Source organism: Lacrimispora brassicae (assembly GCF_054772055.1).
Genome location: NZ_BRYH01000049.1, coordinates 115,344 through 230,686 on the forward strand (window position 1 = coordinate 115,344; position 115,343 = coordinate 230,686).

At 43.1% G+C, this 115,343-nt stretch carries 93 protein-coding genes (2 of these 93 cut by a window edge); 78 read left to right on the forward strand and 15 right to left on the reverse strand.

Annotation, left to right across the window (positions count from 1 at the left end; translation table 11 throughout):
* From ACYVD3_RS22930 to ACYVD3_RS22965, 8 genes are all read left to right on the forward strand, one after another.
* A protein-coding gene (locus tag ACYVD3_RS22930) for a glycosyltransferase family 8 protein (protein ID WP_460644823.1) crosses the window boundary here: on the forward strand, positions 1-594 show its 3' portion. It extends 384 nt beyond the left edge of the window; 594 of the gene's 978 nt are visible here — the last part of the coding sequence; the start codon falls outside the window, past its left edge; the stop codon is at positions 592-594.
* Between the two features lie 12 nt (positions 595-606).
* Positions 607-1,554, forward strand: a complete 948-nt coding sequence (locus tag ACYVD3_RS22935) for a glycosyltransferase family 2 protein (RefSeq protein WP_460644824.1) — start codon at positions 607-609, stop codon at positions 1,552-1,554.
* Positions 1,555-1,636: 82 nt separating this feature from the next.
* Entirely contained in the window at positions 1,637-2,557 is a 921-nt protein-coding gene (locus ACYVD3_RS22940; protein ID WP_460644825.1) for a glycosyltransferase family 2 protein, read from the forward strand.
* 25 nt (positions 2,558-2,582) lie between these two features.
* The gene (locus tag ACYVD3_RS22945) at positions 2,583-3,743 is read left to right on the forward strand and encodes a DegT/DnrJ/EryC1/StrS family aminotransferase (RefSeq protein ID WP_460644826.1); all 1,161 of its coding nucleotides are present in this window, start codon (positions 2,583-2,585) and stop codon (positions 3,741-3,743) included.
* 21 nt (positions 3,744-3,764) lie between these two features.
* A complete protein-coding gene (locus tag ACYVD3_RS22950) occupies positions 3,765-4,739 on the forward strand; it encodes a 1-aminocyclopropane-1-carboxylate deaminase/D-cysteine desulfhydrase (protein WP_460644827.1) in 975 nt (324 codons plus the stop codon).
* 13 nt (positions 4,740-4,752) lie between these two features.
* Positions 4,753-6,372, forward strand: coding sequence for a hypothetical protein (locus ACYVD3_RS22955; RefSeq protein ID WP_460644828.1), 1,620 nt, complete (start codon positions 4,753-4,755; stop codon positions 6,370-6,372).
* 109 nt (positions 6,373-6,481) lie between these two features.
* Positions 6,482-7,468 carry an ATP-grasp domain-containing protein gene (locus ACYVD3_RS22960; RefSeq protein ID WP_460644829.1) on the forward strand — a complete coding sequence of 329 codons (987 nt, stop codon included), beginning with the start codon at positions 6,482-6,484 and terminating at the stop codon, positions 7,466-7,468.
* On the forward strand, positions 7,465-8,451 hold the full coding sequence (locus tag ACYVD3_RS22965; RefSeq protein WP_460644830.1) for a glycosyltransferase family 2 protein: 987 nt from the start codon (positions 7,465-7,467) through the stop codon (positions 8,449-8,451). The genes ACYVD3_RS22960 and ACYVD3_RS22965 overlap by 4 nt, the downstream gene beginning before the upstream one ends.
* Before the next feature lie 79 nt (positions 8,452-8,530).
* Here ACYVD3_RS22965 and ACYVD3_RS22970 read toward each other — a convergent pair whose 3' ends face one another.
* Positions 8,531-9,982: a L,D-transpeptidase gene (locus ACYVD3_RS22970; RefSeq protein ID WP_460644831.1), complete on the reverse strand. Its 1,452-nt coding sequence runs from the start codon at positions 9,980-9,982 to the stop codon at positions 8,531-8,533.
* Positions 9,983-10,137: 155 nt separating this feature from the next.
* Between ACYVD3_RS22970 and ACYVD3_RS22975 the strand changes: the two genes are divergently transcribed.
* From ACYVD3_RS22975 to ACYVD3_RS23035, 13 genes are all read left to right on the forward strand, one after another.
* Positions 10,138-11,580, forward strand: coding sequence for a lipopolysaccharide biosynthesis protein (locus tag ACYVD3_RS22975; protein ID WP_460644832.1), 1,443 nt, complete (start codon positions 10,138-10,140; stop codon positions 11,578-11,580).
* Positions 11,581-11,866: 286 nt separating this feature from the next.
* A complete protein-coding gene (locus ACYVD3_RS22980) occupies positions 11,867-13,174 on the forward strand; it encodes a lipopolysaccharide biosynthesis protein (protein WP_460644833.1) in 1,308 nt (435 codons plus the stop codon).
* Positions 13,174-13,869: a glycosyltransferase family 2 protein gene (locus tag ACYVD3_RS22985; RefSeq protein ID WP_460644951.1), complete on the forward strand. Its 696-nt coding sequence runs from the start codon at positions 13,174-13,176 to the stop codon at positions 13,867-13,869. Before ACYVD3_RS22980 ends, ACYVD3_RS22985 begins: the two co-directional genes overlap by 1 nt.
* Before the next feature lie 18 nt (positions 13,870-13,887).
* Positions 13,888-14,259, forward strand: a complete 372-nt coding sequence (locus ACYVD3_RS22990) for a DUF2304 domain-containing protein (RefSeq protein ID WP_460644834.1) — start codon at positions 13,888-13,890, stop codon at positions 14,257-14,259.
* Complete coding sequence (locus ACYVD3_RS22995) at positions 14,237-15,844, forward strand: DUF2142 domain-containing protein (RefSeq protein WP_460644835.1); 1,608 nt, start codon at positions 14,237-14,239, stop codon at positions 15,842-15,844. The genes ACYVD3_RS22990 and ACYVD3_RS22995 overlap by 23 nt, the downstream gene beginning before the upstream one ends.
* Before the next feature lie 116 nt (positions 15,845-15,960).
* On the forward strand, positions 15,961-16,917 hold the full coding sequence (locus ACYVD3_RS23000; protein ID WP_460644836.1) for a glycosyltransferase family A protein: 957 nt from the start codon (positions 15,961-15,963) through the stop codon (positions 16,915-16,917).
* A gap of 112 nt (positions 16,918-17,029) precedes the next feature.
* A complete protein-coding gene (locus tag ACYVD3_RS23005) occupies positions 17,030-18,049 on the forward strand; it encodes a substrate-binding domain-containing protein (protein WP_460644837.1) in 1,020 nt (339 codons plus the stop codon).
* A gap of 10 nt (positions 18,050-18,059) precedes the next feature.
* Positions 18,060-19,571, forward strand: a complete 1,512-nt coding sequence (locus ACYVD3_RS23010) for a sensor histidine kinase (RefSeq protein WP_460644838.1) — start codon at positions 18,060-18,062, stop codon at positions 19,569-19,571.
* On the forward strand, positions 19,549-21,135 hold the full coding sequence (locus ACYVD3_RS23015; RefSeq protein WP_460644839.1) for a helix-turn-helix domain-containing protein: 1,587 nt from the start codon (positions 19,549-19,551) through the stop codon (positions 21,133-21,135). Before ACYVD3_RS23010 ends, ACYVD3_RS23015 begins: the two co-directional genes overlap by 23 nt.
* Before the next feature lie 5 nt (positions 21,136-21,140).
* Positions 21,141-22,193 carry a sugar ABC transporter substrate-binding protein gene (locus ACYVD3_RS23020; RefSeq protein ID WP_460644840.1) on the forward strand — a complete coding sequence of 351 codons (1,053 nt, stop codon included), beginning with the start codon at positions 21,141-21,143 and terminating at the stop codon, positions 22,191-22,193.
* A 207-nt stretch (positions 22,194-22,400) separates the two neighbouring features.
* The gene (locus tag ACYVD3_RS23025; RefSeq protein WP_460644841.1) at positions 22,401-23,792 is read left to right on the forward strand and encodes a tryptophanase; all 1,392 of its coding nucleotides are present in this window, start codon (positions 22,401-22,403) and stop codon (positions 23,790-23,792) included.
* Between the two features lie 30 nt (positions 23,793-23,822).
* Entirely contained in the window at positions 23,823-25,325 is a 1,503-nt protein-coding gene (locus ACYVD3_RS23030; RefSeq protein WP_460644842.1) for a sodium-dependent transporter, read from the forward strand.
* A gap of 41 nt (positions 25,326-25,366) precedes the next feature.
* The gene (locus tag ACYVD3_RS23035; protein WP_460644843.1) at positions 25,367-25,471 is read left to right on the forward strand and encodes a MetS family NSS transporter small subunit; all 105 of its coding nucleotides are present in this window, start codon (positions 25,367-25,369) and stop codon (positions 25,469-25,471) included.
* 81 nt (positions 25,472-25,552) lie between these two features.
* Here ACYVD3_RS23035 and ACYVD3_RS23040 read toward each other — a convergent pair whose 3' ends face one another.
* Positions 25,553-26,440: a LysR family transcriptional regulator gene (locus ACYVD3_RS23040; RefSeq protein WP_460644844.1), complete on the reverse strand. Its 888-nt coding sequence runs from the start codon at positions 26,438-26,440 to the stop codon at positions 25,553-25,555.
* Positions 26,441-26,752: 312 nt separating this feature from the next.
* On the opposite strand from ACYVD3_RS23040, the gene chvE reads away from it, so the two are divergent.
* From chvE to ACYVD3_RS23125, 17 genes are all read left to right on the forward strand, one after another.
* Positions 26,753-27,916, forward strand: coding sequence for a multiple monosaccharide ABC transporter substrate-binding protein (chvE, locus tag ACYVD3_RS23045; protein WP_460644845.1), 1,164 nt, complete (start codon positions 26,753-26,755; stop codon positions 27,914-27,916).
* Positions 27,917-27,996: 80 nt separating this feature from the next.
* Positions 27,997-29,586 carry a multiple monosaccharide ABC transporter ATP-binding protein gene (gene mmsA, locus ACYVD3_RS23050; protein WP_460644846.1) on the forward strand — a complete coding sequence of 530 codons (1,590 nt, stop codon included), beginning with the start codon at positions 27,997-27,999 and terminating at the stop codon, positions 29,584-29,586.
* Positions 29,587-29,589: 3 nt separating this feature from the next.
* Positions 29,590-30,765 carry a multiple monosaccharide ABC transporter permease gene (gene mmsB / locus ACYVD3_RS23055; protein ID WP_460644847.1) on the forward strand — a complete coding sequence of 392 codons (1,176 nt, stop codon included), beginning with the start codon at positions 29,590-29,592 and terminating at the stop codon, positions 30,763-30,765.
* Between the two features lie 251 nt (positions 30,766-31,016).
* Complete coding sequence (gene rfbC, locus ACYVD3_RS23060) at positions 31,017-31,571, forward strand: dTDP-4-dehydrorhamnose 3,5-epimerase (RefSeq protein WP_460644848.1); 555 nt, start codon at positions 31,017-31,019, stop codon at positions 31,569-31,571.
* Between the two features lie 16 nt (positions 31,572-31,587).
* Positions 31,588-32,400, forward strand: coding sequence for an ABC transporter permease (locus ACYVD3_RS23065; RefSeq protein WP_460644849.1), 813 nt, complete (start codon positions 31,588-31,590; stop codon positions 32,398-32,400).
* Between the two features lie 182 nt (positions 32,401-32,582).
* Positions 32,583-33,929, forward strand: coding sequence for an ABC transporter ATP-binding protein (locus ACYVD3_RS23070; RefSeq protein WP_460644850.1), 1,347 nt, complete (start codon positions 32,583-32,585; stop codon positions 33,927-33,929).
* Positions 33,930-33,942: 13 nt separating this feature from the next.
* Complete coding sequence (locus ACYVD3_RS23075) at positions 33,943-34,722, forward strand: class I SAM-dependent methyltransferase (protein ID WP_460644851.1); 780 nt, start codon at positions 33,943-33,945, stop codon at positions 34,720-34,722.
* Positions 34,709-37,873 carry a glycosyltransferase gene (locus ACYVD3_RS23080; protein WP_460644852.1) on the forward strand — a complete coding sequence of 1,055 codons (3,165 nt, stop codon included), beginning with the start codon at positions 34,709-34,711 and terminating at the stop codon, positions 37,871-37,873. Before ACYVD3_RS23075 ends, ACYVD3_RS23080 begins: the two co-directional genes overlap by 14 nt.
* 306 nt (positions 37,874-38,179) lie before the next feature.
* Entirely contained in the window at positions 38,180-39,271 is a 1,092-nt protein-coding gene (locus ACYVD3_RS23085) for an acyltransferase family protein (protein ID WP_460644853.1), read from the forward strand.
* A 119-nt stretch (positions 39,272-39,390) separates the two neighbouring features.
* Complete coding sequence (locus ACYVD3_RS23090) at positions 39,391-40,176, forward strand: nucleotidyltransferase family protein (protein ID WP_460644854.1); 786 nt, start codon at positions 39,391-39,393, stop codon at positions 40,174-40,176.
* A complete protein-coding gene (locus ACYVD3_RS23095; RefSeq protein ID WP_460644855.1) occupies positions 40,170-41,240 on the forward strand; it encodes a GHMP family kinase ATP-binding protein in 1,071 nt (356 codons plus the stop codon). Before ACYVD3_RS23090 ends, ACYVD3_RS23095 begins: the two co-directional genes overlap by 7 nt.
* A 35-nt stretch (positions 41,241-41,275) precedes the next feature.
* Complete coding sequence (locus ACYVD3_RS23100; RefSeq protein ID WP_460644856.1) at positions 41,276-41,854, forward strand: D-glycero-alpha-D-manno-heptose-1,7-bisphosphate 7-phosphatase; 579 nt, start codon at positions 41,276-41,278, stop codon at positions 41,852-41,854.
* 5 nt (positions 41,855-41,859) lie between these two features.
* Positions 41,860-42,495: a D-sedoheptulose-7-phosphate isomerase gene (locus ACYVD3_RS23105; protein ID WP_460644857.1), complete on the forward strand. Its 636-nt coding sequence runs from the start codon at positions 41,860-41,862 to the stop codon at positions 42,493-42,495.
* 60 nt (positions 42,496-42,555) lie between these two features.
* Complete coding sequence (locus tag ACYVD3_RS23110; protein ID WP_460644858.1) at positions 42,556-44,379, forward strand: hypothetical protein; 1,824 nt, start codon at positions 42,556-42,558, stop codon at positions 44,377-44,379.
* Between the two features lie 56 nt (positions 44,380-44,435).
* Positions 44,436-45,821: a hypothetical protein gene (locus ACYVD3_RS23115; protein WP_460644859.1), complete on the forward strand. Its 1,386-nt coding sequence runs from the start codon at positions 44,436-44,438 to the stop codon at positions 45,819-45,821.
* Positions 45,822-45,919: 98 nt separating this feature from the next.
* Positions 45,920-48,181: a glycosyltransferase family protein gene (locus ACYVD3_RS23120; RefSeq protein WP_460644860.1), complete on the forward strand. Its 2,262-nt coding sequence runs from the start codon at positions 45,920-45,922 to the stop codon at positions 48,179-48,181.
* Positions 48,182-48,351: 170 nt separating this feature from the next.
* Positions 48,352-49,287 (forward strand): glycosyltransferase family 2 protein, encoded by a 936-nt coding sequence (locus ACYVD3_RS23125; protein WP_460644861.1) that lies wholly within the window; start codon positions 48,352-48,354, stop codon positions 49,285-49,287.
* Between the two features lie 244 nt (positions 49,288-49,531).
* Here the strand turns inward: ACYVD3_RS23125 and ACYVD3_RS23130 are convergent, their stop codons facing one another.
* From ACYVD3_RS23130 to ACYVD3_RS23140, 3 genes are all read right to left on the reverse strand, one after another.
* Positions 49,532-51,325, reverse strand: a complete 1,794-nt coding sequence (locus ACYVD3_RS23130) for a GH25 family lysozyme (protein WP_460644862.1) — start codon at positions 51,323-51,325, stop codon at positions 49,532-49,534.
* Between the two features lie 310 nt (positions 51,326-51,635).
* The gene (locus tag ACYVD3_RS23135; RefSeq protein ID WP_460644863.1) at positions 51,636-52,736 is read right to left on the reverse strand and encodes a cell wall-binding protein; all 1,101 of its coding nucleotides are present in this window, start codon (positions 52,734-52,736) and stop codon (positions 51,636-51,638) included.
* 358 nt (positions 52,737-53,094) lie between these two features.
* A complete protein-coding gene (locus ACYVD3_RS23140; RefSeq protein ID WP_460644864.1) occupies positions 53,095-54,921 on the reverse strand; it encodes a sugar phosphate nucleotidyltransferase in 1,827 nt (608 codons plus the stop codon).
* A gap of 789 nt (positions 54,922-55,710) precedes the next feature.
* Here ACYVD3_RS23140 and ACYVD3_RS23145 point away from each other — a divergent pair.
* Positions 55,711-57,420 (forward strand): cell wall-binding protein, encoded by a 1,710-nt coding sequence (locus ACYVD3_RS23145; RefSeq protein WP_460644865.1) that lies wholly within the window; start codon positions 55,711-55,713, stop codon positions 57,418-57,420.
* Between the two features lie 237 nt (positions 57,421-57,657).
* A complete protein-coding gene (locus tag ACYVD3_RS23150; RefSeq protein WP_460644952.1) occupies positions 57,658-59,232 on the forward strand; it encodes an O-antigen ligase family protein in 1,575 nt (524 codons plus the stop codon).
* Positions 59,233-59,933: 701 nt separating this feature from the next.
* Here ACYVD3_RS23150 and ACYVD3_RS23155 read toward each other — a convergent pair.
* Positions 59,934-60,308, reverse strand: coding sequence for a hypothetical protein (locus ACYVD3_RS23155; protein ID WP_460644866.1), 375 nt, complete (start codon positions 60,306-60,308; stop codon positions 59,934-59,936).
* A 1,482-nt stretch (positions 60,309-61,790) separates the two neighbouring features.
* Here ACYVD3_RS23155 and ACYVD3_RS23160 point away from each other — a divergent pair.
* The 22 genes from ACYVD3_RS23160 to ACYVD3_RS23265 all read left to right on the forward strand — a co-directional run bounded on the left by ACYVD3_RS23160 (position 61,791) and on the right by ACYVD3_RS23265 (position 88,627).
* Positions 61,791-63,164 (forward strand): sugar transferase, encoded by a 1,374-nt coding sequence (locus ACYVD3_RS23160; protein WP_460644867.1) that lies wholly within the window; start codon positions 61,791-61,793, stop codon positions 63,162-63,164.
* A gap of 31 nt (positions 63,165-63,195) precedes the next feature.
* Positions 63,196-64,308 carry a glycosyltransferase gene (locus ACYVD3_RS23165; protein WP_460644868.1) on the forward strand — a complete coding sequence of 371 codons (1,113 nt, stop codon included), beginning with the start codon at positions 63,196-63,198 and terminating at the stop codon, positions 64,306-64,308.
* Complete coding sequence (locus ACYVD3_RS23170) at positions 64,305-65,219, forward strand: glycosyltransferase family 2 protein (protein ID WP_460644869.1); 915 nt, start codon at positions 64,305-64,307, stop codon at positions 65,217-65,219. The genes ACYVD3_RS23165 and ACYVD3_RS23170 overlap by 4 nt, the downstream gene beginning before the upstream one ends.
* 127 nt (positions 65,220-65,346) lie before the next feature.
* The gene (locus ACYVD3_RS23175) at positions 65,347-67,485 is read left to right on the forward strand and encodes a hypothetical protein (protein WP_460644870.1); all 2,139 of its coding nucleotides are present in this window, start codon (positions 65,347-65,349) and stop codon (positions 67,483-67,485) included.
* 33 nt (positions 67,486-67,518) lie between these two features.
* Positions 67,519-69,537: an HAD-IA family hydrolase gene (locus tag ACYVD3_RS23180; protein WP_460644871.1), complete on the forward strand. Its 2,019-nt coding sequence runs from the start codon at positions 67,519-67,521 to the stop codon at positions 69,535-69,537.
* 69 nt (positions 69,538-69,606) lie between these two features.
* A complete protein-coding gene (locus tag ACYVD3_RS23185) occupies positions 69,607-70,359 on the forward strand; it encodes an ABC transporter permease (protein ID WP_460644872.1) in 753 nt (250 codons plus the stop codon).
* An 8-nt stretch (positions 70,360-70,367) separates the two neighbouring features.
* Positions 70,368-71,624 carry an ABC transporter ATP-binding protein gene (locus ACYVD3_RS23190; protein ID WP_460644873.1) on the forward strand — a complete coding sequence of 419 codons (1,257 nt, stop codon included), beginning with the start codon at positions 70,368-70,370 and terminating at the stop codon, positions 71,622-71,624.
* Between the two features lie 15 nt (positions 71,625-71,639).
* Positions 71,640-72,533: a class I SAM-dependent methyltransferase gene (locus ACYVD3_RS23195; RefSeq protein ID WP_460644874.1), complete on the forward strand. Its 894-nt coding sequence runs from the start codon at positions 71,640-71,642 to the stop codon at positions 72,531-72,533.
* Between the two features lie 33 nt (positions 72,534-72,566).
* Positions 72,567-75,647: a glycosyltransferase gene (locus tag ACYVD3_RS23200; RefSeq protein ID WP_460644875.1), complete on the forward strand. Its 3,081-nt coding sequence runs from the start codon at positions 72,567-72,569 to the stop codon at positions 75,645-75,647.
* Between the two features lie 50 nt (positions 75,648-75,697).
* On the forward strand, positions 75,698-77,218 hold the full coding sequence (locus ACYVD3_RS23205; protein ID WP_460644953.1) for a glucosyltransferase domain-containing protein: 1,521 nt from the start codon (positions 75,698-75,700) through the stop codon (positions 77,216-77,218).
* A 258-nt stretch (positions 77,219-77,476) separates the two neighbouring features.
* Complete coding sequence (locus ACYVD3_RS23210) at positions 77,477-78,457, forward strand: Gfo/Idh/MocA family protein (RefSeq protein WP_460644876.1); 981 nt, start codon at positions 77,477-77,479, stop codon at positions 78,455-78,457.
* 17 nt (positions 78,458-78,474) lie between these two features.
* Positions 78,475-79,704, forward strand: a complete 1,230-nt coding sequence (locus ACYVD3_RS23215; RefSeq protein ID WP_460644877.1) for a DegT/DnrJ/EryC1/StrS family aminotransferase — start codon at positions 78,475-78,477, stop codon at positions 79,702-79,704.
* Between the two features lie 25 nt (positions 79,705-79,729).
* Positions 79,730-80,695 (forward strand): dTDP-glucose 4,6-dehydratase, encoded by a 966-nt coding sequence (locus ACYVD3_RS23220; protein WP_460644878.1) that lies wholly within the window; start codon positions 79,730-79,732, stop codon positions 80,693-80,695.
* Positions 80,695-81,255, forward strand: a complete 561-nt coding sequence (locus ACYVD3_RS23225; RefSeq protein ID WP_460644879.1) for an acyltransferase — start codon at positions 80,695-80,697, stop codon at positions 81,253-81,255. The genes ACYVD3_RS23220 and ACYVD3_RS23225 overlap by 1 nt, the downstream gene beginning before the upstream one ends.
* Entirely contained in the window at positions 81,242-82,210 is a 969-nt protein-coding gene (locus tag ACYVD3_RS23230) for a glycosyltransferase (protein ID WP_460644880.1), read from the forward strand. The genes ACYVD3_RS23225 and ACYVD3_RS23230 overlap by 14 nt, the downstream gene beginning before the upstream one ends.
* Positions 82,211-82,213: 3 nt before the next feature.
* Positions 82,214-82,555, forward strand: coding sequence for an EamA family transporter (locus tag ACYVD3_RS23235; protein ID WP_460644881.1), 342 nt, complete (start codon positions 82,214-82,216; stop codon positions 82,553-82,555).
* Positions 82,548-82,889: an EamA family transporter gene (locus ACYVD3_RS23240; protein ID WP_460644882.1), complete on the forward strand. Its 342-nt coding sequence runs from the start codon at positions 82,548-82,550 to the stop codon at positions 82,887-82,889. The genes ACYVD3_RS23235 and ACYVD3_RS23240 overlap by 8 nt, the downstream gene beginning before the upstream one ends.
* A gap of 6 nt (positions 82,890-82,895) precedes the next feature.
* A complete protein-coding gene (locus ACYVD3_RS23245; RefSeq protein WP_460644883.1) occupies positions 82,896-84,089 on the forward strand; it encodes a DegT/DnrJ/EryC1/StrS family aminotransferase in 1,194 nt (397 codons plus the stop codon).
* Positions 84,090-84,098: 9 nt separating this feature from the next.
* Positions 84,099-84,656, forward strand: coding sequence for an acyltransferase (locus ACYVD3_RS23250; protein WP_460644884.1), 558 nt, complete (start codon positions 84,099-84,101; stop codon positions 84,654-84,656).
* Between the two features lie 2 nt (positions 84,657-84,658).
* Positions 84,659-85,708, forward strand: a complete 1,050-nt coding sequence (locus ACYVD3_RS23255; RefSeq protein WP_460644885.1) for a Gfo/Idh/MocA family protein — start codon at positions 84,659-84,661, stop codon at positions 85,706-85,708.
* A gap of 38 nt (positions 85,709-85,746) precedes the next feature.
* Positions 85,747-85,896 (forward strand): hypothetical protein, encoded by a 150-nt coding sequence (locus tag ACYVD3_RS23260; protein WP_460644886.1) that lies wholly within the window; start codon positions 85,747-85,749, stop codon positions 85,894-85,896.
* A gap of 643 nt (positions 85,897-86,539) precedes the next feature.
* Positions 86,540-88,627 (forward strand): glycosyltransferase, encoded by a 2,088-nt coding sequence (locus ACYVD3_RS23265; RefSeq protein WP_460644887.1) that lies wholly within the window; start codon positions 86,540-86,542, stop codon positions 88,625-88,627.
* A gap of 10 nt (positions 88,628-88,637) precedes the next feature.
* Here the strand turns inward: ACYVD3_RS23265 and ACYVD3_RS23270 are convergent, their stop codons facing one another.
* From ACYVD3_RS23270 to ACYVD3_RS23285, 4 genes are all read right to left on the reverse strand, one after another.
* On the reverse strand, positions 88,638-89,399 hold the full coding sequence (locus tag ACYVD3_RS23270) for a glycosyltransferase family 2 protein (protein ID WP_460644888.1): 762 nt from the start codon (positions 89,397-89,399) through the stop codon (positions 88,638-88,640).
* Between the two features lie 373 nt (positions 89,400-89,772).
* Positions 89,773-90,192: an SRPBCC family protein gene (locus ACYVD3_RS23275; RefSeq protein ID WP_460644889.1), complete on the reverse strand. Its 420-nt coding sequence runs from the start codon at positions 90,190-90,192 to the stop codon at positions 89,773-89,775.
* 193 nt (positions 90,193-90,385) lie between these two features.
* A complete protein-coding gene (locus ACYVD3_RS23280; protein WP_460644890.1) occupies positions 90,386-90,862 on the reverse strand; it encodes a GyrI-like domain-containing protein in 477 nt (158 codons plus the stop codon).
* A 388-nt stretch (positions 90,863-91,250) separates the two neighbouring features.
* Entirely contained in the window at positions 91,251-91,664 is a 414-nt protein-coding gene (locus tag ACYVD3_RS23285; RefSeq protein ID WP_460644954.1) for a GyrI-like domain-containing protein, read from the reverse strand.
* A 2-nt stretch (positions 91,665-91,666) separates the two neighbouring features.
* On the opposite strand from ACYVD3_RS23285, the gene ACYVD3_RS23290 reads away from it, so the two are divergent.
* Positions 91,667-91,813: a hypothetical protein gene (locus tag ACYVD3_RS23290; protein WP_460644891.1), complete on the forward strand. Its 147-nt coding sequence runs from the start codon at positions 91,667-91,669 to the stop codon at positions 91,811-91,813.
* 47 nt (positions 91,814-91,860) lie between these two features.
* On the opposite strand, the gene ACYVD3_RS23295 is transcribed toward ACYVD3_RS23290, so the two are convergent.
* From ACYVD3_RS23295 to ACYVD3_RS23305, 3 genes are all read right to left on the reverse strand, one after another.
* Positions 91,861-92,187 carry a transposase gene (locus tag ACYVD3_RS23295; RefSeq protein ID WP_460644955.1) on the reverse strand — a complete coding sequence of 109 codons (327 nt, stop codon included), beginning with the start codon at positions 92,185-92,187 and terminating at the stop codon, positions 91,861-91,863.
* Positions 92,188-92,436: 249 nt separating this feature from the next.
* A complete protein-coding gene (locus tag ACYVD3_RS23300; protein ID WP_460644892.1) occupies positions 92,437-92,625 on the reverse strand; it encodes a hypothetical protein in 189 nt (62 codons plus the stop codon).
* Positions 92,626-92,699: 74 nt separating this feature from the next.
* Positions 92,700-93,188 (reverse strand): transposase, encoded by a 489-nt coding sequence (locus tag ACYVD3_RS23305; protein WP_460644893.1) that lies wholly within the window; start codon positions 93,186-93,188, stop codon positions 92,700-92,702.
* A 289-nt stretch (positions 93,189-93,477) separates the two neighbouring features.
* Between ACYVD3_RS23305 and ACYVD3_RS23310 the strand changes: the two genes are divergently transcribed.
* The 4 genes from ACYVD3_RS23310 to ACYVD3_RS23325 all read left to right on the forward strand — a co-directional run bounded on the left by ACYVD3_RS23310 (position 93,478) and on the right by ACYVD3_RS23325 (position 96,741).
* Entirely contained in the window at positions 93,478-93,912 is a 435-nt protein-coding gene (locus ACYVD3_RS23310; RefSeq protein ID WP_460644894.1) for a MarR family winged helix-turn-helix transcriptional regulator, read from the forward strand.
* Positions 93,896-94,744, forward strand: coding sequence for a pirin family protein (locus ACYVD3_RS23315; protein ID WP_460644895.1), 849 nt, complete (start codon positions 93,896-93,898; stop codon positions 94,742-94,744). The genes ACYVD3_RS23310 and ACYVD3_RS23315 overlap by 17 nt, the downstream gene beginning before the upstream one ends.
* Before the next feature lie 33 nt (positions 94,745-94,777).
* Entirely contained in the window at positions 94,778-95,350 is a 573-nt protein-coding gene (locus ACYVD3_RS23320; RefSeq protein ID WP_460644896.1) for a nitroreductase family protein, read from the forward strand.
* Between the two features lie 1,241 nt (positions 95,351-96,591).
* A complete protein-coding gene (locus ACYVD3_RS23325) occupies positions 96,592-96,741 on the forward strand; it encodes a hypothetical protein (RefSeq protein ID WP_166435271.1) in 150 nt (49 codons plus the stop codon).
* A 46-nt stretch (positions 96,742-96,787) separates the two neighbouring features.
* Here the strand turns inward: ACYVD3_RS23325 and ACYVD3_RS23330 are convergent, their stop codons facing one another.
* Together ACYVD3_RS23330 and ACYVD3_RS23335 are read right to left on the reverse strand one after the other, a co-directional pair.
* A complete protein-coding gene (locus ACYVD3_RS23330; RefSeq protein ID WP_460644897.1) occupies positions 96,788-97,195 on the reverse strand; it encodes a hypothetical protein in 408 nt (135 codons plus the stop codon).
* A 237-nt stretch (positions 97,196-97,432) separates the two neighbouring features.
* Complete coding sequence (locus ACYVD3_RS23335) at positions 97,433-98,773, reverse strand: N-acetylmuramoyl-L-alanine amidase family protein (RefSeq protein WP_460644898.1); 1,341 nt, start codon at positions 98,771-98,773, stop codon at positions 97,433-97,435.
* 758 nt (positions 98,774-99,531) lie between these two features.
* Between ACYVD3_RS23335 and ACYVD3_RS23340 the strand changes: the two genes are divergently transcribed.
* The 11 genes from ACYVD3_RS23340 to ACYVD3_RS23390 form a co-directional block, all read left to right on the forward strand.
* Entirely contained in the window at positions 99,532-101,466 is a 1,935-nt protein-coding gene (locus tag ACYVD3_RS23340) for a thiamine pyrophosphate-binding protein (protein ID WP_460644899.1), read from the forward strand.
* Between the two features lie 124 nt (positions 101,467-101,590).
* A complete protein-coding gene (locus tag ACYVD3_RS23345) occupies positions 101,591-102,529 on the forward strand; it encodes an NAD-dependent epimerase/dehydratase family protein (RefSeq protein WP_460644900.1) in 939 nt (312 codons plus the stop codon).
* A gap of 131 nt (positions 102,530-102,660) precedes the next feature.
* Positions 102,661-103,854: a class I SAM-dependent methyltransferase gene (locus ACYVD3_RS23350; RefSeq protein ID WP_460644901.1), complete on the forward strand. Its 1,194-nt coding sequence runs from the start codon at positions 102,661-102,663 to the stop codon at positions 103,852-103,854.
* A gap of 9 nt (positions 103,855-103,863) precedes the next feature.
* On the forward strand, positions 103,864-104,931 hold the full coding sequence (locus ACYVD3_RS23355) for a zinc-binding dehydrogenase (protein ID WP_460644902.1): 1,068 nt from the start codon (positions 103,864-103,866) through the stop codon (positions 104,929-104,931).
* Between the two features lie 4 nt (positions 104,932-104,935).
* Entirely contained in the window at positions 104,936-105,943 is a 1,008-nt protein-coding gene (locus ACYVD3_RS23360) for a glycosyltransferase family 2 protein (protein ID WP_460644903.1), read from the forward strand.
* The gene (locus ACYVD3_RS23365) at positions 105,940-108,132 is read left to right on the forward strand and encodes a glycosyltransferase family 2 protein (protein WP_460644904.1); all 2,193 of its coding nucleotides are present in this window, start codon (positions 105,940-105,942) and stop codon (positions 108,130-108,132) included. Before ACYVD3_RS23360 ends, ACYVD3_RS23365 begins: the two co-directional genes overlap by 4 nt.
* Position 108,133: 1 nt before the next feature.
* Positions 108,134-109,123 carry a glycosyltransferase family 2 protein gene (locus ACYVD3_RS23370; protein WP_460644905.1) on the forward strand — a complete coding sequence of 330 codons (990 nt, stop codon included), beginning with the start codon at positions 108,134-108,136 and terminating at the stop codon, positions 109,121-109,123.
* Positions 109,124-109,221: 98 nt separating this feature from the next.
* Positions 109,222-110,640, forward strand: coding sequence for an undecaprenyl-phosphate glucose phosphotransferase (locus ACYVD3_RS23375; RefSeq protein WP_460644906.1), 1,419 nt, complete (start codon positions 109,222-109,224; stop codon positions 110,638-110,640).
* Between the two features lie 37 nt (positions 110,641-110,677).
* Positions 110,678-112,927, forward strand: a complete 2,250-nt coding sequence (locus tag ACYVD3_RS23380; RefSeq protein ID WP_460644907.1) for an LCP family protein — start codon at positions 110,678-110,680, stop codon at positions 112,925-112,927.
* Positions 112,928-113,108: 181 nt separating this feature from the next.
* Positions 113,109-114,584, forward strand: a complete 1,476-nt coding sequence (locus ACYVD3_RS23385; RefSeq protein ID WP_460644908.1) for a S1C family serine protease — start codon at positions 113,109-113,111, stop codon at positions 114,582-114,584.
* Between the two features lie 563 nt (positions 114,585-115,147).
* Positions 115,148-115,343 carry the 5' end (the start) of a PadR family transcriptional regulator gene (locus ACYVD3_RS23390; RefSeq protein WP_460644909.1) on the forward strand. It continues 359 nt past the right edge of the window, so the window shows 196 of its 555 coding nt (coding positions 1-196); it begins with the start codon at positions 115,148-115,150; its stop codon lies off the right edge, out of view.

Here is a 115,343-nt window from a genome sequence, read left to right on the forward strand (position 1 = left end):
GGCGCAGTGATGGAGCCGACCATATATCCAGCTATTAAGGAAGAAATCGGTTTGTTGCCATCAGAGCCTTATTATAATTCCGGCGTTCTTCTGATTGATATGAAACGCTGGAAAGAGGAAAACGCCCAGAAAATGCTTTTGGATTTTTACTGTTCCAAGGGCGGAAAATTGTTTGCAGGGGACCAGGATACCATTAATGGAGCGCTGAAGGGAAGAATCAGACCCTTGTCTCCCCGTTATAACTTTTTTACCAATTACCGTTATTACCGGTACAGCCATCTGGTAAGGCTGTCCCCTGTTTATGGGAGGCTTACAGAAAAAGGGTTTAAAGAGATTAAAAAACATCCTGCGATTCTCCATTTTATGGGAGATGAAAGGCCCTGGAAAGAAGGGAATTTAAACCATTACCGCAGGGCTTACGACCATTATCTCTCCCTCACCCCGTGGGCAGGAGCACCTAAGGAACAGGGGACCCGGCTTTATATGGCTGCCTATCATATGATGAATTATGCTACCTTTTTATGTCCGCCTGTAAGGGACTTTGTAAGCGCCAGGTTTGGGATGCAGGTGATTAATTCCAGAAGGAGTTCTTAAAGAGGAGCGGATATGAACATTAGTTGTATCGTACTCAATTATAATGATGCGGAAACCACCATAAGTCTGGTAAACTCCATAGCTAATTACCAGACTCTGGACTCCATTGTGGTCGTGGATAACTGTTCCACCGATGATTCTCTTTCAAAGCTTAAGACAATTGAAGGAGGCAAGGTCCATTTTATCCATTCGGAAAGAAACGGGGGATATGGATACGGCAATAATCTGGGAATCCGGTATGCAGCAGGGACGCTTCACGCTACCCATGTGCTCATTGCCAATCCTGATGTAAAGGTTTCTGAGGAATGTATCCGGGCCATGAAGGACTCTTTTTTAAAGACAAGCAGGCTGGGAGTTGCGGCGGCGGTTACCAGAGATGGGACGGGAGCCATTGCTCTGTCAAGCTGGCGGATCAACGGCCTGGCAAGGGACCTTCTGGATACGGGGCTTATTACCAGACGGCTTTTTGCCCCCTGGCTGAATGATCGGCCGGAATTAAAGGCAGATTTTAAAAAGCCGCAGGGCGGAAATACCCTGGGGGAATATCAGGATGAAAAAAAAAACGGACAGGAAAGGGAGAAAGAGCGTTACGTTTACGTGGATGCGGTCCTTGGCTCTCTTTTTATGGCGGATATCCATGCCCTGATGGAATGCGGTCTTTATGATGAAGAGGTTTTTCTTTATTATGAAGAAAAAATTCTGGGGTTTCAGCTGAAGAAAAAAGGATATGGGACTGTGCTGCTTTTGGATCAGTCCTATGTACACCTTCATTCCGTGTCCATTGATAAGAGTGTGAAATCTATTTTAAGGAAGCAGGCTCTTCTTCATAAGAGCAAGCTTCATTATTATAAAAAGTATCTGGGGATTAACCGGTTTCAGGAATGGCTGGTAAGGATTTTTCTGGGTTTTCTTATGGGTGAAATCTGGTTTTTGACGAAGATTCTGGGTTTGTCCTGGTAGGTTTTGCTTTTGGGGCTGGAAATATCCTCAGAGTATTTCCGATCCCCAAACGTGTGTCAAAAAGAGAAAAGGAGAAAAACGTATGGTGTCTGTGCTTCTGGCATCCTATAACGGAGAAAAATATATACGGGATCAACTGGAGTCTATTTTAAACCAGACATTTTCCGATCTGTCCATAGTGATTTCCGATGATCTTTCTACAGACGGAACTCCTGCTGTCATCCGGGAATATGAGGAGCGGTATCCGGGCCGGATAAGGAGCCTTAGGAACAGCGAAAGGTCCGGCAGTGCCCAGAATAATTTCTTCCGTCTGCTGACATCGGTGTCCGATGAGTATGTCATGCTTTGTGATCAGGATGATGTATGGATTCTGGATAAGGTGGAAGTTACTTTAAGGGAGATGAAGAGGCTGGAAGCGGAATGGGGAGCGGAAATTCCCCTGCTGGTCCATGGGGATCTGTCTGTTACGGATAAAATGGGCTGCATTCTGCATGAATCTATGGCAAAATACCAGAAAATCGCGATTCATGACAATCGGTTCAGCCATTATCTGGTGGAAAATAACATCACAGGGAATACTGTCATGGTCAACATGGCGTTTCTACAGTTGCTGGCTCATATCCCGGAAGAATGCGTCATGCATGACTGGTGGCTTGGGCTTTTGGCAAGTTGTTTTGGAAGGATATCCTACCTTGACCGTCCCCTGGTCCTTTACCGGCAGCACGGGGACAACCAGGTAGGGTCTAAAAGCGGTAAGGAACAGTATGCAGAGCGGATCCGGAATCAGAACGCTGTCCGGGAAAATTACAGGAAAATGTTTGCGCAGGCACAGCAGTTTCTAAAACTCTATGGAAATAAGATGTCCCAGGAGAAAAGGGAGACGCTGGAGCATTTTATCATGCTTTCCGGGAAAAGACGGGCGGAAAAGATTTTTATCATTTGGAAATACAAATTAATGAAAAGCACCCCTATGAGGACGCTGGGCCAGATGTTTTCCATCTGACCGGAAAATGGAGGATATTTGGCTTATGTTACCAGAAGAAAAGGAATTCCCTGCAGGCATGCCCCTATGTCCGCAACCCATGGACAATGAAGAAGAAATTTTAGTGACGAGAGCGTCTATGCCTTCCTATGAAGAGTTTATAGAAGAGATCAGGCCGATCTGGGATACTGCATGGATGACCAATATGGGGGAATTTCATGAAAAACTGATGGAGCAGTTAAAGGAGTACTTAAAGGTACAAAAGCTGCTTCTGTTTGTTAACGGGCATATGGCTCTTGAAATGGCGCTTCAGGCCATGAATTTGTCCGGCGAGGTGATCACCACCCCGTTTTCTTTCGCCTCCACCACTCATGCCATTGTGAGAAATAACTTAACCCCGGTATTCTGCGATATCCGGGAGGAGGACTATACCATTGATGCAGATAAGATCGAAGGACTGGTTACAGATAAGACTACTGCTATTTTGCCGGTTCACGTTTATGGAAATGTTTGTGATGTAGATAAAATCGGGAAAATCGCAAAAAAACATAATCTTAAGGTGATTTATGATGCCGCCCATGCCTTTGGCGTTGAGGTGGATGGGAGAGGAATCGGCACCTACGGAGACGCTTCCATGTTCAGTTTTCATGCTACAAAGGTGTATAATACCATTGAAGGCGGGGCTGTGACCTTTCAGGATCCATCCCTGGAGATTTTATTTAATTATTTGAAGAATTTCGGCATCACCGGCAAGGAAAGCGTAGAATACATCGGCGGCAATGGGAAAATGAATGAATTCCAGGCGGCCATGGGCATCTGCAACCTTCGCCATGTGGATGAAAACATTGAAAAGCGCAGGCTGGTGACAGAACGGTACCGGGAGCATTTGACGGGAGTCCCGGGCATCCGACTGATGGAGCCGAAAGAGGGAGTTAGCCAGAACTATGCCTATTTTCCTGTTGCCTTTGATGGCTTTTCTCTCACAAGGGATGAAGTATATGTGCTGCTGGCTTCCCATCATATCTTTGCCAGAAAATATTTTTATCCTCTGATCACGGACTTTGAGTGCTATCGGGAGCAATTTTCCGGGGTATGTCTTCCTGTGGCCAAAAAAGCGGCAGACAGTGTGCTGACCCTGCCTTTGTACGCAGAACTTCCTTTGGATCAGGTGGACCGCATCTGCGGCATTATTTTGGGAACCAGATAGGAAGAGAGAAAGGAAATGTCAATGAAGGATGTAATGCTTAAGACTCCGGTGCAGGAGATCAGGCTTCCGGATACAGCCCACAGGATTTTTATCAAGCGGGATGATCTCATAGGTTTTTCCTTTGGAGGCAATAAGGTCCGGATCGCCTGGGAATTTTATCAGGATATGATAGAGAAGGGCTGTGACTGCCTGGTGGCCTATGGAAGCAGCCGTTCCAATATGTGCCGCGCCCTGGCCAACCTATGCAGCAGATATGAGATTCCCTGCTATGTACTTACTCCCAGGGAAGACGTGGTGGAGGAAGGAACCTTTAACAGCAGGATGGTGGAGGGATTTGGCGCTCACATCCGTTTCTGTCATAAGAACAATGTGGCAGAAGGGGTGGATAAGCTTATGGCAGAGCTGAAATCCAAAGGGTACCGGCCTTATTATGTTTTCGGTGACAGCTATGGAATGGGAAATGAAAAAGCAGCTTCCAGAGCCTATTGCGAAGCCTACCGGGAACTGTTGGAATATGAGGAAGAACATGAACTGGTTTTTGACCGCATCTTTTTAGCCAGCGGGACAGGTATGACCCAGGGAGGTCTTATAGCAGGGCAGAAGCAGTACGGAGGACATGCCGATGTTACAGGGATTTCCGTTGCCCGTCCGGCCGTCCGGGGGAAAAGCGAGGTGGCCCGATTTGGAGGGGTTGATCCGGAGGTTGTACATTTTGAAGATGAATATGTATGCGGTGGCTATGGTCTTTATGACAGGGACATTGAGTCCGTGATCCGCATGATGATGGAACGCTTTGGGATTCCTCTGGACCCTACCTATACGGGAAAAGCCTTTTCCGGCATGTTAAAGTATTTAAAAACAAAGTCCCATGAACCTGAGAACATTCTTTTTATCCATACGGGCGGGGCTCCCCTGTATTTTGATTATCTGAATGCAGCGTGGGTTCGTGAGCAGGCAGGGAAGCAGACTGGGAATACCCGCTTTACCGGGCTGTAGGCAGGAGGAATATATGAATCAGTGGAGAGAAGAAAAGAAAAGGGCTTTGCTGGCCTTGATTTTTATTCTTATACTTCAGGCCGGAGTCATGTGCTGGTTTGGAAGCCGGAAGCAGGGCTATTTTATCGACGAAATTTATTCCTTTGGACTGTCCAACGGCTATTATAAACCCTTTATCACTTCCTATGGGGACCAGATCTTTGACCAGTGGGCGGATAAGACAGTCATTGACGATTACATGACCGTACAAAAGGGAGAGCGGTTTGCATATGGCTCCGTCATTTACAATCAGAGCCAGGATGTGCATCCGCCGGTGTTTTATTTCCTTCTCCATACGGTCTGTTCCTTTTTTCCGGGGACGTATTCCAAGTGGTTTGGCATAGGGATCAACCTGGTCTGCTTTCTCATAACCGGGATCTTTCTGTGGCTTCTGGGAAGCAGGCTTATGAAAAGCTTCTGGCTGGGGCTTGTTCCAGTGGTCATCTGGGGATTTTCCGCAGGGGCGGTCAGCTATACCGTTTACCTCCGCATGTATATGGCAATGACCCTTTTTACTGTGCTAAGCGGATATCTCCATGAAAGGATGGAGGAAGAAGGGCAAAGGTGGAGGGAGCTGCTTCTCATCTTCCTTGTGACAGTCTGTGGGCTGCTTACCCAATATTACTTTGTGATTTTTGCTTTTTACCTTTCCGCAGTTTATTTCCTGTGGAAGCTTTGGAAAAGGGCTTTTAAGGATGCATTCCTTTATGCAGCCGTCCTTTTTGGCGCTGTGGGTACGGCGGTTGTTCTTTTTCCTGCCTGCATTACACAGCTCACTAGGGACGATGAAATAGTGGCCCAGGAGACGAAAAAGAACATCGGCAATCTGGATATCCTGATCACCAACTTAAAATCTTATGGCTATGGGATTAATTCGGATTTTCTCTCCGGTATTTACAAGGCTGTTCCTGTAATTCTGTTATTGGCAGCAGGAGCTGTGGCTGCCGCCTTTTTCCTGGGTAGGGAGAAGGAGAGGGCGGCCATGGGTAAGCCCAAAGGAATGGGAGGCTGGCTCTTTTTGCTTTCCTGTCCTGCCGCTGTTTTGACCATTGCTTCCGTGGCAGTGGTTCCGTCTCCCCGTTACATTTGCAGCCTTTATCCATTGCTGGTCCTTGGAGGGATCTGGCTTTTGTGGCGCATGACAAAAGCCTTTTTGCCTGCCATGAGGACGGCTATGGCTCTGGTTTCGGTCCTGTTTTTGTGTCTTTCCCTGTCCTCTTACCGCCATGGCTTTGTGCAGTATCTATACAGGGATGAGCCGGCAAGGCTTGAGGAAGCGAACAAATATGGAAATCTTCCCTGCCTTTACGTGACCAATTACCGGATGGCGGCCCTGACCCAGGACTTAAGGACTCTTTCCTGTTACAGGGAGTTTTATGTGACAAGCAGGGAAGGCCTTGCAAATGTGGATCAGATCCTGGAAGGAAAGGATGTAAGCCGGGGAATCCTTGTTACGGTGGATAACAACAGCTTCTGGGGCAGCGGCTATGATGCGGAGGAAGTGGTACGGGAAATCTGTGAAAAAACCGGGCTTTTGGTAGTGAAATGCGTGTTTGCCCAGGAGCTTTCCGTGACCTATTTGCTGGAAGGCTAGAAAATGCCCGAAGGGCATACCTTTATGCCCGTAAAAGCGGACAGGAAAGAGGAAACACCCTGCGGGTATACCTTTATGCCCAAAAATCATGGGCAGGAAAGAGGAAATTATGGATACAGCGCTGGTGACTGCGATTGGGTCATTTTCGGCAGATATTGTTATTAAGAATTTAATAAAAGGCGGTTTCCGGGTGGTTGGCTGCGATATTTATCCGGGAGAATGGATCGCTGATTCCGGGAATGTGGCGTCTTTTTACCAGGTCCCCCTTGCCACAGACGAGAAAAGGTATGTGGACTCTGTCTTAAAGCTGTGCAGGGAGGAAGAGGTGAAGGCCCTGATTGTTCTCACGGATGTGGAGGTGGACGTATGGAACCGCCACCGGGAGGAATTGTCAAAGGCCTCTGTGACCTTATGCCTGTCTTCGGAGGAAACCCTTTCTATATGCAGGGATAAAAGGAAGCTGTGCCGTTTTCTTACGGAAAAAGGTATTGGAAACCCCATTCCCACTTGGGAGCTTTTAAAAGCGGATTTGGAGGACCTTTCCTATCCGGCGGTTGTCAAGCCCTTTAACGGAAGAAGCAGTCAGGGGCTTCGTTACATCCACTCTCATGACGAGATGAAGGGCCTTTTGGAAAGTGTGAGCTCTGAGGAGTTGATCGTACAGCCCTTTTACCAGGGAAGCATCATTACCGTAGACGTGGTAAGGCAGGGGGAAACAGGAGAGAGCGGGGCTGTCTGCCGGAAGGAGCTTTTGCGGACCCCTAACGGAGCGGGGACCTCGGTTCTTGTATTTTCAGATCCTCTTCTGGAAGCCATGAGCAGGGAAATCGCCCATGCCCTTAAGATCAACGGATGCGTGAACTTTGAATTTATTCAAGGGGAAGACGGAACGTATCACATGCTGGAATGCAATCCCCGTTTTTCCGGAGGTGTGGAGTTTTCCTGTATGGCGGGATATGACTGTGTTATCAATCATTTAAGGTGCTTTACGGGAGAGGCCATGGAGCCATTTGGGGAAATCACAGGCATGTATATTGCAAGAAAATATGAGGAATATATTACAAAAGTAAATACAGGAAAGGGCGGAGAGGAATGAGTGGCGTTGACCGTTCGAAAATTATGGCCAGCATAAGCTGTCTGACCTTTAACCATGGGGCTTATATCAGGCAGGCCCTGGACAGCTTTCTGATGCAGAAAACGGATTTTGAATATGAAATTCTGGTCCATGATGATGCCTCCACCGATGGGACAGGAGATATTCTGAGAGAATATGGGGAAAAATACCCGGATAAGGTGAAGCCCCTTATACAGACGAAAAACCAGTATTCCCAGGGGATCGACAATATCAGCGGTGCCTTTAATTTTCCCCGGGTCAGGGGGAAATACATTTTCATGTGCGACGGAGATGATTACTGGACATCTCCTCATAAGATGCAAAAGCAGGTGGATTACATGGAGGCACATCCGGACTGCACCCTTTGCATACACAGCGCGAAAATCCAGTTGGTGGGAAGGGCTCTGACAGAAGGCCAGATGCGCCCTTACCGGGGAAACCGGGTGATCACGCCGGAGGAGATCGTGGACAAGCCTTCCGGTTATGCCATGTCCTCCATGGTCTTTCCCTCCCGCCTGGTAAAGGAGCTTCCGGATTATTATGTGGATTGTCCTGTGGGAGATACCCCTCTGCAGATGATGGCGGCTGCCAAAGGCTGCGGTTATTACATGGATGAGCCAATGAGCGCCTACCGGGTGGGAGTGGCCGGCTCCTGGACTACGGAGGGCAAAAGCGGGGATTATGCCATAAAGCAGCAGATTTACTGGGAGCGGATGAAAAAGGTGTATGAGGAATTTGACGTTGCCACAGAGGGACGTTTAAGGGAAGCGGCGGAGAGTGCAGCAAAACGGACTTATTATCATACCATGGTCAATACCAGGCAGTTTCAAGAGATCATGAATCCTGAGTACGGTAGGTATTACAAAGAACTGACGCCCAGAACCAAATTTTTCATCCAGGCTGAGTACCGGACTCCGGGGGCTTACGGGTTGTTAAGGAAGATGTTTCTGGGAAAAAAAGGGTAAGAAAGCAAAACCATGGGCAGGATCCGTTTCAAGCGGTTCCTGCCCATGGCTTTCATTAATATAAGGTTTCCGGTTCCAATTACCGTGCAACATTAGGATCGCTAGGATCCCAGGTCTGGGTTTCAGGTATGATCTGTTCAATGGCCGGTCTTTCATATGGTCCAGGAACCGGTGATTCGTAAATTGTAACGGTAGTTCCAATAGGACAGTGGTCATATACCCACTTGGCATCACCGGAGAGGAGTCTGACGCATCCGGCGGACTGGGCGATACTCATATAATTATAAGTCGTCGGATCCAGGGTCATGGCGTTAGGGCTGCTGTACAGAATGGAATGAATTAGGAAGCCTTTCCAGATACGGGTTGCATATTGGGTAAAGATTCCGTGGTTCATGTCTCTCCAGCGGTATTTCTCCGGTGTTTTCCAGGTTCCAAGAGGAGTGTCTGGTCCGGTAGAGGTCAAAAAGGATTTTAACGGAATAATAAAGCCGTTGTCCCCGTCCTTGACAAAGATGGTCATGCAGTTCATGGTCTTATTGATACTGATGAGATAGGGCCCCTTTGCACCGATGATCGGCTCTAAGTCAGAGAGCATTCTTCCGGATTCGTCGAAATAATATTTGTAGCCGTCAATATACTGCCATCCGGTTACCAGATAGGAATCCTGGAAATAATAACGCTCATTGCCTGCCCATGCCCATCCGGTAAAGGATGTTCCGTCTCCGTTAAAGTAGCGGAGGCCGCCGTCGATCTGCTGCATTCCGTCAGCAACGGCAGAAATTACAGGTTTTTCCGTTGCATAGGGAAATTGGGAATTCTTGGCGTAAAATGCCATTCTCAGCCCTGTTATGTAATGGCCGGTGCCCATGGTACCTGTGGTGGTTCCGTTTTTGGCCCAGCCCATGGTGGTCCCGTCTTCCAACTGTGCGGTATAATAAAGGTCGAACTGGTTATTCACATAACCGGAGAACCGCATCTGCACTGCTTCTATATTAATATCATTGGCATAGTTGGTAGTCTGCTGCCCGTTTAAAACCCATGGAGACCATCCGGTGCTGGAGGTATAGGTCCGGTAAAGCACGTTTCCTACAATGTTGGTGAGAAAGGTGGACAATCCGTGAAATCCCTGTCCGTTATTTGTGATCCATGCATCATTTACAAAAGGCTGTGACCAGTTGCTGTCACCGATCATAACCGTAGTCTGAAGACGGGGAAAATTGGCTTTTAAGGCTTCCTGGGCGGCCTTGGTGGCTTCGTCTACCACACCGTCTTCACCGCTGCCTTCCCCTTCTTTTCCAATGTCTATGCCGGCATTTGCCAAAGCGGTTTCCGCTTCTTCCGTAGTTGAGCTTCCCTGAGTCTGGGAGTTAGTCTGGCTCTCCGTCTCAGGCGTGCTGTCACTCTGGCTGATAGGGACACCATTTTTAAATCCCGGTCCATATGCTTCTTCTGCCCATGCAAGGGAAGCCTGTCCTGAAACAAGAGCAGCCGTCAGGCAGAGTACCATCAGGCTGCGTGTCAGTTTACGCATAAATAAAAACCTCCTGAATTCTTTAAAATAGAAAGTATATTCGTTTATACTCTAACACAATTAATTCCAAAATGCTATAGACGATTTACAATTATTGGGGAATATAGTACAATAAGGCGGAAATGTTAATTGGTAAAGCAAGGAGAAAAGCCAGTATGTACCAGGAAAATATGAAAGAAAAAGTCCTTTCCGGCCTGTTTTGGAAAGTGATGGAAAACGGAGGTACACAGGGAATTCAGTTCCTTGTATCGGTTCTGCTGGCCAGGATGCTGACGCCTGCAGAGTCCGGGGAAGTCATGCTCATCATGATATTCATTACCATTGGAAATGTGTTTGTACAAAGCGGCTTTAATACCTCCCTGATCCAGAAGCAAAGAGTGGATGAGGTTGATTATTCCTCCGCATTTTATATCAGCGGGGCCATTGCCCTTGTTTTGTATGTGGTTCTCTTTTTCTCGGCACCGGCTATTGCGTCCTTTTATGGACAGCCTGTTTTTGGTCCGGTGCTCCGGGTCCTTTCCGTTACCTTGTTTTTCGGCGCCGTCACCTCCGTACAGTCCGCCGTGGTTGCAAGGAACATGGAATTTCGGAAACTTTGCCTGGCAAGCCTTTTTGCCGCCCTGTGCTCCGGTGTGATCGGCGTCTTTCTGGCCGCAAGGGGAAAGGGGCTATGGGCCCTTGTCATGCAGCAGTTTTTTTATAGCTTTTTCCTGATGGTCATGCTTTTATTTCTGGTGAAATGGAGGCCAAGGTTTCTGTTTTCCGTTAAAAAGGCAGGGGAATTGTTTTCCTATGGCTGGAAAATACTTTGTTCCGGTCTTATTGATACGGTATTTAATAATGTTTACGGGCTGGTGATCGGGAAAGTATATAATTCCGCCATGATGGGGCAATACTCAAGAGGAAACCAGTTTCCAGCCCTGATTGCAAACAATCTGGGGGCGGCCATCCAGTCGGTTATGCTTCCGGCTTTTTCCGCCTGTCAGGAGGACCGGGAAAGGGTGAAGCGGATGGTGAGAAGGTCCATTGTTACCAGCTCCTATCTGGTATTTCCCATGATGGCCGGTTTGATTGCCGTGGCAGAGCCTATGGTAAAGCTGCTTTTGACAGACCGGTACTTACCCTGCGTTCCCATGCTACGGATGCTGTGTGTGGCCTATGCCACCTGGCCTCTTCATGTGGCCAATTTACAGGCCATCAATGCCCTGGGAAAAAGTGAGATATTCCTCAAACTGGAAATCATAAAGAAGACGGTGAGCATGATTGCGCTTCTGGTGAGCATCCCCTTTGGGATCTATACCATGGTGGCCTTAAAGGCAGTGACTGATTTCATCTGCACCTTTATCAATGCCTATCCCAATAAAAAGCTTTTAAACTACAGCTTTTTTGAGCAGTGGAAGGATGTACTTCCCTCCCTTCTCCTATCAGCCGTAATGTGTCTTTTTTCCTACGGAGTACAATATGTGGTCAATGGGACCCTTTTGACTCTCATTGTCCAGATCCTTGTGGGAGTTATAGTCTATGTGGGGCTATCCTGGCTGTTCCGGCTTGAGGCTTTTTTGTACCTGTGCCGCGTTTTAAGGATCATCAAACAGTAGGCAGGGTGGTTTTAAGTTTACTTTTTAAGCTGGATATTGTAGAATAAAGGAATATTATGGAATAATGCCTGGCGGGGATATCCCTTGATGCCCCAAAGACCATGGGCAATGAGAGGAAATATCCTGCGGGCATCCCTTGATGCCCAGAAGACATGGGCAATAAGAGGAAACACCCTGCGGGCATCCCTTGATGCCCAGAAGACATGGGCAATAAGAGGAAATACCCTGCGGGCATCCCTTGATGCCCAAAAGACATGGGCAATAAGAGGAAAACAGGGGAAAATAAATGGAACGAAAAAATGTGGCCTGGAATATGATCGGAAGCCTGGTTTATGCCGGTTCCAGCATGATCCTTACGGCCCTTGTAAACCATCTGGTAGGGACGGAACAGGGAGGGATCTTTGGTTTTGCCTTCAGCACATTTGGGCAGCAGATGTTTCTGGTGGCCTATTTCGGCATGAGGCCGCTGCAGAGCACGGATACTAGCCAAAGCTATACCTTTTCCGAATACCGCCTTGCCCGCTTGGTCACCTGCCTCATGGCAGTCCTTTTTGGAATGTGTTATATCATTTTCAATACTCTGTCCCCATCAGCAGGGTATACGGTCCAAAAGGCGCTGGTGGTATTTTTGATGGTGGTATATAAGGTTCTTGACGGGTTTGCCGATGTGTATGAATCGGAATTCCAGAGGAATGGACGGCTGTATCTTACGGGACAGGCCATGGCCTTTCGTACTCTGCTGTCCGTGTTCTGCTTTTTAGGAACTCTGGCTGTTACAAAAGAGCTGTTATTTTCCTGCGTGGTTGCGGTCCTGTCTCAGGGAGCAGGGATCCTTCTGTTTGATAAAAGGGTGGCAGAGGGTGTACCGGGAATTGTGTTTACCAGGACGCCCGGCAGGCAGTGGAAGCTTTTGCAGGATGGTTTTTTGCTGTTTTTGTCTGTTTTTTTAGACGGGCTCATTTTTGCCATGGCAAAATATGCCGTGGATGCCCAGATGACTGCTACAGACAACGCTGTTTTTGTGGCTATTTTTATGCCCACCTCGGTCATCAACCTGGCGGCTAATTTTGTGATCCGTCCCTTCCTGACCAGGATGTCTTACCAGTGGGAGGAGAAGAACTTTCAGGAATTCAAATCAGGCTTAAAAAAGCTTACCGGGATCATAGCCCTCCTGACGGTGATTGCTCTGGCAGGAGCCTGGGCCATCGGGGTCCCTGTGCTGGGAGCTATTTCCAATGTGGAGCTTAAGCCTTATAAATCCGGGCTTCTTTACATCGTGCTGGGGGGCGGGTTCTTTGCGGTCATGAATCTGTTTTACTATGTGCTTGTGATCATGAAAAAGCAGAAACGGATCTTTTTCGGCTATGTGCCGGTCTGTATCCTTTCTTTCTTCCTATCCTTTTGGTTTGTTGGAGAGGGAGGGATCAACGGAGGGGCCTTTTCCTATATGCTGGAAATGCTGCTTCTCATGCTTTGCTTTATGGGACAGGCGGTTCGTGTCTTTATTACAGAGGAACGCCCTGGGGACATGGCTTTACGTCCAAAAAACATGGGCAGTACAGAGGAAAAAGGGAGGCTGGAACGGAAGAAATGATGGATAAGGTACTGGTAGTGATACCTGCATACAATGAAGCTTTAAATATTGAGCGCGTGGTGGGGGAAGTCATTGAAAACTATCCCATGTTTGATTATGTGATCATCAATGACGGTTCCACCGATCACACGGCGGATATCTGCAGAAGGCATGGCTGGAAAATCATCGACCTGCCTATGAATTTAGGACTTGCCGGAGCCTTCCAGACCGGGCTTAAGTATGCCCACCGGCGGGGATACCGGTATGCCATACAGTTTGACGGAGACGGGCAGCACCGGCCGGAATACATTCTGCCCATGAAAGACAAGATGGATGAAGGCTATGACATCGTTATCGGCTCCAGATTTGTGACGGAGAGAAAAACCCATTCCATGCGGATGTTAGGAAGCAGGCTCTTAAGCGGCTCCATTTGGTTCACCACAGGGGTAAAGGTCAGTGACCCTACTTCAGGGATGCGCATGTTCAGCAGGAAAATGATCAAGGAATTTGCCGACGGCTTAAATTACGGCCCGGAACCGGATACCATTTCCTATTTGATCAGGCAGGGAGCAAAGGTGGCGGAGATCCCGGTGATCATGGATGAACGGATCCTGGGAGAGAGCTATTTGAATCCGTTCAATGCGGCCCGGTATATGGGGAAAATGCTGTTTTCCATTTTGCTGGTACAGAGTTTCCGTATTAGGAACAGGAGATAAAGGAAGGGAGAACGTAACATGACGGTTTTGCTTCGCTGCGTACTGATATGCGTTTCCATATTGCTCACATTTTATGTGCTAAGAAGAATACGCCATTCCAAGATGAAGATAGAGGATTCCATCTTCTGGGTGATGTTTGCCCTGCTTTTAGTGGTGTTCAGCTTATTCCCGCGATTGGCTGATTTCATATCCCTGATGGTGGGAACCTATTCCACCGCTAATTTTATCTTTACCTTTATGATCTTTATCCTGCTGGTAAAGGTTTTTTTCCAGTCTATTAAAATATCCCAGTTGGAGCGGAGAATGACGGAACTGATCCAGCTGCTGGCTCTTGACAGAGAAGAGGCCAGAGAGAAGGAGGAGGGTCATGGTGAAGCTCATTCTGAATAAAAAGGGACTGTGGCTTACTGCAGGAACTTTTCTTTTTCTCGCCTTTCTTTTTATAAAAACCTATATGGAGACCATTGTGGGGATCCCTTCTCCGGAGTTCGAGGCGGTCCGCCGCTTTTACTGGTGGCTGATCGTGTTCGGTTGTGGATTTCTGGTATGTCTGGGAGGAATCCTGTGGATATTTAAGGATCCCCCGTTCTTTTTGTTTCCAGGGACAGTGGTGATTCTGGGTCTGTTTTACATGCTGGTGCTGACTCCCTTTTCCACACCTGATGAGGCGGCTCATTTTACCAGCGCTTACCGGCTTTCCAACCAGCTTATGGGAAAACCGGCGGTGGCTGATGAGGCTTTTCTTGCCCAGGCAAATGAGGAAGAGAAAGAGAGGATTGGCCGCGGGGCCAATGTTCTGGTGCGAAGGGGTGATGACGTTCCCGGACTTTATATCAGTGTGGGGCAGACCACCTACAACATGGTCCTTACGGAGATGTTTTCCCTTGACAACAGCCAGGGAATGACGGTCCGCTATGAAATACCGGTGAACACCACGCCCGTGGTTTACCTTCCCCAGGCCCTTGGGATCAGCCTTGCCAGGCTGCTTCATTTGGGATATATTCCTTTGGTATATCTTGGCAGACTGTTTAATCTTTTGGCTTTTGCAGGTATGGCAGCCATGGCCGTCCGGGTCATGCCCTTTAAAAAGGAGCTTCTCATGGCAGTATCGTGCCTTCCCATGACCCTTCACTTAGCAGCGTCTTTTTCCTATGATACGGCTTTTATCGGCCTGTCCATGATGTTTCTGTCCTGGTGCTTTTATCTGGCCTATGAAAAAGAGAAGGTGACCGTAAGGGATACGGTTCTTCTGGCCCTTTTACTGATCCTTCTGGAGCCTGGAAAAATCGTTTATCTGCCTGTGGCGGGGATCTGCCTGTTTATTCCAGCTTCCAAATTTAAGTCCAAAAAACATTACTGGATCTCTGTCATTGGCGTCATTCTGTCCGTCATTCTGGCGGTGTATCTGGTAAACCGCCTGGTCCTTTCTGCTTGGGCCACCTCCACAGAAAGCTATGTAGGATGGAGCGAAGCGGCAGGGTATACCCTCAAGGATGTGTGGGAACACCCCTATCAAATCTTTCAGGTATATTATGAAACCCTGGTGACCCAGTTTGATTATTATCTGACCACCATGCTGGGAGGATTTCTGGGCAATTTAGACCCTAACTTAACAGTGCCTCCCTTCTGTCTTTCCATCCTGTGGTATGTGCTCTTTGTCAGTGTAATAAGGCGGGAAGGGGAAGACGCCCCCATGTCAGGCGGACAAAAGCTTTGGATGGTTTTTCTGGTGTTTTTAAGCGCCTGTCTGGTTCTGGCCTCCATGCTGTTAGGCTGGACGCCAAAGGATCTTACCTATATTACAGGCGTCCAGGGAAGGTATTTTATTCCCCTTCTGCCCCTTGTGCTGCTGGTCATATTTGACAAACGCCTGGTCACAAGCCTGGATTTAAGGAAAAGCGCCTGGTATCTGGAATGCTTTGTAAGCATCTATGCTCTGATACGCATCTGTTCCACGGCGTGTCTGCGCCATTGATTCACCCCAAGGCAAGGAGCCAAAGTCAAGCTCCCTTGACCTTGGCGGCTGCTGGCGGGGTTAAATACTCCCCAGCTTGCTACGGAGTATTTAACTGGAAGGTAGAGGAAATTACAATGGAAGAAAAAAGGCAGGAAAAAACCGTTGATGTGATCATCCCGGTATACAAGCCGGGGGAGACCTTAAAACGCCTTTTGAAACGCCTGGGAGAGCAGTCCTGCCCCATCCGGCGGATCATCATCATGAACACGGAACAGTCCTATTGGAAGGAAGAGGAATACAGCCAGGTGCCTGACCTGGAAGTGCACCATGTGAGGAAAGCGGAATTTGACCATGGCGGGACCAGGAACCTGGGAGCCGGTTATTCTCAGGCTGATGTCATGGTGTTTATGACCGATGACGCGGTTCCGGCGGATAAGAACTTAATAAAAGCGCTGGTAAAGGGCCTTGACCAAAGGGGAAAAGGCGGAGAAAAGGTGGTTATGGCCTATGGAAGGCAGCTTCCAAACCCTGACTGCGCCCTGGCGGAGCAGTATACCCGTTCCTTTAACTACCCGGAGCAGAGCCGGGTAAAGACGGTTAAGGATTTGGAGGAGCTGGGAATCAAGACCTTCTTTGCTTCCAACGTATGCTGTGCCTATGACCGGGCTGAATTTTTAGAGGCCGGAGGATTTATAGAGAAGACTATTTTTAATGAAGACATGATTTATGCGGGGAATGCGGTCATGAACCGTAGACAGGCGGTTGCGTACGCTGCCGATGCAAAAGTATACCATTCCCACAATTACGGCTGTATTGCCCAGCTTAAACGGAATTTTGACCTGGCGGTATCCCAGGCAGATCATCCGGAGGTATTTGAGGGGATCCGTTCGGAAGGCGAGGGGATCCGCCTTGTGAAAAAGACCTGCGCCTGGCTTTTAAAGGAAGGGAAACCATGGCTTATCCCTGGGGTGATAGTAAAGAGCGGTTTTAAATACATGGGATATCTTTTGGGAAAACGGTACCAATTTCTGCCCAGGTGGCTGATTTTAAGCCTTACCATGAACAAAGAATATTGGAACAAAGAGAGATAAAACGCAGTGTCAGACAGTTCGGTAAAAAACCGGGCTGTTTTTCATTTATTTTTTCTTCCTGATTTAGTATAATGATGATAGTGCATTTGAATGCTTTACAAAGGGGATAACCATGGATAAGAGAAAGAAAAGCCTGCTGATGCTGGTACTGGGAGGATTGTCAGGCATTGTGTTCCTTACGCTTTTAACCTCTTCCTTTTACGGATACGTGTTAAAGAAGATAGGGGTGGAGCATGCGGAAAATACAAGGACCTACCGGTACCACTATGTCATGATCATCAATAACCTGGATTCCCAGTTCTGGAACGATGTGTATCAAAGCGTTCGGGAGGAAGCTGCCCTCCACGACGCTTATGTGGAGCTTAAGGGAAGGAACCAGTCGTCAGAATACACTGCCGTGGATTTCATGGAGATGAGCATAGCAGCAAAGGTGGATGGCATCCTGTTGGAATTTACGGGAGAAGAAAATCTGGAGGAACGGATCAATGAAGCGGCGGCAAAGGGGATCCCTGTTGTCACCATATTAAACGATGCGCCATCCACGGACCGGAAAAGCTATGTTGGGATCAATTCCTATGAGCTGGGGCAGGAATACGGAAATCAGATACTGAAGGTTATACCCAAGGATTCCCAGAAGGCCAGGGTGATGGTGCTCCTTCATGACAATTCCATTGACAGCAACCAGTCCCAGATCTTTAATCAGATCAACAACCGGATGGTCACGTCAAAGGAGACCGGGGACCGGATCAAGGTGGAAGAAAGTAAGATCCCCTCCGGAAGGGCCTTTGAAGCAGAAGAAATTGTGCGCAACCTATTCCAGAATCCACAGGGGCCGCCGGACATTATTGTGTGTATGGATGAAGTGGATACGGAGGCCGTGTACCAGGCGGTCATAGACTACAACTGCGTAGGGAAAACCCAGGTCATCGGCTATTATAAATCCAGGGCTGCCTTAGAGGCGGTCAGAAAGGGGACCATGGCTATGACCCTTTGCATCGATACCAGCCAGATGGGGAAATTCAGCGTACAGGCCCTTACAGAGTCCATACACGACGGGAGGACCAATTCCTTTTACAGTGTGGATTTACAGTTTGTGACAAAGGAAAATGCGTCAGATTTCATAAGGGATTAATGGAGCGGCTATGAAAAATAAATGGAAACACCTATGGGAAAACCTGCCCATCGCCCGCAAGCTGTTTTTGGAAATTGCGGTGACAGCGGTCATACTTTTTGCCAGCAATCTGTTCATTTACGCCCAGATCAACCAGATGGTGGAGCGAATGAATTCTGTATACATAAGCAACGTGAACTTAAATGAGCTGTCAGATGTTTTCTCCGATGTGCAGAATTACATGTACAAATACTTGCAGGTAAAGGATTCAGAGTCTTTGACCGATTATTACCGGGCGGAGCAGGATTACAGAAAGCTGCTGGAAGGGCTTAACGTTGCCGTGACCGATAATCAGATCCAGATCCTGGAAAAGAATATCCGCAATATGTCGGACAGCTATCTGGCTGTCACAGATGAGACCGTACAGGCCAAACGGGGGCAGAATGTGGAGAAATACAAAAGCTCCTATGAGTCCGCCCTGAAGCTTTACCAGTTTATAAACCATGACATTTCAGTTTTAAACAGCCGTCAGTTTAAAAACAATTCTGCCAGCTACCAGACCCTGCAGGCTGCCCTTCAGTATTTAGAGGTCATAAGCTCTGTGATCTTAATGATCGTCATGGTCATAAGCCTGACGGTCATGATGATGATGACAAAGGATATCGTTACCCCTCTCACCAACCTGGCTCATACGGCTAAGCTGGTAGGACAGGGAAACTTTCACGTAAAGGTGCCTGCCATAGGCACAGGGGATGAGCTGGGGATCGTGACCGGGACATTTAATCAAATGGTGGATAGTTTGGACGAGTATGTGAATAAAATTAAGGAGAGCGCGGAAAAGGAACAGGAGATGAAAGAGCGGGAGTTTCTAATGGAAAACCACTTAAAGGAAGCCCAGCTAAAATACCTTCAGTCTCAGATCAATCCACATTTTCTTTTTAATTCCTTAAATGCAGGAGTCCAGTTGGCCATGATGGAGGATGCAGAGAAAACCTCGGTATTCATGGAGAAGATGGCAGATTTCTTCCGCTATAATGTAAAAAAGGGTTCCAGGGATGCCACCATCCGGGAAGAGGTGGAAGCGGTGGAGAATTATGTCTACATACTAAATGTCCGTTTTGCAGGAGATATCCGGTATCATTCCAGGATCCATGAGGAGGCCATGGATGCTCCCATTCCAAGCATGATTTTACAGCCTTTGGTGGAGAATGCGGTGACCCATGGAATCCGGAATATGGAGGGAGGGGGAGAGATCCATCTGACCGTTGAGGATCATGGGGAGGAAATAGAGATCCGGATCAGGGACAACGGGACTGGAATGGAAAAGAATGAGCTTGACAGGATACGCAGGGGAGGACAGACTGCGGTGGCAGCAGATTCTACAGGGATCGGCATTCACAATGTGATTTCCCGGCTGGAGCTTTATTATAATGATGACGATGTTTTCCATATCTTCAGTGAGGGGAAGGATAAAGGAACCACTGTAATCCTAAGGATTCCAAAAAGAGGGGGAGATGTACATGTTTCGCATACTGGTAGCTGATGATGAGGGAATCATGCTGGAATCCATCAGCCATATTATAAAGTCCAATTTTGGCAGCGACTGTGAGATCGTCTGTGTCAAGACGGGCAGGGCAGTGATTGAGCAGGCCGGTTCTTTCCGTCCGGACATTGCATTTGTGGACATCCAGATGCCGGGATTAAACGGCATCCAGGCCATCAGGGAGGTGCGCAAATTCAATCCTTCCGTTGTATTCATCATTATAACGGCCTATGACAAATTTTCTTATGCCCAGGAGGCGGTGAATTTAGGGGTCATGGAATTCATGATGAAGCCGGTGAATAAAAAGAGGATTCTGGATGTGTGCGTAAAGGCCATGCACCAGGTGGAGGAAGCCAGACAAAGGCTGAGCGATGATTTAAAGATCAGAGAAAAGCTTGAGATCGTAATTCCCATGATTGAAAGCGGGTTTATCTACAATGTGCTCCAGGAGGACTCAGAGCTTTCAAAGAACGGCTATATAGAAATGCTGGACATAAAAAAGTCTTATGGATTTATGATCGTCCTGGAATTCGGGGACACCATTGAAGGGGGGACCATGACCAATGCCATAGGGGTCAGCGTCCGGGTGAACAAGCATTATTCCATGGTCAGGGAGATTGTAAAGGATTATTTTGACTGTGTTCTGGGACCTGCCATGGGAAACCGGCTGGTGCTGTTCCTTTCCTTTGAACAGGAAAAGGTACGGTATGAGGAACGGGTGGAAATCATTACAAGGACCCGGAATATGATCCATAAGCTGGAAAGCGCTACGGACATGAAATGCAGAGGCGGGATAGGATCCGTAAAGCCTCTGGAAGGAATCCGGGATTCCTACAAGGAGGCCTTAAAATCCCTGCGGGAAAGCGACAGTCATGTAGTGCACATTACGGATATCCCGGCGGTATCTGATTATGATGGGGAATATCCCTTAGACTTAGAAAACCAGTATCTTCAAAGGGGGACAAAGGCAGACCGGGAAGGGGCGCTGTCCTGTGCCGGTGAATTTTTTGACTGGATGCTGGTTCATGACGGAAATGTACGGTCTAATATAGAGATAAAGATATTGGAGCTGGTCATGAGGCTGGAGAGGCGGGCTTTTGAGGCCGGAAATGTCCGCTATGGCTTCCGTTACCGGGAGAATTATTTGGAAGAGTTAAAGGAGGCTGCCGATGGGGAGGCCCTTAAGCGGTGGTTTTTGAATAAGACAAGGGAGGTGTGCGAAAACATCAGCACTTCCAGGGAAAGAGAGTATGAAAATGTGGTTTCCAGGGTCAAGGCCTACATTGATGAGAATTATACCAGGGATATTTCTCTTGACGATGTATCCAGAATGGTTGACATAAGTCCTTATTATTTCAGTAAATTGTTTAAGCAGGAGGTGGGAGAGAATTTCATAGAATATGTAACCAGAACCAGGATTAAAAACGCCAGGCGTCTTCTGGAGGATTCCAGATACAGCATCAAGGAGGTATGTATCATGTCCGGCTACAGTGATCCCAATTATTTCAGCCGGATATTCAAAAAGTATGAGGGGATGACGCCAAGCGAGTATAGGGAGAGGTAAGTGTTATGAAAATGGGGCGAGGGAATTTGTTACTGGTGGTGGTGCTTTGCTGTGCTCTGGCAGCAGGATGTACAAATGCCAAGGCAGAGGCAGAGACCCAGGTTTTGGCAAAAGCAGGAGAAAGGCCCTTACAGATCGGGCTTAGCATTGATTCTTTTGTGATCGAGCGGTGGATCAGGGACCGGGATGTTTTTGTATCCACGGCTAAAGAACTGGGAGCTGAAGTCAATGTGCAAAATGCCAACGGGGATGTAAGCGAGCAGATCGAGCAGATCAAGTACTTCATAAAAAAGCAGATGGATGTGATCGTGGTGGTGGCCGGAGACTGCGAAGCTTTATCCGATGTCATGAAAAAGGCAAAGGATGCTGGAATTAAAACCATGAGCTATGACCGGCTGGTCCGGAATGCGGACTGCGATATGTACATATCCTTTGACAACCGGGAGGTGGGAAGGCTGATGGCGGAAAGCCTGGTGGAGAACATTCCTGAAGGAGGCAAAATTTTCATGATCCAGGGCCCTGAAACGGATCATAATGTGGCAATGGTCCGGGAAGGATTTGAATCGGTGATAAAGGGGAAAAGCCTGGAGGTGGTCTATAAAAGCAACTGCCAGGGATGGCTTTCGGAGCATGCCTTTGACTATGCCAAGGAAGCCCTGGAAAAACACCCGGATGTGAAGGGAATCATGTGTGGAAATGATGATCTGGCAACTCAGGTTTTCCGGGCTTTGTCAGAGGACCGGATGGCAGGAAGGGTCTGCCTGGTGGGGCAGGACGGGGATCTGATGGCCTGTCAGAGAATCGTGGAAGGGACTCAGAATATGACGGCCTTTAAATCTGTGGAGGAAGAAGCCAGAATCGCCGCGGAATATGCAGTGAGGCTGGGGAAGGGGGAACCTTTGGAAGGGATTGAAACCACCATTGACGATGGGACCTATGATGTTCCCAGTCTGGAACTAAGTCCGGTGGCAGTTACCAGGGAAAATATGGACTCCGTCATCATTCAGGGAGGATTCCATGGAAAAGAGGATGTATACTTGAATGTGAAACAGCAATAGCATTTTCTTGCCGTGAAAAAGTCCTGAGCATTCAGGGCTTTTTTATTATGGGCATTAGTCTGTAATCCATTGCAAAGTTTTGGGTATTTATCATAATAAATTTGTTGTGATGCCACTTTTTTTAGTCATTTTACAAATATTCCATATTGTATTAAGATAAAAACATATTAAAAATATACATAAAAAGCAAAAGGAGAGAAATCAAACATGGCTGTAAAGTATATTCCAGAACCGTTCAGAATCAAAATGGTAGAACGAATTAAAATGTTAACTCAGGAGGAACGTATCGAAAAAATCAAAGAGGCTAAGTTTAATATGTTCGGGCTAAGGGGCGAAGATGTCTATATTGACCTTTTAACCGACAGCGGAACCAATGCTATGAGTGATGACCAATGGGCAGGAGTCATGAGAGGCGATGAAGCATACGCCGGTTCATCCAGTTACTATAAGTTAGTTGATGCCGGTAAAGATATATTTGATTATGATTTTATACAACCGGTTCACCAGGGCCGTGCCGGCGAAAAGGTGCTTTTCCCCATTTTCCTTTCCAAAGGTAAATTTGCTATTTCCAATATGTTTTTTGATACAACAAGAGCGCATGTAGAGCTGGCAGGAGCCAGAGCCATCGACTGTGTGGTAGCAGAAGCAAAAAATCCTTCGATAAGAGCTCCTTTTAAAGGCAACATGGATGTGGTAAAATTAGAAAAACTGATCAATGAGCTGGGTGCTGAAAATGTCGGTCTTGTTGTAATGACCATTACCAACAACTCAGCAGGCGGTCAGCCTGTATCTATGGCAAACATGAGAGAGGTATCAGAAATTTGTAAAAAGCATAACATTCCTCTTAATATTGATGCTGCCAGATATGCTGAAAATGCCTTCTTCTTAAAGCAGCGGGAAGAAGAGTGCAAAAATATGTCCATAAAAGAAATTGTCAACAAAATCTTCAGCTATGGCGATATGTTTACAATGTCTGCAAAAAAAGATACCATTGTAAATATCGGTGGTCTGATTGGAGTAAAAGATGGCAATTCACCAATTATATTAAAAATAAAAGCGAACTGCATTTCATTTGAAGGATTTTTTACTTATGGGGGACTTTCCGGACGTGATCTTGAAGCCCTGGCAATTGGACTTTATGAAGGAATCGATGAGAATTTCTTAAGATACCGCATCGGTCAGATGGAATATCTGGCAGGTAAATTAGACGAGGCAGGAATCGCTTACCAATCTCCGGTGGGCGGCCATGGAGTCTTTGTGGATGCAGCAGCATTTTTCCCTCATATCCCGTATAATGAATTCCCTGCCCAGGTGCTTGCAATAGAGCTTTACAAAGAGGCAGGAATCCGTACCTGTGACATCGGTTCCTTTATGCTTGGTAACGATCCGGATACCGGCGAGCAGCTTCATTCCGAGTTTGAATTCACACGCTTTGCGATTCCCCGCCGTGTTTATACACAGGCCCATATTGATATTATGGCTGATGCATTAATCGCAATCAAGGAAAGAGCAGCCGAAATCAAACGAGGATACCGTATTACCTGGGAGCCACCGATTTTACGCCACTTCCAGGCATCTTTGGAACCCATCGAATATTAAGAATATATCCGACATTAGGGGGTATTTACTATGCGTGATCAATGGAACAGCAGAACAGGTTTTTTATTTGCAGCAATTGGGGCTGCAGTTGGATTAGGTAATTTATGGAGGTTTCCGTTTCAAGCTTATAAAAATGGTGGAGGAGCATTTTTTCTTCCATACTTTGTAGCTATTATTACATGTGCCGTTCCTTTAATGATCATGGAATACACCTATGGTCGGAGAATACGTGGTGGTTCTACAAAGGCATTTGCCAAGCTAAAGAAGAAGTTAGAGATTATAGGCTGGGTACAGGTTATGGTACCCATCGTGGTTATGATGTTCTACAGCACCATCATATCCATATCCGTCATCTTTATGATCTACTGTATCGGTCATGCCTTCGGTATGGTAAACTGGATGAGCGATCCGGGACCACTGTTAGGTATTATTACCGGGCAGGCTCAAAATGCTTTCGACTTTGGAAGCGGTATCAGTCTTTATATGCTGGGTGCAGTGGTTGTCGTTTGGTTTTGCAACTGGGCCATCGTCCGGCAGGGAATTTCCGGAGGGATTGAAAAAGCCTCAAAGATATTCACTCCCATGCTTATGATTCTTATGGTGATTTTTATGATTAACTCCATGAGGCTGGAGGGGGCCGCTATTGGGCTAAATGCATTATTTACACCGGATTTTTCTAAAATTTTAAACCCAAGTATATGGGTTGCGGCTTATGCACAGGTATTTTTCTCCACCACACTTGCAGTTGGTGTTATGATTGCTTACGGCTCTTATCTGGGAGAAAAGCAGGATATTGTAAACAACTCATTTATCACCGTACTGTCAAACAGCTCTTTTGATATTATTGCAGGGATTACCGTATTTTCAACCCTGGGATTTTTGGTCAATAAACAAGGCGTTTCTTTTGACTCCTTTGGAACCGGGGCCGGAGTTGCTTTTATCGCATTTCCTATAGCAATTTCAACCATGTCATCTAATATTGTGATTCAGGGCATTTTAGGATTTTTGTTTTTCTTTTGTTTATTTATTGCCGGTATTTCCTCCAGTATTTCTATGCTTGAGGCATTCAATACCTCAGCCTTGGATAAATTTAAGATTTCGCGTAAAAAATTAACCAACATCATATCCATTGCCGGTTTTATTGGAAGTGCCACCTTTGCTACCTACTGCGGATTTAACTATATTCTGGATCTGGTGGATTCTTACGTGGCAAACTATGTGATCGCTACGCTTGGTCTGGTGGAAGTTGTTGCAGTCAGTTACATTTACGGTACAGAGAAACTCAGAGAAGATGCAAACGAATATTCTGACTTTAAGATCGGTAAATGGTGGGATTACTTACTAAAATACTTTACCCCCATATTATTGGGAATTACCGTTATTACAAATTTTGTATCCGGTATCATGAAGATGTTTGGTATGGATTCCATAACACTGATATCAAATATTGTGTTCGGCTGGGGAACGGTTGTACTTATGATCGGTGTTGCCATTATATTCTGTAAACGTCCGTGGCAAACTGATATTGAATGACCTAAAGATCTGATAATTCCATCAACAAGGGGGAAATTCCTATGAATCCATTTGCATTGGCTATGATGATTGTCGGTTGTTCCGTTGTATGGGGTGGGCTGTTTCTATGCGTAGGCATAGCCCTGACTAAAAAACCGGAAGAATAAATAAGACAGAACAAATCAAAAGGGATATTGCAAAACTAACCAAGGTTAGTCAGGCAATGTCCCTTTCTCTTTATCTATCTGTCAATTGTCTTTTAAAGAAGCTAATTGAAGAAAAATTTTTATAAAAGGATTCTCATTGGATCTCTGGTACATGGCGACAAAATTCCCGGGATCAAAATCCTTTAAATTAATAGCCTTCACATTCGGTGTCAGATGCTTGATACAAATACTTGGCAAGAATGCCACCCCCAGCCCGGATTCCACCATTAATATCTGGGATTCAAGGCTGTTGGCATTAATACTGTCTTTGATGTTAAAGCCGGCCGTCATTGTAAATTGTTTTAAGGTCTCCAGAGAGCAGGGGCCGGAATCCTCACTTAAGGTAATTAATGTATATTCATTCAATGAATCGGCTGATATGATATCAAACTGAGCAAGCGGATGCTTTTTATTCACAATGATATACATAGTAGAAGGAAAAACCGGATTTACCACGGTCTCATCCTGTGATACAAAAGCGGGGCTGAAGGGAAGCGTAAAGACGATATCTAATTTTCCGGCTTGCAAGTATGCTATAAGATCGTTATAGTTGTGCTTTGCAACCAAAACATCAATATCCGGATAAAGGGCCTTAAACTCAGAAACTACTTGCGCTATTAAAATATGTTCATAATGGCCAAAGCCAATTTCTAATACTTTGGGATGCAGCTTAGCCGTCTTTTGAGTTTGAGAAATCATCTCGCTGTACAGTTCTATAACCTTTAAGGCTTTGCTGTAAAAAACTTCCCCGGCAGGTGTAAGTAAAACAGTCCTGTTGTTACGTTTTAACAAAACGACTCCCAGTTCTTCTTCTATGGCCGCAATCTGGCGGCTCATTGCTGTTTGCACCATGTGGTGCTCCTGGGCAGCTTTTGTAAAATTCTTATGCTTTACAACTGAAATAAAATAAGACAATCTTCTGATTTCCATTTAACCACCATATCTTTTCAATGAGGTATAAAATGCCTGGTTGAGATATATTACACGAGAGACTATCGCCAATATTATTCTAACAAGATGCCTGAAAAATTGCAACCTTAAGTCTTAGTACTTCCCTGGAAAAGAGGAGGTATACCTGAATGTAAAACAGCAATAGCATTTTTTTGCCGCGAAAAAGTCCTGAGCCGCCAGGGCTTTTTTTATTTGGCCCAATACGTGCTAATGGTTCGCAAACAAGTCCAGTTCTATCCGTGATAAGATAAAACTGTCAGTAAAACAAATATTGGAGGAGGAACAAATACCATGAAACAAAAATTTTTAGCGGCAGCAATGGCCCTTGCCCTGACTGCAGGAATGCTTTCCGGATGTGCAAGCTCCACAGGCTCTGCGCCGGGGAACAAAGAGACTCAGACAACTGGGGAGGCCGCCACAGAAGCCACCAAAGTGGCTGAGACCAAGGCAGAGGAAACCAAAGCAGCAAAGGGGAGCGATACCTTAGTGGGAGTCGCCATGCCTACCAAGGACCTGCAGCGGTGGAACCAGGATGGATCCAATATGAAAAAGGAACTGGAGACCGCCGGATATAAGGTGGATTTGCAGTATGCCAGCAATGATGTCCAGACCCAGGTATCCCAGGTGGAGAACATGATTTCCAATGGCTGCCAGATACTGGTCATTGCCTCTATTGATGGGAGCTCTTTAGGAGAACCTTTAAGCCAGGCCAAAGCCATGGGCATTCCGGTTATCTCCTATGACCGTCTGATCATGAATTCCGATGCAGTCACTTATTATGCAACCTTTGATAACTATAAAGTCGGACAAAAACAGGGTGAGTACCTGGTAGAGGCCCTGGGCCTTGAGACAGCCACTGAACCTAAGAACATAGAACTGTTTACCGGAGATCCTGCTGATAACAACTGTAATTTCTTCTTTGGCGGAGCCATGGATGTCCTTAAAAAGTATATTGACAGCGGCAAGCTGGTGGTAAAATCCGGCCAGACGGCTTTTGAACAGGTAGCTACCGCTAACTGGGATTCCGAAAAATCCCAGAACCGTATGGATACCATTATTGCTGGTAACTATTCCGACGGAACCATATTGGACGCAGTCCTCTGCTCCAACGATTCCACAGCTCTGGGAGTGGAAAATGCCCTGGTTTCTTCCTATACCGGAAAATACCCGGTCATCACCGGACAGGACTGTGATATCGCCAATGTAAAGAACATGCTCCAGGGAAAACAGGCCATGAGCATCTTTAAGGATACCCGTACCCTTGCTTCCCAGGTGGTAAAGATGGTGGATTCCGTTATGCAGGGCGGAGAAGCGGAGATCAATGATACCAAATCCTATGACAACGGAACAGGAATCATTCCCACCTATCTGTGTGACCCGGTAGTGGTAACGGTTGATAATTACAAAGATATGCTGATCACTTCCGGATATTATATTGAGGACCAGTTAAAGTAACAAAATGATTTCCTTAGGGGGACGGCTTCTTTTCAGTATGGAGGCCGTCCTTAAGAAATGACGGCAAGGGAGGGATATTCTTGGCAAAAATACTTTTGGAAATGAAGAGCATAACCAAGACATTTCCAGGCGTGAAAGCTCTGGATAATGTAAACCTTCAGGTAGAGGAAGGGGAAATCCACGCCCTGGTGGGTGAAAATGGAGCTGGCAAATCTACTCTGATGAACGTGCTCAGCGGCATTTATCCCTATGGAACCTATGAGGGAGATATTATTTACAGCGGAGAAATCTGCAAATTTAACAATATCAGCGACAGTGAACAAAGGGGAATCGTCATCATCCATCAGGAGCTGGCTCTTGTTCCCTATATGACCATCGCTGAAAACATGTATTTGGGAAATGAAAAGGGGAAAAGGTACGCAATCAACTGGAATGAAACTTATGGGGAGGCGGACCGGTACTTAAAGACCGTGGGACTTATGGAATCCTCCCATACCCTGATCAAGGATATCAGCGTAGGCAAGCAGCAGTTAGTGGAAATTGCAAAGGCCCTTGCAAAGAATGCCAGGCTTTTGATCCTGGATGAGCCTACCGCATCATTGAATGAAGATGATTCCAAATCCCTTCTGGAGCTTTTGTTGAAATTCAAGTCAGAGGGATTAACCTCCATCATTATTTCTCATAAACTGAATGAAATTGCCTATGTGGCGGATAAGATCACAATCCTCCGCGATGGCTCGACCATAGAAACTCTGGACAGGAAAAAGGATGCCATTACCGAGGACAGGATCATCAAAGGCATGGTGGGCCGGGAACTGGTAGACCGCTTTCCCGCGCGCCTTGATGTGGAAATCGGTGAAAAGGCCATGGAAGTGGAGCATTGGAATGCCTGCCATCCCTTGTATTCCGACCGGAAGGTGGTAAGCGATGTTTCTCTTTATGTGAGAAAGGGAGAGGTCGTGGGGATCTGCGGCCTGATGGGAGCCGGAAGAACAGAGCTTGCCATGAGCATTTTCGGAAAGAGCTATGGGGTCAATATCTCCGGAACAGTCCGTATTCACGGAAAAGAGGCGCCATTAAACTCTGTCAGGGATGCCATACGCCATAAGCTTGCCTATGTCACCGAGGACCGGAAGGGCAATGGCCTGATCCTTGGAAATCCCATTAAGACCAACACCACCCTTGCAAATATGCAGGCTGTCAGCCGCCGCACCATTATTGACAAGGATAAGGAATTTGCAGTGGCAGAGGATTACAGGGATAAGCTGAAAACCAAGTGCCCTACGGTGGAACAGAATGTGGGAAATTTAAGCGGCGGAAACCAGCAGAAGGTCCTGCTTTCAAAATGGATGTTCGCAGAGCCTGACATTCTGATTTTAGATGAACCCACCAGAGGGATCGACGTGGGGGCAAAATACGAGATCTACTGCATCATCAACCGTCTGGCTTCGGAAGGCAAATCAATCATCATGATATCCTCAGAGCTTCCGGAAGTCCTTGGAATGTCTGACCGCATTTATATCATGAATGAAGGCCGCATGGTGGGAGAGGTCCGTGGGGCCGAGGCGACCCAGGAGAAGATCATGGCCTGTATCTTAAAATCAGATAAACACCCTGAGGGGATACTTAAATGCCCTGAAAAACGGGAAAATCAGAGGAAAGGCGAGTAGAAGATGGAGAATAAAATAAAATTATCTGAGGGATTAAAAAAATATACCATGGTAATCGTTCTGGCCGTTGTTGTCATTCTTTTTACCGCCAACACCGGAGGGAAAATGCTTCTGCCCCAGAATGTGAACAATTTAATTGCCCAGAATGCCTATGTATTCATTCTGGCCACGGGCATGCTTTTTTGCATTCTCACGGGAGGAAACATTGATTTATCCGTAGGCTCTGTGGTCTGTTTCGTAGGAGCACTAGGCGGAAGCATGATGATCAACATGGGGATCAATCCCTACCTGTCCCTGGTTGCAATGCTGATCATCGGCATTCTGGTAGGCGCATGGCAGGGCTTCTGGATCGCCTATGTGCGGATCCCTCCCTTTATCGTGACCCTGGCGGGCATGCTCATGTTCCGTGGGTTATCCAATGTGGTCCTCCAGGGCATGACCTTATCCCCCATTCCTGAACCTTTTTTAAACCTGTTTAATACCTATGTCCCGGACATATTCGGGATTCAGGGTTTTAACTTAACCTGTTTTTTGGCTGGGATCATTGCCTGTCTGGTTTTCGTGGCGCTGGAACTTTTAAACCGCAGAAAAAAGCTCCAGAAAGGGTACCGTGTGGATCCGATTGGAGGCATGGCGATCAAAATGGCTTTCATCAGCGTTGTAGTTCTGTTTTTCATGTATAAGCTGGCCAGATATAAAGGCATTCCCAATGCTCTTGTCTGGGTGACCGGGATCATTGGGATCTACAGTTATATTTCTTCCAAAACCACCACAGGGCGGTATTTTTACGCTGTGGGCGGAAATGAGAAAGCTACCAGGCTGTCTGGTATTGATACCAATAAAGTATATTTTCTCGCTTATTTGAATATGGGGCTTCTGGCAGCAGTGGCAGGCATGGTGACCGTTGCCCGGTTGAATTCTGCCAATCCCACGGCAGGAAACAGCTATGAAATGGATGCCATCGGCGCCTGCTTCATCGGAGGTGCTTCCGCATACGGCGGTACGGGAACTGTGCCGGGAGTGATCGTAGGTGCGACTCTTATGGGCGTGCTGAACTTAGGGATGAGCATCATGGGCGTGGACCAGAATCTGCAGAAGGTGGTGAAGGGGGCGGTTCTTATGGCGGCGGTTATATTTGATGTGGTGAGCAAGAGAAAGTCGTTTATTGTGAAGCAGTAAATGGGAAGGTTTTCTTTCGGATGCCGAAAAATACTTTGGTGCATTAAATGCTGTTTTCTTATACATACGTATGAGAAACAGCATTTTTTATCTGCGATAAAAGACATTTTTCGCATTTTTTATTTTCATGATTTGCCCATGAATCAACGGCTTATTTAAATAAAAATCCCCCTATATATAGAAATCTGGCCCAACTTGTGGTAGAATGCTACAAGTAAAAGAATGTTTTAAAAGATAAAGGAGCATAAATTATGGGAAAGATAAAAGTAACAACATGCGGAATCAAAGGGCTTTTTGTCATTGAGCCTGGGGTATTTCACGATTCCAGAGGATATTTCATGGAAACCTACAACCAGAATGATTTTCAGGAAGCAGGGCTTGACATGGTTTTTGTACAGGACAACCAGTCCATGTCCGTAAAGGGCGTACTGCGGGGCCTCCATTTCCAGAAGCAGTTTCCTCAGGGAAAGCTGGTGCGGGTGGTAAGAGGAAAGGTGTTTGACGTGGCTGTGGATCTGCGTTCCTCTTCCGAAACCTATGGAAAATGGTTCGGCGTGGAGCTGTCTGCGGAAAATAAAAAGCAGTTCTACATTCCGGAAGGCTTTGCCCATGGATTTTTAGTTATGTCTGATGAGGCTGAATTTGCATATAAGTGTACCGATTTCTATCATCCAGGTGATGAGGGCGGAATTTTATGGAACGACCCGTCAATCGGCATTGACTGGCCCATTGAGGAAGGTATGGAGCTGATTATTTCCGAGAAGGATCAGAAGTGGAGCGGAATCCGGGATACCTTCAAATTTTAATTGAGAGGAGAAAACCATGAATTATCTGGTTTCCTTAATAAAAGAAATTATTGTAAAGAGAAAGCTCATCCTGGATCTGTCAAAGGCGGATTTTAAAAAGCGGTTTGTAGGCTCCTATTTCGGGATCGCGTGGATGTTTTTACAGCCCATGGCAACGGTGCTGGTATACTTTTTCGTATTCCAGATGGGCTTTAAAAGCGTACCTCCTGTCCCGGATTACCCTTACGTGCTTTGGCTGATCCCGGGCATTGTGCCCTGGTTTTATTTCAGCGAGGTGCTGAACATGGGGACGGGCTGTCTTCAGGAATATAATTATCTGGTGAAAAAGGTGGTGTTCCGGGTAGAGATCCTTCCGGTCATCAAGATGATTTCCTGCCTGATGGTACATGGTATTTTTGCAGTTATCATGATCCTGGTATTTTTCTGCTACGGCTTTTTTCCAAAGGCGAGCTGGATCCAGATCTTGTATTATTCCTTTGCAAGCTCCATGCTGTCTCTGGCCATTGCGTATTTTACCAGCGCCATTCATGTGTTTTTCAAGGATATGGCACAGATCATAGGGATCTTCCTGCAGTTTGGGATGTGGATGGTGCCCATCATGTGGGCGCCGGAAATGTTTTCCGCAATTCCTTCCTGGCTGCCGGTTCTGCTTAAGTTAAATCCCTTCTATTATATCGTGGCAGGGTACCGGGACAGCATGCTGACCGGAAACTGGCTGACAGAACGGCCGACCCTGGGACTGTATTTCTGGTCGGTGACCATTGTCCTGATGCTTATAGGGCTGAAAGTATTTAAAAAACTGCGCCCACACTTTTCTGATGTGCTGTAACCTTCACGAAAGCAATGAGTAGTGCGAAATATGACAGAAAAAGTTTTTCGTTGTGCTAGCACATAAGAAAAACTTTTCCTGGCATATTTCATAGGGCGAATGCCCGTGATCTGGCGAAACTGAAAGTTTCGCCAGATGCACTACGGACTCAAGGTATAACTTTATATAACATGGAGGATTCAATGTCCGTAGAATCGAACAACAGAGCAATATCTGTTAATAACGTAACAAAGATCTATAAATTATACGACAAGCCTTCTGACCGTTTAAAAGAGGCATTAAGCGTGACCCACAAAAACTACCACCGGGATTTCTATGCCTTAAACGGCATTTCTTTTGAAGTAGAAAAAGGACAAACAATGGGCATCATCGGTACCAATGGGTCAGGCAAGTCCACCATACTGAAAATCATTACCGGAGTCCTTACCCCCACCTCAGGCAGTCTTGAGGTCAACGGGGTGATTTCCGCTCTGTTGGAGCTGGGAGCCGGGTTTAACATGGATTATACTGGAATCGAAAACATTTACATGAACGGCACCATGATGGGATTTTCCAAGAAAGAAATGGATGGAAAGCTTAAGGATATCCTGGATTTTGCGGACATCGGAGATTTTGTCTACCAGCCTGTGAAGACCTATTCAAGCGGTATGTTCGTCCGCCTGGCATTTGCCCTGGCAATCAACGTGGAGCCTGAGATCCTTATCGTTGACGAGGCCCTGTCCGTTGGTGACGTATTTTTTCAGGCAAAATGCTACCGTCGTATGGAAGAAATCCGCCAGAACGGAACTACCATTTTAATGGTCACCCATGATATGGGAGCGATCATCAAATATTGTGACCGTGTCGTGGTTTTAAATAAAGGAAATTTTATTGCCGAGGGAGAGCCTGGAAAGATGGTGGATCTCTATAAAAAGATCCTGGCCAATCAAATGGACGAACTTGGGGAAGATCTGGAAGAGATAAGAAAAGGCATATTAAACGATTTTTCCGGGGAACAGGCTTCTGTCCTTATGCAGTCCCAAAGCTCCCGCCAGGAAGGTCTTATGAAGGAAAAGCTGACCATTAACCCAAACCGTACCGAATACGGCGACAAAAGGGCGGAGATCGTGGATTTCGGGCTTTTGGATGAGAGAGGGAATGTGACTAACCTTCTGCTGAAAGGGGAACGCTTTACTATTAAGGAGCGGGTCCATTTTCATACCCAAATTGAAACGCCTATTTTTACCTATACCATCAAGGATAAACGGGGAGCCGATTTAACCGGCACCAATACCATGTACGAGGCCTCAGATGTGGAGGACGTGGGAAACGGCGATGAATATGAGGTGGAATTTAACCAGAAAATGACCCTTCAGGGAGGGGAGTATCTCCTTTCCATGAGCTGCACTGGATTTGAAAACGGAGAACATGTGGTTTACCACCGCCTGTATGACATCGCAAACATTACGGTCATTTCCAATAAAAATACGGTAGGTATTTATGATATGGAACCGGAAGTAAGCTTAAAGCTTTACCGGGCAGGAGAGTGAGGAGGAAACGTCCATGAAAGATATCAGTCCTGAACTTAAAAATCTGTTTATAAAATACCATGGAGATACAAAAAAGCTGCTGCAGGAAAATCCCAACCTGGATTATTTGTATGCCTTTTCCGATATCCGTGAGAACCTGTTGGAATGGTATGAATTCCATGAGGCGGGCTCTCTGCTTCAGGTGGGGGCTGACTACGGCGCTTTGACCGGCTTATACAGCAGACGGGTGAGACAGGTGACCGTCCTTGATCCGGACCAGGGCAATTTATCGGTGTGCCGTTTACGCAATGAGGAACAGGAAAACATCCGGTATATTGCCGGGGAATTGGACTCTTTAGAAGAGGACGGCTTTGATTATGTGGTAATGGTGGGGTCTTTAAGGCCGCCCTATGACAGGCAGATACAAAAGGCAAAATCTCTTCTAAAGCCGGAAGGAAAGCTGATCCTTTCCCTATGCAACCGATTGGGCCTTAAGTATCAGGCCGGTGCGGTTCCTGATAAGGACCGGCTTTCACGGGAAGAGCTCCGGGAGCTTTTGTGCGGAGAGGATGGAAGGCAGGGAAAGGCGGAATTTTACTATCCCATGCCTGATTACCGCCTGCCCATCACCCTGTATTCCGATGGATATCTGCCTGGCAAGGGGGATTTGACTCATGCCATTTTGGCCTATGATTACCCCAAGTACTTAAGGTTTGATTTAGGAAAGATGTTTGACGAGGTATGTGAGGGAAAGCAGTTTGAGACATTTGCCAATTCATTTTTAACCATTTGGAGCAGCCATGAAGAAAATTAACTTTGTAAAATACAACAGGACCCGCAGGGAAGCGTTTCAGATATGCACCAGTCTGGTGGAAGAGGATGGATATCCTTTTGTGGAGAAGACTGCTTTAAAGCCTGAGGGCGTTGCCCATATAAAATCCCTTGGGGAAAAATATAAAAGCCTTTCGGAGCAAAACCAGAGATTAAAGGTTGCCGGGGTTTCCATAAGCCCGGATGGCGGGACTGCCCGTTTCGATTTCCTTAAGGGTCAGACTCTTTCCGAGCTTCTGGGAAAAGAGATCCGTGAGGGAAAGGTTTCCGTATCCCATATGGAAGACGGGATTTCCCTGATCATGGGCGCAAAGGAAAACTGCATTATCCCCTTTACCCTTACTCCTGAATTTGAAGAGGTCTTTGGAGGTCTTTCGGAGGCTGATGAACGCCCTGCGGGCATACCTTTATCCCCAGAAAACATGGGCGGGAAATATGAAACCATAAAAAAGGACTGGGCGTTTAAAACCTCTAACATTGACTGCCTTTTTGAGAACATCATGATGACTGAGGATGGCCCTTACTGCCTGGATTATGAATGGGTATTTTCCTTCCCTGTCCCTGTCACCTTTATAAAGTTCCGGGTCCTTTATTACTTTTATGAACAGTATAAGAGCCTTTTGTCCTATGATTCCATGGAAGCCTTTATGGAAGAATTTGGCGTGGAGGCAGAGCGCCTGGGCACGTATGAGGAGATGGAACGCCGCTTCCAGGAATATGTCCACGGAGAGAACCAGCAGATTTATCTGGTCAACTACATGCATGAAACCCATGCCCTGCCTGAGGATATGTATGGCGTGTCCCAGGTAATTGATGAGACAAAGGAGCGCCTTTCCCAGATGGAGATGGAGATACGGGAAAAGGATGTGTTCATCACCAGGCAGCAGGAGGAGAAGCGCCTGACTGACAATCATGTGACCAATCAGGAGACGATCATTCAGGCTCTTCGGTCGGATTGTGACAATATGGGGGAAGTGATCGCCTGTCTTCAAAGGCACCAGTCATTGGCCTACCGGGCCGGAAGAAAGCTGGGAAGGATCTTTAACGAAAAGTTCCCAAAGGGGACCAGAAAGCGGAAACTGATGTTTTATGCCAAGGATACGGTACTTCATCCGCTGAAATCTCTCCGTCTTTATACAACAGAGGAAGGACGGAACCTGATTGAAGGGGATATGAAGATCGGAGAGGCCTACCGGGTCCAGGGAAAGCTTCGTTTCGTAAAAGAGGGGCACCCCATGGTATCCATCATCATCCCGGTATACAATCAGATCCATTATACCTATGCCTGTCTTGCGTCTATTCTGGAACATACCAAAGATGTGGTCTATGAGGTCATCATAGCAGACGATGTTTCTACGGATGCAACGGCCGAGCTTTCCAAATTCACGGAAAACGTGGTCATCTGCCGCAATGAAACCAACCAGGGATTTTTGCGGAACTGCAACCAGGCAGCCAAAGCTGCCAGGGGAAAATATGTCATGTTCCTTAACAATGACACCCAGGTGACAGAGGGGTGGCTCAGCAGCCTGGTAAACTTGATCGAATCCGATTCCACCATCGGCATGGTTGGTTCCAAGCTGGTTTATCCCGACGGACGCCTGCAGGAAGCCGGAGGGATCATCTTCCGTGACGGTTCCGGCTGGAACTATGGACGCCTTGACGATCCGGACAAGCCGGAATACAACTATGTAAAAGATGTGGACTATATATCCGGGGCTGCCATCCTTCTTTCCAATGACTTATGGAAAAGGATCGGAGGATTTGATGACCGCTTTGCCCCCGCCTATTGTGAGGATTCCGATCTTGCCTTTGAGGTGCGCAGGGCAGGCCTGCGGGTGGTCTACCAGCCTCTTTCCAAGGTCATTCATTTTGAGGGCGTTTCCAACGGAACGGATGTCAATGGTTCCGGCCTAAAGCGGTATCAGGTGGAAAATGGCCGTAAGCTAAGGGAAAAATGGGCGGCTGAACTGAAGCAGCAAAGTGAAAACGACGGAAATCCTGATGTTTTCAGGGCCAGAGAGAGAAGCCAGGACAAAGATATCATTCTGGTGGTGGACCATTATGTTCCCACCTATGACCGTGACGCCGGTTCCAAGACCACCTTCCAGTATCTGAAAATGTTCCTGGAAAAGGGCTATGTGGTGAAATTCCTTGGGGACAATTTCCTTCATGAAGAACCTTATTCCACTGCTTTGCAGCAATTGGGGATCGAGATTCTTTACGGCAGGGAATACCAGGGGAAGATCTGGGAATGGTTAAAGGACCATGGAAATGACATTAAGGTGGCTTATTTAAACCGTCCCCATATCGCTGCCAAGTATATGGATTTTCTTAAAGATAAAACAAACATTAAGATGATTTATTATGGCCATGACCTGCATTTCTTAAGAGAAGGCAGGGAATATGAACTGACAGGAGATCCCAAAAAGAGGGAGTCTTCTGAGTACTGGAAGTCAATGGAGCTTCGCCTTATGAGAAAGGCTGGGGTATCCTATTATCCGTCCTATGTGGAGCGGGATGCCATTCATGAGATAGAGCCTTCCATTCATGTGAAAGCCATTGTGGCCTATGTTTATGAGAACTTCTTAAAACAAATTCCCGATGACTTCGAAAAGAGGGAAGGGCTCTTGTTTGTAGGCGGATTTGCCCATCCCCCTAACGCAGATGCTGTTCTTTGGTTTGCCCAGGAAATATTCTCTCTGATCCGGGAACATCTGCCCATTAATTTCTATATCGTTGGTTCTAAGGTGACGGATGAAATTAAGGCTCTGGAGCAGCCGGGCAGCGGGATCATTGTAAAAGGATTTGTATCAGAGGAAGAACTGGCAAGGCTTTATGTAAGCTGCCGGGTGGTGGTAGTGCCGCTGCGTTACGGCGCAGGGGTAAAGGGAAAGGTCATCGAAGCCTTATATAATGGCGCTCCCGTGGTCACCACCTCCATCGGTGCAGAGGGCATTCCGGAAGCGGACAAGGTCATGGTGGTGAAAGATGAACCGGCGGCCTTTGCAGGGGAAGTGGTTTCCCTGTATCAGGATGGAGCAAGGTGCAGGCAGATGTGCCAGGAAACCCAGAATTATATCCGCAGGTATCACAGCATAGAGGCAGCCTGGAATGTGATCGGAGAAGATTTTTAGAGGACAAAGCTTAAATAACCCGCGTACCGGTTTATCCGGGCGCGGTGCTGTGCCGCTTTCATGGCTGTACCCTGGCAAGTGCTGCTTTTTCAGCCAGATGATTTCTGAATCAAGGGAGTGTTTAACCGGAAGGAGCCAAATCTCCTTTCAAGATAACACCTCCGGGAGAATACAGAAGCGTACCCATGGAACCCATGTATGGAGTCTTGGCGGGAGCGATGGGCGCTTTGCAGCAGGTACGAGAAGTCGTGCTTAAATTGATAGAAAAGGACAAAGGAGAATGTGACGGGAAAGGAAGGGAATCGCATGGAAGAGAAAAAAAGGGACCGGCTTCTGTTCTGGGATATTTTAAAGGGAATCGGGATCATATCCATTGTGTTCGGCCATTCCCAGAACCTGGGGATCGCCATCCGGACAGTATATTATTACCATTTGGCCATATTCTTTTTCATTTCAGGGTATTTATATAATGAAAATCGTTATGGAGATGCCCCCTTTGACTTTTTTGCACGGCGGCTGAAGAATATGTGGGTGCCCTATTTCTGCTATGGGGGCATGTTCGTTTTATTACATAACTTCCTTTCCTGGTACCTGCTTTTTCCCGCTGATTCCTACTATGGCAAAAAGGAGATGCTTCTTGCCATGGGAAATACCCTGTTCCTGCGCTGCCCGGAAAGCCCGTCAGGAGCCATGTGGTTCGTGCCTCTCATGCTGGCAGCAGGAACAGGCTTTTCGGTCATACTCTGGTTCTGCCGGAACTATCTTCCTGCTTCCTTCCGGCCATGGGCGGCTGCAGCCCTGTGTATTGGAGCGGGGCTTTTTGGTGTGGCCCTCAGCCGGCGGGAGATATTCTTAAGCTACCACCTTCAGACAGCCTTTCTGGTGATCCCGGTCTATTACAGCGGATATGCTGTGCGGACCTGGAAAATCCCCATTGAAAAATATGTGACATGGTATGGGGCAGCCGCATGTGCCGGACTTTTCTATTATTTCCTGGTATTTACCGGAGAAAGCGTGGAGTTGTCCGCCAATCAGATACCGGGAGGGATCAACTTCTATATCATTACTGCAGCCGGCATTTATCTTTGCTGTTATGTGGCCAAATGTCTGGAAAAGGTTCCTAAGGCCGGGAAAGCTGCGGCCCTGCTTGGAAAATATTCCTTTGATATCATGGCCCTTCATTTTCTGGTGTTTAAGCTCTGTGACAGAATTTACGCCCAGATCATACTGGAGCCTGCAGAAAATCAGGGGGGCTTCCCCCACTCCTATCCAGAGCTTCATATCATCTACCTGGTCCTGGGAGTGGCCCTTCCGGTCCTATTTGCAATGGGGTCAAAGAAGGCCATTCATGGCCTGGGCAATATGCTTCGGTCCTGGGCGGGGAATCCCCAGGAATGATCTTCATGGATCGTTCAGCAGATATATGATATACTATCCAAGAAAGCAAAACCGCAGGTTTTATTCGCTGCACTGCGGACTTACGATAACCAATAAAATGATATCAGGAGGATACAGATATGCAGGCAGTTTTACTGGCAGGCGGCCTTGGTACCAGACTCCGTTCCGTGGTGAGCGACAGGCCAAAGCCAATGGCGCTGGTCGGAGACAAGCCTTTTATGGAATATGTGGTAATGGAGCTGGTAAGCCATGGAGTATCAGAAATCATTTTTGCCGTAGGCTATAAAGGCTCTATGGTAGAAGAATATTTTAAAGACGGGTCCCAGTGGGGAATCCAGGTTTCCTATGCTTATGAGGAAGAACTTTTAGGAACCGCAGGAGCCATTAAGAATGCAGGAGTTAAGGTAACAGAGGACCATTTCCTTGTACTAAATGCAGATACCTTTTACCGCATCGATTACAGTAGGCTTACATCCCTTAGCAAGGAGCGGGCTCTTGACATGACCCTGGTACTCCGTGAGGTGTCAGATGTGTCCCGTTACGGACAGGCCGTTCTGGAAGACGGCTATCTTAAAACCTTTAATGAAAAGACGGAAGAACCCCGCAAGGGAACCATAAACGGCGGCATTTATTATTTAAAGCGTGAACTGCTGGATGAGATTCCGGAAGGAAAGGTGTCACTGGAACAGGATATGATTCCAAAGTGGCTTTCAGAGGGAAAAAAGCTGGGCGGTTTTGTAAGCGACGGCTATTTCATTGATATCGGGATTCCCCAGGACTATTACCGGTTTGCCGAAGATGTGAAGAAACACCTTGCAGGTATACCTTCCCATCCGGTAGAACTGGGCGGGCTCTGCCCGGAACCCATGGGCAGTAAGAAGAAAGGAGATGTGAGCTTATGGTAATCAGAGGACGTGCTCCCCTGCGGGTGAGCTTTGGCGGAGGCGGGACCGATGTGGCTCCCTTCTGTGTGGAGCAGGGAGGGGCAATTATCGGCAGCACCATCAATAAGTATGCATACTGCTCCATTGTGCCAAGAGAGGATGACCAGATCATCGTTCATTCCCTGGACTTTGACATGACGGTCAAGTACAATACCAGGGAGAATTATGTATATGACGGACGCCTGGATCTGGTAACGGCGGCATTAAAGGCAATGGACATCAAACAGGGCTGTGAGGTGTATTTGCAGTGCGATGCCCCTCCAGGATCAGGCCTTGGCACTTCCTCCACCGTTATGGTGGCCCTTTTGACGGCCATGGCCAAATGGAAAGGCGTGGAAATGGACAGCTATGCCATGGCAGACTTAGCCTACCAGGTGGAGAGAGAGGATCTAAAGATTGACGGCGGTTACCAGGACCAGTACGCAGCAACCTTTGGAGGCTTTAATTTCATTGAGTTCCATGGCCGCAATAACGTGGTGGTCAACCCTCTCCGCATAAAAAAAGAGATCATGCATGAGCTGCAGTATAATTTACTCCTTTGCTATACAGGAGGCATCCATGTGTCTGCCAACATCATAAAAGACCAGGTAAAGAACTATGAAAAGAAGGATCCCTTTGATGCCATGTGCGAGGTAAAGGCTCTTGCCTATGCCATGAAAGATGAACTTCTAAAAGGAAATCTTTACAGCTTTGGAAAGCTTCTGGATTACGGCTGGAAGAGCAAAAAGCGCATGAGCAGCAAGATCTCCACCCCGCAGATCGACGAGCTTTACGAGGAGGCATTAAAGGCAGGTGCCCTGGGAGGAAAGCTTCTGGGAGCCGGAGGAGGAGGATTCCTTCTGGTGTACTGCCCCTATAACGTCCGCCATAAAGTGGCCGCACGCATGGAAGCTGCCGGTGGGCAGCCTACGGACTGGAACTTTGAGCTGCGAGGCGCCCAGGCCTGGATCACTGATGAAAAGCGGTGGGATTACCAGGAGATCCGGGTGGCCATACCGGGAGGCGAATACCATTTTCCATTATAGGCCTGGAAAAAAGGCAGCAAAAGGAGGGAAAGACCATGGACAGGATCGTATTTTTAGACCGGGATGGAACCATCAATGAAGAGGTGGAATATTTGCACCGTCCTGAGGACCTGGTGATCCTGACTGGAGTGCCTGAGGCCTTAAAACGGCTTAGGGAGCAGGGATTTAAGCTTGTGGTGGTTACCAACCAGGCCGGAGTGGCAAGGGGCTATTATGGAGAAGAGGATGTGAAAGCTCTCCATGAATACTTAAACAGCCTTCTATCAAAGGAAGGCGCCTTCATAGACCGTTTTTATTACTGCCCCCACCATCCGGTATACGGGATCGGAGAATACGGCCGGGAATGCCATTGCCGGAAGCCGGAAACCGGGATGTTTGAGATGGCGGAGGCAAGCTTTCAGGTGGACAAGTCCCACTCTTATATGATCGGAGACAAGCTTCTGGATACAGAAGCCGGAAGAAGATACGGAGTGGGCACGGTTTTGGTGGGAACCGGGTACGGAAAAGAATTATACGGCGGCCTGACCCAGGAAGAGAGAAGGAATTCCTTTGACTCCTACGCCCCCACCATGAAAGAAGCTGTGGACTGGATACTGAACAGAGAAGGAGTGTGAGAAACATGGAACCCATGAATTATTTAGAAGAGCTCATAGAACGTTACCCTGTGCTGGCCTGTGTAAAGCCTCAGATCAGGGAAGCTTACGGGATTCTGGAAACATGCTATGAAAACGGCGGAAAGCTTTTGATTGCCGGAAACGGCGGAAGCTGCGCAGATGCAGAGCACATCGTGGGAGAATTGATGAAGGGCTTTGTAAAACGCCGCCCCGTTTCAGAGGATTTTGCCGGAAGGCTTTTAGAGGCAGATCCAAGGCTTGGAAAAGAATTGGGAGACAAGCTTCAGGGAGGCCTTCCTGCCATTGCCCTGACCGGACATTCCGGCCTTTCTACAGCATTTTTAAATGATGTGGACGGGGAAATGATCTACGCCCAGCAGACGTACGGATATGGAAGGAAAGGGGATGTGTTTTTAGGCATATCCACCTCCGGCAATGCAAAAAATGTGATGTATGCTGTGACGGCAGCAAAGGCCATTGGCATGAAGACCATCGGTCTTGCGGGAAAAGACGGAGGACTTTTAAAGACGGCAGCGGATGTGACCATCGTTGCTCCGGAAAAGGAGACGTTTAAAATACAGGAACTCCACCTTCCCATTTACCATGCCCTCTGCCTGATGCTGGAGGAGCGGTTCTTTTAACTAAAATGGTCGCAGCTCTGATGCAGAGGTGCGTGGTTTGAAATAAGAAAGGGGCGAAAGATGAAAGACAAACAGTGGATAGCCGGGTGGAAGGACGAAATCATCGCAGCCGCACTTTTGCTTGGTTTTGCTTTTTTCATAAACAGAGGGATTGAGATAAAAGGGCTTTATATGGATGATTTGTACCTTTGGTCCTGCTACGGAGAGCAGTCCTTCCGCGAATTTGTGCTCCCTTTGGGAAGCACCCGGTTCCGTTTTGTTTATTATCTGGCAGCCTGGCTGGAGCTGATGGTCACCGGAAGTCATATCGGTTGGTTTGTGCCCATTAATATCCTTTTAAACGGCTGTATCGCCTATACGGTCTACCGGTTCGGAAAGCGCTTGTCTGGAAGATGGCTCATGGGCTTTCTCTGCGGGATTTTATACCTGCTCTCCCGAATGTCCTATTACCAGATCAGCCAGGTATACGGCCTCATGGAAAGTATGGCTTTATGGACTGCCATAGGCATTTTCTACTGTCTCTACCGTTACGTATCCGATGAAGAGGAAAGAAGATGGTTCCTGCCGGCTGCCACTGCAATGTATTTTTCCATCTGCTTCATCCATGAACGGTACATGGTGCTTTTGCCTCTGTTTTATGCAGCGTTTCTCATGAAAAAGGAAAAACGGAAAAAGCCCTGGCTGAGTATCACCGGGGCGTTCCTGGCCGTTCAGGCCATCCGTTTCCTTACCATCGGAAGCATTTCTCCCGCAGGAACCGGGGGAACAGATGTGGCGGATACCTTCCATTTTTCAGATACCTTCCGGTATGCCATAAGCCAGTTGCTCTACTTATTTGGGATCAATGCAGGCCCTGATCATTTAAACGGGTTAAGCTGGGGGAAATCGCCTTACTGGATCCATGTTCTGGTGATATTTGCGGACCTCCTTCTCCTTGTGATGACTGTGGTTTTTATCATAACCGTCATAAGGGAGCGGCAGCAGTTGAAAAAACGTATCCCAGTCATCTGCCTGTTTCTCTTATTCATCGCTCTTTGCATCGGTTCCTCCAGCGTCACCATCCGGGTGGAGACCCGGTGGATCTATGTTTCCATGACGGCAGCATGGCTGTTTGCCGCTTACATGTGCGGGGTGGCGGTGCCCAAAGGTGAGGCAAAAACAAAGCTTGCCAGGCCACTTTTATACTGCGGCCTGTTCCTCCTGTACGGCGTTCTCATGGTTCCGGTGGAAAGCTTTTACCGGGGGAAATACGAGAACCTTTATTACTGGTCCTCCCAGCTTCGGTACAATTCCCTTGCAGAAGAGACTTACGGAAAATATAAGGATAACATATTCGGGAAAAAGATTTATATCATGGGAAATTCCTATGAGATGAGCGATTTCACTGCCAGGACCTTTTTTAAAACCTTTGATAAAAAGCGGCTGGCAGAAGGGACCCAGGTTTCTTTTATTGCATCCATCCACGACATCGGCCTGGTGACTCCGAACATGCTGATCCTGAGAGAGGATCCGGCCCATAATGCATTTCAGGATGTTACGGACTTTGTACGGAACTTAAAATTTGAACCGGTCTATGGCTGCTATGAGGACGGTTGGCTGGACGAAAGTGCCAAAGTCCGGATCATGGCAGGGAAAGAAGGAAAGATCCGCTTTAAATTCTATTATCCAGGCGTCATTACCGGCCTTGAGCAGGTTACGGTGACCGTAAATGGAGGGGAGAAACATGCAATCCCCATTCAATCCAATACGGTGACATCCGAAATCGACGCACCGGCCTTTCAGGTCACGGAGCTGACTTTTGAAAGCAACTTTTTCTATGAAAGTGCAGCGGAGCAAAGAGGAGAGAAGCATCTTTCCATCGTTGCTTCTGTAACAGCAAACTAGTTACAGCTCAGCCATGGCTGAACTGCAAGCGCAAATTAAGGGCAGAGGTGAAACACATGAAGGGAAAGTATCTGTATGGCCTGTTTCCCCTTTTGGGGACTGTTTTTGGCCTCTGGTATATTTTTACGGCAGCCTGTGACGGAATCTATTCAGATTACGTCCGCCTTGTAAACAGTTATCTGCCTGACATATGGAATCCGGCTAAGTTCTTTGTGCCGGATATCCTGACCAGAATTCCGGTCAATTATCTGGGAAGGATCCTTAACATCTCCTTATTTGGATACAACATCATGTTTGACCGGGTGCTGGGGGTTCTGGCCCTGGGACTTTCCGGATTGGTTTTGGGATGCTACTGCAGCCGCAGGAAGGTTTCTCTCGCCTGGTTCGGGGTTCTGATGGCAGTGCTTTTTAGCCTGAACAAGTGGGAAATGCTGACCAATGGAAGCGGCTGGGCCCATTTCTTATCCTTTGCCTGTTTCTATTACCATTATGAGGTCATGGACCGGGTGTGGAGCGGTCAGGAGAAACGCCATGACAGGGCAAAGCTTATTCTTCTTCCGTTTTTCACAACCCTGCTGGTGGCAGGCCCTTATTGTGCCATTTATTCAGTGACAGTCATTTTAGCCTGCGGCTTCATGTTCCTTTTAAAGAAGGATGGCTCAAGGAAGGAGTGGGGAATATACGGTCTATGCGCCCTGATTCCCCTTCTCCTGTACTTGTGGAGCAATTCCTATGCGGTGGAAGACCATGCGGCTCCTGCCACAGTGCCCCTGCTTGTCCAGCTAAGGGACACTCCTGGTTTTTTTGTCCGTTTTTTCATTAAGTCTTTTTCTTCCATGGTCATAGGAGGGGAACAGGCTGAGAAAATCTTTCAGACCAATGCTCCATATATGGTCCTTGGATTTCTCGTGATTCTGCTCTACCTGCTTGCCCTGTGGATAAACCTTCGGTACCGTCTGTATGAGAAGACGGTCCTTCCTGTCATCCTAATCGTATCAGGCGGGCTGAACCACGTGCTCATTCTCTTGTCCAGGTGGATATTCCTTCAGGAAAATTACGGCTTAAGCTCCCGGTATGCCCTTCAGTTTCAGTCAGGGATCCTTGGGATCCTGCTGACCTTTGCCTTATTGTCAAAGCAATGGAAGAGGAAGCAAAATGCCTCCTTTCGGATCGCAGCCTGCATGGCCTGTGTGCTGTTTCTGGCAGGAAACTGTTACACTACCTATACGGAGATAAAAAAGGCCCCCCACCGCAGGGACAACTTTGAAAAAAGGGCGGAGCTGGCCTTAAACTTTGAAACAGCCATTGATGATGAACTGCGGGCTGGCTTTGAATACAGGCCCAGCCGGCCGGACAGCGGAGAAAAGGTACGGACCGCACTGACGATTTTAAAGGAAAACGGATACAGCGTATTCCGAAATGATTTTAAACAGGAAGATTGAAAGAAGACTATCTTTCAACCCCTGTTTTTGGATCGGATGGATAAGCTATGGTATCCAATTGATTCATTCGTATACAACAATGATATTCGGGGGTTTTTATGGGGCGCTCACAAAAAAATGGATATGTTGTCCTGCTGTTTATGCTGTTTTCAGTGGCAGGGATCCTGTATTCTTTGAATCAGATCTTAAACCAGGACGTTTTTCAGTGGATCATGAACCAGGAGGAATATAAAACCATGATGGCAGAGACGGCAAAGCTGTTTGCTGCTTTCTGTTTGTCAGGGCTTCTGTTTCCTAAGAACTGGCAGAAGCTGGGGGCGGCGGCCCTTATTACGGCTGTCTTTTTGTGGGCTCATATGGCCTTTGTTCCGGTGCTGGTCTCAGGCCTTTATCTGGCATATATACTGTTCTTTGGACGCTTTCTCAGGGTATCCCTGTGGAAGCTTCCTAAGGAAGATGGATTATCCTCTGATTTTCTCACAGGAGCCTCTTCCCTTATGGTTGTTTTCTGCCTTATGTCTGCCATTGGTATTGGCTCCATAAAGTACTTGACCGTGTTCCTCTTTATAAGCGCCGGGCTCCTTCTTCTTTTCGGAAGATCCTGCCTGGGAGGCGGAGGAAAGGGAAATGCCCCGGTTTTGAAGGCCAAAGAGATTTTTTTGATTGCCTTTCTTTTGACCATGGTTTGCCTTCAGGCGGGAAGACTTAACATTGCCGTAGACTTCGACAGCCTGTGGTATGGGGTCAGATCCCGGTATATCCTGGACAATGGCCATGGGATTTATGAGAATCTGGGAACCATCGGGATCGTTTACACCTATTCCAAGGGCTTTGAGGTCCTGACTCTGCCCCTATCCCAGCTTCCCTCCTACAGCTTTGTGACTTCGGTGAATCTGTGGCTGTCTTTGGGAGTCCTTTTTCTGGGCTATAAAATCGGCCGCATTTTTATGAAACGGGATCAGGCGGTCTTTTTGGCCGCCCTGTTGTCGGGAGTTCCAGGGATCATGAATATGGCGGTTACAGCCAAAAGTGATATCATCACCCTGCTTTTCCAGGAGATCATGGTGTATTATCTGCTTTTGTTTATAAAAGCAGGCCGGAAGTCCTGGCGTTATCTGGGATACGGGACGGCGGCCTACTTCATCAGCCTGACCTTAAAACCAACGGCCCTGGTCTTTTCCACCGCTGTTTTCGGAATGGGGTTTTTATACCTCCTTGGAAAGTTTTTGCTCCCCCAATTGGGGGCAGAAGAGAAGAATGGCGGTGGATTGGGTGTTGTGGCAGGGGCCCTTCTGGCCTTGGGAGGGATCTGGGCGAGGACGCTTCTGTTGACAGGACTTCCCCTTACCTCGGTATTTTCCTCCCTGCTCACAAGGCTGGGATTTCATATGAAATATCCGTTCATGATCAATTCCATCCCTCATTATGGTGCAGGAATGTCCCTTGGGGAAAAGGCGGTCCGCCTGGCAAAACGGCTTCATGGATTTTTCTTTTGCCCTGTAGGAGAGGATATGGATCACGTGATCCTGGCCTGGGGTGGATTTCTTCTGTATTTTCTCATCTTATTGTGGATTGTAAGCCGTTTTTACGGCAAAGATGTGGATAAAGGAAAAAATAGCCAGCTTTCTTCTTTTTTGAAAGTGATCTATGTGCCGTTTCTGGCGGTCAATCTTATCAGCCTTGCCATGCTGACCCAGGTGGATGGAAATTACTTCATGCTTCTCTACGTGCTTACGGCTGTTTATGTCCTGAAGGCCGCAGCAGAGGCCAGGGAAAAAACTTTATGGCGGGGAGGTATGGGGGTAGGAGTCTGGGTGCTTTTATTTTCCGTATTTTTCACTTCCATGACCAGTTGGAATTGGAGCCTTGGCTTCAGCCCTGTGTCATTTTCCCACAAAGGCTATTACGACCATAGGGAAGCCGCCAGGCAGGAGATGGTTTCAAAGGGAAACGAAAAGATCTGGGAGATCCTTGCCGCCGACCCGGAAACCCGGCTCATTGCCATTGGAGACCATCCGGAGGTGCTGGAATTCCCATGTAACGTCCAATCTTATGATGACATTACAGGGGTATGGGGAAATGTGGTTTTGGTCAAGAAAATGGATTATTTCGTGGAATTCATGGATTATGCGAAAACAGATTATGTCTATGTCCAGGCGGGCTATACGGGTGAAGAAAACCGTTCCTATACTCTGGTCAGGGATCTGATCCGGTGGGGAAAGCTGATACCCGTGTGCTATGACAACGGAAACCTTCTGGCGTCGGTGGATGTGAACGGGGATTATGGCGAAAGGTCAGCCCAGGCATTGACAGAATTTGAACAATGTTATATAAAAAAGGAAGCAAATGAAATGCAATAGCATGGATAAACTGTGACATAACATAAGAAGCATAAGGTTGAAAGAAAAATGCCTTTCAACCTTGAGTTTAGGAACAGCGTGCCCCGCTTTACCGGGCACAGTGCACTCCGCTTCATCGGGTGTCAACCGGATATGCAAGCATACCACCTTGATTCATTAGGAGACAAAATATGGGAAAAACATTATCGGTCGTAGTATCATGCTACAATGAGGAACTGGCTGTTAACCAGTTCTATCAGGAAACGGCCAGCATTTTAAATAAACTTAAATGGGACTATGAACTGATTTTTGTCAATGACGGAAGCCAGGATGGTACCATGAAGGTCCTTGATCATTTATCCAGGCAGGATAAAAAGGTGAAGGTCATCAGCTTTTCCAGAAATTTCGGCCATGAGGCAGCCATGATCGCAGGGCTGGATTACAGCAGCGGAGACGGGATCGTCTGCATGGATGCGGATTTACAGCATCCTCCTGAGTATTTGCCGGAGATCGTCAGAAGATTTGAGAGCGGCTACGACATCATCAATATGGTCCGGACGAAAAATGAGTCCGCAGGCTGGTTCAAGAACTTTGCCTCCTCTTCCTTTTACCGTTTGATCAATGCACTTTCCGATGTGAAGTTTGAATCAAATGCTTCTGATTTCTTTGCCATATCCAGGCGGGCTTCTAATGTGCTTAAGGATAATTACAGGGAAAAGGTCCGTTTCCTGCGGGGCTATGTGCAGAACATCGGCTTCAATAAGACCACCATTGAATATGAGGCAGGAGTCAGGGTGGCAGGAGAGAGCAAATACAGCATTAAAAAGCTTATGGTCTTTTCTTTAAATACCATCATGTGTTTTTCCAATCTGCCTTTAAAGCTTGGAATTTATGCCGGATGCGGCGCAGGCCTTTTGGGGATCCTCATGATGATCTACACCATATGGAGCTGGGCAAGGGTAGGGACGCCAAGTGGGTATGCTACCACTATTGTACTGATATGCTTCATGTTTTCGGTGCAGTTCCTGATCATTGGAATCATCGGTAATTACATTGCCATTCTGTTTGCGGAGTTAAAGGACAGGCCTATTTATATTGTTGGTGAGACGAAGAATTTTTCGGAGTAGTTGATGTTTTTAGCTGTAAAGAGATTTGTAAAAGAGGTCTTGTATAAGAATTGTTATATAAAAAATTTTGAATAAGAAATGCGCTTTGAATCGTAATATGCTACCCCCATATAGGACTTTTATATTTCATTGTCTTATATAGGGGTAGCATATCATTTTTTAAAGCGCATTTTCCTGCTTACAGAACTATTTTCTTGAATAGGCTGTTGTTGCAGCCCGATTTTGCACCAGGTGTTACTGCTGTTTATTTATGTATTCCAGGTCCGATTTCCTTTGTCGGATTGGCGGCAGAGTCCGTAGGTGTGGTCTCTGTCTGAGGGGCCTGGCTTTCTGCGGTGTTTTCTCCGCCTGACTGTCCGGAGGTTTCCTGTGGAGTCACCGTGCAGACGCCGTTTGCATCCGCAGTATAGGAAACTCCATCCAGTACAAAGGTAGCAGAGGCTGCCATCTTTCCGTCAGCCGGATTTAAGTAATACTGCTGGCCATTGATCTGGGTCATACCGGTTGCCATGGAGCCGCTTCCGCCAAAGTAGTACCAAGATCCATCGATCTGTCTCCAGCCTACGGTCATCTTACCGGAGGAGGCGCTTAAATAATACTTGGCTCCCCGTTCCTCAAGCCATCCGGACTGCATCTTTCCGTCATTTCCAATATAATACCAGCTTCCGTCTGGATTGATCCAGCCTGTTGCCATGGCTCCGCCCTGGTTAAAGAAATACCAGCTATTGTCTATGAGCTGCCAGCCGGTGGAAACCGCGCCGTTTCCTGCCAGATAATACTTGGAGGAACCATCGGTATGCCATCCTGTTGCCATAGAGCCGTCGTTATTTAAATAATACCGGGAACCGTTGTTATCCAGCCAGCCGGTGGCCATCACACCGCTTTCCTGTAAGAAATACCGCTTGCCGTTTATATCCTTCCATCCTGTAGCCATTTGGCCGGAAGAAGGATCCAGATAGTAATACTGGCTGTTTAATTCCTGCCATCCGGTGGCCATTGCACCATCGGAATTCAGATAATACCGGGCCCCGTTGTCAGAGAGCCATCCGGTATTCATGGAGCCGCTTGGATTAAAGAAATACCATTTGTCAGAAAGCAGCTTCCATCCGGTGTTCATCCGTCCTGTGGTTTCGTCCAGATAATAACGCAGCCCGTCCTTATTAAACCATCCGGTTGCAGTCAGCCCCTCTTCATTCATAAAGAACCAGCCGGAGCCATCGTTGATCCAGGCATTTTTCTGGATAGAATAGTTCTGGTAGTAATAGGTCTTTCCTCCAATGGTTCTCCACATATTTCCAGGAAGCTTTGGAGTCAGATCTTTATAGAGAAAGTCAATGTCAACGTTTCCGTTAATGCCGTTAATGGAGCCGGTGCTGGTGACCTGCCACATGATCGGATTGGCGTAGACATGTTTCGCCTCATACCGGGCGACCCATACGTCATAAGGCATATTGGATAAGTCGATTTTCTTTGATAACCAGTAATCATTTGCATATACGATTGGGTAATATCCGGCATCTGCAATGCGCTGGCAGAATGCATTGATCACTTCGCTTACCTGGGCAGGGGGGAGAGTACCAAGGGTGGCGCTGTCCTCTGCGTCAAAGGCGATGGGAAAAGAGATAGGATAATCCTTTACCAGACTGAGGACAAAATCTGCCTCCGCTCTGGCCATGTCAGGTGTGGTGGCAAGAGAATAAATATAGGCGCCCACCTTTAATCCTGCCGCTGATGCACCCTGTACATTGGTATGGAAATTCGGGTCCACAACCCCTTTGGATCTGGTGCCCAGCATAACAAAGCTGACATCATTTGCCGCTACAGCCGCCCAGTTTACATTTCCCTGCCACCTGGAAACGTCGATTCCTCTGGCAATTGCCTCTTTGATCACCGTGCCGTCTGCTAACTGATAATTGCCATTGACCCTTTCATAGGCAGCAGCCCAGGAATCCATGGCAGGGCCAAACCCTGCAGACATTCCCATAAGGGCGCATAATGCTGCTGCAGCAAACCGCATGCGAATTTTTTTGTGTCTCAATGTGATACCTCCTTATCATTCGAGTATTATGGAGTGCTGTGCCCTTACATGCTTCCGGAAGGAAAATGCAGGTGCACGAAATCAGAGAAAACCTTCTTGGAAGGTTTCCCTGGTTATCCCGGCGGCAGGCAAACTTCTTTGCCTGGTCCCATTGCTCCAGTAACTAAGAAAAACACGCTTTGGGAGTTTTTTTAGTTGCCGGGGCATTCGCGAATATACAGGCATGTTTATTCGGCTCATTGCCCGCGCAAAATAAAGGGGTATCCGCGCCGAGGTGCAGATACCCACACAGATACTAAATCATATGAGATCAACCGGGGCCTGTCGTAAGCCCTGGTGATAGCTGATACCCGTTGTTTCCGGAAGGATTGGACGAACCGCCGGGAGTGTCGCTTGAGGAACTTCCCGGGGCTCCGCTTAAGGTATCGCCACCAGATGAAGATCCTCCCGGCCCGCTGGAGCCTGAGCTCCCTTGGGTGGTTCCGCCTGGGGCGGTGGATGTATCGGTTGATGTGCCTCCGGGACTGTTACTATTCGTTGTTCCCGAAGGTGAACCGGAAGAATTTCCCTGATAAGCTCCGTTGGAACCAAAGGTATAACTCTTTCCGTCAATGGTAAGGGTGGTGTTGACCGCCATCTTACCGGTAGAGGGATCAAGATAATAGTAAACGCCGGAAAGCTGTACCCAGCCGGTCATCATATGTCCGGAATCGTTAAAATAATACCAGGAGCCGTCAATCTGCTTCCAGCCGTGGGCCATCTTTCCGCTGCTGGTCTCCATGTAATACTTGTTGGTTCCGTCACTGAGCCATCCGGTCATCATCTTGCCTAACACGGATTTGGTATCTACATTGAGGTAATAGTAGGCGTTGTCAATCTGTTTCCAGCCGGTGACCATCTTGCCGTCAGAGCCGAAATAAAACCAGTCGCTTCCGATCTGTCCCCATCCAATGATACATTTTCCGTTTTCCTTGAAATAATACCAGCCGCCGTCCATTTCCCGCCATGCGGTGGACATGGAACCGTCGCCTTTCATATAATAGTAGTCATTGCCTATTTTTAGCCAGCCCTTTACAAGGACGCCTGTGTCATCCATGAGGTAATAATATTTTCCCCCATCCTGTATCCACTTGGTAGCCATGGCGCCGTTGGAATGAAAATAGTACCAGTTTCCGTTGATCTGTTTCCACCCTGTAGCCATATAGCCGGTGGAAAGGTCAAGAAAATAAAAGGTTCCGTCGGATGTTTTTACCCAGCCTTTATGAGCGGAACCGTCCTGGTCAAGATATTTCCACTGGGAACCATCGGCAACCCAGCCGGTAGCCCCCCAGGCCGTACCAGCCGGTATCAGGGCAGCGCTTCCTACAAGTCCTGCCATGAGCAGTGCTGTCATTTTTTTGCTGTATCGCATACCGTTCCTCCTCCTGTTCAAGCCATTCTATTCGTATATATTTTAGATCTGCAGTGCGGGTAATTAGTCGTAGTGTGGGTAACTAGTCGTAGTGCGGGCAACTAGTCGTAGTGCGGGCAACTAGTCGTAGTGCGGGCAACTAACCCGCAGTGTGAGCTCACAAAACCTGTGGTTTTGTGAGCTCACGGGCATTCGCCCGATGAAATAAGCCATGAAAGGATTTTCTTATGTGCAAGCACAACGAAAATCTTTCCCTGCCTTATTTCGCACTGCTCATTGCATTCGTGTACATTATAGCATAATACTTCCAGGAATACCTAAACATTTTATTACGATTTGCGGACAAATTCCAAAAATATCATATTTTGGAGATTTCAGAGCATTTTTTATAGTAGTTTTTTGCATAACGATACATAATTATGGTGTATTCGCCAAATTCATCTCCTAAGGCTGCCTTATATACCGCCCAAAGGCTCCACAGGAAGCCACCCAGGGCCATATAGGCATAAATGGTGAACCGCTCTTCCTCAGAAGGCTCCCGTTCCAGGTAGATTCTTATAAGGTCATCTGTCTGTTCTTCATCGTAATAGGAATAAATTGCACACATACTGATATCCACAAGGGGATCGCACATTCCGGAATATTCCCAGTCGATTAAGCGCACTTCACCGCCTGGCAGCATTAAAAAGTTGTCCACTACCGTATCAATATGGGAAAGGACCTTCTCATGACCCAGGCTGTCCAGCCGGTCTATAAGCTCTGTCATATGACTGCGGACAATGGCGTAATCATCAAAAAGGATGTCCCCATGAGCCTTACAAAGCTTTTCATAGAAATCGATCCGTTCACGGATATCAAAGGAATGGTCTGCCTTAAGCCCGGATTTGTGGAATTTCCGGACAACCGCCATGCAGCGCTCCATTTCTTCCCTGTTGGCAGGATCTGCATTGTGGGCGCCTTCATAAAATTCTGCAATTTTATATCCTGTTTCTCCGTTAAAGTAAATGACCTTTTCCGAGATATCCAGTCCGTTCAGGGCATCGTAAACGGCTTTTTCCTGTTGACGGTTAATGAGGAGTTCTGTTCCGGCTCCGGGGATGCGGCAGATATAATGGCGGTCTTTAATTTTAAAAAGGAAGGACTTGTTGGTCATGCCTGCTTTTAAGCAGCGAATTTCCGTGATTTCCGACTCCGGTACCTGGAATACGGTTGATACCAGTTCCATGGCTTCGTTATCGGAATGGTGCTGGTATTTTAAATCAAAACGGCGAAGCTCTTCCAGGTTCTCAAATTCATATACCTCGTCAGCCGGTCTCCGGTTGATGAACAGATCAATGTCCTGCTTTGTTTCCGGAATATGAGGAAGCCTTTTGGCCGCTTCTCCGGACAGCATTTCCATATAGACATTTTCCCAGTAAAACTGTTCTGTTCCGGGAAGAGTGTAATAATTCTCTATTACGGTTAAGAGCTGTTCTGAGAAGGATTTGGAGAAAAAAACCGGCCCATACATTACCCATTTGTCCTGCCCGCCTACGGATACATTTAAAATGCGTCCCTTCTTATTATAATCAAGACACCATTCAGAGGTTTCCCCATCCATGTATGACGCAGAGTACCATGCACCGCCTTCATAGGCATGGTACATGTTGTGGCGCATCCAGTTGTCGGAAGAAAGAACATACATATTTTTCCCCCGAAGGATCTCACGGGCGTGATAAATGGTGGTCAGGGTGTTTTTGTGGGAATATTCAGGATTATATAGAAGCTTCACCTGATATTTATCAATAAGATATTCAAATTTTTCTTTTAAATATCCGACTACAATGGTAATGTTTCTGATTCCTGCTTCGTGGAGCTGGCGGATCTGCCGCTCGATCATGCGCTCTCCAAACACCTCCAGAAGCCCTTTTGGGGTTTCAAAGGTTAAGGGAACGAAGCGGGAGCCAAAGCCGGCGGCGATGATGACAGCGCCGTCTACCTTATTTTCATTTAGAAGGGCTTGTCCATGGGGCAGCAGCTCGTAGGAGTCATTTTTGCTTCCAATTTTAATATAATTTTTTTCCATGCATTCCTTTATCAGGTTATTAACGGTTCCTAAGGAAACGCTAAGCTCTTTTGACAGATCTCTTTGTGTTACTGCCGGGTTTTCCAGAATGGAGCGGCAGATGATGACGTTACGATCCATAGTTGATTGACCTCCGTATAGGTTTTTAGTTGGTGGGAAGAGTGTTGGTATAGCTTGTTCAAATATGGTGGTTATTATAAATATATGAACATTATACCATTGGAATGGGAAATTGCAATAGGGATTGTGTATGGAAGATTGTATATGGAGGATTGCAGATAGAGGATTACATATGAAGGATTACATATGGAAGACTGAATATAGAAGATTATCAGGTGATTTTGATAGAAGATTGTGACAAAGGGTTTTGATAATAGATTTTGATAGTGGTTTGCAGGTGTGGCTTGGGAACAGGTCTTTGAAGATTGATTATGATATACGGTTTAATCTCATTATTAAAATATTATTTAACCCTGTTGTGAGTGAGGTTTATTATATGTAGAAAAAAGGGGGCGGTTCCTGATTGGGAAAAGTCTGTAGTTTCTGCGGTTGGGCCCGGTTCCTGATAGAGCTTATGAAGGAAATGCCCTATATTTAGTCTCGAAAAACAAAATTGTTCTAATAAAAAAACAATTTTGTTACAGAAAACAATTTTCGTAATGATTATGTAAGAAAATGAACAGAGAAATGTTATAGCATTTTCCTGAAAAATGTATTATACTATTCCATGTGATGGAGGAATTGATAGCTTCTGGAGGAAATGTAAATATTTTTTTGTTTTTGCAAAATATGCAAAAAAAGTAAAAAAGGTATTGATAATTTCCATTATAGGAAGTATAATTACCTCGTAATGCAATTAGGAATTTCGAAAAAAGTATTTCAAAAAGAAAAAAGGAGAGTGCATTAATTATGAGAAAGCAGACCAAATTAGTTGCTGTTTTATCTACAGCAGCACTGCTTGCATTAGGCGCTTCCATGTCCTCTTTCGCAGCAACTGGCTGGCAGGAAGAAAACGGTTCATGGGTGTACTATGACAAGAACGGCGACACAGTAACAGAGAAGTGGGAGAAATCAGGAGATAACTGGTTCTACCTTGATGAAGATGGCGAAATGGCTACCGATATTCTTGTTGAGTACAACGACAACTACTATTATGTAGATGAGAACGGTTCCATGGTAGCTAATAAGTGGGTTTCCATTGAGAACGATGACTATGATGGTGATGATGAGAATGAGCCTGTAAATCATTGGTACTATTTTGGTTCTAATGGTAAGGCATATAAGAGCTCCAGCACCAGCAACAGTGCTTCTTTCAAGACCGTCAATGGAAAAAAATACATCTTTGACGATGAAGCTAAGATGTTATATGGTTGGATTGATCAAGATGGCCAGAGATTAACTGATGATAACGCTTGGCGTGCAGATAACGGTGTATACTACCATGGTGATGAAAATGATGGTGCTCAGGCTACTGGTTGGACATTACTGCACATCAAAGATGACCAGTGGGAAAACACTGGTGATTTAGAAAAAGGCTATTCCAGTGACAACGCATTTGACGATGAAGAGCAGGATCGTTGGTTCTACTTCAAAAGCAATGGTAAGAAGATGTATGACAAAAAAGGCGAGACCATCAACGGTAAAAAGTACAGCTTTGATATAGATGGCCGTATGAACGCTGAGTGGGTTAACTGGGAGGCTACACAGACAACTGCTACAACTGCAAGTGCAGACAGAACAGCTACACAGTCACAGGGTGATCCAGTATATAGCAGTGGATTCAGATATTATGGAAGTCCAGAAGATGGCGCCAGAGTAACTAAGGGTTGGTTCCAGGTTGTTCCAGGCTCCTACTTAAATGAAGGGGACTATAATGACGATTCTGAAAATTGGTACTATGCTGATAAAGATGGCAAGCTGATTACAGGACAAATGAAGACTATCAACAGCAAGAAGTATGCTTTTGATGATCAGGGAGCTATGATTGATGGTTACAGATTTGTTTTATTAGCTTCTGATAATAAAACTATTCGTGAACTTGCAAAGAAAGATCATTCAACTAGACCATATGACACAACAGATGGATTTAAGGCTAATGCTTCTTATTGGGAGAACCTTGATTACAAATTCTACTACTTCGGTGATGATGGTGCTGTAAAGACTAATAAGCAGAGCATCACTCTTGATGGTGATACTCATACTTTCTTACTGAATAAGTCTGGAAGCTTTAAGGGTGCTGGTAAGACAGCTCTTGATAACAAGAAGTACTATCAGTCTGGTATGATGTTAGCAGCAGATAAAGATGATAAGTATGCTGTAATTGAAGCTAATATTGGTGCTGATGGGAAACTTATTTCTGCAACTCTTTTGACTACAGATCAATTTTTGGATGCAATGCCCGTTAATAGTGTTGTAACTAATGATAAATATTCTGAGGAATACGATTTATCAGCAGCAGCAGCAGATACTACAGCAACAGGTGTTGCAGGTATTGAGTACAGATTAGTTAATACTGCTGGTACTGTTCAGAAGAGCAAGAACAAAGCAAAAGACGGCAATGATCGTTGCTATGAAGTAAATGGTAGTGGTAACATTGTAAAAGTTTTCGTTGAAAACTAACGTATTGTTATGAATTAAAGAAAAGACCGGAAATTCTTAAGAATTTTCGGTCTTTTCTTCTTTATCAATATATGGTATAATCAGTGAATTAAAAAAATGTTTGCTTTAAACATGAATGAAAGTTGTGCTGCATTGTTTTTTATGACTTGCATGAAGAATCATTTGTTTACTTGTTGGGAATTTTATATTGCAAAATGCAAATAGTTATCCTCTAAATGGTGTTTAGGGTTGAAAGGAATGCTTATGCACGAAAATATATGCCGTGATTCGGAGAAAAAAAGTTTTCCATCAATTGTTCTTGGTATTTATGTGTTTCTGGTGGGAATAGGAGTTCCTTTGGTGGTCAGGGACCGTTATTTTGATATTCTTGTATTTAAATATTACTATTATTGCTTTTGCACGATTATAATGCTAGTAATATTGCTCGTGTATGCTTTGACAGTAGGAAGAGCGGATACAAAAATATATTTCAAAGAATTTAAAATAAAAAAGTTTTTTGAAAAATTTACTATTATGGATTTTGCTGCTATTATATATCTTCTGATTGCGATTGCGTCGACGGTGACATCTGACTATTTATATGAAGCACTTTGGGGTAATGAAGGGCGATTTACCGGTTTGTTTCTTATGATTTGGTATGTTGTCTCCTATTTTTGTGTAAGCAGACTTTGGAAGTTCAAAAGTTGGTATATTGATATGATTCTGGTAGCAGGACTATTTGTATGCTTGTTTGGGATTACCGATTATTTTAAATTAGATATTTTTCATTTTAAAATTGCCATGGTTCCAGAGCAAAGGTCAATATTTACATCAACAATAGGAAATATAAATACTTACACTGCATATGTGGGAATTTTAACTGCCATTGCAACGGTTTTGTTTGCGACAGATAGAAAATTTAAGAATATGTTATGGCATTATTTATGTATGGTGATCAGTTTTTTTGCTATTATTATGGGGGTTAGTGACAACGCATATCTTTCTTTAGGAGCCTTATTTGGTTTTTTGCCATTGTATTTGTTTAAAAACAAAAACGGAATTCAAAGATATGTCATTGTATTGGCTACATTTTTTTCTGTTATTCAATGTGTTGACTGGATTAATGGTTGCTTTGGAGAAAGCGTTCTGGGAATAGAAAGTGCTTTTGACGTAATAATAAGATTTCAAGGATTACCATATTTAGTAATGGGTCTATGGGGAATTGTTATTCTTTGGTATTTTAGTACCTATAAAAGAAAACATGAAGTCAAAGAATTTGGAAATTTGTTTAGATATCTTTGGATGGTATTTCTTTTTTTGATTACTTTAATTGCATTGTATGCTCTTTATGACTGTAACATAGCTGGCAATGTTAGTAGATATAGAGGTTTGAGCTCGTATCTTCTCTTTAATGATGATTGGGGAACGGCCAGGGGGTATATCTGGAGAAAAGCTATGGAATGTTATCAGAGTTTGTCTTTGTGGAAAAAAATTGTGGGATTTGGACCTGAAACTTTTGGTATTTTAGTAATGCGTAAAACCGCAAATAACCCATACAATCAATTGTTTGATAGTGCGCATAATGAATATCTTCATATGTTAACTACGGTTGGACTTGCGGGATTGACAGCTTATTTGATTTTTATATTTGGATATGTAAAGAGATGCCTTTATTATAGAGATAAAACGCCGTATATCGTAGCGATTATGTTTGGCATTATCTGTTATAGTGTTCAGGCCTTTGTAAACCTTAATCTTCCTATTGTTACACCGATATTTTGGCTTTTGTTAGGAATGGGTGGGGCAAGGTCAATAGAGAATATTTATGATTAGTTAATTATAGGCTTCAAATACTGATGAATGCTTTTTTTATTTCAGTATTTGGAGTTTTTTATTGATGGTTCTATTGTATGCTGCTTTCGAGTATGCTATATACGCCTTCACCTCACCGACCATTTTCCTGTGATGTACAATGAAGTATCTAGGTTCGGAACGATTTGATGTTGCGGATTCTATAGGAACTCCATTTTTATACTTTAATCTTGTTATTGAATTCCTATGTGGAATCATTGCTGGTGCAATATTTGAGAGCATTCAGGATTTCCTTTTTCAGGATTAGATAGATGAAAATACAAGCGTTTTACTACATTTTAAGTTGCCAGGTTAATAGAGTTATAAGTATTTTACTACAATTATGGAGGTTTCTTTTATGCGAGCAAAACGTCTTTCTCCTGATAGAACAGTTTCACTTAATTACCAAGTACCACCAGAGCGGATTATCGGATCATCAGTGGTGCGTGGAAAATGATATCAATCCAGACACCTTTTACAACTGAATCAGCAGACTTTGCAAGAAAACCTGTTATAAAATTTCTGCTTCAGCAGGACATAATACTTATGAACTCGCGCACGGGCAGGGTATCGGATACAGATGCACTGCTAAAATTAGTTCCGCTTGCATCTATCTGCTCGTAAACCTCTACACCACGAGCATCAATGCATATTTTTTGCCCTTAATGTTATTCTTGTAAGCTTTATGTAGTAGAATCTTTTTCTATTGGTATAAAATAGAACCAGTAGTCCATATCTTCGCCTTCTGCCTCGTCATGAACGTTGATTGACTGCCAGCAAGATATCATGGCTCTGTTATCCCAGTTACCTAGGTAGTAAACATCTTTATCAACAGTAGCCCGCTCATCTTCATCAATCAGCCAATCAGCTTGATCATTTACCCAGCCATGTAGCATTTTGCCATCCTCATTGAAAACATATCTCTTGCCAGCAATGGTTTTTAATTTTGTGGAGTTGTTATCGCCAGCTTTATAAGCCTTATTATTGAGCTGCATATAGTAGTTTTTGTGCTTTGCAAGATCATCATCGTTGTCCTGATCTTCGTTAACAATATTCATTCAGGCATTGGATACCATTGCACTGATGAATCTACATAATAAGTGTAGTCTTCGTTCTCGACCAGTTTGTCGATTGCGATGGCACCACTTTCTTCATAATCCAGCCAGAACCAATGGTTTTTGGATTTTTTAACTCATTTTCTACTCTGGAGCCGTCGTTGTTGTAATAGAGTCACTCTGCATCCTCCTCAATTCAGCCGGTAAATGCGAAAAAAAATAATAGAAGCACTGATGAGGAGTTGCTGTTGCAGAAGCAACTATAACTAACTTTGTCTGCTTTTCCGCAATTAATGAACTCTTCTTCTTTTATCTCTTCGAAAATCTTAAATTGCATTACGGAGTAATTATATTTTTAGTAAGGTAAACTATGGTGAGATAAGAAAAGGCTGGAAATAACGCCGAAATATGTTAATTTTAATAAAATATTAAAGGTTTTCCAATTCTTTTCCTCCCCCATAAGTTGCGTAATTGGTCGTTAAATGTTATACTGTATTGAGGTTTATTGTGAGAAATATAATGAATCAGCAATGGAAACGAAAAGGAAAACAGGTATATTAATACATATTGAGTTTTGCAGCTACAATGTTTGCTACTTCAGAAAGTTTGTATAATTAATCTGGTATTGTTGTTGTATGACGATTTCTTTTGAAAATTGTTATGAAATGCAGTGACAATGCGCATTTAGCCTTGAGAGCGCTGTTTGGATTTTTTTCTTTGTTTAAGAAACGGATTAGAGTTCTGAAATATTTGATTATGGTTGTTTTTTTCTACTGTAATTCAATATATTAGTTTCATCAACCGGAGATTTTCTGAAACAGTGATTGGATTAGCCAGTTTATTTAAGGTGATTGTAAATTTCAGCAAGTTATTTATTGCCGTAATTATGCTGTGGACCTTAGTGATAACTCTATATTGTTATGGCAGATATTTGGAGGAGAGTTAGACAACAAGCTGGTATATATTTGGCTTATAATTGTCATGATAGCATTTGCTGTAATCGAAGTAGTAATGTAAATGCAGCATGCCATGATTTGTTGAGGCATTATTTGGTGTTTAATGATAATTGGGATTCAATCCGGAAGATATCTGGAAGAAGGCTTTTGAATTGTATCGGGATTTTTCGCCAATGCATAAGCTGTTTGGGTATAGATCGGATATATTTGGTATTTTGATATCAGAAACTATTAAATATGGATGGTTAATGTTGTCGAGCGGATATTTGACAGTGCTGATAACCCAAATTTGCAGTACCTCATAACAATTATACTGATTGGATTGATTTCGTATATAATATTTTTGTTTGTGATAGGATATCGAGTGATAGCTTGGATGCGAAGAAATCTCTGTATTGTGGGATGCTTTTTATAATCCTTTGTTATGGAATATAGGTGTTGGTGAATCTGGGCCTATTGGTAGCAATACCGATTATATGGTCATTGCTGAGTGCTGGAATTGTGGCAATCAAATGTAAGGAAGAGACGAATGACAAGTAGAAATTTTGAGCAGTACAAGCGCATGGTGAAGTTCTTGAGTTCAGCAATTATTGTATTGTTAGAACTGACAATTTATTACTATGTGTGGATCAATTATTATAATAAAAATATGACAATTGCTTTCTGGAGACGAGGCAATTGGTTGATTCTTGGCGAATATATGATATTATTGCTTTCCCTACATCGAATTTATGGGGGATTGCGGGTTGGTATTTTTAAATACTGGAATCTAGTATATTCTCATATGCTTTCGTTAATCATAGTCAACGCCTTCTCTTATGTGCAGGTTGTGCTATTTGATAAGAAGATACACAATCCTACGGCATTGCTTGTTATGACTGGCGTAGATTGGTTGTTGGTTATGTTATGGGCATTGGCTTTTGTAAAGCTATACACGGTTATGTTCCCCAGAAGACGCCTTTTATTGGTACATGGTGAGAAGCCGATGTTTCATCTGATGGATCGTATTTACACCAGAGAAGATAAATATGAGATAGCGGAAAAAATATCAATAAAAGAGGGCGTTGAATTTGTGATGGAACAGGCTTATAAATATGATGGAGTCATAGTAGGAGATATTGCTGTGCGGGAGCGGAATCGGTTGCTCAAGCAGTGTTATGGACAGAATATCAGGACATATGCAGTGCCCAAAATCAGTGATATTCTGTTAAGGACATCTGATGAACTGAATATTTTTGATTCTCCGCTATATCTTTCTCGTAATTATGACGGGCTTACTTTGGATCAGATGTTTGTAAAACGATTGGAGGATATTATAGTATCTTCACTGTTTTTAATTATATCAAGCCCGTTTTTTTTGCTGATTGCTGCTATGATAAAACTCAGTGACCACGGTCCGGTGTTTTATACACAGGATAGACTGACAAAAGATGGGGAATGTTTTAAAATTTTGAAATTTCGTACCATGGTTGTGGATGCAGAAAAGGAAACCGGACCTGTCAAAGCGGGAGAGAGGGATCCGCGGGTTTTGCCTGTGGGACGTTTTCTCAGAGCGACACGTATGGACGAGCTCCCGCAGCTTATAAACATTTTAAAAGGTGATATGAGTATGGTTGGCCCAAGACCGGAAAGGCCAGAATTAGCTAGGATTATCACGAAAAATATACCGGAATTTGAGTATCGTTTGAAAGTAAAAGCCGGTTTGACCGGTTATGCACAGGTCTATGGCAGATACTGCACAACTAGCTATGATAAATTGAAATTAGATTTAACCTATATTCGGAATTATTCTATTATTATAGATTTTAAAATTATGCTCATGACACCTAAAGTACTTCTGATAAAAGAGTCTACAGAGGGATTTGAAGAAGGTAAATGGGAAGATCCGTCGCTTAAAGAATAATAAGTGATTATTGACAGAAAGGCGGGGAAGTATGATCCGTGTATTACACTTTGTTTCTACTCCTGCAATTTGGAGTGGGGTAATGAGCGTTATTATGAATTATTACCGCCATATGGATCGGACGTTGATTCAATTTGATTTTCTGTGTTTTCTCCGTTGCGAAAATAGTTATGATGATGAGATTGAATCATATGGTGGACATATTTACTACGTGAAGAAGCCGGGAAGTTCCATAGCAGCTATGAGGGAACTGGAGACCTTTTTTAAAGAAAATGAGGGGAGGTATCAGTGGCTTCATAATCACGAGGTGTATCTTAGTTTTTACCTTGGGCGGTTGGCTGGACGATATGGTTTAGGACATTTCGCAATTCATAGTCATGCGACCCGTTATTCAGATAAATGGCTGAATGCAATACGGAATCAGATATTATGTTATCCTATACTATTTATGAAATGTAATAGGATTGCATGTTCGAAAGCGGCAGGAGGGGTTTTATTTGGCGAAAAGATGGTGCGGCAGAACAAGGTGTTTATCCTTTATAATGCAATTGATTGCAGAAAATACCGATATAATCGAGAAAAGAGGGAGGAATTAAGATGCTGCCTGGGCGTGCAGGATAAACTTGTAATTGGCCATGTGGGTAGGTTTGAAAAGCAAAAAAATCATGAGTTTTTGATTGAAAGCTTCAATAAGTTAAAAAAACAATGTCCTGAGAGTGTTTTGATACTCATTGGAAGTGGAAGTTTAAAAGCAATAATGGAGCAGAAAGTGAAGGCTGCTGGTTTGGAGGATACCGTGTTTTTTCTAGGGCAGCAAAGTAATAATCAGGATTGGTATCAGGTAATGGATTTATTTTGGCTGCCATCAGTCTATGAGGGACTTCCCATGGCTGCAGTGGAGGCGCAGGCCAGTGGTTTGCCGTGCTTTTTTGCTGAAACGATTACTCAAGAAGTGGAGTTGTTGGATACCACGAGGCGTTTATCTTTGAAAGAAGGTCCGGAATTTTGGGCAGCAGAGGCATGCAAGCAGCAAAATACTATAAAACGTGATGATGCATGGCGCATAGTTGAAAATGCAGGGTTCGGAATAGAGAGTGCAAGTGTCGCGCTTCAGCGATATTACATGAATGAAGGAGCAAGATGAGCTTACAGATTTTCTTATCATCTTATAATGGTGAAAAGTATATACGCATTCAGTTAGATAGTCTTTTAGCACAGACCTATCAAGATTTTAAGGTTTTAATCCGTGATGATGGTTCGTTGGATAAGACCCGGGAGATTTTGGAAGAGTATGCTCAACGGGATTTTCGTATTTCTTGGTATGGTCTGGAAAATCGAGGTGTGGTAGAAAGTTTCTTTGACTTGATGAAACGTGCGGATTTAACTTGTGATTATTTTGCTTTTGCCGATCAGGATGATGAATGGCTTCCAGAAAAGTTAGAGAAGGCTGTCGAGGTGCTGCAGGCGATTGGTTCTGCAGAACCAGTTCTGTATTGCAGTGATAAGATTATTGTGGATGAGGAATTAAGACCGTTGGACGTCCGGGTGACGAGAGATATTAGGAAACCTTCTTTTGGAAACGCACTGGTGCAGGGAATTTGTACGGGGTGTACGGCTGTCTGGAATCGGAATCTCATGGAGGTTCTTAGGGGGCATATGCCGATCCGAATAGGAAACGTTGTTATGCATGACTGGTGGTTGTATATGGCGGCGAGTTGCCTGGGAGCTGTTTATTATGATGAACATGCATATATTCGTTACCGACAGCATCAGCACAATAAAATAGGGGCAATGATAACGAAAAGGCAATTGCTTTTTTATCGTTTAAAACAGCTTAATAAGCCGCGTGGGGAAATTTACCGGCAGGTTAAGGAGTTTGTTGCGGCGTTTGGCAGAGAGATGTCGGAAGAAAATATGAGATTGGCTACAGAACTTTTGAAAGCAGAAAAGAACATTTTTTTGAGGTTGAAAGTTGTTAAAAACAAAGAACTTTTTCGACATAAAGCTTATGACGATTTGGTGTTTCGGATAATAGTATTGTTTGGTAAGTTGTAGGAATGCTATGATGGTTGATGCCAGAAAAAATAAAGTGTAAAAAGTAAGATTTATGTAGCTTTTAGGGTGATTTGTTTTTGTTGGAAGATGTATTGCTTAGTGGACGTAAGTTTATTGGAGGGTAGCCGTGGATAAAGAAGATTTCGAAAAGATGACACCGACTGAAAGAGAGTTTTATAATAAAATTTTAGGTGAATTATCAGAGTTAAAAGAGGCTTTTAATATTGCTGATTTTGAGGATAACATAGATTATGAGGAAGCCTATTTGTATTATAAAACAAAATATGAAGCGATTAGGGATGCAACTTTTTGGAGAATGACACGTCCTTTACGAAAGCTGGTGGACTATTATCAGTGGAGGCGCACTGGTGTCAGAATTGTAGCGGATCCTGCGGGGGATGAAAAGAATAATATAAATGAAAAATCCTTTTCTTTTAATAAGGATTATAAGCACTTAGAACAATATTTTAAATATAATAAAAAAAGTTTAACTGATTTATTACAGAAACAATATGATGTTATTACCTTTGATGTTTTTGACACTATGATAAGCAGATTGATTTATGAGCCAGATGATGTATTTCATTTTATGGAACGTAAAATTCAAAGTACCTATCATAAAAGAGTGGATTATTTGTCTATTAGAAAAAAAGCCGAAGTAATTGCTTGGGAAGAGAAGGGAGATGCTTGCAATATACATCATATTTATAATAAATTACCAGAGGTATCTGATTTTACCAGAGAAGATGCTGAAGCATTAAAGCAGATGGAGATAGATTTGGAGTATGAATTATGTATTCCAAGACGAGATGTACTTGATATATTTAATCACTTGATAACGGTAGGTAAAAAGATCATATTGATAAGTGATATGTATCTTCCGGGGGTGATTATTGATAAAATGCTGAAAAAATGTGGTTATCAAGGATATGAAGAACTGTGGGTTTCTTGTGACAAAGGCAGACGGAAGGATAAAGGTACCATGTGGGAAGAATTTTTGGAACGTTTTGGCCAGTATCCAACGATACATATTGGTGATAATCCTCATTCCGATGGTCAGATGCTTGAAAATTGTGGAAGAGAGTATGTGTTACTTTTATCCTCTATGGAAGCATTTCGTTCCTCGATACAGTATAATAAGCTAGGTGGATTTTCCAGTACTACAGTAGAAAACTCCCTAGTATTAGGATACCTGATAAATCAATGTCTTTATAATTCACCGTTTTCACTAACTAGGGATGGTATCAGCAAAGTAAGCACAATTGAGGGTATGTCTTCTGGTATATTAGCTCCTATTATAGTGAAATTTATTGAATATCTTCAGGCGACCAGCTGCTCTGATACCGAGTTTTTATTCTTGTCTCGGGAAGGATTTTTTTTGGAAAAAGTGTATGAGAAATATTGCCATGCATTCCATAAGCCTGAACGCAAGCATACTTACTTCCTTACCTCCCGAAGAGCAACATCTGTGGCTCAGATAGAAAGTTATGAAGACTTAAAGGAGCTTTTTCAGACAAAATACTCAGGTAAGCTTTCCGCATTGTTAAAGGAACGAGTTGGATTGGAAAATGTAAGTGTGAAGAAATCTTTAGATGTGACTCTTCCGGATGACATGAGTAAAGTTATGAGGATACTTTTAGATTATATTCCTGAAATTTTAAATAACGCAAATCAAGAAAAGGAAATGTATTTAAGGTATATCCGGCAGACAATCGGGGAAGATGTAAATTGGGACAGGATTACTTTGGTTGATGTTGGGTACTCTGGAACAATACAGTATTATCTGATGAAAATACTGAAAAAGCGGTTAAATGGTTGTTACATGATTTCAAGATATACTATGAAGCCTGAAAGGTTAGATGGGACATATCGTAGTTTATATAATTATAAGAGGTTTTTTAAAAGTACACAACTTTTTTTGGAAGCGGTAACTGCTGCTCCACATGGCCAGGTTGTGAAATTTTATGAGGAGCAAGGAAAGATAAAAGCTCAACTAAAGCAGGAAGAAAAAAACTATAATAAAAAAATAGAAGAAATTCAGGAATGCATATATAGTTATGTTGAGACGATGGGCAATCTTCTAAAAGACATAAAGCCAAGGTTTGACAAAGAACTTGCGGAATGCATTTTCAGCGAAATACTCCGCGAAGGATTATTGGATAGTAGTTTGCAAGGAGTATTTTCGGTTGATGATGGTTATTGTATGGATGGGAATTGGGTTTTTGATGAGAGTAGGCATGAGTGGGTTTTAAGAAGAGATGAATAGTAATATGATTTATTTAGAAGAAGGAGCATTTACGTGAATAGGCTGATTAGTAATTTAAAGCATAAGATAAAATATCACTTGATTTCAAATAATGATTATATCAGAGCAAGATATTTGCGGTATTATGCAGAAAATCCTAATATAAGTCTGAGTTCCAAATTAAAAAGATTAAAAACACTTATTTTATTAAACCTTGAATATAGGTGCAATGAAAAAGATATTTTGGAAAGTAGCGGAATATTGCCTTGCGAAAAGTTAGTAGATAAGCTGGCTCAATATGACTATGTTTCATTTGATGTTTTTGATACTCTCATTCTAAGAATTGTTGAACAGCCAATAGATGTTTTCTCTTTTATTGAAGCACGATATCAATTTCCTCATTTTTGTGATTTGAGAGTTAAGGCTGAAAAAAAGGCAAGATTGATTTCAAAAACTGGCGAAGTAAATCTTAGAGATATTTATCAAGTTCTTGCAAAGGGCACAGATATTCATATCGAAACATGGATGAGACGTGAAATTGAAGCTGAATTATTGGTATGTCGAGCCAATCCGTATTTTTCTAAAGTAGTAGAAGCGCTGAAGAAAAGAAATAAAAAGATGATTGTTGTCAGTGATATGTATTTAGGAAAACCAATCATAGAAAGGCTTTTAAGTGCATGTGGATATAGTGTATTTGAAGAAATATTTATTTCAAATACATATGGTTTGGCAAAAGGGAATGGGAAATTATATGATATTATAAATGAATATGTTGCTGGGCATAGTATTATCCATATTGGAGATAATTTGGAATCGGATTTTGTTAATGCTAGAAAAGCAGGGATTGAATCATGGCACTATCCAAATGTAAATGAACCTTATGGAGTGAGAAACCTCCCTTTTGAAATGAGTCGATTAACGGGAAGTATTACAAAGGGTCTCCTTAATGCGTACTTAAGAAATGGTATTTATAATTATGATAAATATTTTGAGTTTGGTATGGTTAATGGAGGTTTATTGGCTTGTGGTTATTGTGAATATCTCAATAAAGTAGTTGAAGAGCAAAAGGTTGATAAGATTTTGTTCTTGGCAAGAGATGGTTATATTGTGAAACAAGTGTATGATTTGTGTTATAAACAATGTGAAACGGATTATATACTTTTTTCTAGATTTTGTTCAGAACAAATTTTATTTGAGAAATATACAGAAGATTATATTAATCATAATATTTGTTATAGATACGATTTGAAAAACAAAGTAACAGTAGAGCAGCTAATGAAAGAAATTGATTTAGAATTTTTGCTGAACAAGCTAAACCTATTTGGATTGAAAGGTTCAGATATTCTGACTAGAGAAAATGGCGATGCGGTCATTGAACTTATTTACGAACAAAAAAATAATATTATCAAATACTTTAATAGCACTCAAGAAAATATGTATGCGTATCTGAAACCCGTAATTGAAGAGTGTTCGTGCATTTTAGCTGTTGACTTGGGGTGGTTCGGAACGGGAGGATTAGCATTAAAGTATTTATTAGAGGATAAGTATAATTTGAATATTCGAGTATTGAGTGCTTTGGTTGGAACTAGGGAAGATACCTCGTTGGAGGGGAGAATCGCAACCCAGACACTGTTTCCCTATGCATATTCGCCTGTACATAACCTCCACATACTGCATTGGCATGTCCGTCATCAGCAAAATGTTCATAATTTATTGATTGAGCTTATGTTTAGTGCTCCTCATCCTAGCTTTTTGAAGTTTGAGTTCAATGAAGAAAATGAAATAAAACCTCTTTTTGGTTGTGACGAAAAGGAAAATTATGATATAATAAACAGCATGCACGAAGGTATTATGACCTTTGCAAAAATATACACAGTGCTGGATACTTCTATCAAGAAAATGCTGCAGATAAGCGGTGGGGATGCATATGCAGCATTTATGTATACGGCTGATAATCATGAGTTGTGTTTTGAATTATTTAAGAATTATAAAATAAGTCAATTATCAGGCATCTTTGGAGACAAGTTTATTATGACACTGGGAGACATTATGAGAGAGGATCGTTATATTTAGTATGATGACAGGTATTAAGAAATGATAGAAACTTTAAGGACAATATCAAAAATATTCCACCAGAGGAGGTTGATAGTTAAACTTGCAAAAAATGATTTTAAGGCAAAGTATTCAAATTCCTTTTTAGGAGCTACTTGGGCATTTGTACAACCTATGGTAACCATTTTGGTGTTCTGGTTTGTGTTTCAAAAAGGATTTAAATCTCCTCCTATTCGGAATGTACCTTATATTTTATGGTTTATCGCTGGATACATTCCTTGGATATATTTTTCAGATGTACTAAGTTCATCTGCAAATAGTATGTTGGAATATAGTTATTTAGTTAAAAAAGTGAAATTTGATGTGGAGATTATCCCTAGTGTAAAACTTTTTTCGTCTTGTTTTGTACATGTTTTTTTTGTGCTTTTTATATTCTTAGCTTATATGATTCAAGGGGTAAAAGTTCATATTTCTACTGTACAGGTTCTGTATTATTCAGGGACACTTACTGTCTTTTGCTGGGGACTTAGTATGCTGGTATCATCTATAACCGTATTGTTTAAAGACTTTTCTCAGATTATTAATGTGATTTTGCAGGTGGGATTCTGGGCGACTCCGATATCTTGGAACCCTGACACGATGGAAGGCTGGGTGGTTAATGTTTTGAAATTGAATCCGCTATATTATATTGTATCGGGATATCGAGGCTGCTTTATTGAACAAGATGTTTTTTTTGCTCATCCAGTGCAGACAGCATACTTTTGGACACTCACTGTGATTGTATGTATTACAGGGGTGAAGATGTTTCATGCGTTAAGACCACACTTTGCAGATGAATTATAGGAGTTGATATGAAAGCAATTGAGATAGATAATATTAGTAAGTCATATGCACTTTACAAAAATAGAAAAGATAAGTTGAAAGAAGCAATTTTACAAGGGAAAAAGAAATATCATAAGGACTTTTACGCATTGAATAATGTCTCTTTTACAATTGAACAGGGAGAGTGTGTAGGAATTATTGGTTTGAATGGTTCTGGGAAATCAACATTATTAAAGATAATTACTGGAGTTATTACCCCGAGTTCTGGAGACGTTGCAGTGGATGGTAAGATTTCAGCACTTTTAGAATTAGGGGCTGGTTTTAATCCAGAGTATACTGGACTAGAAAATATTTACTTAAATTCTACTTTAATGGGATATTCGGATGAAGAAACGAAAAAGAGAATCCCAAGTATTCTGGAGTTTGCAGACATAGGTGATTTTATAAACCAACCTGTAAAAACATATTCATCGGGTATGTTTGTAAGACTGGCGTTCTCTATTGCGATAAATATTGAACCGGAGATTTTAATTATTGATGAGGCTTTGAGTGTGGGAGATGTATTCTTTCAACAAAAGTGTTACCAGAAAATACGAGAATTAACAGGAAGAGCAACAGTATTAATAGTGTCTCATGATATGAATGCAATGACTAAATTTTGCCGAAGAGTTTTGGTTATGAATCATGGTAGCTTGGTATTTGATGGTGAACCCCAGGAGGCGGTAACGAGATACTTTAAGATAAAACAGGGTGAATACAAGAAAATTGACAATGAGGAAAAACAGAAATCGTTGTCAAGCATTGATTTCTCTAGGTATAGGATACCGGATCAGTCCCAATATAGTGGAAATATGAATGTAATTATTGAAAAATATTATTATGATTTTAATGGGTATTCCGATGCTGAGGTTTGTGAAGAAAATGATTCTCTTCATGTCTCCATGCTTGTAGAATCGAAAATTGATATAGAAAATCTGATTGTAGGTTATCAAGTGAGAGATAAGTATGGAAATGAAGTTTTTGGACAAACTAATTTAACATCTAATGTAGAACAATTTCTCTTGCATAAAGGGCAAAGCTTGATTGATTTTGATATTCTATGGCCAGAAGTGCGCGAAGGGGATTACTTCATTACGTTAGGAATTGGGAATGGGACTGATGTCTTAAATCAGATAGAAGAATGCTGGCTTAATAATGCCATTCATATAATGGCAACCACTTATGGGAAAACTATTTTTGGTACTTTTAATAGAGATATGGATTCTTTTGTTGTAACACAATTGTAGAAAGGATTTAAATACATGGAATGGAAATATTATAATCCGGTTTTTGAATGTGATATGTATAATAGAGATATGCTTAAATACTCCCCATGGTCGGGACACCGTAATTTTGTATATGATTTAATTGTAAATTTAGAACCGGAGATAGTCGTAGAACTAGGAAGTTTTTATGGCTGCTCTTCTTTTGCAATAGGACAAGCGATAAAAGATTATACGCTGAAAACTATACTTTCAGGTATAGATATTTGGGAGACATTAGATGATTTCACGAAAGAAGATTACCATGAAGATGTTTATTCAGCTTTTGTAAATGTGAGAGATAAATGTTATTCATCTGATTATATACAAATGTTAAAAATGTCATTTGAAGAAGCAAGAAAAAAATTTGGAAAAAAAACAATAGATATACTTCATATTGATGGTTCACATTATTATGAGGATGTTAAAAATGATTTTGAAAGCTGGAAAAGTGCTTTGAAGGATGATGCCATTGTATTATTTCACGATATCGGAGAAGATATTATAAATGGTGATCTAATGGGTTCACATATATATTGGAAAGAATTGAAGAAGCAGTACGATACAACTTTTGAATTTGAATTTAGCTGTGGATTAGGTGTATTGTGTATGTCGAAACAAACATTTAAACGGTTAGATGGTATGGATGTAAATATTTATCAAAAAAAATGTAATTTAAATGATACAATTTTAAAAGATAATTTAAGAAAGTTCTCGTTTCAATTACATGATGCTAAATATAATATTGACGATTTGAAAAGACAGCTTGAAATTAAGGATGAGCATATGGTTAGATATCAAGAACAGATTGCAAGGGTGCAAAGAGATTATGAAAAGACGATTACCGAAAAGGATGCTTATATTAAAGAATTAGAAGAAAAAATAAATACTTAAAAATAGGTAAAAAATTGTCTGGGGAGGATGAAAATGCAACCAATTATATCAATAATAATCCCGGTATATGGTACAGAAAGGTATTTGTCAAGATGCATTAGCAGTGTTCTGAATCAAAATTATGAGAATTTAGAAATTATAATTGTCAATGATTGTTCTCCAGGTGAGGCTGAATCAATCATTAAGGGTTTTCAGAAGAAGGATAATAGAATTAAATATATTAAACATGAAGTAAATAGAGGGCTATTTCAAGCTAGGGTAACTGGAAGTAAGGAAGCTTCAGGAGACTATATTGCATTTCTTGATAGTGATGATTATATATCATTTGATTTTTATTATGCCTTAATATCTGCAGCTAGGCGTGAAGCTGCAGATATTGTTATAGGTAGAACCGTGTGGGAAAAAGAGGATGGTTTTCGTTGGATAAATCATTTTCATGAATGTAGCTTGAATTTTGCTAGTTTAGAAGGAGAAGATATTAGAAATACTTATTTTGGACAACAGGGAAGATGCTATTCTTGGCACACCGTCTGGAATAAATTATATGCAAAATCCCTATGGGATAAAGCATTTCCGTATTATTTAAATATAACAAATCATGTTATTATGACAGAAGATATTGCATTTTCATCGGTTTTATTTTATTTTTCCCAAAAAATTGTTAAAGTTAATAATTCCTGCTGTTTTTATTGTGAAAATGAAGGTGCTTCAACAAATTCCAAAAACATGTCATTTGACAGATTTCAAAAAAATATGAATGATATCATTACAGTTTTTGATTTTGTTAAAGAGTTTTTGGTTAGCCAAAAAGCAAGCCGGAAAATGATGAAGGATTATAATGAGTTCCGTAAATTTTATGCTAAAATGTGGCTTAGATTGGTAGAATGTGATCTTTCGGAGAAATACAGAAAAAAGTCATTAGAGTATATAGAAAGATTATATCCAGATTTGTCTGATAGAATACAGCCTGAAGACCACTTTTTTGATTCTGTGCAATTTAGATGGCATGAAGGTTTTGATGTGGCTAAAAAGATGATTGCAGATCCGGATATAGAGTACGTAAGCTTTGATATTTTTGATACTCTCATTACTAGGCCATTATATAAGCCTGAACAAGTTTTTGAATTGCTTAATGAAAAATTTTCCAAATTAGTTGGAACCAATGTTTTGTTTTCCAAGATTCGTGTGGATGCAGAGGGTATTACACGAAGGAGATTTGGTGAAAAATTTCCGGAATATCAGGATATAACAATTGATGAGATATATTTGGAAATGGGGAAAATATATGGCTTGCCTGATGCGATAATACAAGACATGAAGAACGCCGAGATTACTTTGGAAATAAAGTTATCAAAAGTACGCTCATCTGCAAAAGAACTTTTTGAACTTGCAAAAGGACTAGGCAAAAAGGTTATTATTGTTTCAGATATGTATCTGACCGAAACTGTTATTAAAGAGATTTTAGAAAAAAATGAATATTACGGATATGATCATTTGTATTTATCTTCAAAAGAGCGGTTAACCAAATATACTGGAGATTTGTTTAAATATGTTTTAAGTGATCTATCGGTTTCTGGAAAAAAAGTTATTCATATTGGTGATACTTGGAAGAATGATTTTATAAAGCCAGGGGAACTGGGAATAAAAACATATTTTTTTCCTAAGACAAAAGAAGTTTTTGAGAACATAATTCAAGGAGAGACGACTAATCGTTGTTCTTCTCTTGCGCAAATGGCATCAGGTGCTATTATTAACTGTGATGAATATCGTAATTCTTTAGGCTATGGAGCTATGATTGCTACAGTTGCCAATAAATACTTCGATAATCCTTATCGAAGTTTTAATGAACAAAGTGATTTAAATGCAGATCCTTATTTCATTGGATATTATCCCGTGGGGATGCACTTGTACGGGTTTTCTAAATGGTTAATTGAAAAGAGTATTGAGTTGGGGTATAAAAAACTATATTTCTTGTCAAGAGATGGATATTTACCAATGCTCGTATACAATATATTGGCTCGCAAATATGAAGATGCACCTGAGGCAGAGTATATTTATTCCTCGCGCAAAGCGGTTATGCCTTTTATGATTAAGGATAAATTTGATTTATTTAATTTACCTGTGGAAGTACTTAATCATTCTGCTGCGACATTAAAGGAATTGTTAGGCTTTTGTATGCTTCCAGTAACTGATGAAGAATATCAAAAGAAATTGGAAAAATACAAAATAGATGTGAAACATAGATTTACAGATAAGGAAGAATATAATAAGTTTATCAAAGTGTTTCAGCAAGAATTTTATAATGAGGAACAGCATTTCAAAAGTAAGGAAGTGTGTTCTGAATATTACTCTATTATTGAAGCAGATTCGGCAACTGTTGATATGGGGTACAGTGGTAGAATTCAAAGTGCAATCTCTGTTGCAGTTGGAAGAGGAGTAGATGCATTCTTTATACATTCTGACAAGAGTCAGTATCATAGAGAAAGTAGAAAGCAAAATTATAGGATTCATTGCTTTTATGACTTTGAACCGTACATGTCAGGAGTGATACGGGAACATATTTTTTCCAGCTATGAACCATCTTGTATTGGGTTTGAAAAAATAGCAGATGGGAAAGTCTTGCCTGTGTTTGAAGAAATGGAGAAAAATATTGCAGATAAGTTTGTTGTACAGCAAATTCATCAAGGAGCGTTAGAGTTTGTAGAGAATTTTATTGCTCAATTTGAAGAAGAACTATCCTCACTTCCAATAAAACCAGTGGAAGTTTCATTTCCATATGAGGGATTCCTGCGTTTTGCTAATGAAGCCGATTTACAAATATTCAGCAGTTCATTTTTTGAAGATGAGGTTTGGGGAGGGACTAATAAGATTAATATTGCATGGTTTATCGAAGAGCAGCACAACGAATACAATATTCATAACTACTTACCAATGATGCCACCAGTAGCTATTCAACATGATATCTTGCATGGAAAAAGTAAGTTTGTCAAGGGTTTGGTATACCTTTTTACAGATAGGAGAAAGTATGTAGAAAAGCTTAGTATATCATTAAAAAGGTATCCGAAATGTTATTCTTTTGTGAAACGAATGTATAGAGTTATGAGGAGGCATTGACTATAAATTCACTATATGTATAATTATAGGGAAGAAGGTAAAGCGTGGAAATGAAAAAGTTTAAAGATTTAAATTTTGTTATGCCTTATATATTTATTGTTTGCTTATCGTTAGCCTTTTATGGCGGATATCTAGAACAAACTTATCAAACAGATACATATAATAATCTGTATAACCTGCAATCGAATTATCAATATGTAACATTAAATACCGGTCGTTATTTACAATTTATCTATTTTAAAATATGTTATTCTTTAGGGAATAATCCTCCTGCAACACAGATAATACATGTATCGCTTGCCCTTATTATTAATGCTTTATTAACCTATGTTATGTATATAACTTTATATAGGCGCTTACAAAAGAAAGGCTCTCTCCCTCGTGTAAGTAATTTTATGTTATTTCTTGCAGTCTTATGTACACGTTTTAATGTCTTTTTTTCGGATATTTTACAATATGGAGATGCTGCGACTGTGAGTTTCATGGGAGACCTTTTTGCAGTGATTAGTGCTATTTATGTGTCAAAAGAAAATGGGACAAAAAAAGATATTTTAGTGGCTGCCATTCTTCTTATATTGTCAGTTTCTACTTCGCAAACAAATATTTTTTGGTTTGTATTCTTTTCAATGTTATTATTTTATCTTGACTATCTTAGGGCAGAATTTGAGTACCCAGTATTACAGGAGTTGTTTAAAAGAATAGCAATATACTTTATTGCAAGTGTCTTTGTGTTATTTTGTTTTAAATTCTTGATTACAAAACCGATAGATGGAAGAGGTGACTTGAATAATTGGAATTTATCAAATAGTATTGGCAATATTTTAAGCACTATAAAGCATCTGCTTATTAATTGTATGGGAATAATGCCAAAGTTCTTTTTTTGTATTATTGGATTTCTTTTTTTCCTGCTTTTAGTTTTGTCTGTTTTCAAATTTAGAACTCAAATTTATACCGCAAAATTTATATGTGTTTCTTTGTTAGTTCTAATAGGAACGTTTGGCTCTATTTTTATAGTGGGTCTATTTGATAGCTGGATGGCACATCGCTCTGTAGTTGGATATTCAAGTTTAGTATCAATGCTGGCATTGATGTTACTAATAATTCTACACCAAAAATCTAATCAAACTGAATATAATAATATAATTCAATTTACAGGGGCTATTATTCTGAGTGTTTTTCTCCTTGTGAACTGGTATTGTACTTTAGACATCTATAAAGGTCAAATTACAACAAATGCGGTTGATCAAAGAGAGGTAGGATTTTACTATTCAAAGATTTTAGAGTATGAAGCAAAAACTAATAATAGAGTAGAGAACCTCGCTTTTACATATGACAAAAGTCCCACTTGGAGTTATCCTACTGTAAAGGCTGTAAAAAGTATTAATGTTAGAGCTATGGCGAATGATTGGGCTTGGATACCAATATTTCGTTTTGTTACGGGGAGAACCTTTAATAAGATTTCTTACCCGGAGGATATATACGAAGAACATGTTTTAAATAAAGATTGGTCAATCCTTTCAGAAGAACAGATATATTGTGAAGGTAACACTGCCTATATTTGTTGGTATTAAGGTTGAATTGTAATAGGGATTTTAATCAAAGGGGATTGGGAATGGATTGATCCATTACTTTCTCTTGGAAAACCCTGGAAAACCCGGACGACTTTCAGAGGGTAACCGTCTTATAATCAATACAATGGTCTGGATTGGTGGCTCTGCAAAGAGAACCTGTCATTGGTTCAAACGGAGAACTTTATATTGGAGTTTTAAGTAAACAAAAAAGAAGGAAAGGTATGTGTAGGACGGGAGTCCTAGCAGCAGGAAAGTGTTATGTTACGTGTTGTGCAGGTTGGATATGGATATTGGGGGGCTAACATTTCTAAAAAGTTGTTAGTATCAAGTAAATTTGACTTTAAAGCTTTATGTGAAATACTACCAGATAGAGTTGCAAAAGCTAGAAAAGAGTTGCCGGATTCGGTGAAAATACATAGTAATTATGAAGATTACTTAGGCGATACTGAAATTGATGCTTTTATTATTGCAACGCAAACGGAATATACTTTTGAAATTGGTATGAAGGCGATGGAGGCAGGAAAGCATGTTTTTATGGAAAAGCCTCTTGCAACGACAGTCGAGCGTTCGGAAAAACTAATGAAATGCGCATACGAAAAGGACGTTATTCTACACTGCGATCATATTATGCTGTATAATCCATATTATCGCTACATAAAGAAGATGTATGATGAAGGTGAATTGGGAGACTTGATTTATTTTGATGTAGAAAAGTTGAATCTGGGACCAATCAGAAAGGATGTAAATGCCTTAATGGATCTTGCAGTCCATGATGTTGCTGTGATTGACTGGATTTCTGGAGGAAAAGAGCCAATTCAACTTTCAGCATTTGGTGAGACGCCTTTTGGCTATCAGGAAACATTAACATACCTCACTATGAAATATGATGGTTTTATTACACATTTGAAATCCAGTTGGGTATCACCTTTGAAAGTAAGAAAGACTATCCTTGCGGGCACCAAGAAAATGGTGATTTTTGACGACATGAGCATAGAGAAAGTAAAAGTATATGATTGCGGAATTGATGTGGTTCCGGCAGAGGAATATTTAGAATACGCCTTTTTAAATAGAAGAGGCGATATATATATTCCTAACATTGAATTTGAAGATTCCCTTCAGAACAGTTTGGAATTTTTTGAAAACTGTGTACAGACGAGAGTACAGTCCTTGTCTGGACCAGAGCCGTCATTAAGAGTTATGAGGGTGCTGGAATGGGCACAGAAGACTATGATTTCATAATGTATTAAGAGAGGTGAATGAAGATGGACAAAATACCAGTAACAATTCCTTATTTTACGGATGAGGAAGGAAAAGAAGTGGAAAAGGTATTAGAATCGGGTTGGGTGGCACAAGGTCCGATGGTTGCGAAGTTTGAGGAGATAATTGCACAGCATGAGGGTATTAAGTATGGGGTTGCGGCGACATCATGTACGACTGCTCTCCATCTTGCAATGGCAGCAAAAGGACTAAAAAGAGGCATGGATGCAATTGTTCCAGCGTTTACGTTTGTTGCCACTGCTAATGCGGTAATTGAAACAGGAGCAACTCCGATATTTGTGGATATCTGCCAGGAGACATTTAATGTAGATATAAAGCAACTCGAAAGATTGATAAAATTAAAGTATCGTGCAGAAAATGGAAAATTAGTTAATAAGAAAACAAATAATATTCTGTGGGGAATGGTACCAGTTCATGAATTCGGTCTTTGCTGTGATATTTTGAAAGTGAATGAAATTGCAACAAGATATAATCTTAATGTAGTTGAGGATGCTGCCTGTGCTTTAGGTGCGAAAATAGGGAATAAGCATCAGGGAGCATTTGGAAATCTTTCGTGTGTAAGCTTTCATCCGAGGAAATCTATTACAACAGGTGAAGGTGGAATGGTGCTGACAGATGATTCGAGTCTGGCAGAACGGATGAGAGAATTACGAACACATGGAAGTACTGTATCAGCAGATGCACGACACCAGGGAAAAGGATTTTTGTTGCCAGAATTTAATGAGGCAGGATATAATTATCGGATGACAGATATTCAGGCTGCCATAGGTATAGCACAGAGTAAGAAACTGGATTTTATAATTAGCGAAAAGATTAGCAGAGCACAGTTTTACAATCAACTAATTAGGGAGAAGTTACCGGAACTTATTGTACCTTATGTGCCGGAGAACTATTATCATACATATCAGTCTTACGTGTGTATGTTAGATTATAAAAAGCTTAATTTGAATACGATTGAGGAAGGTGGAGAGTACCGTAATATCTTGTTGCAAAGGCTGGAAGACAGGGGGATTGCAACGCGACAGGGAACACATGCAGTCCATATGCTAGGATATTATAAGAATACATATGGCTATGCCCCGGAAGATTATCCAAACGCATATGCCTGTGACCATTTGTCTATCACCTTGCCACTATATGTGCAAATGAGTGATGAAGACCAGGAAACAGTTGTGGATATGATAAGAGATGTACTGGATAGTATGTAAAATAGTGAATAGATTGGAGTAAAATATGGCATCAATTAAGAAGAAAAACGTGTTAGTAACAGGCGGAGCTGGATTTATTGGAAGTCATTTATGCGATGAATTGTTAGAGCAAGGTGCAGCAAAGGTAGTATGTGTGGATAATTTTTTTCTAGGGAAAATGGAAAACATTTCAGATGCTCTGCAGCATGGGAATTTTGTGCTATATAGAGATGATGCACGGAATTTCGGTGTGCTTCAGGCAATTATGGAAAAAGAAAACATTGAAATAGTCTTCAATCTGGCAACAATTGCTTTAAATTACTCTTTCTTTAATCCGTTTGATGCATATCTGGTTAATGTAGAAATTGCTAATACATTACTGGAATTGCTGAAAATCGGAGCGTACAAAACATTAATACATACATCTTCTTCGGAAGCCTATGGAACAGCTCAGTACTCACCAATGGATGAAAATCACCCCACAGATCCAACGACACCATACGCTGCGGGGAAGGCAGCTGCAGATTTGATGGTTCATAGCTTTTATAAGGTTCTGGAGCTAGATATCTCTATTATCCGCCCGTTTAATAATTATGGACCGAGGCAGAATGCGGAAGGTTCTTTGGCAGCAATCATTCCTGCAACGGCAAAGCGTATACAGGATGGAGGTAAGCCAATTGTAGAAGGCGATGGTGAGCAAACAAGAGATTTTATTTATGTAAAGGATACTGTACGTGGTATAATTCTGGCTTATGAGAAAGAAGAATCAAGAGGTCACATTATTAATCTTGGTTCGGGGAAAGAAGTTTCTATTAACCACCTTTTGCAGACAGTATGTGATTATTTGAATTACGATGGAGAATGGGAGCACAAACCACCAAGAACAAGCGATGTAAGAAATCTATGTGCAGATTCAACGAAAGCAAGAAACATATTGGAATTTATGCCTGAGATTGATTTTGCATGTGGCATTGAGCAAACACTTAATTGGTACATGGGAGAAAAATACTGATGGAGAAAGATGATTTCGTTGTTCGGTTCGGGGAATATATGAAGTGTATGCGAGCAGAAATGAAAGAGAAGTATAATCGTGTGTTACCTAGTGGAGAATTGATATTTAACCGTTTCGAAAAAGCAAAATATTTGGGGTTTGGTGAAGATTCATCAATATATGACACGAGCATTGTCATGGGCGATGTCCAAGTGGGTAAAAATGTATGGATAGGTCCATATACCTTACTTGAAGGTAGCAATGCAAAACTTGAAATAGGAGATTTTGTCAGCGTTGATGCTGGTGTTATGATATATACACATGATTCAACACGATATTATGTATCTGGAGGGAAAACTCCTTTTTCAAGGGGGCCGGTTACGATAAAAAATAATACTGTAATTGGCACGATGAGTATGGTTTCGTGCAATGTGACAATAGGAAATCATTGTGTAATTGCAGCACATAGCTTCGTAAATACAGATGTGCCGGACTATTCAATTTATGCAGGCATACCAGCGAAAAAAATCGGACAAGTTATAGAAGATGAAAAAGAGGGTGTTAGGTTTGAATACTTTTAATAGCAATGATATACCTGGATTAACAATAGTTATTCCTTATCTGAATGAAAGAGATGGAATAGAGGAGTATTGTTCAGCTATTGATCAATATGCGAAAAGAATTGACCATCCTCTTGAGCTAGTTTTTGTTGATGATGGTTCATCGGATGGAACAGGTGAGAAAATTAACGCATTTACTTTTCAATGCGTTAAGAAAATTAAAATAATTACGCTTTCTAAGAATTATGGTTCTCATGCAGCAATACGGGCAGGTGTTTTGCATGCATCCTATGATATTTGTACATGGATGGGAAGTGATTTGCAGGAACCTATTGAATTTCTGGATATTTCTTATCAGAAGATTTGTGAAGGATACGATGCTGTTTATGTTGAAAAAAACAGCATAAAAGTGGCGGTGGTTAATCGATGTTTCTCAAAGATATATTCTACATTGATGAGGAAATATGCAGTGAAAAATTACTCTTCGGGTGGAATCAGTAATATCATGTTTAACCGAAAGATAATAGAACTGCTTAATAAGAACATAGAGTCAAATTCTTCAATCATGTTACAAATTATGGATGCTGGATTTAAAAACTACACGATATCATTAGATTATAAAGAACGATCTGCCGGAACATCAAAATGGACATTAACGAAAAAAATTAAGTTGTTTATTGATTCTTTTGTTGCCTTTTCTTTCATGCCGATTCGTTTAGTAAGTATTATAGGAGTTCTGATTTTCGTGCTAGGTATCATTATCGGTGTAGCTACAATTATTAATAAAATTGTAAGTCCATCAGTTCCGATAGGATATTCAACTTTGGCAAGCATTATGGCACTTGGCTTTGGAATTACTAATATTTCATTAGGAATCATCGCAGAATATCAATGGCGTGCTTATGATGCTGCAAGAAAGCGGCCTGTATTTGTCATTTCAGACGTTTCTATACTTAAGTCAGAGGAAAAGGAATAGGTTATGGAATCTAAAAAATTGAATAGTTTTATTTTGCTATATTGTGCATTTATTATCTATTCTGGAACAACAATCTGTGCAAAATTTGCATCCCAACAAAAAGGAATACTGCAGCTACTGTTCTTTTTGGGACTTGAAATAGTCTGTTTGGGCATTTATGCTCTTGTATGGCAACAGGTGCTTAAAAGATTTTCCCTAATTACAGCCATGGCGAATAAAGGAGTTGTGGTCATTTTAAATATAATATGGTCTGTGGCTTTATTTAAAGAGAGAGTCACACTATACAATATTTTAGGTGCGGTAGTTATTATTATTGGAATCTGGGTGGTGTCAACAAGTGATTAGATATTTTTTGATAGCAATTTTATCCTGCCTCTTATCCTCACTTTCACAAATTCTGTTAAAGAAAAGTGCCCAGAAGCATTCAGAATCCATTGTGAAGGAATACGTCAATACTTATGTGATTGGCGGATATTTTATCACAGCAGTTTGCATGGTTTTAATGATTATTGCATATAGAGGTATGCCTTATAAATATGGGGCAGTGATAGAGTCATTGGCGTATTTATACATTATGATTTTCAGTAAATTATTGTTAGGGGAAAAACTCACAAAGAAAAAGGTGGCAGGCAACTTAATTATTATTTTTGGAGTGATTATTTTCAGCCTGGGAAGGTAGGAAAACATGGATATTAAAATTCTCGATTTGACAAGACAGTATAAAGCAATTCAAACTGAAATTGAAGAAGCAGTATGTGAACAGATGCGAAGTGGGGTGTTTGTTGGAGGAAAGGCAGTAACGGATTTCGAAAAGAAGTTTGCGGAATATATCGGAGTAAAGCATGCAATCTCATTGAACAGTGGTACTGATGCGTTGATAGTGGTGCTAAAGGCTTTGGGAATAAAAGAAGGAGATGAAGTAATAACTACCCCATTCACTTTTTTTGCTACGGCTGAAACGATAGCTATGATAGGGGCAAAACCAGTTTTTGTAGATGTGGAAGAAGATACATACAACATCAATTTGGAAAAAATTGAGGAGAAGATTACAGAACGGACTAAGGCAATTCTTCCGGTTCATATATTTGGACAACCAGTAGACATGGAAAAAGTAGAAGAAATTGCAAACAAGCATAATTTGGTGGTTATTGAGGATGCGTGCCAAGCAGTAGGTGCTGCAATCAATGGAAAGAAGGTTGGAACATTTGGTGACGCAGCGTGCTTTTCTTTCTTTCCGACAAAGAATTTAGGAGCATTTGGCGATGGTGGGATGATTACTACAAATGATAATGATACCGCAACTGTATGCCGAGCCTTTAAAGAGCATGGTATGGCTCAGAATGGGGCCAAGGCAAGGTATATCCTAAGTGGGGTAGAAGATGAACTGGCGGGAACGATTTCTCCAGATGGTCTTTATAATCCATACAAATATTATAATTATCTGATCGGCTATAATTCAAGACTGGATGCGATTCAAGCGAGAGTGCTTGACATAAAACTTGATTATCTGGAAGAATACAATTCCAGAAGGGCTGAGATAGCAGAATTTTATGATAACGAATTAGGCGATTGTAAAGGAATCATAACACCAAAAACTATAGAGGGTGTTACGCATGCTTGGCACCAGTATGCTTTCAGATGCAACGAAAAGGATGCTATGGGAAATTTTCTGGATTCAAAGGGAGTTGGAAGTGCAGCATTCTATCCGATTCCTCTACACCTACAGAAGGCATTCAGCGCTTTAGGCTATCGGGAAGGTGATTTGCCAGTTGCCGAAAGGATAACAAAACAAACGGTATGTCTCCCGATATATCCAGAATTGGAGCAAGAAGAACTGGAGTATATTGTTAATTGCATAAAAGAGTTTTATAGAAGGTAGGAGAAGGATATGTCTATTTATGTTCATCCAACAGCAGAAGTTTCGAATACTGCAAAAGTGGGAGATGGGACAAAGGTTTGGCATTTGGTTCAAATCAGGGAAGAAGCAGAGATTGGAAATGACTGTATTATCAGCAAAAATGCATATATTGATACGAAAGTCAAAATTGGTAGCAGAGTAAAGATCCAGAATAATGTGAATGTGTATCACGGCGTTGAAATAGAAGATGATGTTTTTTTAGGTCCATCTATGACGTTTACAAATGATATGTTTCCAAGGGCATTTAATGTTGAGTGGAAGATTACAAACACCCTTGTTCAGAGGGGAGCTTCTATCGGTGCAAATGCGACAATTGTATGTGGCAACACAATTGGAGAATATGCAATGGTTGGCTCAGGGAGCGTTGTTATAAAAGACGTTCCAAAGCAGGCACTTGTAGTAGGAAATCCAGCTCGCCAAATAGGTTGGGTCTGTATATGCGGAAATAAATTGGATGAAAGTTTTTGCTGTGTAAGTTGCAAACAAACTTATACTTATGATGAACTGAAAGGGAACTTGGAGGAATAAAAATGGTTAAAGTCGGCATAATTGGATTTGGTTATATGGGACATTTTCATCTTAATAAGATAAAGCAACTGCCAGATGTAGAGGCTGTCTGTGCTTTTGATACAGCAGAAGAGAAATTAGCAGATGCAAAAAGAGAAGGTTTGAATACGTATCAAACGCTAGAGGACTTTTTGAGAGAAAATATTGATTTGGTAGTAATTGCGACACCAAACCAATGGCATGAAAAGTATGCAATTGCGTCAATGGAGGCAGGAAAGCATGTGATGTGTGAAAAGCCAGCTACAATGACAGTTGATGAAATGGATGAGATAATCAAATGTTCGAAAAAAACTGGAAAGTTTTATACGGTACATCAGCAAAGAAGATGGGATCCGGATTTTCGGGCGGTATGTGGCGTTGTGAATAGTGGTATAATTGGGAAAGTTACAACGATTGAATCACGCGTGCTTGGAGAAAGAGGAGTTTGCTTTGGCTGGAGAGCTGATCCGGAATCTGGTGGTGGAATGCTATATGACTGGGGTGTACATTTGATTGATCAGATTATGCAGATGTATCCAAAAGAAAGTGTAGTAAGTGTTTATGCACATATTTTAAGCATTTTAACACCTAAGGTTGATGATTTCTTTGAAATTACAATGATGCTTAGCAATGGTGTGTGTGCAAAAGTCATTGTGGGAACATTTGCGTTGCAGAAACTTCCGCGATGGTTCGTATTCTGTGATCGTGGAACGATGAAATTGGATGATTTTTCTGGAACGAAAGGTGGGATTGCCAGAATCAAAGGCGGTGTGGAAGGATTTGATAGTGTGATAGGGCAGAAGGCTCTTGGTCCAAGCCGAACAATGGCACCACTGCAGCCTGAAAATGTAGAACAATTAGCTATACCTGAACAGGACAATATGGAAATGGAATATTGGATAAATTTGGTCAGGGCAGTAAAAGGAGAAATAAAACCACATGTTTCTACGGACCAAATCAGGCGTCAGATGATGGTTGTAGAGGCAGCTTTTAAATCTGCGAAGCTAAATGAAATAATTAAGACAAATATTTAAAAGACGCAGCTACGGAAAATAAAGCAGAGGAGAATGCAATGATTGTTTTGTTTATTCCATTTGTTGATTGGGCGGCAGAACGAACGTATTATCAAAAATTGATCATCTTCCAAGGAGCCACCACCAAGGCGGTGGCTCCGACCATCGTATCGCTGACTCTCCCTAACGGAACGAGTAGTTCTATATGAAGGTTCTTCTAGAATTATCCGTCTATTGCTTTACTTAAAACAATTTTTGCAGAAAGCAGTTCGAAGCTACACCGCCCATACATGCCCCTCTTTATCACTTTAAACTGGTTGTGGTTTCCTTCAACAAATCAATTACTAACCTTGTCGATCATTCGGGCTGTATCGGTTGTATACTGATGGATTCTGTCAACATCTGCTTTCGTAAAAATATCCCTGCTCGTACCTATATTAATCAGCTGCTTCCTGATATAAGCACCAGTCTGTGAGCAGTCATAGTGATTTTATACACTTTTTGCACGTCGATCCGCTGGAAGAATGCTGTATACGCTTGCGGCTGGAGTTTTTTCCAAAGCACTGTCTGGCCTACAAGGACCAAGACCCATTGGACTCTGAGAATCCAGATGTGTGTTTAGCAGAAACCGGATATCCGCCAGCATTTCACTGCTTACCAGATGACACTCGCTGCAGACACAGACCGGTTGAATACCATGGAGGGCCTTCATGATCTCAATTTGTTCGAAGAAGCGTGAGTTTTTCTAAGCTATGATTACCACAAAATATTGGAAAGGTTATTATTATGGGTAGTGTCTTTTGGAATATGATAAGTCAGTTGATCCATCACCCACAGCAAGCGCTGTATTACATGAAACCATCAAAAATTATGAGGGCGCTATATTATTTACGGCATGACGGATTAAAGGGTGTGTCCAGAGTTCTGGATGAACGGTTATTGATGGGGGCCGATTTGAAGATAGATTTGGTTGTTGAAAGGGATATATATGAGAACGATATCATGGAATATCCTTCAATTGTATTACCAGAAACAGATCAACCACTTGTATCAATCATCATACCTGTTTATAATCAGTTTGCCTATACGTACAGCTGCCTGAGAGCTATTGCGGAACATTCTGGCAGTGTTTCATATGAAGTTGTTCTAGCTGATGATTGCTCCACAGATTTAACTCTACAAATTGAAAAAGTGGTAAAGAATATTCGCGTAGTCCGAACAGATAAAAACTTGCGTTTTTTAAAAAATTGTAACTATTCAGCAAAGTTTGCCAGAGGAAAGTATTATCTGTTTTTAAATAATGATACACAGGTGCAGCCAGGCTGGTTGGAACCTTTGGTCCAATTACTGGAGGAAAATCCTGATATTGGACTGACAGGTTCCCGCTTGGTGTATCCTGATGGGAGGTTGCAAGAAGCTGGTGGAATCTTATGGAAAGACGGAAGCGCATGGAACTATGGACATGGCAATAATCCGGCTCTGTCAGAATATCAATATGTAAAAGATGTTGATTATATTTCTGGAGCATCTATGATGGTACGCTGTGAACTGTGGAAACAGATGGGGGGGTTTGATGAACGTTTTGTACCGGCTTATTGTGAAGACAGCGATTTTGCATTTTCCATACGGAAAGCTGGTTATCGGGCCGTGTATCAACCTCTTTCTGTAGTGGTGCATTTTGAAGGAATTTCTAATGGTACAGATATTTCAGCAGGATTAAAAGCTTATCAGATAGAAAATCAGAGGAAGTTTTATGAAAAATGGAAAGATGTCCTTGAAAGGGAGCATTTACCGAATGGACAAGATCCATTCCTAACGCGTGATCGTAGCCAAATGAAAAAGAGAATCCTTGTTATAGATCACAGGGTACCATGGTATGATAAGGATGCTGGTGCCAGAAATGTATTTATGTATACCCGAATTTTTTTGCAGTTAGGATTACAGGTTACATTTATGCCAGATAATTATTTTCCGCAAGAGCCATATACGCAGGAAATGGAGCAGTTAGGGATAGAAGTATTATATGGGAATTATTATTTTAAATACTGCAGGGAATGGTTGAAAGATAATGTGCACTATTATGATTACATCTATGTGAATCGTCCTCATATTGCCGTAAAGTACATGGATTTACTGAAAGAATATGCGAAAGGTAAGATAATTTATTTTGGCCATGATTTGCATTATTTGAGAGAATATCGTCAGTATGAGGTGAGCCATGATGAGGCTTATCTTGAGTCTTCAAAGAAGTGGAAAGCCATGGAGTTTGATCTTATGCGGAAAGCGGATGTGGTTTATGTGGTTGGAGATTACGAGTATGAGGTTTTGAAAAAAGAATTTCCAGAAAAGCCTCTGCGCAATATTCCGATTTTTACGTATGAGCCATTGGATGAAACCTGTAAGCCTGTTTTGGAAGGACGAAAGGATCTTCTGTTTGTGGGAGGATTTGGACATCCGCCTAATATTGATGCGGTCTTGTGGTTTGCCAAAGATATTTTTCCGAAAATTCAGGAGGTCTATCCAAATATGATTTGGAATATTGTAGGAGCGAATCCGACTGATGAGATTAAGTCTATTGCAAATGATCACATTCATCTGCTTGGCTTTGTGTCTGATGAACGTTTAAAAGAATTGTATCGGGAATGCCGGTTGGTTGTAGTTCCGCTTCGCTATGGAGCGGGTGTTAAAGGTAAAGTAGTGGAAAGCGTCTATAACCAGAGCCCAATAATTACAACACCGATTGGTGCGGAAGGATTGAGCCTGGAAGAGGACGCCTTTGCAGTTGCTGAAGCAGATGATAGTTTCGCGGATAGTGTGATTGCTCTGTATAGAGATAATGATGAATTGATGAGATTAATGAGCCATTCCAGGGATTTTATTAATCATCATTTCACAAAGAACCAGGCGCTGGAGGTTGTATTGAAGGATATTCGCCCGTAACAATAAAGACTCAGTTCCGTTTGACAAGATGCTTATATTTATTTAAGCTACGGAAAAAATAGCATATCCAATAATAGCATGCAGGGATTATGGGAATACCTATATGGCGATAGACGCGATAGGTCATAATCCCTGCTTTTATTTTATTTCCAGACTTTGAGGCAGAACTGATACGATATATCAGCAGGGGCTGATTGATGCCATAGGCGTTGATTTTTTCGTTCTGCAATACTTGAAGCCAAACTGCAAAGTCTTCATGCATCTTGGATCCATTTTCCATAGGATAACGAAGCATCAATTCCTTATGGATAAGAACAGAGGAGCAAGATATGATATTCTGTTTTAGTAGTTCTTTATAGCAGATTTCCGAGGGAACCGGTAAGCAATATTCCAAAGGAGTACTGTTTTCGTTTATAAAAGCTGATCCGGTAAATATAAAACAGGCCTGTTTTTTTGCCGCAAGGTGCAGTTGAAGTTCTAATTTTTTTGGATGCCAGCAATCATCACTGTCAAGATAAGCAATCCACTCACCCTGAGCAAGAGAGACACCTCTATTCCGGGACTCTGCAACTCCTTTGTTAAAAGGATTTCTAAAGTAGTGGATATTTTTGTAATGTGCCATATAACTTTTGCAAATGTGAGGTGTCTGATCGTGAGAGAAATCATCAATGATGATTAATTCCCAATCAGAACAGGTTTGAGATAAGATGGATTTAATGGATTCTTCAATGTAGCGTTCAGCATTGTACGCAGGCATAATAATACTAGTCATAAAGGCTCCAATCAATTGTATTTATAATGCTAAGTAGTTAAGATATCTAATTATATGTATTATAATCAAAAATCAAGGTATCTTCAAGGAATAAATAACAATTTTAATGGTCTGTTTTTAGTGGAAGTAAAATATTTTGAATATTCTGTATGATTAGTGCATCTTTTTCACTATTTATGATTTTATGATCTGTCATTCATCTCATCTGCTTTTCTGTTAGGATCGCATATAATAAAGAACCTGCTGAAAAAACAGGGTTTTATACAACGGCAGCTTGATTACGAGGCGCTGTAGAAAGTCTGAAAGAAGCGCAAAAATGGCTTTAGCTGTATGCGTCTATTGTTGATGCAGATTATGCTTATACTATTTGACGTTAGTTTATTTTAGTGAGGGAAATGATTCTCTGCGTAATCTCAGGAATAGGAGAAACAATCCCTTCACTCATAGCTTTTAATTCTTCATCTGGAGCCCCTGTCATTGTTACCGTATGTTTTATAGTAACAATATCACTGTCTTTCTCCGTTAAAATTTCATGTCCAAGCAAAACTGTGATATCACCTAATTGGGATGTAACCATATACTTTTTATTTTCAACAATTTCTTCTAAAGTAAAAGGCAGTGGTGGCATTCCTGTCATGTAAATTGTTCCTTTACTTCCAATTACAAATGCACCCTCTAATTCTACTTTTTCGATATAGAGATCAAATTCCTGCCAGCGATTTACATTGGAATAAAGATCCCAAACTTTGCTAACATCTACTTTTCCTTTGCTTGTATTTTCATATTGATACATTACTTTTCTCCTTTTCTTGAGCCTTAATGTAGATATAACCCAATTTGTTTTTTACTTTCGAATAAGTTTATTAACTTTACTTATATATGATAGCACATGTAATATAACAACAGTATGTCATGTTTAAAATATAAATTTTGTATAATACCTTTAAATGCAGCCGTTCTAGCCATAATACTTATACTCTAAAATGTTATATTTTTTGAATGGGAATCCAAATTTCACTTCTATAGTCCTTAGAACCCATGTTTCCGTTTGGATAAACTTCAATACGAGGAATATCGGCTTGTCTATATCCTGAGTTTGGTAGCCATTCAGTTTGAATCATACCTTTCATTTCCATCATAGATTCAGGTATTGCTCCAACACATTCAAAAACAGACCAAGTTGCAGATGGTATTTTCACTAAGGCCAAACCATCGCTGTCGCTTGTATCGGTAGTAGTTGCTATCATATAATTAAAACTACTACCCCCATTATCATCTGATACTCCTAAAAATCCGTCAACACTCCAATTAGATTTTGATACTAGCTTTTGCATCCGTTCATTATCCAATTCCGACCACATCCTTGATATTTGTTCGAAATTTTCACCACCATTTACTGTGTTAAGGTTTTCCTTATATCCAACAACAATAAAGTCCTCTTTTTGTTCAATTCTAAAATTCATGCTGTCATCTCCCTTTAAAGTTTCGTTAACATTTTAATAGACACGTAAGCTTTCAGAAACCATCTAAATTCAATATAAATCTACTAAAAAGTTCTGTATGATAGATTCATAAGCTTATTGTATATACTGAATGAATAAAATTATTATTAACTATCACCCATAGATTATACGACTTATATTTTCATATTGATACATTACTTTTCTCCTTTTCTTGAGCGTTAATGTAAATATAACCCAATTTGTTTTTTACTTTCGAATAAGTTTATTAACTTTACTTATATATGATAGCACATGTAATATGACAACAGTATGTCATGTTTAAAATATAAATTTTGTATAATACCTTTAAATACAGCCGTTCTAGCCATAATGCTTATACTCTAAAATGTTATATTTTTTGAATGGGAATCCAAATTTCACTTCTATAGTCCTTAGAACCCATGTTTCCGCTTGGATAAACTTCAATACGAGGAATATCGGCTTGTCTATATCCTGAGTTTGGTAGCCATTCAGTTTGAATCATACCTTTCATTTCCGTCATAGATTCAGGTATTGCTTCAACACATTCAAAAACAGACCAAGTTGCAGATGATATTTTCACTAAGGCCAAACCATCGCTGTCGCTTGTATCGGTAGTAGTTGCTATCATATAATTAAAACTACTACCCCCATTATCATCTGATACTCCTAAAGTAAGCGTCAAATATGTCGGTGTATATTTTTTTACTTTTAATTGTGAGATAATGTATCTAATTCTAAAAGTCTTAAGGAACTTAAGTACCTTAAGGGATTGGAGATTTATCTATGGATCGCTTAACCGTTGCAACTGATTCCCAGAAACTCAGCCTTTGGATTAAACGGATTCAGGAATGCAGGGCAAGCAATCAGAACGTGTCTGATTGGTGTACCGCTCATGATGTCAGTATAAAATCTTATTATGATGAGGTATAATTAATTTCGCAAATGATAGATAAGCGCCTAATAGGTTCTTTCCAAAGTTAGTTGATTTGGTAATAATATTCATTCAAAAGTAGCTTTGCCTTTAACAAAAGAAAGCTATTGCGTCCGCCCATAATCCGCTTGGTTGCCTTAATCTTATTCATACTTCCTTCAGCCAAACCATTATTATATTTAACATTTATACCATTTTTTACTGCTGTAATATCATTTTTTAAACCATTGATATAAGTATTCAATTCATCTATTTGTAATTTTTCAGATGCTGAGATCCATGCATCCAGTTCTCTACTCTGGTATGAAAATACAATACGATAAAATTCTCTAAGACCTGTATGGATTTCTCCTAAGATTGGATATTTTTTAATTGTTGCTTCGTATTATTCTATCATTAGACCTTTTACCTTTTCCAGTTTCCTATATATAAGCTGGCAAAGGCATTTTCGTGGGATATATTCAACAGGTTCGCTTTCATTTTGAGCAAGGTTCTTTTGACGTGTTCGTTCTTTTTGCATGAACATCCTAAGGGATGAGACTGTTCCGAGGTATCTCTTTTTACAGATATGATCATAAATTTTACTATATGAAATTCTTTTTGAACGCATCTCGATGACAAGCTATTCATAAGGAGCAAGCTTGTCTGGCATCCTCCGGTCGTAAGGCCCATTATTCGCTGAACAGTCTTCTTTTAAATGGTTTTTAACAGTTGATGTGGTATGCCCTGTTAACCGGGTAATTTCATCAATGGCATGCCTTTTTGAATACAGTTCACTGTCTTCGTCAATGGCAGCCTGTTTGTTTTTCATCTGTTGGAATGCTAACGCTCACGAGAATTTTCTCTTATCTCCGAAAACTCGCTTTCTAGTATTGCAAGATATCTTTATATCGTAGTTGGTGCAGAATGTAAAAGTAAGGCGATATCATTTACAGTATATCTCTCTTTGCGCTTTTGGTAAGTAAAATAGAATCTCTCTATGTGATTTCTGATGTTATAAAGTGCCTGCATTTCATGGTTCTGCGAAACAGCGAGTGTTACTAATCCGGAGGGGAATAATTGGTACATATATTTTTCCACAGCATTAGATAGATTTTTTAATAAATGAAATCTATCGCCGATTTGTATTGCATCAGGATGTGAATTTAAAGATGCCGATGAATACGTCTGTGCTTTATCACGAGAGATTACTTTAAGATTCGGATAAGACTTCAACCATTCTTCGATCTGTTTAGTTTTTCGGGATTCTATGATATCAATAATTCTGTGTGTGTCTAAATCAACCATGACCGATCTATAGGTATATCTTTTTCGAAATGCAAAATTATCAACATAAACTTTAATAACAGAGGTCTTATCCACAACGGCTGGCATTTTTTAGCAGATCATAGATGTTACTTTTACTGGTTTTGATGAAACCAGTCTTTAGTAACGATAATGCGCTTACGTTCAATGGATCCAGAGAGTAGCTCAAAATAATAATCGTAGTGCTGGAAGGCATTCCCAATGACTGTATTAGAAGCATAGCTGTCATTAAGGGAATGCTTTCTTTTATATAAAATAGCATAAGATAGCTAAAAGAAATTAAAAATAAAAAACCCTCTTGCAATTTATCTCTACATAGAGTAATATATAACTACATAGAGATAATGTAGGTGAAGCAATGGCAAAAACAGAGTTAAAAATCCTAATTGGCCTCCATCGGGCCGTAAATTATATTGACCGCCAGTCGACCAAGATTTTTTCAGAGTACCAACTTACCCTGGGACAATTTGCCGTATTGGAAGCTTTGTATCACAAAGGCGATATGACCATCGGCCAGGTTCAGGAAAAAATACTGAGTTCTAGCGGGACCATGCCTCTTATTATAAATAATCTTGAAAAAAGAGGTTATCTTATAAGGGAAACAGACAGTAAGGATAAGAGACGGTGCATTCTGCATATCACTGCTCAGGGGCAGGAGCTGATTGGCCAGGTTTACCCAAGAAATGAAGCCAGAATCATTGAGTTAATGTCCCATTGGACTGATGAGGAAAAGAAAGAACTGGCTATCTTATTAAAAAAGTTTGGAGATGAGATCAATGGAGAGAAAGGTTAAAGAACAGGTCAGAGGCTTCAGAACTCAGGATGGTGCAGGAGTGAAGCTGGTCAGGGTATTAGGATCTGAAACAATGGAGGAATACGACCCCATTCTGATGCTGGATTCCTTTGACAGCACGAATCCTGATGATTACACAGCCGGATTCCCCATGCACCCTCATAGAGGCATTGAAACCATCAGTTATGTGTACCGTGGACAGATGGTTCACAAAGACAGTTTAGGAAATGAAGATTCTATTTCCGACGGAGAGGTCCAGTGGATGACGGCAGGTTCCGGCATCCTCCACGAAGAGAAGCTGCCTGCATCAGAGCGTATGCTTGGAGTTCAGCTATGGCTGAATTTACCGGCAAAGGATAAAATGACCGCCCCTTCCTACCACAGCATCAAAAATGAAGAGATTGAAGAGATTGACCTTGAGAATGGAAAGCTGAGGCTGCTTGCCGGGCAATACAAAGACATAATGGGATACAGGGGTAAATATCTTCCTCTGGACTATTACGATATCCATCTTGATCCCGACGCTTCTATTTTCATAGATACGGAGCCAGACCGCTCGGTTATGATTTTTACCCTGTCAGGGGAGGCTTTTGTCGGGGGCGAACTGGTGAGAGAGAAGACAGCAGCAAAGCTTACTTCCGGAGACAGAGTGGAGATAAAAAGCGTTGAAAAGAATGCCCAGATACTATTTATAAGTTCAACGCCGTTGGGAGAGTCCATAGCCTGGGGAGGGCCAATTGTAATGAACACAAAAGCTGAATTACAAAAAGCTTTTGCAGATTTGGACCAGGGAACTTTCTTGCAAAAAGAAATGTCATATGATAACAAATAAAAATATTTTTAAATTAGACCAGGAGGTATCAAAATGAGTATTATTCAATCTTTAGAAAAACGCAGAAGCTATTATAACATTAATAAGGAACTTCCCGTTGAGATTAGTGAAGTCACCCAGCAGATTGAGAAATTAACAGAGCTGGTGCCGGATTCATTTAATATGAAAAGCTCCCGCATTGTGGTGGCTTTGGAAGAGAAGCAGGAGTTATTATGGGACTCCATTTACGATGTTTTTGGTGGGCAGGTTCCAAGAGAAAAAATTGACAGCTTTAAAGCCGGGGCAGGAACCATCCTCTATTTCTACGACCAGGAGGTAGTAAAAGGGCTGCAGAAGCAATTTCCGCTGTATGCGGATAACTTTCCGGCCTGGGCTATGCAATCCAGTGCAATGCTTCAGATCAGTATCTGGAGCGGGCTGCGGGAATTAGGGGTCGGAGCCTCCTTACAGCATTATAACCCGGTGATTGACCAGAAGGTCCGTGAACTGTTTGATTTGCCGGAGAGCTACCTTCTGATCGCCCAAATGCCTTTTGGCGGCATTGGAAAAGAACCTGATCCTAAAGAGGGGGAAGACATTTCCAAGCGGGTGCGGATCGAAAGATAAATTAATCAAATTAATTTGTGATTTGGAAAAAGCAAGCGTACGGTATGATCATACGCTTGCTTTTTCCTGTGCACTAGGAATCTCTCCCTGCCGTTGTATTGCCAGCCAGATAGCCATAGTGTTAAATATCTGGTTCACTGATCTGACAGTCTGTTTGTTAATAAGATAGGAAGTGGCTGAGACATCCAGGAAATAAAGACATCCAGGAAATAAAGACATCCAGGAAATAAAGACATCCAGGAAGTAAAGATGTCCAGGAAATAAGGATATCCCGGAAATAAAGATATCCAAGCAAAAAGCCATGAAGGTAGAGTGTGGTAAGGCTAAATAAGCATAAGCCTTTTTGAATATACCTATGCTTGAGCAAGCAACACTGTTTGTGACACGGCTGTAAATACGGCAATCAATATCAAAAATCAAGGAAGAGTACGATTAATATAAATATTCCTTTCACATGAACAAGATATGGGAAAAAAGCCATACCAAAGCCATGAGACCGTGAAGTTAACTCGTTGATACTCTTAAGAATCCTTGGTTTGAACGAAATATTCTGATTAAAATTTTAATAAAATTAAGTGGTGAAATATATTTTATCGCTTACTTATTATTAGGTTTATTAGCCGTTAAAACATCACGCTGTTAATAAACTTTCTCATATTCAATAATTTGAGTTATATGATTGAAAGATACTCACGGATCCGTTGAATATATGAAGTATCAATATCTGCTGACAGCAAAGCAGCAAAAGTATGGGAAAAATATAAGAGATAATATACTCTGTAAGGCCAGTGATATGATCATAGCGATACGATCATATCACTATCAACATAGCAATATAAGCATAGCCTTTAACCATTTATCATGCAGATTATTCCCATAAGCAATCCCTCTAACGGTTACAAAAGAAAACTTAACCCAGCCCCAATCAACCCACTTTTCCGGGAATCCCAACCGCCCTGATACCCAAAAAGTATAGAAATTATTCCCCCAACTCCTTAAAAAAATTCTAAAAGTGCTAATTTTCCTCTCAATTTTATCGACAATATACAATGGCACATGTTGTACCTTATTCAATTGAGATAAATAGATGTAGTATTTTAGTCTCTTTTTATAAATAAATATGACCAAATTATTAACGAATGACAAAATAATGTCGAATATTGCGATTTGTTTCGCTTTTCAAACAGTTAGAAACGGCTTATAGTGATTACAAGAAAAGCAGAAAAAGGAGGGTTTTCTATATGACAGACGCTGAGAGGCTAAGGATTATAGAGATGGAGAATGAGAGGCTTATGGAAGAGAATGAGAAACTCCATAAAGTAATTAAAAGGTTAAATCAGACGCTTAACAGATTAATTGGTCGTTACATAAGCGCTGACGGTGTTGCCTGACCAGGGATGGCCGGGGAGTGCGGGGGCACTCCCGGGAGTATCCCTGTCAGGGATCAATCCCGGTTTCGGAACTTTCCTTGCAGCCGGGATCAAGCCCTTTGGTTTTGCGCATCAGTTCCCAGATTGTCTGGTGCATCCATTCAATAGTTTTATTCAGCTTTTCATTTTCTATTTCTAATTCGGTAATGCGATCCCCCATGCGGGCGATAATCTCCCGGTTGTTATTGACCTTGTGTGGCGCCAATAGGCGCCGGACATAGGGAGAAGATGCTGCAATAATGTGGGCGGAAAGCAATTCGTCCCTTGCTTCACAGGAGAGATCCATAAAATCCTGATAGCTGATGGATAAGGTTACCATATCCTCTCTGCATTTGGGGCAAACTGCGTTTCGCTGAAGCTGATAATATCCATAGTAACCGCATTTAGGACAATAATACACGGACAGTTCTCTCATCAGTCTCCTCCTTTTTTTAGATTAAAGACAACCTACTTCTATAATATATAACGTAAAATATTTCAAATTATAACGCAAAAAGGTACAAAATATATAAAAAAATTGTAAGTTTATATAAGCTATACAAAAACCTCCGGATAATTGGTGCAAAATGCATAAAAGAGATCCCCACGCTACTAACGTGGAGACCTCTTTCTTTTTGAACGGATGATTCTTTTGTAATTTGTTGCTATTGTTTTACTGGATAATGCCGTTTACATCGACAATCCATACTTTATCATTGGAATCCTTATAATCTTTATATCCTGCTCCCAGTTCTGGCTTTGTGGCTGACTTGGAAGAGGAAGTTGCTTTCTGGAGGGAACCGCTGGCATTTACAAGGTACTGCTTACCTTCAAAGGAAATAGGAGCAACCTTTAAATCGGCGTCAGCTTCTTTTCTTAAGCCATATTCATACAGGACGTTGTCACGGACACCGTGAACACCCTGTCCTTTGTTGGAACCTTCTGACTGGAAGAACCATACCTGGTTTTCATCCAGATCCTCATCGTAAATTGTCTGCTTTCCAGTAGCCATAGCGCCGTCTGTTCCGAAGTAGAAGTTGGCAATTCCGCCGTCTTCCAGGTTAACGACTTTCAGTCCGGTCTGCATTTCTCCATTAGTATTGAACGCATATTTTTTGGAATCAATGGTAAATAATTCAAGACCCTTTGTTGCGCAGTAAGGAGCGCCGTTCTTGAAATAGAAGGTATAGATTTCGCCTTCTTCGCTGAGTCCGGCAATTCCTTCGATTTCCTTCCAACCCTCAACCCGTGCACCACTTTCCGGATCATAGTACTGGTATCCGGCTGCTGTCTGAGTATCAGAGGCTGCTTCAGAAGCGGTTGCAGTGTCTGGAAGCTTATACCATTCGGTCTGCATGATTCCGTTTACAAAGGTATAATAGTTACCATCAATTTTTTTGTCGACCTGGTTCTCTACCATACGGCCGGTCTTATCAAAATAGTACCAGGAATGGGTTTCATCAAGGTCTTCAGAATCATTCTCAAGCTGAATCCAGCCTGTTTTCATGACGCCGTCACTTACTTCTCCCAAATAATAAGTACTTCCTTCAATCTCGACTTTACCGGTCATCATTTCACCCTGGTCATTGAAGTAGTACAGATTATCATTGATTTTCTGCCATTTGGAAATAACTTCTTTACCGTTTTTTCCATAGTAGTGCCATAAAGACTCAGGCGCATCAGCGGAATCCCAAAATTCTTCGTTGGCAATGGAAATCCATTTGTCAGAAATCCTTTTCCCACTCTCATCTACATAATATTCATCGATCTGTGCATTAGTGGCGACTTCGCCGTCCTCGTTTAAGTAGTACCAGTCTTCGCCGCGTTTTTTCCAAGCATCGGTTACGTAGCTGTCATTATCATCATAAAATTTCCAGCCTCCGTTTTCTTCAACCCAGCCGACTACCTTTGCGTAGACGGTTGCTGCTGTACTGATTAAGCCCAGTTCTGGAGCTGCTACGGTTAATACACCGATAGCGGATAATGCAGCCATCAATTTTAAATGCTTTTTCATAAATATGTTCTCTCCTTTTTTGCAATAAGTTTTATCATGGCCGAAAATCCATAGTTGCATTACTCTGCGATTATAACGTACCTTGAAGGTACTTTGATAGTGTGGTTTGCTGGCAGATATGGAAGGAGATAACATAATAAGAAAAAAGAAGAGAAAAGCCAGGGGTTCCCCCAAAAACCCAGAGAGAATCTTCCGTAACAAGGGATTTCTGAGGAAAAATGGAAGCTTTTAGAAAGTAAGAAAACTTTAATAGGAAAATGAGGGGGAGGTGTGGTATAATCTTCACGAAAGCAATGAGCAGTGCGAATTAGGACACGGAAAAATTTTTGTCGTGCTCGCACGTAAGAAAATTTTTGTGTGTCCTAATTCATAGGGCGAATGCCCGTGAGCTTGCAAAGCCGCAGGATTTGCAAGCTGCACTGCGGACTATAATAAACATTCCTCAAAAACTTTACAGGTATATGGCTATGCCCAAAGCATGTGCAAGCAAAAGAAACTCCCTACAGGTATACGACTACGCCCAAACCATATGCCTGCAAGAGAAACTCCCTACAGGTATACGACTACGCCCAAACCATACGCCTGCAAGAGAAACTCCCTACAGGTATACGACTACGACCAAACCATACGCATACAAAAGAAACTCCATACAGTTATACCACCATGCCCAAAGCATGCACATACAAGAGGAACGACCATACAGTTATACAACTATGCCCAGTAAAACATGGCAGGAAAGAGGGAAGGAGAAACGATCCATGAGAATGAAAGTATCCAATTATATCTCCCAGAAACTGGTGGATTCCGGGATTACACAGGTGTTTACCGTTACAGGCGGAGGAGCCATGCATTTAAACGATGCCCTGGGGCATCAGGAGGGAATGCACTGCTTATATAACCATCATGAGCAGGCCTGCGCCATTGCAGCGGAAGCCTATGCCAGAATAAAGGACCGCATTGCCGCTGTCTGTGTAACTACGGGCCCCGGCGGGACCAATGCCATCACAGGAGTGCTTGGAGGTTTTCTGGATTCCATTCCCATGTTGATTTTATCCGGTCAGGTGCGTTATGACACAACGGCCAGATGGTCAGGTGTCGGAATCAGAGCCATGGGAGACCAGGAATTTGATATAACAAAGGCCATTGACTGTATGACAAAATACAGCGAGATGGTGACCGACCCCATGAGAATCCGCTACTCTCTGGAAAAAGCCATTTACCTGGCCTTATCCGGCCGTCCCGGCCCCTCCTGGCTGGACATTCCCTTAAATGTCCAGGGAGCCTATATTGAGACAGAGGATTTAACCGGTTTTTCACCAGAGAACTATGAGCAGGGCGGAGACGGCTGGACCAATAATAATGAAGCAAAAATAAAAGAAGATGAGGCCGGCTACGGAGAAAAACGCCAGATACTTCCGGAAAAAGTATCAGCGGATATTGCCAGGGCCATTTTGGAAAAAATAAAATCCTCCTCCCGTCCGGTAATCAATGCAGGCAACGGGATCCGCATCGGACAGGCCCATGAGGTGTTCCGGAGGGTGGTGGACAAGCTGGGGATTCCCGTGGTCACCGGCTGGAACAGCCAGGACTGTATTGAGGATGAGCATCCTCTTTACACAGGACGAGGCGGCGGAATGGGAGACCGTGCAGGGAATTTTGCCATTCAAAACAGCGACCTGGTCCTTTCCCTTGGAAGCCGCTTAAGCATCCGGCAGGTGGGATACAATTATACCACATGGGCCAGGGAGGCCTATGTGATCGTCAATGATATCGACCCTGAAGAGTTAAAGAAGCCTTCCATTCATGCGGACATGGCGGTTCACGCCAATGTAAAGGATCTTCTGACGGCTCTAGAGGAGCTTCTGGATTCAGAATATAAAGCATCTCCTGAACACCCCCTGTTTGACCAGGGAAAGGGTCTTGATGCCATGACCTGGAATGAAACATGCCGGATGTGGAAGGAAACCTACCCGGTGGTGCTTCCAAAGCATTACAGCAGTAGAGAGAATGAAGAAGTCAATGTTTATGCCCTCATAAATGAGCTAAGCCAGCGTCTTCCTGAAAACCGGATCACCGTGGTGGGAAACGGCTCCGCCTGTGTTGTGGGAGGACATGCCTATATTATTAAGAAAGGGCAGCGATTCCTGTCCAATTCAGCCGTTGCTTCCATGGGCTATGATCTTCCGGCAGCCATCGGAGCCTGTATAGCAGCGTCGGGAGAGGATATCATCCTGGTAACAGGTGACGGCAGCATCCAGATGAACTTACAGGAGCTGCAGACCATCATCCATCACCGTATGCCTGTGAAGATTTTCCTGATCAATAACGGCGGATACCATTCCATTCGCCAGACCCAGAAGAATTTCTTTGGAGAGCCTTTGGTGGGAATCGGGGAGGATAGCCGGGATTTAAGCTTCCCGGATATGGAAAAGCTTTCGGCCGCTTACGGGTATCCTTATGTCTGTGTCCATCATAACAGCCAGCTTGAAGATACCATTGAGACGGCACTGAAAACAGAGGGACCTGTGGTCTGCGAGGTTTTTGTAACCAGAGACCAGAATTTTGAGCCAAAATCCTCTGCAAAGCGCCTGCCTGACGGAACCCTTATTTCACCGCCCTTAGAGGACTTATCTCCATTCCTTTCTGATGAGGAGATGGACCGGAATATGATCATCCCCCGGATCAGCGAATAACACACCCCGCAGTATGCCTCGGGGCATGTGACCCTTGCAGCACTCACCGGATGTAGGAATGGAAGTATTCCTGCGCCTGGCTCATTGCCTGCAGAAATAAAAACCAACAAGGAGAGGAAATACGTTGAACGTTGTTGTAACAGGGGCCACCAGCTTTCTTGGGAGAGCGTTGGTTGACCGGCTTTTAAAGGAGAAAAATCAGGTATTTGCGGTGGTCCGGCCCGGTTCCGGGAATATGGGAAGCCTTGGAGCGGAGCGGCAGGGCCTTGTCCGGATCCAGCGGAATTTAGAAGAGCTTCACGAGCTTTCCCAGGTGATCCATGAACCATGTCAGGCATTTTACCATTTTGGCTGGGATGGCTCAGGGAGTGAGAACCGGATGAAACGAGAGGTGCAGCAGAAGAACGTGGAGGATTCCTTAAAGGCTTTGGAAGGAGCCAGACACCTTGGCTGCAAGCGCTTTCTTTTCAGTGGTTCCCAGGCGGAATACGGAATCCATAAAGAAGCCATGACAGAGGAGACAGAGTGCAGACCTGTTTCCGAATATGGCAGGGCCAAGCTGGAATTTTTAGAAAGGGCAAGGTCCCTGACGGAGAACTGGAGAAAAACAGGCGTTTCAGAAATGGAATACATTCATTCCAGGATATTCAGCGTGTACGGGCCCGGAGACCATCCCTGGTCCCTGGTGGAAAGCTGCCTTAAGGCATTTGGCACAGGAGAGTATATTTCCCTGGGAGAGTGCACGCAAATGTGGAATTTCTTATTTCTTGACGATTGCATCCGGGCGCTGATACTTTTGATGGAACAGGAGAGAGAATCAGTTTCCGGAATTTATAATGTGGCGGGTCCGGAAAGAGAAAACCGTCCATTAAGGGAATACATCCGGACCATGTATGAGGTTTCGGGCTTTCACGGAAGCTATAGCTTCGGGAGAAGGGCGCCCAATGCAGAGGGACCGGCAAATCTTCTTCCTGACATAAAAAAGCTGGAAAATACAATCGGATGGCAGCCCCTTGTGAGTTTTAAAGAGGGGATCAGGAAGACTTATAAGGCTGAAGGTTGAAAGAAAAGCGTCTTTCAGCCTTGAGTTTATGAACCGTGTGCCCCCCTTCATGGGGCATCAACTGGATATGCAGCCATATCCTCTTGATTCATTAGGATACAAAAATATTGACATGGAGGAATTTTTGTGGTATGAGAGATAAGATTTGTATTGTGTGCGGCAGGCTTCTTGGGGAGAAACCATTGATGACTCTTGAAGATATGCCTGCTTCGGCGCAGGATATTCCGGTGGGAGAAGAACTGAAGGAGGAGCATGGGGTTTCCCTTTCTCTCCATCAGTGTGAGACCTGCGGCCTGGTGCAGTTTGACTGTGAACCAGTGGCATACTACAAGGACGTGATCCGGTCCGGCGGATTTACCACCACCATGGTGAACTTAAGAAGAAGTCAGTACCGGCATTTTATTGAAGCATATCATCTGGAAGGGAAGAAACTGATCGAGGCCGGATGCGGTCAGGGAGAGTTTCTTTCTGTGCTGTCAGAGTTTCCGGTAAAGGCCTATGGCATGGAAAACAGGGAATGCCTGGTTCAGCTTGCCAGGGAAAAGGGCCTTACGGTCTGGAAGCAGTTTGCGGAGGAGGGAGAAGTCCTTGCACCGGATGACGGCAGCGCAAGCGGCCCCTATGACGGGTTTTTGTCCTTTAATTTTCTTGAGCACCAGCCGGATCCGGTGGGAATGCTCCGGTGTATTGCGGACAACTTATCAGAGGAAGGTGTGGGCTTAATTACGGTCCCAAGCCTGGAATATATCCTGCAGTATGATGGGTATTACGAACTGATCCGGGACCATTTGGCCTATTATACCTTTGAGACTCTGGGCTATGTGGTGGAAAAGGCCGGGTTTGAGGTGTTGGAGGAAGAAATGGTGAACCGGGATACCCTTTCTGTCATTGTAAGGAAAAGGAAGCAGACGGGTGGTCAGCAGGAAACCGGCGGTCAGCCGTCAGTTGTGGACATATCCGGACTTAAAGAAAGCCTGGATACCATTGGCAGGGAGATGGAGGAGCTGGCAGAGGAACTTAAGAGCCGGGGAAAAAGCTTAGGCCTATGGGGAGCCAGCCATCAGGGATTTACCCTGGCGTCTACCACGGCCATGGGCCGGTTTGCAAGATATATCATAGATTCCGCTCCCTTTAAGCAGGGAAAATACGCCCCTGCCTCTCATCTTCCCATTGTACCCCCGGATCATTATCATAATGACCCGGTAGATGCCATTTTGATCGTGGCTCCGGGCTATACAGATGAGATCGCAGGAATCATACAGGAAAAATTTGGCCAGAATGTGGAGATTCTGGCGTTAAAATCCAATCATTTGGAAAGGATATAAGTAAAACATATGAAAGCTTTTGTTTTGATCGAACCTGGTAAGGTCGGCTGGTATGATGCACCCGAACCGACTGTAACTCCTTATGGGGCAATTCTTCGCCCAATGGCGGTGACTCCCTGTTCCTCCGATGTCCATACGGTATATGGCGGAGGATCCCGGAAGGCGCCCAATCTGATCCTGGGGCATGAATGCGTGGCAGAGGTCCTGGAAACAGGAGAACTGGTCTGCGATTTTGCGGCCGGGGATGTGGTAGTGGTTCCTGCCATCACTCCGGACTGGAGAGCCTTAGGTATCCAGGAAGGGAATTTTAAACACGCATCCGCTCCATTTTCCGGCCATCAGCTTGGAAGGTCGGCACCTGGAGTGTTTGCAGAGAAATTTCTAATCCCGGATGCGGATACCACTTTGGCTAAAATCCCTGAGGGAATCACCTTAGAACAGGCCCTTATGTGCGTGGATGTGGTTACCACGGGCTTTACCGGGGCGGAATCTGCGGATATTAAAATCGGAGATACCGTAGTGGTCCTGGGGATCGGCCCTATTGGGCTGATGGCGGTGGAAGGAGCACGCCTTCTGGGCGCCGCAAGGATCCTGGCAGTTGGCAGCAGGCCCATTTGTGTAACGCTTGCCAAGGAATTTGGAGCCACAGAGGTCTTAAGCTATAAGGATGGCAATGTGACGGATCAGGTCATGGAACGGACAGCCGGCTTAGGGGCTGACAGTGTCATCATCTGCGGAGGCGGGGATGAGGTCTTTGCCCAGGCGGTAGATATGGCCAGGTATGGGATCGGAACCATTTCCAATGTGAATTATTATGGCGGGACCGGAAACCTGCCCTTTCCCAAGTTTTCCGGAGGACGGGGCATGGCAGGAAAGACCATCCACACAGAGCTTGCAAAGGGCGGCAGAGTGCGAATGGAACGCCTCTTAAAAATGGTCCAGTATGGAAGGATCAATCCGGAAAAGCTGGTAACTCACCGCCTTTATGGCCTGGATCAGGTAGAGACAGCTTTACAGCTTATGAAAGAAAAACCGGAAGATTTAATTAAAGTGATGGTTCGGATAGATTGGAAGTGAACATATGAAAACAATTAGCATCGTCATCCCCTGTTATAATGAAGAAGAGAACGTAAATGACATGTACCAGGCGATTGACCATATATTTAAAAGTGATTTGCCAGATTACAGCTATGAACTGATTTTTATTGATAATGATTCCAAGGACCGCACCAGGGAGATCCTCCGGGGTATGTGTTCTCAGGATAAGAAGGTAAAAGGGATTTTTAACGCCAAGAATTTCGGACAGTTCAATTCCCCTTATTATGGCATGCTCCAGTCAACAGGAGACTGTACCATTCTTATGGCTGCGGATTTTCAGGACCCGGTGGAAATGATCCCCAGGTATGTGAAGGAATGGGAAAAGGGCTATAAAATCGTCATTGGGATCAAGAAGTCCAGCAAAGAGAATAAGCTTATGTACTGGCTGAGAACCTGCTATTATAAGACCATTAAGAGGCTTTCCGATGTGGAGCAGATCGAGCATTTTACCGGTTTTGGTTTATATGATGAACAATTTATAAGGGTTCTTAAAGACTTAGACGATCCGACCCCCTTCCTTCGGGGAATTGTGGCGGAGCTTGGTTTCAGGCGCAGGGAGATCCCATACGAACAGCCTAAAAGGCGTGCAGGGAAGACCAGCAACAATTTTTACCGCCTCTATGATGCTGCCATGTTAAGCGTTACTTCTTATACTAAGGTAGGACTTCGTCTTGCCACCATATTTGGAAGCATCTGTTCTTTTGCCAGCATGATGGTAGCCCTTGTTTATCTGGTGATGAAGCTGGTGTATTGGGACCGTTTTCCGGCCGGCATGGCTCCTCTTTTGATCGGCATGTGCTTTCTTGGCTCCGTACAGATCTTTTTTATAGGCCTTGTGGGAGAATACGTTCTGTCCATCAATGCCCGCGTCATGAAGCGCCCTCTTGTGATTGAGGAAGAGAGAATCAATTTTGCGGAAAAAACAGAAAACAGATCAGAAGAAGGGATACTTTTAATGACGGCATCCATGGAGGATTGGGATCAGCGATGAAATATAAGATAGATGTAGCAAGAATCCGTGAAAACTCAATCGTATTAAACGGCTGGGTCATTGGAAAGAGCCTCCAGTCGGAAGCAGAGTTCCAGGTTTTGGACGGACAGGAAAAAAACGTGGAATTCAAGTATGTCCCGGTCCGCAGAGATGATGTTTGCCAGATATACTTTAAGAAAGCTTTTGACAGGGATTTAGGGTTTGATATCCGGATCCCCTATGTCCGGGAGAAAAATGAGGACCGGATCCTGGTGATCCGGTGCGACGGAAAAACAGCCAGAGTGAAACTAAATGCCCAGATCATCGAAAAACAGAACAGCTCTGCCCATAAAAAAAGTGCAAAGTTAAAAAGCATGATGAATGTGCAGACCTTTCAGTCCGCCGTGGATTTCTGGAAGGAAAACGGTTTTAAGGCTTTTGTATTAAAATCCAGACATAAGCTTCAGGGAATTGACAGCGATTATGATTATCCGGAATGGTATGCTCTTACGAAAACCACGGATGAGGAGCTGGAAGCCCAGAGAAAGGCAGCTTTTGAATATATGCCTAAAATGTCCGTGGTAATCCCTGCTTATAAAACTCCGGAGCGCTATTTGTCGGCCATGCTGGATTCCCTGCTGGCCCAGACCTATGGGAACTGGGAAGTGTGCATCGCAGACGGAAGCCCAAAGGGAGAGGGCGTGGAACGGGTATTAAAACGCTATGCCATAAAGGATGAACGGATCCGTTATGTGATTCTGGGAGAGAATAAGGGGATCGCAGGAAATACCAATGCTGCCATTGAAATGGCCAAGGGAGATTTTATCGTCCTGGCAGACCATGATGACACTCTTGCGCCTGATGCGTTGTTCGAGTGTGTTAAAGCAATTGATTCTGATCCGGAAATAGATGTGGTTTATACTGACGAGGACAAGCTTGACATTGACGGAGGAGAATTATTTGAACCTCATTTTAAGCCGGACTTTAACCCGGATCTTTTAACAAGCGTTAATTATATCTGCCATTTGTTTGTGGTGAACCATGAACTGCTTCTGGAGGTGGGAGGCTTTCGGGAGGAATACGACGGAGCCCAGGATTATGATTTCATTTTCCGCTGTACGGAAAAAGCCAGAAGGATATACCATATTCCCAAGGCTCTGTATCATTGGCGCTGCCATCAGAATTCCACTTCAAGCAATCCTGAGAGCAAATTATATGCCTTTGAGGCAGGAGCAATGGCCATTAAGGCCCATTATGAACGGGTAGGCACCCCGGCCCTGTCCGTGGAAAAGGGCATTGATTACGGAATCTATCATACCACCTTTGAAATCACAGGAGAGCCTTTGGTTTCCGTCATCATTCCCAACAAGGATCACAGTGCTGACTTAGATTTATGTGTGCGCACCATCATAGAGAAGTCTACCTATCAAAACCTGGAATTCATTGTTGTGGAGAACAACAGCATTGATCCAGAAACCTTTGCCTATTATGACAGGATCCAGAAAGAGTTTGATTTCATCCACGTGGTTAAGTGGGAACGGGAATTCAATTACTCCGCCATCAACAACTTCGGCGTTGCCCATGCAAAGGGCGAATATCTCCTATTTTTAAATAATGATACGGAAATGATCAGTCCGGAAAGCCTCCATGAGATGTTAGGCTTCTGCCAGAGAGATGATGTGGGCATTGTGGGGGCCAGGCTTCTTTATGCCGATGACACCATTCAGCATGCTGGTGTGGTGGTCGGCTTCGGCGGCATTGCCGGGCATACCTTTATCGGGCTTCACAAGGCGGAAAGCAGCTACTTTAACCAGGCCATGTGCGCCCGGGATTACAGCGCTGTAACGGCTGCCTGTATGATGAGCAAAAAGTCTCTGTTTGAGAAGGCAGGAGGTTTTTCCGAAGACCTTGCCGTTGCCTTTAACGATATTGATTACTGCATGAAGATACGATCCTTAAATAAACTGGTGGTTTACGCTCCCTATGCCCTGTTCTATCATTACGAGTCAAAATCAAGAGGGCTTGAGGATACGCCGGAGAAAGTGGCCCGTTTTAATCAGGAGATTAAAAAGTTTTCCCAGAAGTGGCCGGATATCTTAAGGGAAGGGGATCCTTATTACAACCCTAACTTAACCCTGCGTAAATCCAATTTTGCTCTGCGGGACCTTCGAAAGGAAAAAATCGGGGAACCTTATCAACTTGAGGTGTGAGATGGAGAAAAAAGTAACGGTTATTATTCCAAATTATAACGGATTGAAATTTATGGAACCTTGTTTTAAGGCCCTGGAAGCTCAGAGTGATAAGAACTTTGAGCTTCTTGTGGTGGATAACGGTTCCACAGATGGAAGTGTGGAATGGTTAAAGGAGAAAAACCTCCCTTCTGTTTTCCTGGGGGAAAACACAGGATTTTCCGGGGCAGTGAATGTGGGGATACGCCAGGCCAAAACGCCTTATGTCATTTTGTTAAACAATGACACGGAGCCGGAACCTGATTATGTAAAGGAACTGGTAAGGGCCATGGACCGGTCGCCTAAGATATTCTCCGTCAGCAGCAAAATGATCCAGCTTTACCATAAGGATCTTATGGATGATGCAGGAGATATGTACAGCATTTTAGGCTGGGCCTATCAAAGGGGTGTGGGACAGAGCAGCAAGGGCTATAAAAAGGCCCGCAGCGTGTTTGCGGCCTGTGCAGGCGCCGCTATTTACAGGCGGGAAGTGTTTGAAGAAATCGGCGGCTTTGACGAGGCCCATTTTGCCTATCTGGAAGACATTGATGTGGGGTACAGGGCAAAGATCTATGGATATGAAAACCTGTACTGCCCGACAGCCGTTGTTTATCACGTAGGCAGCGGAACCAGCGGATCCAAGTATAACTCTTTTAAGGTCCGGCTGGCGGCCAGGAACAATGTTTATTTAAATTATAAGAACATGCCGGCTTTACAGCTTTTGGTGAACTTACTTCCTATTTTAGCCGGAATCTTTGTGAAATACCTGTTTTTCCGGAAGATCGGTTTTGCCTCCGACTATGTGGAAGGGTTGAAAGAGGGGGTAAGGACGGCGAAGAATACCAGGAAGGTAGGGTTTCGGATGGCCCATCTTGGCAGCTATTTTCGGATCGAAGGGGAACTGATCTTTGGCACGTTCCTCTATATATGGGAATTTTTACGAAGAAAGTTAAAAATTTTCAGTTCATTTTAAGAATAATTTAATGGCATCATATTGACATATCATGTATAATAAACGGGAATTATGGTGGAGAAGTATGGTGCAATGCACGGATGGAAGGTTTTACTGCTATGATTAAGGATAATCAGAAAAAATTAAACGGGTTTCACGTAGTGCTGGATGGACTGGTCATTGTATTATCTTATGTATTGGCATGGCTGCTTCTTTTGCTGGGAAATCGGTTGTTCAGCCCTTATAAGCAGGTATTGAGGCCTCAATACTATTTTGCAGCGCTTCTTATCATATTGCCCATCTATTTGCTGCTTTACGGCATCTTCCATTTGTATGCGCCGAAGAGAGTCCAGGAGAGGCGGTATGAGTTTGCCAATATCTGCAAGGCCAATCTTTTGGGAGTTCTGCTCTTTACCCTGATTCTGTTTCTGGTAAAGAAGAACCCTTATTTCCGTGAGTTCTCTACCAGGATGGTATTTTACTTCTGTATCTTCAACATTGTCCTGGAAACGGTCGTGCGGAACCTGCTTCGTTCTACGCTCCGCTCCATGCGTTCCAAGGGCTACAATCAGAAGCACATCCTTCTGATCGGCTACAGCCGTGCGGCGGAAAGCTTTATAGACCGGGTTCGGGTGAATCCTGAATGGGGCTATCAAGTCAAGGGAATCCTTGACGACACAAAGGAATGGGGAACCGGATACAAGGGGATCAATGTCATCGGAAAGGTTCGTGACTTAGATGAGATTCTTGCCCTAAATTCCCTTGATGAAATCGCCATTACCTTAAGCATTAACGAATATGCCAATCTGGAAGGAATCGTGGCTTCCTGTGAAAAATCAGGCGTCCATACCAAGTTTATACCGGACTATAATAACATGATACCCACAAGGCCCTTTATTGAGGATCTGCAGGGTCTGCCGGTAGTCAACATCCGCCGGGTGCCTCTTACGGATACGGTGAATGCCCTGGTAAAACGGCTGGTGGACATTTTAGGAGCTTCTGTTGCTCTGATTTTATTTTCTCCTGTCATGCTCATAGCTACGGTTCTCATAAAGCTTACTGCTCCGGGACCGCTGATTTACAAACAGGAGAGGGTAGGCCTTCATAACAGGCCGTTTCATATGTATAAATTCCGTTCCATGGTGGTACAGACGACCTCTGAGGAAAAGGCAAAATGGACGACTCCTCATGATTCCCGTGTGACGCCTGTGGGACGCTTTATCAGAAAGACAAGCATTGATGAAATGCCTCAGTTTATCAATGTTCTTCGGGGAGACATGAGTCTGGTGGGACCAAGACCGGAAAGGCCTCTCTTTGTTGAGAAATTTAAAGAGGAGATCCCCCGTTATATGATCAAGCACCAGGTCCGTCCCGGAATCACCGGCTGGGCTCAGGTGAATGGCTACCGGGGCGATACTTCCATTACAAAGAGGATCGAACACGATTTGTATTACATCGAAAACTGGACCCTGGGATTTGATTTTAAGATCTTATTCCTTACCATATTTAAAGGGTTTATTAATAAAAATGCGTACTGATATTTGGATACGACACGATTAAGATGAGGTTAAATAAATGAGAAATGAATTTGATGATGAAGCAGGCCGCGAGGATATTAGAAAGAGAAAGCGCGGTTTCAATTCAAAACCAGATCCGTCTGATGAAGATTACTACCTGGATGATGATTATGAGGATTATCAGGAGAAAAAATACGGCAGTACAGATCAGGGGGCAATCCGGAATGATATCATGAAAAAGGCTGGTGATACGGCCGGAGGGCAAAGCAGAGCCGGAGAAAGGGCCAGGAGCACTGACCGTCCCCAGTCTGCCTCCGGAAGCGGCCGGGCAGCCTTTAGGGGTCAGACCTCATCGGAAGTCGGTCCAAGTAAAAACCGGGGAACAGCCGGAGGCCGTGCTGGTTCAGGAGATAGTCAGGGAACAGCCGGAGGCCGGAGCGTCTCAGGAAACAGCCAGGGAACCGCGGGAAGCCGTGGTGTTTCAGGAAATGGCCAGAGCACAGCAGGAAGCCGAAGTGTCTCAGGAAATGGCCAGAGCACAGCGGGAAGCCGTAGTGTCTCAGGAAACAGCCAGGGGACCGCGGGAAGCCGTAGTGTCTCAGGAAACGGTCAGGGAACCGCGGGAAGCCGTAGTGTCTCAGGAAATGGTCAGGGAACCGCGGGAAGCCGTGCTGCTTCAGGAAATGGCCAGGGCGCATCAAGAGGCCAGATTGTCATTGGAGATGGGAACATAAGGCAGCAGCAGAGAGTGGCGGGGCAGGAAAAAAGTTTGGCTGCCAGCCGGTCTGCAGCACAGGCTGAAAAGAAAAGAAAAGTCCGCCGTATCATTGTTATGGTAATTTTGGAGATCGTTACACTGGCAGGCATTTTTGCCTATGCGTATGTGGCCAGGCTTATGGGAGCCATTCAAAGGCCCGATAATTTCAATGAAAACCAGGTGCGTAATGAGATCATGTCTCCGGAACAGAAAAAGCATATGACAGGTTACCGCACCATTGCCGTATTCGGTGTTGACAGCCGGGATGGCAATGTGAATAAGGGAACCAATGCCGACGTTATCATGATCTGCAATATCAACAGAGATACCGGAGAGATCAGACTGGTATCCGTGTTCCGTGATACATATATGAATACGGGAAATGGAAATACCTATAACAAAATAAACGCAGCCTATGCTACAGGAGGAGCCGCTCAGGCCCTGGCTGCCCTTAATAAGAATCTGGATCTGGATATCAGCGAATACGTTACTTTTAACTGGAAATCCGTTGCTGACGGGATCAATATGCTGGGTGGGGTGGACATTGATATCACCAAAGCGGAATTCCGTTACATCAACTCCTTTATTACAGAGACAGTGGAGAAGACAGGAGTGCCGTCGGTCCATTTGAAATCTGCCGGAATGAATCATCTGGATGGGATTCAGGCAGTGGCCTATGCCAGACTGAGAAAAATGGATACCGACTTTGCAAGAACAGAGCGTCAGCGTCTTGTGATTCAAAAAACCTTTGAAAAAGCAAAGAAAGCGGACCTTGGACTGCTTAACAGAATCTTATTGATGGAAGTGGATCAGATAGGATCAAACCTTACCTTTAGTGATTTTACAGAACTGCTTCTGGATATAAGCAAGTACCATATCGGCCAGACCGGGGGCTTTCCCTTTACCCGTGGTGATATGACCATAGGAAAAAGAGGGGACTGTGTAATTCCCCAAACTCTGGAGACCAATGTATCTGAACTCCATAAGCTTCTTTTTGATAAGGAAGATTATGAACCATCAGACATGGTAAAGAAAATAAGCGCTAAAATAGCTGCTGATTCCGGCATGTATAAACAGGGATCCACTGGAACCAAAGCTACCAAAGACGATGATGATAATACAAAGAAGACCACGGAAGCCACGAAACCGGAAAAGAGCACCGAAGCAGAGGAATCTTCCTCCCAGGGAGGAACAGGAGCCACAGATGAAAACGGAAAGCCTGTAAAGCCTACGGATTCCTCGGAAAGTAGTACGGGCGAGACAAAGGAAACCAGGCCAGGGGAGTCAAGGCCTTCAGAAACAACCACTGGAGCAACCAAGCCAGGAGAAACAAAGCCTTCGCCTACCACCAGTGCGGCAGAGACGACTACAGGCTCTCATGGACCGGGAAACGGTCAGACAACAACGGCGGCTGAGGAGACAACAGCTCCTCAGACCACCTCGGCAGGCCCGGGCGGACCGGGAGAGACAACCTCATCCCAACCTTCCAATGGAGCCGCCAACCCGGGCTCGGAAGTACCGGTGGTTTCTGCACCGCCAACCGGCAATTAATCAGGCAGATGATAGAAAAACACCCCGCAGACAGGGCCTTGATGATAGAAAAGGCCGTTGCTGCGGGGATTTTTTTATTTTCACATATTCAATATAGTTTTATCACAAAATGGTCACATTTCATTGATAAACTCTGATTATCAAAAGAAATAAAAGGTATACATGAAAGGAGATAGATCTTATGTATGACGAGAATGAAAACAAAGACATTGACACAGGCCGTATGAATCCTGAAGAGCATAAAGAAGAAGCAGTTACCACAAATTTTACTATGAGTGATCCGGATTTGGAAGACTCCAGTCCCCAGGAGGCTGAAAGCGGCAGTCAGACCGAAACTCAAAGCTCTTACGAAGCACAGCAGAATATTCCTCATTACCAGGAATACCAGTATCACAGGGCAGCGGAACAAAGTGTGTTCCAGGAAGAAGCAAGGCCTAAGAAGAAAGGCGGCTTTGCAAAGAAGGCAGCCGGCCTTGTAGGAGGAGCTCTTATCTTTGGAGTGGTTGCCGGAAGCACCATGGTGGGAATCAACTGGGCGGCCGGAGCTTACGGAAATAAGAATGGCCTGGAAATCAGCCAGGCAGAAACCATTCCTTCGTCCACTAATGCAGAAGGAGTCCAGGCGGCCAATACCTCAAGCATTACTGCCGCCAACGATGTATCAACCATCGTGGACAAAGCCATGCCCTCCGTAGTTGCCATTACCAGCAAGATGATTTACGAAAGCCAGACCTGGTTCGGTCCCATGCAGAGGGAAGGGGTAGGCAGCGGTTCCGGTATCATCGTGGGAAAAAACGATGATGAACTGTTGATCGTGACCAATAACCACGTTGTCCAGGGAGCGGAGGAACTGAAGGTCACCTTTATTGATCAGGAAGCCGTAGATGCTTCCATTAAGGGAACGGACGCGGACAGCGACCTGGCAGTGATCGCAGTTTCCCTGAAAGGTATTTCTTCCGACACATTGTCAAAGATTGCCATTGCCTCCCTTGGAAATTCCGATAGCCTGAAGGTAGGCCAGGGAGTGGTTGCCATCGGCAATGCTCTTGGCTACGGACAGTCCGTTACCGTTGGTTATGTCAGCGCTCTTGACCGCTCCGTCCAGACTGAGGATGGAACCAGCCGGGATCTCCTTCAGACCGATGCAGCCATTAATCCTGGCAACAGCGGCGGCGCCTTATTAAATATGCGTGGCGAGGTGGTGGGCATCAATTCCGCCAAGTATTCTTCCACAGAGGTAGAGGGTATGGGCTATGCCATCCCCATTTCCAAGGCCCAGAATATCATTGACACCCTGATGACCAGAAAGACCAGGACTCAGGTGACTGATGAAAACCAGGGATATCTGGGAATCCAGTGTAAGAATATCGATGGAACCACAAGCCAGCAGCTTGGCATGCCTCAGGGCGTGTTTATCTATAAGATCGTGGAAGGCGGCGCTGCTTCCAAATCTGATCTGCAGGAAAAGGATATTATTACCAAGTTCGACGGCCAGGGTATTAAAACCTATGATGATTTGACCAACATGCTTAAATATTATGAAGGAGGAACTACCGTGACTCTTACTGTCCAGTCTCTTGAAAACGGACAGTACGTGGAAAGAAATGTAGATATTACCCTTGGCAAGAGACCGTCAGAGGTTCCGCAGCAGGGTTAAGTGAAAGTACCCAGGTCCAATGATTGGACCCCTCCTGTTAAGCAGACAGATGAAAAGTTATAAAGTATCGCTTGCCCTGCTGCAAGCGGCAGGAAGTGGTCTCGCTGGAAAAACGAAAAACCATGGTCACGCCTCTTTTCAGAGAAAAATATAAAGCCTGATAGAACCCACACGGTATGTGTGGATTTTATCAGGCTTTGTTTCTGTTAGTTGATCTTCTTTTGTTACGGCCCTTTCCACCGAAACTTTATGGCAGCAGGTTAAGAGCAGTTTATCGATTTGGAACGTGAATGTCAGTTTTGGCAATGTAGGATTGAGAACCCCCCTGCTTGTAATATTCTAAAACTCGTATAATAGCCTGCTTTGCTGCCTTATTCTTGCGCCCTGTACCACGTTTCCTGTTTCCTGTCCTTGGGGGTGGTAATTTTTAATCTCTGTCAATCATAGTGCAGGATAAAGTACTGGAATTGTCCAGGATGGAGAAAAACACAAGTTAAGCTTGATATTATACTCACAATGTTATATAATCAACTTGTTGAATATATAACCGTGGAGGTATTAGTATGTCACTCAAGTATGGTCTGTTAGGACTCTTGAATTACGGCTCTATGACGGGCTATGAACTGGATAAGGCGTTTAAGGATTCTCTTTCGTTTTTCTGGCAGGCAAAGAACAGCCAGATTTACCGGGAGCTGGATGCCATGGAATGCTGGGGCTGGCTGACCAGCGAGCGCATTATTCAAAGCGAGAAACCGAACA

Excerpts from the sequence above, each read along its gene's own strand:
- ACYVD3_RS23090 (WP_460644854.1), top strand. The coding sequence starts at position 39,391 with ATGCAGGCAGTTTTACTGGCAGGCGGCCTTGGTACCAGACTCCGTTCC.
- ACYVD3_RS23020 (WP_460644840.1), top strand. The coding sequence starts at position 21,141 with ATGAAAATGGGGCGAGGGAATTTGTTACTGGTGGTGGTGCTTTGCTGT.
- ACYVD3_RS22935 (WP_460644824.1), top strand. The coding sequence starts at position 607 with ATGAACATTAGTTGTATCGTACTCAATTATAATGATGCGGAAACCACC.
- ACYVD3_RS22975 (WP_460644832.1), top strand. The coding sequence starts at position 10,138 with ATGTACCAGGAAAATATGAAAGAAAAAGTCCTTTCCGGCCTGTTTTGG.
- ACYVD3_RS23340 (WP_460644899.1), top strand. The coding sequence starts at position 99,532 with ATGAGAATGAAAGTATCCAATTATATCTCCCAGAAACTGGTGGATTCC.
- ACYVD3_RS23275 (WP_460644889.1), bottom strand. The coding sequence starts at position 90,192 with ATGTATCAATATGAAAATACAAGCAAAGGAAAAGTAGATGTTAGCAAA.
- ACYVD3_RS23380 (WP_460644907.1), top strand. The coding sequence starts at position 110,678 with ATGAGAAATGAATTTGATGATGAAGCAGGCCGCGAGGATATTAGAAAG.
- ACYVD3_RS23000 (WP_460644836.1), top strand. The coding sequence starts at position 15,961 with ATGGAAGAAAAAAGGCAGGAAAAAACCGTTGATGTGATCATCCCGGTA.
- ACYVD3_RS23035 (WP_460644843.1), top strand. The coding sequence starts at position 25,367 with ATGAATCCATTTGCATTGGCTATGATGATTGTCGGTTGTTCCGTTGTA.
- ACYVD3_RS22945 (WP_460644826.1), top strand. The coding sequence starts at position 2,583 with ATGTTACCAGAAGAAAAGGAATTCCCTGCAGGCATGCCCCTATGTCCG.
- ACYVD3_RS23270 (WP_460644888.1), bottom strand. The coding sequence starts at position 89,399 with ATGACTAGTATTATTATGCCTGCGTACAATGCTGAACGCTACATTGAA.
- ACYVD3_RS23265 (WP_460644887.1), top strand. The coding sequence starts at position 86,540 with ATGAAACCATCAAAAATTATGAGGGCGCTATATTATTTACGGCATGAC.
- ACYVD3_RS23025 (WP_460644841.1), top strand. The coding sequence starts at position 22,401 with ATGGCTGTAAAGTATATTCCAGAACCGTTCAGAATCAAAATGGTAGAA.
- mmsB (WP_460644847.1), top strand. The coding sequence starts at position 29,590 with ATGGAGAATAAAATAAAATTATCTGAGGGATTAAAAAAATATACCATG.
- ACYVD3_RS23320 (WP_460644896.1), top strand. The coding sequence starts at position 94,778 with ATGAGTATTATTCAATCTTTAGAAAAACGCAGAAGCTATTATAACATT.
- ACYVD3_RS23195 (WP_460644874.1), top strand. The coding sequence starts at position 71,640 with ATGGAATGGAAATATTATAATCCGGTTTTTGAATGTGATATGTATAAT.
- ACYVD3_RS23245 (WP_460644883.1), top strand. The coding sequence starts at position 82,896 with ATGGATATTAAAATTCTCGATTTGACAAGACAGTATAAAGCAATTCAA.
- ACYVD3_RS23170 (WP_460644869.1), top strand. The coding sequence starts at position 64,305 with ATGAGCTTACAGATTTTCTTATCATCTTATAATGGTGAAAAGTATATA.
- ACYVD3_RS23065 (WP_460644849.1), top strand. The coding sequence starts at position 31,588 with ATGAATTATCTGGTTTCCTTAATAAAAGAAATTATTGTAAAGAGAAAG.
- ACYVD3_RS23255 (WP_460644885.1), top strand. The coding sequence starts at position 84,659 with ATGGTTAAAGTCGGCATAATTGGATTTGGTTATATGGGACATTTTCAT.
- ACYVD3_RS23300 (WP_460644892.1), bottom strand. The coding sequence starts at position 92,625 with ATGAAAAACAAACAGGCTGCCATTGACGAAGACAGTGAACTGTATTCA.
- ACYVD3_RS23150 (WP_460644952.1), top strand. The coding sequence starts at position 57,658 with ATGCTTATGCACGAAAATATATGCCGTGATTCGGAGAAAAAAAGTTTT.
- ACYVD3_RS23010 (WP_460644838.1), top strand. The coding sequence starts at position 18,060 with ATGAAAAATAAATGGAAACACCTATGGGAAAACCTGCCCATCGCCCGC.
- ACYVD3_RS23225 (WP_460644879.1), top strand. The coding sequence starts at position 80,695 with ATGGAGAAAGATGATTTCGTTGTTCGGTTCGGGGAATATATGAAGTGT.
- ACYVD3_RS23160 (WP_460644867.1), top strand. The coding sequence starts at position 61,791 with ATGACAAGTAGAAATTTTGAGCAGTACAAGCGCATGGTGAAGTTCTTG.
- ACYVD3_RS23115 (WP_460644859.1), top strand. The coding sequence starts at position 44,436 with ATGAAGGGAAAGTATCTGTATGGCCTGTTTCCCCTTTTGGGGACTGTT.
- ACYVD3_RS23375 (WP_460644906.1), top strand. The coding sequence starts at position 109,222 with ATGATTAAGGATAATCAGAAAAAATTAAACGGGTTTCACGTAGTGCTG.
- ACYVD3_RS23355 (WP_460644902.1), top strand. The coding sequence starts at position 103,864 with ATGAAAGCTTTTGTTTTGATCGAACCTGGTAAGGTCGGCTGGTATGAT.
- ACYVD3_RS23370 (WP_460644905.1), top strand. The coding sequence starts at position 108,134 with ATGGAGAAAAAAGTAACGGTTATTATTCCAAATTATAACGGATTGAAA.
- ACYVD3_RS23250 (WP_460644884.1), top strand. The coding sequence starts at position 84,099 with ATGTCTATTTATGTTCATCCAACAGCAGAAGTTTCGAATACTGCAAAA.
- ACYVD3_RS23360 (WP_460644903.1), top strand. The coding sequence starts at position 104,936 with ATGAAAACAATTAGCATCGTCATCCCCTGTTATAATGAAGAAGAGAAC.
- ACYVD3_RS23315 (WP_460644895.1), top strand. The coding sequence starts at position 93,896 with ATGGAGAGAAAGGTTAAAGAACAGGTCAGAGGCTTCAGAACTCAGGAT.
- ACYVD3_RS22985 (WP_460644951.1), top strand. The coding sequence starts at position 13,174 with ATGGATAAGGTACTGGTAGTGATACCTGCATACAATGAAGCTTTAAAT.
- ACYVD3_RS23190 (WP_460644873.1), top strand. The coding sequence starts at position 70,368 with ATGAAAGCAATTGAGATAGATAATATTAGTAAGTCATATGCACTTTAC.
- ACYVD3_RS23015 (WP_460644839.1), top strand. The coding sequence starts at position 19,549 with ATGTTTCGCATACTGGTAGCTGATGATGAGGGAATCATGCTGGAATCC.
- ACYVD3_RS22960 (WP_460644829.1), top strand. The coding sequence starts at position 6,482 with ATGGATACAGCGCTGGTGACTGCGATTGGGTCATTTTCGGCAGATATT.
- ACYVD3_RS22980 (WP_460644833.1), top strand. The coding sequence starts at position 11,867 with ATGGAACGAAAAAATGTGGCCTGGAATATGATCGGAAGCCTGGTTTAT.
- ACYVD3_RS23220 (WP_460644878.1), top strand. The coding sequence starts at position 79,730 with ATGGCATCAATTAAGAAGAAAAACGTGTTAGTAACAGGCGGAGCTGGA.
- ACYVD3_RS23030 (WP_460644842.1), top strand. The coding sequence starts at position 23,823 with ATGCGTGATCAATGGAACAGCAGAACAGGTTTTTTATTTGCAGCAATT.
- ACYVD3_RS23075 (WP_460644851.1), top strand. The coding sequence starts at position 33,943 with ATGAAAGATATCAGTCCTGAACTTAAAAATCTGTTTATAAAATACCAT.
- ACYVD3_RS23165 (WP_460644868.1), top strand. The coding sequence starts at position 63,196 with ATGATCCGTGTATTACACTTTGTTTCTACTCCTGCAATTTGGAGTGGG.
- ACYVD3_RS23040 (WP_460644844.1), bottom strand. The coding sequence starts at position 26,440 with ATGGAAATCAGAAGATTGTCTTATTTTATTTCAGTTGTAAAGCATAAG.
- ACYVD3_RS23235 (WP_460644881.1), top strand. The coding sequence starts at position 82,214 with ATGGAATCTAAAAAATTGAATAGTTTTATTTTGCTATATTGTGCATTT.
- ACYVD3_RS23310 (WP_460644894.1), top strand. The coding sequence starts at position 93,478 with ATGGCAAAAACAGAGTTAAAAATCCTAATTGGCCTCCATCGGGCCGTA.
- ACYVD3_RS23070 (WP_460644850.1), top strand. The coding sequence starts at position 32,583 with ATGTCCGTAGAATCGAACAACAGAGCAATATCTGTTAATAACGTAACA.
- ACYVD3_RS23200 (WP_460644875.1), top strand. The coding sequence starts at position 72,567 with ATGCAACCAATTATATCAATAATAATCCCGGTATATGGTACAGAAAGG.
- ACYVD3_RS23100 (WP_460644856.1), top strand. The coding sequence starts at position 41,276 with ATGGACAGGATCGTATTTTTAGACCGGGATGGAACCATCAATGAAGAG.
- ACYVD3_RS23095 (WP_460644855.1), top strand. The coding sequence starts at position 40,170 with ATGGTAATCAGAGGACGTGCTCCCCTGCGGGTGAGCTTTGGCGGAGGC.
- rfbC (WP_460644848.1), top strand. The coding sequence starts at position 31,017 with ATGGGAAAGATAAAAGTAACAACATGCGGAATCAAAGGGCTTTTTGTC.
- ACYVD3_RS23110 (WP_460644858.1), top strand. The coding sequence starts at position 42,556 with ATGAAAGACAAACAGTGGATAGCCGGGTGGAAGGACGAAATCATCGCA.
- ACYVD3_RS23125 (WP_460644861.1), top strand. The coding sequence starts at position 48,352 with ATGGGAAAAACATTATCGGTCGTAGTATCATGCTACAATGAGGAACTG.
- ACYVD3_RS23305 (WP_460644893.1), bottom strand. The coding sequence starts at position 93,188 with ATGCCAGCCGTTGTGGATAAGACCTCTGTTATTAAAGTTTATGTTGAT.
- ACYVD3_RS23335 (WP_460644898.1), bottom strand. The coding sequence starts at position 98,773 with ATGAAAAAGCATTTAAAATTGATGGCTGCATTATCCGCTATCGGTGTA.
- ACYVD3_RS22950 (WP_460644827.1), top strand. The coding sequence starts at position 3,765 with ATGAAGGATGTAATGCTTAAGACTCCGGTGCAGGAGATCAGGCTTCCG.
- ACYVD3_RS23365 (WP_460644904.1), top strand. The coding sequence starts at position 105,940 with ATGAAATATAAGATAGATGTAGCAAGAATCCGTGAAAACTCAATCGTA.
- ACYVD3_RS23155 (WP_460644866.1), bottom strand. The coding sequence starts at position 60,308 with ATGAATATTGTTAACGAAGATCAGGACAACGATGATGATCTTGCAAAG.
- ACYVD3_RS23290 (WP_460644891.1), top strand. The coding sequence starts at position 91,667 with ATGGATCGCTTAACCGTTGCAACTGATTCCCAGAAACTCAGCCTTTGG.
- ACYVD3_RS22990 (WP_460644834.1), top strand. The coding sequence starts at position 13,888 with ATGACGGTTTTGCTTCGCTGCGTACTGATATGCGTTTCCATATTGCTC.
- ACYVD3_RS22970 (WP_460644831.1), bottom strand. The coding sequence starts at position 9,982 with ATGCGTAAACTGACACGCAGCCTGATGGTACTCTGCCTGACGGCTGCT.
- ACYVD3_RS23140 (WP_460644864.1), bottom strand. The coding sequence starts at position 54,921 with ATGGATCGTAACGTCATCATCTGCCGCTCCATTCTGGAAAACCCGGCA.
- ACYVD3_RS23080 (WP_460644852.1), top strand. The coding sequence starts at position 34,709 with ATGAAGAAAATTAACTTTGTAAAATACAACAGGACCCGCAGGGAAGCG.
- ACYVD3_RS23280 (WP_460644890.1), bottom strand. The coding sequence starts at position 90,862 with ATGAATTTTAGAATTGAACAAAAAGAGGACTTTATTGTTGTTGGATAT.
- ACYVD3_RS23105 (WP_460644857.1), top strand. The coding sequence starts at position 41,860 with ATGGAACCCATGAATTATTTAGAAGAGCTCATAGAACGTTACCCTGTG.
- ACYVD3_RS23005 (WP_460644837.1), top strand. The coding sequence starts at position 17,030 with ATGGATAAGAGAAAGAAAAGCCTGCTGATGCTGGTACTGGGAGGATTG.
- ACYVD3_RS22965 (WP_460644830.1), top strand. The coding sequence starts at position 7,465 with ATGAGTGGCGTTGACCGTTCGAAAATTATGGCCAGCATAAGCTGTCTG.
- ACYVD3_RS23205 (WP_460644953.1), top strand. The coding sequence starts at position 75,698 with ATGAAAAAGTTTAAAGATTTAAATTTTGTTATGCCTTATATATTTATT.
- ACYVD3_RS23330 (WP_460644897.1), bottom strand. The coding sequence starts at position 97,195 with ATGAGAGAACTGTCCGTGTATTATTGTCCTAAATGCGGTTACTATGGA.
- ACYVD3_RS23385 (WP_460644908.1), top strand. The coding sequence starts at position 113,109 with ATGTATGACGAGAATGAAAACAAAGACATTGACACAGGCCGTATGAAT.
- ACYVD3_RS23215 (WP_460644877.1), top strand. The coding sequence starts at position 78,475 with ATGAAGATGGACAAAATACCAGTAACAATTCCTTATTTTACGGATGAG.
- ACYVD3_RS23145 (WP_460644865.1), top strand. The coding sequence starts at position 55,711 with ATGAGAAAGCAGACCAAATTAGTTGCTGTTTTATCTACAGCAGCACTG.
- ACYVD3_RS22995 (WP_460644835.1), top strand. The coding sequence starts at position 14,237 with ATGGTGAAGCTCATTCTGAATAAAAAGGGACTGTGGCTTACTGCAGGA.
- ACYVD3_RS23210 (WP_460644876.1), top strand. The coding sequence starts at position 77,477 with ATGTTACGTGTTGTGCAGGTTGGATATGGATATTGGGGGGCTAACATT.
- ACYVD3_RS23325 (WP_166435271.1), top strand. The coding sequence starts at position 96,592 with ATGACAGACGCTGAGAGGCTAAGGATTATAGAGATGGAGAATGAGAGG.
- ACYVD3_RS23135 (WP_460644863.1), bottom strand. The coding sequence starts at position 52,736 with ATGCGATACAGCAAAAAAATGACAGCACTGCTCATGGCAGGACTTGTA.
- ACYVD3_RS22940 (WP_460644825.1), top strand. The coding sequence starts at position 1,637 with ATGGTGTCTGTGCTTCTGGCATCCTATAACGGAGAAAAATATATACGG.
- ACYVD3_RS23260 (WP_460644886.1), top strand. The coding sequence starts at position 85,747 with ATGATTGTTTTGTTTATTCCATTTGTTGATTGGGCGGCAGAACGAACG.
- ACYVD3_RS23085 (WP_460644853.1), top strand. The coding sequence starts at position 38,180 with ATGGAAGAGAAAAAAAGGGACCGGCTTCTGTTCTGGGATATTTTAAAG.
- ACYVD3_RS22955 (WP_460644828.1), top strand. The coding sequence starts at position 4,753 with ATGAATCAGTGGAGAGAAGAAAAGAAAAGGGCTTTGCTGGCCTTGATT.
- ACYVD3_RS23350 (WP_460644901.1), top strand. The coding sequence starts at position 102,661 with ATGAGAGATAAGATTTGTATTGTGTGCGGCAGGCTTCTTGGGGAGAAA.
- chvE (WP_460644845.1), top strand. The coding sequence starts at position 26,753 with ATGAAACAAAAATTTTTAGCGGCAGCAATGGCCCTTGCCCTGACTGCA.
- ACYVD3_RS23120 (WP_460644860.1), top strand. The coding sequence starts at position 45,920 with ATGGGGCGCTCACAAAAAAATGGATATGTTGTCCTGCTGTTTATGCTG.